General features: G+C 74.0%; 102 protein-coding genes and 1 pseudogene (2 of these 103 running past the window's edge). 47 read left to right on the top strand and 56 right to left on the bottom strand.

All coding sequences use genetic code 11. The features are described 5' to 3' along the window. Both treZ and BKA05_RS19075 read left to right on the top strand, forming a co-directional pair. Positions 1-1,002, top strand: the 3' portion of a protein-coding gene (gene treZ / locus BKA05_RS19080; protein WP_179532837.1) for a malto-oligosyltrehalose trehalohydrolase. The gene continues 741 nt to the left of window position 1, outside the view; only the last 1,002 of its 1,743 coding nucleotides appear in the window; its start codon lies off the left edge, out of view; the stop codon is at positions 1,000-1,002. A gap of 34 nt (positions 1,003-1,036) precedes the next feature. After that, positions 1,037-1,999 carry a hypothetical protein gene (locus BKA05_RS19075; protein ID WP_179532836.1) on the top strand — a complete coding sequence of 321 codons (963 nt, stop codon included), beginning with the start codon at positions 1,037-1,039 and terminating at the stop codon, positions 1,997-1,999. Here the strand turns inward: BKA05_RS19075 and BKA05_RS19070 are convergent. Genes BKA05_RS19070 through BKA05_RS19060 form a run of 3 tightly spaced genes read right to left on the bottom strand, consistent with a single transcriptional unit; the run spans position 1,966 to position 4,847 of the window. Beyond that, complete coding sequence (locus tag BKA05_RS19070; protein WP_179532835.1) at positions 1,966-2,364, bottom strand: hypothetical protein; 399 nt, start codon at positions 2,362-2,364, stop codon at positions 1,966-1,968. The two genes, BKA05_RS19075 and BKA05_RS19070, sit on opposite strands and share 34 nt — an antisense overlap. A gap of 15 nt (positions 2,365-2,379) precedes the next feature. Further along, on the bottom strand, positions 2,380-2,601 hold the full coding sequence (locus BKA05_RS19065) for a hemerythrin domain-containing protein (RefSeq protein ID WP_179532834.1): 222 nt from the start codon (positions 2,599-2,601) through the stop codon (positions 2,380-2,382). Positions 2,602-2,654: 53 nt separating this feature from the next. Then, complete coding sequence (locus tag BKA05_RS19060; protein ID WP_179532833.1) at positions 2,655-4,847, bottom strand: MMPL family transporter; 2,193 nt, start codon at positions 4,845-4,847, stop codon at positions 2,655-2,657. Between the two features lie 145 nt (positions 4,848-4,992). Between BKA05_RS19060 and BKA05_RS19055 the strand changes: the two genes are divergently transcribed. Next, positions 4,993-5,745, top strand: a complete 753-nt coding sequence (locus BKA05_RS19055; RefSeq protein ID WP_179532832.1) for a WHG domain-containing protein — start codon at positions 4,993-4,995, stop codon at positions 5,743-5,745. Between the two features lie 80 nt (positions 5,746-5,825). Here BKA05_RS19055 and BKA05_RS19050 read toward each other — a convergent pair whose 3' ends face one another. The 3 genes from BKA05_RS19050 to BKA05_RS19040 all read right to left on the bottom strand — a co-directional run bounded on the left by BKA05_RS19050 (position 5,826) and on the right by BKA05_RS19040 (position 7,927). Continuing rightward, the gene (locus BKA05_RS19050; protein WP_343045768.1) at positions 5,826-6,530 is read right to left on the bottom strand and encodes an NAD-dependent deacylase; all 705 of its coding nucleotides are present in this window, start codon (positions 6,528-6,530) and stop codon (positions 5,826-5,828) included. A gap of 64 nt (positions 6,531-6,594) precedes the next feature. Continuing rightward, entirely contained in the window at positions 6,595-6,927 is a 333-nt protein-coding gene (locus BKA05_RS19045) for a DUF4333 domain-containing protein (RefSeq protein WP_179532830.1), read from the bottom strand. 64 nt (positions 6,928-6,991) lie between these two features. After that, the gene (locus tag BKA05_RS19040; protein ID WP_179532829.1) at positions 6,992-7,927 is read right to left on the bottom strand and encodes a 1,4-dihydroxy-2-naphthoyl-CoA synthase; all 936 of its coding nucleotides are present in this window, start codon (positions 7,925-7,927) and stop codon (positions 6,992-6,994) included. Positions 7,928-7,983: 56 nt separating this feature from the next. On the opposite strand from BKA05_RS19040, the gene BKA05_RS19035 reads away from it, so the two are divergent. Further along, a complete protein-coding gene (locus BKA05_RS19035) occupies positions 7,984-8,427 on the top strand; it encodes a nitroreductase family deazaflavin-dependent oxidoreductase (protein WP_179532828.1) in 444 nt (147 codons plus the stop codon). A gap of 121 nt (positions 8,428-8,548) precedes the next feature. Here the strand turns inward: BKA05_RS19035 and BKA05_RS19030 are convergent, their stop codons facing one another. From BKA05_RS19030 to recC, 4 genes are all read right to left on the bottom strand, one after another. Next, positions 8,549-9,148 carry an ACT domain-containing protein gene (locus BKA05_RS19030; RefSeq protein ID WP_218843129.1) on the bottom strand — a complete coding sequence of 200 codons (600 nt, stop codon included), beginning with the start codon at positions 9,146-9,148 and terminating at the stop codon, positions 8,549-8,551. An 84-nt stretch (positions 9,149-9,232) separates the two neighbouring features. Further along, a complete protein-coding gene (gene recD, locus BKA05_RS19025) occupies positions 9,233-11,005 on the bottom strand; it encodes an exodeoxyribonuclease V subunit alpha (protein ID WP_179532826.1) in 1,773 nt (590 codons plus the stop codon). Continuing rightward, entirely contained in the window at positions 11,002-14,358 is a 3,357-nt protein-coding gene (locus tag BKA05_RS19020) for a UvrD-helicase domain-containing protein (RefSeq protein ID WP_343045767.1), read from the bottom strand. Before BKA05_RS19020 ends, recD begins: the two co-directional genes overlap by 4 nt. Next, positions 14,355-17,738 (bottom strand): exodeoxyribonuclease V subunit gamma, encoded by a 3,384-nt coding sequence (recC, locus tag BKA05_RS19015; protein WP_179532825.1) that lies wholly within the window; start codon positions 17,736-17,738, stop codon positions 14,355-14,357. Before recC ends, BKA05_RS19020 begins: the two co-directional genes overlap by 4 nt. A 123-nt stretch (positions 17,739-17,861) precedes the next feature. On the opposite strand from recC, the gene BKA05_RS19010 reads away from it, so the two are divergent. The 3 genes from BKA05_RS19010 (at position 17,862) to BKA05_RS19000 (ending at position 22,653) form a co-directional block, all read left to right on the top strand. Continuing rightward, positions 17,862-18,875 (top strand): IS481 family transposase, encoded by a 1,014-nt coding sequence (locus tag BKA05_RS19010; protein ID WP_179532176.1) that lies wholly within the window; start codon positions 17,862-17,864, stop codon positions 18,873-18,875. Positions 18,876-19,033: 158 nt separating this feature from the next. Next, positions 19,034-22,069: an MMPL family transporter gene (locus BKA05_RS19005; RefSeq protein WP_179532824.1), complete on the top strand. Its 3,036-nt coding sequence runs from the start codon at positions 19,034-19,036 to the stop codon at positions 22,067-22,069. Further along, entirely contained in the window at positions 22,066-22,653 is a 588-nt protein-coding gene (locus BKA05_RS19000) for a TetR/AcrR family transcriptional regulator (protein ID WP_179532823.1), read from the top strand. Before BKA05_RS19005 ends, BKA05_RS19000 begins: the two co-directional genes overlap by 4 nt. Before the next feature lie 19 nt (positions 22,654-22,672). Here the strand turns inward: BKA05_RS19000 and BKA05_RS18995 are convergent, their stop codons facing one another. After that, on the bottom strand, positions 22,673-23,158 hold the full coding sequence (locus tag BKA05_RS18995; protein ID WP_246289835.1) for a PGPGW domain-containing protein: 486 nt from the start codon (positions 23,156-23,158) through the stop codon (positions 22,673-22,675). Positions 23,159-23,213: 55 nt separating this feature from the next. Here BKA05_RS18995 and BKA05_RS18990 point away from each other — a divergent pair, with 55 nt between their 5' ends. Then, a complete protein-coding gene (locus BKA05_RS18990) occupies positions 23,214-23,747 on the top strand; it encodes a GNAT family N-acetyltransferase (protein ID WP_343045766.1) in 534 nt (177 codons plus the stop codon). On the opposite strand, the gene BKA05_RS18985 is transcribed toward BKA05_RS18990, so the two are convergent. Beyond that, complete coding sequence (locus tag BKA05_RS18985) at positions 23,633-24,088, bottom strand: PGPGW domain-containing protein (RefSeq protein WP_179532821.1); 456 nt, start codon at positions 24,086-24,088, stop codon at positions 23,633-23,635. The two genes, BKA05_RS18990 and BKA05_RS18985, sit on opposite strands and share 115 nt — an antisense overlap. Before the next feature lie 109 nt (positions 24,089-24,197). After that, positions 24,198-24,707: a nuclear transport factor 2 family protein gene (locus BKA05_RS18980; RefSeq protein ID WP_179532820.1), complete on the bottom strand. Its 510-nt coding sequence runs from the start codon at positions 24,705-24,707 to the stop codon at positions 24,198-24,200. 98 nt (positions 24,708-24,805) lie between these two features. Here BKA05_RS18980 and BKA05_RS18975 point away from each other — a divergent pair, with 98 nt between their 5' ends. The 6 genes from BKA05_RS18975 (at position 24,806) to BKA05_RS18950 (ending at position 30,813) form a co-directional block, all read left to right on the top strand. Then, positions 24,806-25,729 carry a sulfite exporter TauE/SafE family protein gene (locus BKA05_RS18975; protein WP_179532819.1) on the top strand — a complete coding sequence of 308 codons (924 nt, stop codon included), beginning with the start codon at positions 24,806-24,808 and terminating at the stop codon, positions 25,727-25,729. 110 nt (positions 25,730-25,839) lie between these two features. Next, a complete protein-coding gene (locus tag BKA05_RS18970) occupies positions 25,840-26,595 on the top strand; it encodes a hypothetical protein (protein WP_179532818.1) in 756 nt (251 codons plus the stop codon). A gap of 182 nt (positions 26,596-26,777) precedes the next feature. Further along, the gene (locus BKA05_RS18965; RefSeq protein ID WP_179532817.1) at positions 26,778-27,209 is read left to right on the top strand and encodes a hypothetical protein; all 432 of its coding nucleotides are present in this window, start codon (positions 26,778-26,780) and stop codon (positions 27,207-27,209) included. Positions 27,210-27,327: 118 nt separating this feature from the next. Continuing rightward, positions 27,328-28,617: a threonine ammonia-lyase IlvA gene (ilvA, locus tag BKA05_RS18960; protein ID WP_179532816.1), complete on the top strand. Its 1,290-nt coding sequence runs from the start codon at positions 27,328-27,330 to the stop codon at positions 28,615-28,617. A gap of 235 nt (positions 28,618-28,852) precedes the next feature. After that, positions 28,853-30,091: a hypothetical protein gene (locus BKA05_RS18955; protein ID WP_179532815.1), complete on the top strand. Its 1,239-nt coding sequence runs from the start codon at positions 28,853-28,855 to the stop codon at positions 30,089-30,091. Between the two features lie 17 nt (positions 30,092-30,108). After that, positions 30,109-30,813, top strand: coding sequence for a class F sortase (locus BKA05_RS18950; protein WP_246289834.1), 705 nt, complete (start codon positions 30,109-30,111; stop codon positions 30,811-30,813). Here the strand turns inward: BKA05_RS18950 and BKA05_RS18945 are convergent. Further along, positions 30,788-31,705 (bottom strand): phosphotransferase, encoded by a 918-nt coding sequence (locus BKA05_RS18945; protein WP_179532814.1) that lies wholly within the window; start codon positions 31,703-31,705, stop codon positions 30,788-30,790. The genes BKA05_RS18950 and BKA05_RS18945 overlap by 26 nt on opposite strands. Positions 31,706-31,776: 71 nt before the next feature. Further along, complete coding sequence (locus BKA05_RS18940; RefSeq protein WP_179532813.1) at positions 31,777-32,055, bottom strand: hypothetical protein; 279 nt, start codon at positions 32,053-32,055, stop codon at positions 31,777-31,779. 127 nt (positions 32,056-32,182) lie between these two features. On the opposite strand from BKA05_RS18940, the gene egtB reads away from it, so the two are divergent. From egtB to BKA05_RS18920, 4 genes are all read left to right on the top strand, one after another. Then, positions 32,183-33,526 carry an ergothioneine biosynthesis protein EgtB gene (gene egtB, locus BKA05_RS18935; protein WP_343045765.1) on the top strand — a complete coding sequence of 448 codons (1,344 nt, stop codon included), beginning with the start codon at positions 32,183-32,185 and terminating at the stop codon, positions 33,524-33,526. Further along, positions 33,523-34,524 carry an L-histidine N(alpha)-methyltransferase gene (gene egtD / locus BKA05_RS18930; protein WP_179532812.1) on the top strand — a complete coding sequence of 334 codons (1,002 nt, stop codon included), beginning with the start codon at positions 33,523-33,525 and terminating at the stop codon, positions 34,522-34,524. The genes egtB and egtD overlap by 4 nt, the downstream gene beginning before the upstream one ends. A gap of 58 nt (positions 34,525-34,582) precedes the next feature. Continuing rightward, complete coding sequence (locus BKA05_RS18925) at positions 34,583-36,625, top strand: MMPL family transporter (protein ID WP_179532811.1); 2,043 nt, start codon at positions 34,583-34,585, stop codon at positions 36,623-36,625. Between the two features lie 70 nt (positions 36,626-36,695). Further along, positions 36,696-38,015 carry a cytochrome P450 gene (locus tag BKA05_RS18920; RefSeq protein ID WP_179532810.1) on the top strand — a complete coding sequence of 440 codons (1,320 nt, stop codon included), beginning with the start codon at positions 36,696-36,698 and terminating at the stop codon, positions 38,013-38,015. Positions 38,016-38,090: 75 nt separating this feature from the next. Here BKA05_RS18920 and BKA05_RS18915 read toward each other — a convergent pair whose 3' ends face one another. From BKA05_RS18915 to BKA05_RS18905, 3 genes are all read right to left on the bottom strand, one after another. After that, positions 38,091-39,941 carry a phosphoenolpyruvate carboxykinase (GTP) gene (locus tag BKA05_RS18915; protein ID WP_179532809.1) on the bottom strand — a complete coding sequence of 617 codons (1,851 nt, stop codon included), beginning with the start codon at positions 39,939-39,941 and terminating at the stop codon, positions 38,091-38,093. Positions 39,942-40,042: 101 nt separating this feature from the next. Then, positions 40,043-41,206 carry a cysteine--tRNA ligase gene (locus BKA05_RS18910; RefSeq protein ID WP_343045764.1) on the bottom strand — a complete coding sequence of 388 codons (1,164 nt, stop codon included), beginning with the start codon at positions 41,204-41,206 and terminating at the stop codon, positions 40,043-40,045. Between the two features lie 86 nt (positions 41,207-41,292). Next, a complete protein-coding gene (locus tag BKA05_RS18905; RefSeq protein ID WP_179532807.1) occupies positions 41,293-41,673 on the bottom strand; it encodes a hypothetical protein in 381 nt (126 codons plus the stop codon). Positions 41,674-41,865: 192 nt separating this feature from the next. Here BKA05_RS18905 and BKA05_RS18900 point away from each other — a divergent pair, with 192 nt between their 5' ends. The 4 genes from BKA05_RS18900 to BKA05_RS18885 are packed head-to-tail and all read left to right on the top strand — an operon-like array spanning position 41,866 to position 45,923. Beyond that, entirely contained in the window at positions 41,866-42,894 is a 1,029-nt protein-coding gene (locus BKA05_RS18900; RefSeq protein WP_179532806.1) for an iron-siderophore ABC transporter substrate-binding protein, read from the top strand. A 58-nt stretch (positions 42,895-42,952) separates the two neighbouring features. Next, positions 42,953-43,999 (top strand): FecCD family ABC transporter permease, encoded by a 1,047-nt coding sequence (locus tag BKA05_RS18895; RefSeq protein WP_179532805.1) that lies wholly within the window; start codon positions 42,953-42,955, stop codon positions 43,997-43,999. Beyond that, positions 43,996-45,081, top strand: coding sequence for an iron chelate uptake ABC transporter family permease subunit (locus tag BKA05_RS18890; RefSeq protein ID WP_179532804.1), 1,086 nt, complete (start codon positions 43,996-43,998; stop codon positions 45,079-45,081). Before BKA05_RS18895 ends, BKA05_RS18890 begins: the two co-directional genes overlap by 4 nt. Further along, the gene (locus BKA05_RS18885) at positions 45,078-45,923 is read left to right on the top strand and encodes an ABC transporter ATP-binding protein (RefSeq protein WP_343045763.1); all 846 of its coding nucleotides are present in this window, start codon (positions 45,078-45,080) and stop codon (positions 45,921-45,923) included. Before BKA05_RS18890 ends, BKA05_RS18885 begins: the two co-directional genes overlap by 4 nt. On the opposite strand, the gene BKA05_RS18880 is transcribed toward BKA05_RS18885, so the two are convergent. Beyond that, positions 45,895-47,592, bottom strand: coding sequence for a CocE/NonD family hydrolase (locus tag BKA05_RS18880; protein ID WP_179532803.1), 1,698 nt, complete (start codon positions 47,590-47,592; stop codon positions 45,895-45,897). The genes BKA05_RS18885 and BKA05_RS18880 overlap by 29 nt on opposite strands. A gap of 157 nt (positions 47,593-47,749) precedes the next feature. Between BKA05_RS18880 and BKA05_RS18875 the strand changes: the two genes are divergently transcribed. From BKA05_RS18875 to BKA05_RS18860, 4 genes are read left to right on the top strand one after another with little or no spacing between them, the layout of a single operon-like run. After that, positions 47,750-48,019, top strand: coding sequence for a hypothetical protein (locus BKA05_RS18875; RefSeq protein WP_218842465.1), 270 nt, complete (start codon positions 47,750-47,752; stop codon positions 48,017-48,019). After that, positions 48,016-48,861, top strand: coding sequence for an FHA domain-containing protein (locus BKA05_RS18870; RefSeq protein ID WP_179532802.1), 846 nt, complete (start codon positions 48,016-48,018; stop codon positions 48,859-48,861). The genes BKA05_RS18875 and BKA05_RS18870 overlap by 4 nt, the downstream gene beginning before the upstream one ends. Then, positions 48,858-49,613: a YqjF family protein gene (locus tag BKA05_RS18865; protein ID WP_343045762.1), complete on the top strand. Its 756-nt coding sequence runs from the start codon at positions 48,858-48,860 to the stop codon at positions 49,611-49,613. The genes BKA05_RS18870 and BKA05_RS18865 overlap by 4 nt, the downstream gene beginning before the upstream one ends. Before the next feature lie 9 nt (positions 49,614-49,622). Continuing rightward, positions 49,623-49,919 carry a GNAT family N-acetyltransferase gene (locus tag BKA05_RS18860; protein ID WP_179532801.1) on the top strand — a complete coding sequence of 99 codons (297 nt, stop codon included), beginning with the start codon at positions 49,623-49,625 and terminating at the stop codon, positions 49,917-49,919. 32 nt (positions 49,920-49,951) lie between these two features. Here BKA05_RS18860 and BKA05_RS20440 read toward each other — a convergent pair whose 3' ends face one another. Continuing rightward, positions 49,952-51,517, bottom strand: a complete 1,566-nt coding sequence (locus BKA05_RS20440) for an adenylate/guanylate cyclase domain-containing protein (RefSeq protein WP_179532800.1) — start codon at positions 51,515-51,517, stop codon at positions 49,952-49,954. Positions 51,518-51,598: 81 nt separating this feature from the next. Here BKA05_RS20440 and BKA05_RS18850 point away from each other — a divergent pair, with 81 nt between their 5' ends. Next, complete coding sequence (locus BKA05_RS18850) at positions 51,599-53,272, top strand: GMC oxidoreductase (RefSeq protein ID WP_218842464.1); 1,674 nt, start codon at positions 51,599-51,601, stop codon at positions 53,270-53,272. A gap of 51 nt (positions 53,273-53,323) precedes the next feature. On the opposite strand, the gene paaE is transcribed toward BKA05_RS18850, so the two are convergent. From paaE to paaA, 5 genes are read right to left on the bottom strand one after another with little or no spacing between them, the layout of a single operon-like run. After that, complete coding sequence (gene paaE, locus BKA05_RS18845) at positions 53,324-54,424, bottom strand: 1,2-phenylacetyl-CoA epoxidase subunit PaaE (protein ID WP_343045761.1); 1,101 nt, start codon at positions 54,422-54,424, stop codon at positions 53,324-53,326. A 1-nt stretch (position 54,425) separates the two neighbouring features. After that, a complete protein-coding gene (gene paaD / locus BKA05_RS18840; RefSeq protein ID WP_343045760.1) occupies positions 54,426-54,929 on the bottom strand; it encodes a 1,2-phenylacetyl-CoA epoxidase subunit PaaD in 504 nt (167 codons plus the stop codon). Between the two features lie 35 nt (positions 54,930-54,964). Continuing rightward, entirely contained in the window at positions 54,965-55,876 is a 912-nt protein-coding gene (paaC, locus tag BKA05_RS18835) for a 1,2-phenylacetyl-CoA epoxidase subunit PaaC (RefSeq protein WP_179532799.1), read from the bottom strand. A 14-nt stretch (positions 55,877-55,890) separates the two neighbouring features. Beyond that, positions 55,891-56,196 (bottom strand): 1,2-phenylacetyl-CoA epoxidase subunit PaaB, encoded by a 306-nt coding sequence (gene paaB / locus BKA05_RS18830; RefSeq protein WP_179532798.1) that lies wholly within the window; start codon positions 56,194-56,196, stop codon positions 55,891-55,893. Then, positions 56,193-57,140: a 1,2-phenylacetyl-CoA epoxidase subunit PaaA gene (paaA, locus tag BKA05_RS18825; protein ID WP_179532797.1), complete on the bottom strand. Its 948-nt coding sequence runs from the start codon at positions 57,138-57,140 to the stop codon at positions 56,193-56,195. The genes paaB and paaA overlap by 4 nt, the downstream gene beginning before the upstream one ends. A gap of 102 nt (positions 57,141-57,242) precedes the next feature. Between paaA and BKA05_RS18820 the strand changes: the two genes are divergently transcribed. Beyond that, positions 57,243-57,893, top strand: a complete 651-nt coding sequence (locus BKA05_RS18820) for a TetR/AcrR family transcriptional regulator (RefSeq protein WP_179532796.1) — start codon at positions 57,243-57,245, stop codon at positions 57,891-57,893. 28 nt (positions 57,894-57,921) lie between these two features. Here BKA05_RS18820 and BKA05_RS18815 read toward each other — a convergent pair whose 3' ends face one another. Then, a complete protein-coding gene (locus BKA05_RS18815) occupies positions 57,922-58,692 on the bottom strand; it encodes a BTAD domain-containing putative transcriptional regulator (RefSeq protein WP_179532795.1) in 771 nt (256 codons plus the stop codon). Positions 58,693-58,987: 295 nt separating this feature from the next. Between BKA05_RS18815 and BKA05_RS18810 the strand changes: the two genes are divergently transcribed. From BKA05_RS18810 to BKA05_RS18790, 5 genes are read left to right on the top strand one after another with little or no spacing between them, the layout of a single operon-like run. Continuing rightward, complete coding sequence (locus tag BKA05_RS18810; RefSeq protein WP_179532794.1) at positions 58,988-60,517, top strand: YveK family protein; 1,530 nt, start codon at positions 58,988-58,990, stop codon at positions 60,515-60,517. Continuing rightward, positions 60,514-62,121, top strand: coding sequence for a lipopolysaccharide biosynthesis protein (locus BKA05_RS18805; RefSeq protein ID WP_179532793.1), 1,608 nt, complete (start codon positions 60,514-60,516; stop codon positions 62,119-62,121). The genes BKA05_RS18810 and BKA05_RS18805 overlap by 4 nt, the downstream gene beginning before the upstream one ends. Next, entirely contained in the window at positions 62,103-62,996 is an 894-nt protein-coding gene (locus tag BKA05_RS18800) for a sulfotransferase domain-containing protein (RefSeq protein ID WP_218842463.1), read from the top strand. Before BKA05_RS18805 ends, BKA05_RS18800 begins: the two co-directional genes overlap by 19 nt. Beyond that, entirely contained in the window at positions 62,993-64,336 is a 1,344-nt protein-coding gene (locus BKA05_RS18795) for a methyltransferase domain-containing protein (protein ID WP_179532792.1), read from the top strand. Before BKA05_RS18800 ends, BKA05_RS18795 begins: the two co-directional genes overlap by 4 nt. After that, complete coding sequence (locus BKA05_RS18790) at positions 64,333-65,559, top strand: hypothetical protein (RefSeq protein WP_179532791.1); 1,227 nt, start codon at positions 64,333-64,335, stop codon at positions 65,557-65,559. Before BKA05_RS18795 ends, BKA05_RS18790 begins: the two co-directional genes overlap by 4 nt. On the opposite strand, the gene BKA05_RS18785 is transcribed toward BKA05_RS18790, so the two are convergent. The 3 genes from BKA05_RS18785 to BKA05_RS18775 all read right to left on the bottom strand — a co-directional run bounded on the left by BKA05_RS18785 (position 65,542) and on the right by BKA05_RS18775 (position 69,738). Next, positions 65,542-66,588, bottom strand: coding sequence for a glycoside hydrolase family 26 protein (locus BKA05_RS18785; protein WP_179532790.1), 1,047 nt, complete (start codon positions 66,586-66,588; stop codon positions 65,542-65,544). The two genes, BKA05_RS18790 and BKA05_RS18785, sit on opposite strands and share 18 nt — an antisense overlap. Before the next feature lie 121 nt (positions 66,589-66,709). Then, the gene (locus tag BKA05_RS18780) at positions 66,710-67,633 is read right to left on the bottom strand and encodes a glycosyltransferase family 2 protein (RefSeq protein ID WP_179532789.1); all 924 of its coding nucleotides are present in this window, start codon (positions 67,631-67,633) and stop codon (positions 66,710-66,712) included. After that, entirely contained in the window at positions 67,630-69,738 is a 2,109-nt protein-coding gene (locus BKA05_RS18775) for a hypothetical protein (RefSeq protein ID WP_179532788.1), read from the bottom strand. The genes BKA05_RS18780 and BKA05_RS18775 overlap by 4 nt, the downstream gene beginning before the upstream one ends. Positions 69,739-69,942: 204 nt before the next feature. On the opposite strand from BKA05_RS18775, the gene BKA05_RS18770 reads away from it, so the two are divergent. Genes BKA05_RS18770 through BKA05_RS20435 form a run of 3 tightly spaced genes read left to right on the top strand, consistent with a single transcriptional unit; the run spans position 69,943 to position 74,910 of the window. Further along, on the top strand, positions 69,943-73,302 hold the full coding sequence (locus tag BKA05_RS18770) for a PKD domain-containing protein (RefSeq protein WP_179532787.1): 3,360 nt from the start codon (positions 69,943-69,945) through the stop codon (positions 73,300-73,302). Positions 73,303-73,312: 10 nt separating this feature from the next. Further along, entirely contained in the window at positions 73,313-74,179 is an 867-nt protein-coding gene (locus BKA05_RS18765; RefSeq protein ID WP_179532786.1) for a hypothetical protein, read from the top strand. After that, complete coding sequence (locus tag BKA05_RS20435) at positions 74,176-74,910, top strand: LuxR C-terminal-related transcriptional regulator (protein ID WP_179532785.1); 735 nt, start codon at positions 74,176-74,178, stop codon at positions 74,908-74,910. The genes BKA05_RS18765 and BKA05_RS20435 overlap by 4 nt, the downstream gene beginning before the upstream one ends. Here BKA05_RS20435 and BKA05_RS18755 read toward each other — a convergent pair. The 21 genes and pseudogenes from BKA05_RS18755 to BKA05_RS18655 all read right to left on the bottom strand — a co-directional run bounded on the left by BKA05_RS18755 (position 74,904) and on the right by BKA05_RS18655 (position 98,044). Further along, positions 74,904-76,289, bottom strand: a complete 1,386-nt coding sequence (locus BKA05_RS18755; protein ID WP_218842462.1) for an exopolysaccharide biosynthesis polyprenyl glycosylphosphotransferase — start codon at positions 76,287-76,289, stop codon at positions 74,904-74,906. The two genes, BKA05_RS20435 and BKA05_RS18755, sit on opposite strands and share 7 nt — an antisense overlap. A gap of 3 nt (positions 76,290-76,292) precedes the next feature. Next, on the bottom strand, positions 76,293-76,856 hold the full coding sequence (locus BKA05_RS20430; RefSeq protein WP_179532784.1) for a glycosyltransferase: 564 nt from the start codon (positions 76,854-76,856) through the stop codon (positions 76,293-76,295). After that, entirely contained in the window at positions 76,853-77,302 is a 450-nt protein-coding gene (locus BKA05_RS18745) for a glycosyltransferase family protein (RefSeq protein WP_179532783.1), read from the bottom strand. Before BKA05_RS18745 ends, BKA05_RS20430 begins: the two co-directional genes overlap by 4 nt. A gap of 129 nt (positions 77,303-77,431) precedes the next feature. After that, on the bottom strand, positions 77,432-78,088 hold the full coding sequence (locus tag BKA05_RS18740) for a LuxR C-terminal-related transcriptional regulator (protein ID WP_246289833.1): 657 nt from the start codon (positions 78,086-78,088) through the stop codon (positions 77,432-77,434). Beyond that, the gene (locus tag BKA05_RS18735; RefSeq protein ID WP_179532781.1) at positions 78,085-78,990 is read right to left on the bottom strand and encodes a sensor histidine kinase; all 906 of its coding nucleotides are present in this window, start codon (positions 78,988-78,990) and stop codon (positions 78,085-78,087) included. The genes BKA05_RS18740 and BKA05_RS18735 overlap by 4 nt, the downstream gene beginning before the upstream one ends. 101 nt (positions 78,991-79,091) lie before the next feature. Continuing rightward, positions 79,092-79,817: a GAF and ANTAR domain-containing protein gene (locus tag BKA05_RS18730; protein WP_179532780.1), complete on the bottom strand. Its 726-nt coding sequence runs from the start codon at positions 79,815-79,817 to the stop codon at positions 79,092-79,094. Positions 79,818-79,857: 40 nt separating this feature from the next. Then, positions 79,858-80,595, bottom strand: coding sequence for a GAF and ANTAR domain-containing protein (locus BKA05_RS18725; protein WP_246290488.1), 738 nt, complete (start codon positions 80,593-80,595; stop codon positions 79,858-79,860). A 5-nt stretch (positions 80,596-80,600) separates the two neighbouring features. Further along, on the bottom strand, positions 80,601-81,317 hold the full coding sequence (locus BKA05_RS18720; protein WP_179532778.1) for an ANTAR domain-containing protein: 717 nt from the start codon (positions 81,315-81,317) through the stop codon (positions 80,601-80,603). 129 nt (positions 81,318-81,446) lie between these two features. After that, positions 81,447-82,085 carry a LutC/YkgG family protein gene (locus BKA05_RS18715; RefSeq protein ID WP_179532777.1) on the bottom strand — a complete coding sequence of 213 codons (639 nt, stop codon included), beginning with the start codon at positions 82,083-82,085 and terminating at the stop codon, positions 81,447-81,449. An 86-nt stretch (positions 82,086-82,171) separates the two neighbouring features. Beyond that, positions 82,172-83,647, bottom strand: a pseudogene (locus BKA05_RS18710) (LutB/LldF family L-lactate oxidation iron-sulfur protein); the annotation flags it as partial. Then, the gene (locus BKA05_RS18705; RefSeq protein WP_218843124.1) at positions 83,644-84,363 is read right to left on the bottom strand and encodes a (Fe-S)-binding protein; all 720 of its coding nucleotides are present in this window, start codon (positions 84,361-84,363) and stop codon (positions 83,644-83,646) included. The pseudogene BKA05_RS18710 and the gene BKA05_RS18705, both read right to left, overlap by 4 nt. A gap of 81 nt (positions 84,364-84,444) precedes the next feature. After that, a complete protein-coding gene (locus BKA05_RS18700; protein ID WP_179532774.1) occupies positions 84,445-87,447 on the bottom strand; it encodes a glycosyl hydrolase in 3,003 nt (1,000 codons plus the stop codon). A gap of 212 nt (positions 87,448-87,659) precedes the next feature. Further along, positions 87,660-87,878, bottom strand: a complete 219-nt coding sequence (locus BKA05_RS18695) for a LuxR C-terminal-related transcriptional regulator (protein ID WP_343045759.1) — start codon at positions 87,876-87,878, stop codon at positions 87,660-87,662. A 1-nt stretch (position 87,879) separates the two neighbouring features. After that, entirely contained in the window at positions 87,880-89,439 is a 1,560-nt protein-coding gene (locus BKA05_RS18690; RefSeq protein ID WP_179532772.1) for a rhamnulokinase, read from the bottom strand. After that, a complete protein-coding gene (locus BKA05_RS18685; RefSeq protein WP_179532771.1) occupies positions 89,436-91,499 on the bottom strand; it encodes a bifunctional aldolase/short-chain dehydrogenase in 2,064 nt (687 codons plus the stop codon). The genes BKA05_RS18690 and BKA05_RS18685 overlap by 4 nt, the downstream gene beginning before the upstream one ends. A gap of 42 nt (positions 91,500-91,541) precedes the next feature. After that, positions 91,542-92,735, bottom strand: coding sequence for an L-rhamnose isomerase (gene rhaI / locus BKA05_RS18680; protein WP_179532770.1), 1,194 nt, complete (start codon positions 92,733-92,735; stop codon positions 91,542-91,544). Continuing rightward, positions 92,735-93,121, bottom strand: a complete 387-nt coding sequence (locus BKA05_RS18675) for an L-rhamnose mutarotase (RefSeq protein WP_179532769.1) — start codon at positions 93,119-93,121, stop codon at positions 92,735-92,737. The genes rhaI and BKA05_RS18675 overlap by 1 nt, the downstream gene beginning before the upstream one ends. 177 nt (positions 93,122-93,298) lie before the next feature. Then, the gene (gene rhaS / locus BKA05_RS18670; RefSeq protein WP_179532768.1) at positions 93,299-94,324 is read right to left on the bottom strand and encodes a rhamnose ABC transporter substrate-binding protein; all 1,026 of its coding nucleotides are present in this window, start codon (positions 94,322-94,324) and stop codon (positions 93,299-93,301) included. Between the two features lie 23 nt (positions 94,325-94,347). After that, a complete protein-coding gene (locus BKA05_RS18665; RefSeq protein WP_179532767.1) occupies positions 94,348-95,448 on the bottom strand; it encodes an ABC transporter permease in 1,101 nt (366 codons plus the stop codon). Next, complete coding sequence (locus BKA05_RS18660; RefSeq protein ID WP_179532766.1) at positions 95,445-96,494, bottom strand: ABC transporter permease; 1,050 nt, start codon at positions 96,492-96,494, stop codon at positions 95,445-95,447. Before BKA05_RS18660 ends, BKA05_RS18665 begins: the two co-directional genes overlap by 4 nt. Further along, a complete protein-coding gene (locus BKA05_RS18655; protein ID WP_179532765.1) occupies positions 96,491-98,044 on the bottom strand; it encodes a sugar ABC transporter ATP-binding protein in 1,554 nt (517 codons plus the stop codon). The genes BKA05_RS18660 and BKA05_RS18655 overlap by 4 nt, the downstream gene beginning before the upstream one ends. A 218-nt stretch (positions 98,045-98,262) precedes the next feature. Between BKA05_RS18655 and BKA05_RS18650 the strand changes: the two genes are divergently transcribed. Together BKA05_RS18650 and BKA05_RS18645 are read left to right on the top strand one after the other, a co-directional pair. After that, complete coding sequence (locus BKA05_RS18650) at positions 98,263-99,285, top strand: LacI family DNA-binding transcriptional regulator (protein ID WP_343045758.1); 1,023 nt, start codon at positions 98,263-98,265, stop codon at positions 99,283-99,285. Between the two features lie 115 nt (positions 99,286-99,400). Further along, positions 99,401-99,964 (top strand): hypothetical protein, encoded by a 564-nt coding sequence (locus BKA05_RS18645; protein WP_179532763.1) that lies wholly within the window; start codon positions 99,401-99,403, stop codon positions 99,962-99,964. Positions 99,965-99,990: 26 nt separating this feature from the next. Here the strand turns inward: BKA05_RS18645 and BKA05_RS18640 are convergent, their stop codons facing one another. From BKA05_RS18640 to BKA05_RS18620, 5 genes are all read right to left on the bottom strand, one after another. Continuing rightward, on the bottom strand, positions 99,991-101,034 hold the full coding sequence (locus BKA05_RS18640; RefSeq protein ID WP_179532762.1) for an AI-2E family transporter: 1,044 nt from the start codon (positions 101,032-101,034) through the stop codon (positions 99,991-99,993). Beyond that, the gene (locus tag BKA05_RS18635) at positions 101,031-101,660 is read right to left on the bottom strand and encodes an endonuclease (RefSeq protein ID WP_179532761.1); all 630 of its coding nucleotides are present in this window, start codon (positions 101,658-101,660) and stop codon (positions 101,031-101,033) included. The genes BKA05_RS18640 and BKA05_RS18635 overlap by 4 nt, the downstream gene beginning before the upstream one ends. A gap of 61 nt (positions 101,661-101,721) precedes the next feature. Further along, complete coding sequence (locus BKA05_RS18630) at positions 101,722-102,114, bottom strand: hypothetical protein (RefSeq protein WP_218842461.1); 393 nt, start codon at positions 102,112-102,114, stop codon at positions 101,722-101,724. A 63-nt stretch (positions 102,115-102,177) separates the two neighbouring features. Beyond that, positions 102,178-102,948, bottom strand: a complete 771-nt coding sequence (locus tag BKA05_RS18625; protein ID WP_179532759.1) for a hypothetical protein — start codon at positions 102,946-102,948, stop codon at positions 102,178-102,180. 42 nt (positions 102,949-102,990) lie between these two features. Then, entirely contained in the window at positions 102,991-103,455 is a 465-nt protein-coding gene (locus tag BKA05_RS18620) for an SRPBCC domain-containing protein (RefSeq protein ID WP_179532758.1), read from the bottom strand. Positions 103,456-103,601: 146 nt separating this feature from the next. On the opposite strand from BKA05_RS18620, the gene BKA05_RS18615 reads away from it, so the two are divergent. From BKA05_RS18615 to BKA05_RS18575, 9 genes are all read left to right on the top strand, one after another. Continuing rightward, the gene (locus tag BKA05_RS18615) at positions 103,602-104,429 is read left to right on the top strand and encodes an amidohydrolase family protein (protein WP_179532757.1); all 828 of its coding nucleotides are present in this window, start codon (positions 103,602-103,604) and stop codon (positions 104,427-104,429) included. Positions 104,430-104,530: 101 nt separating this feature from the next. Next, positions 104,531-105,055, top strand: coding sequence for an MSMEG_0572/Sll0783 family nitrogen starvation response protein (locus BKA05_RS18610; RefSeq protein WP_179532756.1), 525 nt, complete (start codon positions 104,531-104,533; stop codon positions 105,053-105,055). A gap of 67 nt (positions 105,056-105,122) precedes the next feature. Next, positions 105,123-106,163, top strand: coding sequence for an MSMEG_0568 family radical SAM protein (locus BKA05_RS18605; protein ID WP_218842459.1), 1,041 nt, complete (start codon positions 105,123-105,125; stop codon positions 106,161-106,163). 1 nt (position 106,164) lies between these two features. Further along, positions 106,165-107,604, top strand: coding sequence for an MSMEG_0567/sll0787 family protein (locus tag BKA05_RS18600; RefSeq protein WP_179532754.1), 1,440 nt, complete (start codon positions 106,165-106,167; stop codon positions 107,602-107,604). Continuing rightward, positions 107,601-108,518, top strand: coding sequence for a carbon-nitrogen hydrolase family protein (locus BKA05_RS18595; protein ID WP_179532753.1), 918 nt, complete (start codon positions 107,601-107,603; stop codon positions 108,516-108,518). The genes BKA05_RS18600 and BKA05_RS18595 overlap by 4 nt, the downstream gene beginning before the upstream one ends. A 1-nt stretch (position 108,519) precedes the next feature. After that, the gene (locus BKA05_RS18590) at positions 108,520-108,810 is read left to right on the top strand and encodes an MSMEG_0570 family nitrogen starvation response protein (protein WP_218843122.1); all 291 of its coding nucleotides are present in this window, start codon (positions 108,520-108,522) and stop codon (positions 108,808-108,810) included. A 1-nt stretch (position 108,811) separates the two neighbouring features. Then, entirely contained in the window at positions 108,812-110,200 is a 1,389-nt protein-coding gene (locus BKA05_RS18585) for an MSMEG_0569 family flavin-dependent oxidoreductase (RefSeq protein WP_179532751.1), read from the top strand. Between the two features lie 19 nt (positions 110,201-110,219). Next, a complete protein-coding gene (locus BKA05_RS18580) occupies positions 110,220-111,092 on the top strand; it encodes a carbon-nitrogen hydrolase family protein (RefSeq protein WP_179532750.1) in 873 nt (290 codons plus the stop codon). Positions 111,093-111,095: 3 nt separating this feature from the next. Then, entirely contained in the window at positions 111,096-112,205 is a 1,110-nt protein-coding gene (locus tag BKA05_RS18575; protein ID WP_179532749.1) for an MSMEG_0565 family glycosyltransferase, read from the top strand. 4 nt (positions 112,206-112,209) lie between these two features. Here the strand turns inward: BKA05_RS18575 and BKA05_RS18570 are convergent, their stop codons facing one another. Further along, positions 112,210-113,232, bottom strand: partial view of a zinc-binding alcohol dehydrogenase family protein gene (locus tag BKA05_RS18570; RefSeq protein ID WP_281364591.1) — the 3' portion only. The gene runs 39 nt beyond the window's last position; only the last 1,023 of its 1,062 coding nucleotides appear in the window; its start codon lies beyond the right edge, outside the window; the stop codon is at positions 112,210-112,212.

The following is a 113,232-nucleotide window of genomic DNA, read 5'->3' as shown; positions in this document are numbered from 1 at the left end:
GTGCACGCGCTGCAGGACTCCTCGCCGACCCACCTGCTCGAGGAGCTGGCCGTCGAGGTCGCCGCGCTCTCCGCGCACCAGCGGCGACCGCTCTCGCTGATCGCGGAGTCCGACCTCAACGACCCGGTGATGATCCGGCCGCGCGAGGCCGGCGGCCACGGGCTCGACGCGCAGTGGAGCGACGACTTCCACCACGCCGTGCACGTCGCGCTGACCGGCGAGACCGACGGCTACTACGCCGACTTCGAGCCGCTGACGGCGCTGCAGAAGGTGCTGACCCGCGGCTTCTTCCACGACGGCACGTTCTCCTCCTTCCGCGACCGCGACCACGGCGTGCCGGTCGACACCGAGCACACCGCCACGTGGCGGTTCGTGGTGTGCAGCCAAAACCACGACCAGGTCGGCAACCGGGCGCGGGGCGACCGGGTCACCGAGGTCCTCGACGAGGACCAGCTCGGCTGCGCGGCGATGCTGGTGCTGCTCGGCCCGTTCACCCCGATGCTCTTCCAGGGTGAGGAGTGGGCGGCGTCGACGCCGTTCGCGTTCTTCACCTCCCACCCCGAGCCCGAGCTCGGTCGCGCCACCGCGGAGGGCCGGCTCGCGGAGTTCGAGCGGATGGGGTGGGACCCCGCGGTCGTCCCCGACCCGCAGGACCCGCAGACCTTCGCGATGTCCCGGCTGGACTGGTCCGAGACCGACCCGGGCCGTGAGGGGGGTCGGCACGCCCGGGTGCTCGGGCTCTACCGGGCGCTGGGTGCGCTGCGTCGTACCCGGCCCGAGCTGACCGACCCTTCCTTCGCCGCCACCCGCTGCGAGATCGACGAGGGGCAGCGACTCGTGCTGATGTGGCGCCGGGGGACCCTGGTGGCCCTCAACCTCGGCGAGCGGCCCGTGACGGTCCCGGGGCTGGAGGGCGCGCTGCTCGTCGGCACCCGGTCCGGGCCCACGCTCGCCGACGGCACGCTGACACTGCCGCCGCACGCCGGCGCGGTGGTGGGCTGACGGGTCGCGCCGCACCGGCTGGCACGATGCGCCCGTGAACGTGCTGCGGCGACTCCTCTCGGTCCTCCTCGTCCTCGCCGCGGTGGCGCTGCTGCCGGTCGCGCTCACCGGCACCTGGCTGGAGCGCACCGTGACCGACACCGACACCTACGTCGACACCGTCGCGCCGCTCGCCGACGAGCCGGCCGTGCAGGACTCGGTGCGCATCCGCGCCCAGGCGGCCGTCGTCTCGGCCCTGGACCCGCGCCGGCGCGCCGAGGAGCTGCGCGACGACCTGGGGGGCCGGGTGCTGCGCCCCTACCTGCGCGACGCCGGCGGTGACCTCCCCAGCGGGGTCGCCGCCTACGTCGACGAGGCGGTCGGTGCCGCGGTGCGGGCGGTGCTCGCGTCGCCGGAGTGGCCCGAGCTGTGGCGCGCGGCCAACCGGACCGCCCACGAGACCGTGATGGCCGCCCTGGACGCCGAGGCCGGCGAGCCGGTCGCCGTGCGCATCGACCTGGCCGGCGTCGTGCGCGCGACCCTCGACCTGCTCGCCGAGCGGGGACTGCCGGTGGGCCGCGGCGTGCAGGTGGGCGCGGTCGAGTTCGAGGTCGCCGACTCCTCCGACCTCGACCGGGCCCGCTCGACCGTGCAGCGCATCGACCAGGTGGGCCTGTGGGTGCCGGTGGCCGCGGTCGCCGCGCTCGCGGTGGCGCTGCTGGTCTCGCCCCTGCGCCGTCGTACGACGCTGCTGGCCGCGGCCCTGGCGCTGCCGGCCCTGGGGTTGCTGGCCCTGGGGCTGCTCGGCGCGCGCAGCGTGCTGGAGGCGACGGCCGACCCCGGCGAGCAACGTGAGCTGGGCCTGGCGGTCTGGGACGCCCTGGTGGCCGGCCTGTGGCGCGACGTCGCGATCGCGGCCGGCGCGGCACTCGTGGTGCTGCTGCTGGCGGCGCTGCTGCCGCGCGGGCGGCGGCACCCGTCGGGTCAGGACCAGACCGGCGCGATCTCGCGGGTGTAGCGGCGCCCGAGCAGCCGGGCGAGCAGCGCGGTCACCGGCGGCGGGACCAGCGTGCCGAGGAACGCCCGCTCCTCGGCGGGCATGTCGTCGGTGAGCCAGGCGAAAAACCGGCCGGCCTCGACGACCGAGCCGCCGCGCAGCTTCTTCTCCACCGCGGCCCACTCCTCGGTGTCGGTCATCGGCACCAGCACCGGCTCGAGCTCGTCCTCCTCGTGGCGCAGGTGGGCGTCAACGATGCCGGACATCGTGGCCACCTCCTCCCGGGCCGCGTCGAGGCTGCTGCGAGAGGGGTCGGAGGCGAGCGCGACGAGCGCGGCCTCGACACCCCCGAGAGCGTCGGCCATCGCCTCGTGCTCGGACTCCATCTGCTCCAGCAGCTCCTAGTCGGCGCCCAGGCGCGCCATCATCGGCCAGATGTGGTCGTCCTCGCCCTCGTGGTGCCGGGTGAGCTCGGCGCGCAGGAACCGGTAGGCACGCAGCAGGTCGACGGCACGGTCCTGGTCGGGGTCGGCCTCGAGCGCCTCGGCCAGGCGCCTGACGTCGCGGCGCACCGCCCCGTGGATCAGCCGGTTCATGGTCAGCCCGTCAGCCGCCGTCGTCATGACCCTCAGGCTAGGACGACGGCGGCCGGCGGGCGTGCTCATTGCGAGGTGGTTCAGACAGGTACCGGCGCGTCGGCCCGGCCCTCCCGGGCCGGCTCGGGGTCGCCCTCCTCGCGGAAGCCGTGCCGGTCCCACCAGCGGGCGAGCGGTCCGGGGGCGTACCAGTTCCAGCGGCCCAGCAGCTTCATCGTGGCCGGCACCAGCAGCGCGCGGACGACGGTGGCGTCGATGAGCAGGGCGACCAGCATCCCGACCCCGAGCATCTTCATGAACACGATGCCGCTGGTGCCGAAGGCCCCGATCACCACGCCGAGCAGCAGCGCCGCGGACGTGATGATCCGGCCGGTCTTCTGCACGCCCGCGGCGACCGCGCGGTCGTTGTCGTGGCTGCGGTCCCACTCCTCGCGGACCCGGCTGAGCAGGAAGACCTCGTAGTCCATCGACAGGCCGAAGAGGATCGCCAGCATCAGGATCGGGTTGGTCGCGTCCAGGAAGCCCTGCGGCGCGAAGCCGAGGGTGTCGGCGAGGTTGCCGTCGCTGAAGATCCAGGTCACGACGCCGAAGGAGGCGGTGATGGAGAACAGGTTCATCACGACCGCCTTGACCGGCAGCACCACCGACCCGAACGCGACGAAGAGCAGCACCAGCATCACGCCGACGACGATCAGCCCCATCCACGGGAGGTGGCTCGCGACGGAGGCGACGAGGTCGACGGTCTCGGCGGTGAGGCCACCCACGAGCACCTCCCCGGAGGCGGGCTGCACCTCGCGGAGGTCGCGGACGAGCTCCTGCGAGGCCTCGGTCTGGCTGTTGCCGTCCCAGCTGGCGCGCAGCAGCGTCGTGCCGTCGGCCTCGGCGACCGGCACCACGTCCAGCACGCCGGGCACCTCCCGGACGCTCTCGGTGTACGCCGTCACGTCGGCCGGCTCGGTGCCCTGCAGCAGCAGCTGCGCGGTCGAGACCTCGCCACCGCCGAACTCCTCGTTGAGGACCACGGCCGCCTGGTGGGCCGGGGCGTCCTCGGGGAGCACGCGGTAGTCCACGCTGCCCCACTTCGCGCCGAGGAACGGGCTGGCGATCGCGAGCAGCGCGGCGATCGTGACGACCATGACCAGCACCGGACGACGCATCACCGCGTGGGCCAGGGCGGCCCAGCGACCGCCGTCGGCCGGGGCCAGCGAGCGGTGCCGGCGCCAGGGCAGCCGGCCCGCGTCGACGCGGCGTCCGAGCAGGCGCAGGACGGCCGGCAGGATCGTCAGCGCGGCCAGCATCGCCACGACCACGGCGGCGATGCCGCCGTACCCCATCGAGCGGAGGAAGGCCTGCGGGAAGATCAGCAGGCTGGCCATCGCGGCCGCGACGGTCAGGCCGGAGAAGAGCACGGTGCGGCCCGCGGTGGACATGGTCCGGCGGATCGCGATCGAGGCGGCGTCGGGCTCGTCGAGCGGCTGCAGCGCCAGCTCCTCGCGGAAGCGGCTGATGACGAAGAGCGCGTAGTCGATGGCCAGGCCGATGCCCAGCAGCGAGATCACGTTGACCGAGAAGATCGAGACCTCGGTGAACTCCGCGATCACCCGGACCACCGCCAGCGCGCCGAGCATCGCGATGACGCCGACCATGGCCGGCATCAGGGCGGCGACCGCGGAGCCGAAGATCAGCAGCGCGAGCAGGACGACGATCGGCAGCGAGATGAGCTCGGCGCGCTTGAGGTCCTCCGACGTGATCTCGTTGACGTCGTTGTAGACCGCGTACGCCCCGGCGATCGAGGTCTCCAGGCCGCTGGCCTCCGGTGCGTCGAGGACGGCCGCGACGCGGTCGTAGCTGACCAGGAAGTCGTCCTGGGTGTCCCCGGCCAGGGAGATCAGCACCTGCGCGTGGCTGCCGTCGTCACTCACCAGCCCGGCCTCGGGCGGGGCCTCGTAGTAGGGCACGACGGAGGCGACCGCGTCCGCGGGGATGTCGGCCACGACCTCCTCGACCGCCGCCCGGAAGGCCGGGTCGTCGGCGGAGAGGTCGCCGTCCTCGTCCGCGTAGATCGCGACGACGTCGATGCCCTTGTTGCCGAACGCCTCGCGCTCGGCGTCGAGCTCGCGTGCGGACTCCGAGGAGGCGTCGTCGAACCCGCCCTGGGACAGGGAGTCGAAGACACCGGCGCCGAAGGCACCGGCCCCGAGGGTGAGCAGCACCCCGATGAGCAGGACGGCGAGGGCTCGGCGGCCCACGAGTGCTCCCCAACGATCGATCATGACGGTTCCTCGCGCTCGGCGTGACAGGATGGGTGACAGGGCATCCACAGAAGTGAACGGCGTAAACCGTAAATGGTGTTAACGTGGGTGTCAATGCATCACTGATGCTGTCCGCACCACCCCGACCTGCCGCAGGAGCCGCCGCGTGACCGTGGAGCCGACGACCCGCCGCGAGCGCCAGCGCGAGGCGACGTACTCCGAGATCGTGGCCACCTCGATCGCCCTGCTCCGCGACGGCGAGGACCTCTCGCTGCGTGCCGTGGCCCAGCGGATGGGGATGACCGCGCCCGCGCTGTACCGGTACGTCGCCAGCTACCAGGAGCTCGTCGACCTGGTCGCCTACGAGGTCGACCGGTCGGCCACCGAGCGGTTCCGCGCGGCGGCCGACACCCTGCCCGAGGACGACGTGGCCGGCCGGCTGTGCCTGAGCGCGACCGCGTTCCGGCAGTGGGCGCACGAGTCGCCGCGCGAGTTCGGGCTGGTCTTCGCCAACCCCATCGCCGACACCTCCTGCGCGCGCCGGGAGATGCTCACGCTCAGCAGCTCAGGACACTTGTTCACCGACCAGATGAAGGCGATCTGGGAGTCCAACGGCTTCCCGATCCCCGCCGTCGACGACCTGCCGCCGGCCGCCCGTGAGGCGGTGCTCGACCCGCTCATCCCCGCCGAGAGCGAGGGCGTCGCCGAGGCCGACCGCGGGTTGCTGTGGGTCTACATGCAGGGCTGGACCCAGCTCTACGGCATCGTCACGCTCGAGGTGTTCGGCCACATGGACCCGCGGCTGGTCGAGAGCGGCGACCTGTTCGTCGACACGATCCTGCGCTTCGCCCCGCGGATGGGCCTGGAGCACGACCTGGACCGCCTCGAGGCGCTGATCCGCTCCCACCTGCGCGACTGACCTCCCGCCGAGCCGGCGTATTGATACGCCGGCTCGACCCGTCCGCCATGCCGAACCGGCGTATTGATACGCCGGTTCGATCAGCTCGCGGAGTGAGCGGTCTCCAGCAGCTCCTCGACCCAGTGCGGCACGAGCTCGCCGGCCCGGCCGTGGCGCGCCTCGTGGAACCACGCCGTGCCCTCGGAGGGCTCGAGGTTGAGCTCGAGGGTCCTGGCGCCGTACCGCAGGGCGTGCTGGACGAAGCCGGCGGCGGGGTAGACCGCGCCGGACGTGCCGATCGAGACGAACAGGTCGGCACGGGCGAGCTCGATCGAGATCCGGTCCATGCCGTAGGGGACCTCGCCGAACCACACGACGTCGGGCCGCAGCTCGGTGACGCCGCAGCCCGGGCACGGTGGCAGGTCGACCAGGTCGGACTCCCAGCGGACCCGACCGTCGCACGCACGGCAGAGCGCCGAGAGCAGCTCGCCGTGCATGTGCAGCACGCGGCGCGACCCGGCCCGCTCGTGCAGGTCGTCGATGTTCTGGGTGATGACCAGCAGGTCGTCGCCCAGGACCTCCTCCAGCCGCGCCAGCGCGTGGTGGGCGGCGTTGGGCTGCACGCCCAGCAGGGCGGAGCGGCGTGCGTCGTAGAAGCGGTGCACCGTCATCGGGGCGTGGTCGTAGGCCTCCGGCGTCGCGACCTCCTCGACGCGGTGGCCCTCCCACAGGCCGTCGGCGTCACGGAAGGTCGGCACCCCGCTCTCCGCGGAGATGCCGGCCCCGGTGAGCACGACGACCTTCACGCCCGACACCCTAGACCCGCCGAACCGGCGCATCCTTCCGCACCGAGCCGGCGCATCCTGCGGCTCAGCTGGCGGTCTCGGCCACCTCGATGTCGAAGAGGACCTGCTCGGTGTCCTCGTCCACGGAGGTGACGGTGATGGCGACGGCGTAGGACTCGCCGCTGTCGTTGAGCGTGCACTCCATGGTGGTGTCGACCTCGGCGTCGAGGTCGCCCGGGCAGACGATCTCCTCCGGTGCACGCCCCACCTGCTCGGCCAGCTGGTCGCTGATCTTCTGCTCCAGCGCCTCCCGGTCGATCGCGGGCGCACCACCCACCGAGGCCTCGAAGGAGCACCCGGTCAGGGCAGGCGAGGCGAGGGCGGCGGACACGGCGAGGACGACCAACGAGGAGCGCATGCGGCGAGTCTCCTCCTCGCCGGCGTACGGCGGGGTGTGGTCTGGTCCGGGCTCGCCGGACGGCTCAGTAGTACCAGGGGTACGGGCTCCAGTCGGGGTCCCGCTTCTCGAGGAACTGGTCGCGGCCCTCCTGGGCCTCGTCGGTCATGTATGCCAGGCGCGTGGTCTCGCCGGCGAAGAGCTGCTGGCCGACCAAGCCGTCGTCGATGGCGTTGAAGGAGTACTTCAGCATCCGCTGGGCGGTGGGGCTCTTGCCGTTGATGAGCCGGCCCCACTCCAGGGCGACCTGCTCGAGCTCGGCGTGCGGGACGGCCCGGTTGACGGTGCCCATCCGCACCCCGTCCTCGGCGGAGTACTCCTGGGCGAGGAAGAAGATCTCGCGGGCGATCTTCTGGCCGACCTGGCGCGCGAGGTACGCCGACCCGAAGCCTCCGTCGAAGGAGCCGACGTCGGCGTCGGTCTGCTTGAAGCGGGCGTGCTCGAGGCTGGCCAGCGTCAGGTCGGAGACGACGTGCAGCGAGTGCCCACCACCGGCGGCCCAGCCCGGGACCACGCAGATGACGACCTTGGGCATGAACCGGATCAGCCGCTGCACCTCGAGGATGTGCAGCCGCGCCAGCCGGGCCTTGTCGATCGGGTTCGGCGGGGCGCCGGCGTCATCGTGACCGTCGGTCTCGTACTGGTAGCCGGCCTTGCCGCGGATGCGCTGGTCGCCGCCGGTGCAGAAGGAGTGCTTGCCGTTCTTCTCGCTCGGCCCGTTGCCGGTCAGGAGCACGCAGCCGACGTCGGCGGAGGTGCGCGCGTGCTCCAGCACCGTCAGCAGCTCGTCGACGGTGTGCGGGCGGAAGGCGTTGAGCACGTCGGGCCGGTCGAAGGCCACCCGGACGGTGCCGTGCGCCTTCGCGCGGTGGTAGGTCAGGTCGGTGAGTCCCTCGAAGCCGGGGACCTCGTCCCACTGCTCGGGGTCGAAGATGTCGGACACGCCGTCGATCGCGCTCATGGCAGGCAACCTAGCGGGGGTGGAAGAGTCGGCGGTCCACCGGTGTTGTGGTGGGCATGGCACTGACAGGTGAGTACGTCCCCAGCCCCTCCGAGTGGGTCCGCAACCAGGTGGCCGAGTACGAGGCCTCCGACGGGCAGCGCGCGAACACCCTCCCCGACCACCCGGAGTGGCCGATCGTGGTCATCACCTCGGTCGGCGTGAAGTCCGGCGCCCTGCGCAAGAACCCGGTCATGCGGGTCGAGCACGACGGCGTCTACGCCGCCGTCGCCTCCAAGGGCGGCCACCCCGAGCACCCGGAGTGGTACCACAACTTCCTCGCCCACCCCGAGGTCGAGCTCCAGGACGGCGCCGAGAAGCACACCTACCGCGCCCGGGTCGCCGAGGGCGAGGAGCGCGCGCAGTGGTGGGAGCGCGCGGTCGCGGTCTACGCGCCGTACGCGGAGTACCAGGCCAACACCGACCGCGAGATCCCGGTGTTCATCCTCGAGCGGGTCTGACCTGGGGTAGGCGCGTACGTCACCGGGTCTCGACCCGGCGACGACGTCCTCGTCCCTCGGACGTGCGCCTTGCTCGAGCTTCCTTCGCGTCGCCGAGCACTCGTGCCTCGTGCCCGGCCGCTCAGTCGCGCTGGATCGACATCGCCAGGCCGGCGAGGTGGCCGACGCGCGCGAGCTCGGAGTCGAGGAACTCCGGACCACCGCGGCGACCGACGACGACGATCTCGTTGCCCCCGAGCCGGGCGGCGACCATGACGTTGACGTCGTCGCCCTCGACCTCGACCCGCTCGGTGCGGACCAGCTCGACGAACGGCAGGTCGGTCGGCGCGGCCTCGGTGGCGTAGCGCAGCCCGTCGGCGCGGTGCACCCGCGCGGCCCAGTCGGCCCGGAAGGTCACCGGCAGCAGGTCGACGAGCCGGTCCAGCGCCTCCGTCGGGTTGGCGGTGAGGTCCTCGACGGCCTCGAGGTCGAGGAAGAGGTTGCCGCCCGCGCCGTACCGGCTGATCCACACCACGTGCACGCCGGGCAGCTGGTTGCAGGCCGAGACGATGGTGTCGGGCATGGCCGTGGGCGGCAGCTCGAGCAGCACGTCGTCGACGGCGGTGCCGTCGTGGCGCTTCTCGACGATCTCGATCGCCTCGATGTCGCCACCGGCCTCACCGATGGCTCCCGCCAGGCGTCCCAGGGATCCGGGGACGTCGGGGAGCTCGACACGCAGCAGGAACGGCACCCGGGAACCCTAACCGCCACGTGTGACACCCACGTCACGGTCCCGCGACCGTGGCAGCCGCCGAGCGGCCGAGGGTCAGGACGGGAGCGCCAGTCGGGGCCGCAACCCGCTGGCCCGCTGGACGCGCCGCTCGACCGCGGCCCGGACCGCCTCGGGCGAGGCGACCACGGTCACGCTCTCGCGGGCGCGGGTCACCGCGGTGTAGAGCAGCTCGCGCGTCAGCAGCGGAGAGTCCTGCGGCGGCAGCAGCACGCTCACGTGCCGCGCCTGGCTGCCCTGGCTCTTGTGCACCGTCATCGCGTGCAGGGTCTCGACGTCGGAGAGCCGCGACGTGGAGTACGCCGACGCGCCGGCCACCACCACGCGCAGCTGCTCGCCGTCGCGCACGGTGACCCCGGTGTCGCCGTTGAACAGCCCCAGCCCGTAGTCGTTGCTGGTGACCAGCACCGGGCGGCCGGGGTACCACTCCTGGCCGTGCGCGCCCAGGAACGCGCCCAGCTCCTCCCCCAGTGAGCGCTCGACCAGGGCGTTCCAGTGGCGGGCGCCGTGCGGGCCGTCGCGGTGGGCGCACAGCAACCGGTGCTCCTCGGTGAGCGAGAGCGCCTCCTCGGCGCGGCCGGCCTCGGCGAGCACGTGCAGCGAGCGAGCCTGGGCCAGCAGGCGCTCGCGCAGGGCGGCGAGGGCCGCCGGGTCCTCCGGGTCGAGGCGTCGTACGCCGTCGGCCCCGGCGTCCAGGCGGCGCAGCACCTCCTCGGCGTCCCCGTCGCGCAGCGCCTGGGCCAGCGCGCCGATCTCCGCGCCGTAGCGCCGGGTGGTGGTGAGCCCGGTGACCGCGGCCGGCGCCCGTGCCGCCAGCCCCCCGACCAGGTCGGCCAGCACCGCTCCGGCCTCGACCGACGCCAGCTGGTCGGGGTCGCCGACCAGCACCAGCCGGGCATCGGAGCGCACCGCCTCGAGCAGCCGCGCCATCATCGTGAGCGAGACCATCGAGGTCTCGTCGACCACGACGACGTCGTGGGGCAGGGTGTTGCCGCGGTGGTGCCGGAAGCGGGTCGTGGAGTCCGGGCGCCAGCCCAGCAGCCGGTGCATCGTGGTGGCCGTCAGCCCGTCGAGGCGTCGCCGGTCGTCGGCGTCGAACCCCGCGCCCGGCCGCTCCTGCGCCTCCCGCACCGATTCCAGCAGCCGCGCCGCGGCCTTGCCGGTCGGAGCGGTCAGGGCGATCCGCAGCTCGCGGGGGTCGGGGCCGGACGCCGCCTCCGCCGCCAGCACGGCCAGCAGGCCCGCGACGGTGGTGGTCTTGCCGGTGCCGGGGCCGCCGGTGAGGACGGTGGTCCACTGCTGCGCCGCGGCGAGCGCGACGGCGCGCTGGTCGGCCGACCCCGCACCGGGGAAGAGTCGTTCGGCATGGGCAGCCAGGAGCGTCGCGTCGACCTGGGGCGGTGCGGCCTCCGCGCGGCGTACGAGGTCGTCGCGGACCTGACCCTCCTCGCGCCAGTACCGGTCGAGGTAGACCAGGCCGTGCTCGACCCGCACCACCGACGAGGCGGCGAAGGCCGAGGCCGCCAGGTCCTCGGCCCAGCCGTCACTGTCGGGCCAGGGCAGGTCGTCGCCGTCGGCGAGACCCGTCAGGTCCACGCAGACCGAGCCGTGCCGGGCCGCGCGCACCGCCAGGGCGACCCCGAGTCGCAGCCGCTCGTCGTCCTCGCCGACCAGCTCGCCCAGCCGCACCGCCGTGTGGACGTCGGCGGCGGTCAGCACACCGGCGGCGTTGAAGGTCCCCAGCAGGCCGCCGAGGCCCGGGACCAGCCGGCGGTCGTGGGCGTCGGTGGGCTCGAAGCGCTCGATCATCGGGCCTCCCCGGTCACGGTCGGGACGGGCGCGTCGAGCAGGTCGGAGAGCGCGGTGACCAGCGCGGCGGGCGGGCGCCAGGAGAACACGCCGGCGGGGACGCCGGCGGTGGTCGGGGTGTCCGGGCCGCACATGCCGCGCAGGTAGAGGTAGAGCACGCCGCCGAGGTGCGTGTCGGGGTCGTAGCCGGGCAGCCGCCAGCGCAGGTAGCGGTGGGCGACCACGCTGTAGAGCAGCGCCTGGAGGGGGTAGTGGCTGTGCAGCATCGCCTCGGCCAGCGCCGCCGGTGCGTAGTCGGCGGCCGTCGGGGGGCGCCCCGCCTCCCCGAGGAGGTTCGTCTTGTAGTCCACGACCAGGAACCGCTGGTCGGCGCCGGAGCCCACCCGCAGGACGGCGTCGACCGACCCGCCGAGGTAGCCGGTGAGCGACTGGTCGGCCAAGGGCGGGCGGGCCAGCCGGTCGGCGTACGGCAGGAGCGGGTCGCCGTCCGGGAGGTGCGCCCGCAGCAGGTCGGCGACGTCGCCGACGCGGTGGGCGGGACGACCACCCCCCGCTCGGTCGCCGCCGGCCAGGGGCAGCTCGAAGTCCAGCTCGCGCAGCCGGTCGCGCAGGGGGACCTGCGCGAGCGTGCGGTCACCGGCCAGCGGCCCCAGGGGCGTGTGGTGCAGCGGCACCAGGGCGGCGGCCAGCGCGTCGGGGTCGACGTCGACCGGCCACCAGCGCAGCTCCTCCCCCACGCGGGCGCGCAGCTCCGCCTCCAGGTCGGGGGCGTCGGGGTCGGCGTGCTCGAGCACGGCGTGCACCAGGGAGCCGAAGGCCGCCCCGGCAGGGAGCTCGGCCATCGGGGAGACCGGTGAAGGATGCGCCGGCTCGGCGTCCGGGGTGGGGTCGGGCAGGTCCGGCAGGTCGGCGAGGGACTCGTCGGGCTCGTCGGTCAGCACGGTGACGGGGGGCTCGCTGCCGACCGCAGGCGCCGCCTGCTCCTCGACCCGCACCAGGCCGGAGTAGGAGGTACGCCGCCAGGCGGTGTCGACCTCGCGACCGAAGGTCCGCACGGCCAGCCGGGGCCGCTCGCCCGCGGCCGGCTCCGGGCGCTCGGTGGCCGGCTCGACGACCTCGGCGGTCGGGCCGCCGAGCTGCTCGAGCAGGCCCAGGACCCGCTCGGCGTACTCGTCCTCGCGTGGCTCCTGCACGTCGGGGACCTCGGCGGTCCCCGGCTGTCGCCCGAACAGCAACCGGTGCAGCCCGCCGTGACGGGTGTTGGCCGTGGGGGCCCACCACGTCACGACCTGGGACTGGGCCCGGGTGAGGGCGACGTAGAGGTCGCGCAGCTCCTCGCCGGCCTCCTCGGCGCGGTGCAGCGCCTCACGGCGGGCCCACTCATCACCGCGGCCGCTGACGTCGAGCATCCGCTCCCCGCCCTCGTGGTAGCGAGCGACCTGCGAGGGGAAGGGGAACTGCTGGTAGGCGAAGGGGAGGTAGGTGACGGGGTACTGCAGGCCCTTGGAGCCGTGGACGGTCACGATCTGCACCGCGGCCGCGTCGGAGTCCAGGCGGCGGGGGCGCTCGGCCGACCCGCGCGACTCCTCCCGCAGCCATCCCAGGACGCCGGTGAGCCCCAGCTGGTCGCGCAGCGCGGCCTCGTGGAGCAGCTGACCGAGGTGACGCAGGTCGGTGAGCAGCCGCTCGCCGTCGACACGGGCCAGCACCCGGGCCCCGAGCCCCCGCTCCTCGGCCGCCTCGAGCAGCGCCGCCACGCCACGACCGCGCACGAGCAGTGCCCAGCCGCGCAGCACGTCGGCCACCTCGCCGGTCAGCTGCTCGCCCCGCGCGTCGAGGGTGGCGGCGTCGTGACCGAAGAAGCTGGTCAGCGCCGCCGCACGGACCAGGCCCGAGCGGTGCGGCTGGGTCATCGCCTCCAGCAGCGTGGTCCACTCCGCCGCGGCGGGGGTGCGCAGCAGGTTGCCGCCGCCGGCCAGGACCGCCGGGACCCCGCGCGCCTGCAGCTCGCGCTGGACCAGCAGGCCGTGGTCGCGCACCGCGACGATCACCGCGACCTGCTCGGCGACCAGCGGCTCACCGCACCAGGTGGCCCCGGAGGCGAGCAGCTCGGCGATGTCGGCGGCGCAGTCCTCGGCGACGGCCTGGCGGGCCTCGGGCGCCGCGACGAGGCCCTTGCGCAGCCGGAACCCGTCACGGGGCAGCCGCCGCACCCGGAACGGCGAGGGGTGCGGGGCCCCCACCAGGCGCCGCTCGTCGTGGACCGACCCGACCGGGTGCACCACGATGCCGGGGTCGCCCAGCGCGGCACCCTCGAGCACCACCTGGAGCCGCTGCACCAGGGCGGTGTCGGAGCGCCGGTTGACCGCCAGGGTGGCCCGGTCCGAGGCGTCGCGGGCGGCGGCGAGGTAGGTCACGACGTCGCCTCCGCGGAAGGCGTAGATCGCCTGCTTGGGGTCGCCGATCAGGACCATCGTGGCGTGCCCGTGGAAGGCGCGGCGCAGCACGCTCCACTGCACCGGGTCGGTGTCCTGGAACTCGTCGACCAGCACCACCCGCCAGCGGTCGCGCATCCGGTCCCGGGCCGGCGCGGCCGGGTCGGCGAGGGTGGCGTCGAGCCGTGAGAGCAGGTCGTCGTAGCCCAGCAGGCCCAGCCGTCGCTTGCGGCGGTCGAGCTCACGGCGTACGTCGCGGGCGAACCCGACCCGGGCCTGCCCGGCCGGGGACGCGCCCGGCGCGTCGGGGAGCTGAGCCTGCGGGTCGCCGACGGCGGCCCGCCCCAGCTCCAGCGCCACGTCGCGGCCGAACGGCGGCGGCTCCCGGTCGGCGGCGAACCGGCCGAGGTAGAGGTCGTCGACGACCTCGACCACCAGGTCGTCGAGGTCCTCGACCAACCGGGCGCCGGCCTCGGTGTCGCCGGCGACACCGAGCGAGCGCAGCACCAGCTGGCAGAACTGGTGGGTGGTGGCGATCGTGGCGCTGTCGAAGTCGGCCAGCGCGTCGCGCAGCCGCTCGCGCATCACCGGGCGCTGGGCGGGCTCCTGCGCCAGCAGCCACCACACGAGGGTGTCGTCGGTGTCCGCGGTGGCCGGGTCCGCCAGCGCCCGCTCCGCCCCGACGAGGGCGTCGCGGACCCGCTCGCGCAGCTCCTGGCTCGCGGCCCGGCCGAAGGTGATGACCAGCATCTCGCCCAGCCGGGCGCGCCCCTCGGCGACGTAGCGGGTGACCAGGGCGCCCACCGTGTAGGTCTTGCCGGTGCCGGCGCTGGCCTCGAGCAGGGTGGTCCCCTGCTGGGGCAACGGCCCCGTCACGTCGAAGTCGCGCATCGTCGCTCCGTCCACCTCGGCGCTCACCAGCTGCCCTGCTCCCTGGTCAGCAGCGGGCCCCACAGCCGCAGTGAGAGCGCCCCGAAGCGGGTGGTCTCCCCCGGGTGGTCCTCGTCCGGCCCCGGAGGCTGGTCCAGCCCCGGCAGCCCGGCACCCGCGCCCCACGCCGCCACGTGCGCAGGGTCTGAGCACTCGCCGGGGTACTTGCCGTCGTCCCAGTCCCAGCCGGCCTTGCGCAGCGCCTCGTCGACGGTGCCCTGCGTGCGCCGGAGCTTGGCGTAGGCGAAGGAGGCCTTCAGCGGCAGCGGCAGCGGCTCGCACAGGCCCCGGTCACGCATCGCGACCAGGTCGCCGAGCAGGTCGCGGGCGGTGTGGTCGAGGGGGCCCAGCAGCGAGGTGCCCACCACGTCACGGGACCGCGACGAGGTGGGCCGCCCCAGCGTGTGGGCGGTCCAGCTGCGCTCCTCGTCACTGGCCGCGAGCGCCAGCAGCCGCAACCACGACGTCAGCCGGTGCGCGGCGCCGAGGCGCGAGAAGGAGACCGGCACCAACCGGTCGCCGAAGACGTCCGGGACGGTGCCCCGCAGCCTACGCCCGCCCCCGAGGTCGACGTCGACGTCGACCTGGCTCGCGGGTCGGGTGCGCAGGTCGCGGGCCGCCGCCGCGATCGGGGCCACCTCGCCGAGCAGGTCGGTGAGCAGCCGCCAGCCCAGCTGCCCCGGCGGGAGGGCGCCTCGGCGCCACTCCTGCTGGCGGACCTGGTCTGGGTCTGCGCCGGAGAGCAGGTCGGCGAGCAGTCGGTCCCCCACCTGCCAGCGCTGCAGCTGGTCGAGCTCGACCGGCAGGCCGTCCTCGAGCGGTTCGTCCGCACGGGGGAGGGCGACGTCGAGGCGTTGGGCGGAGAGGAACCCGGCGACCGGCCCGCCGCGACGGCAGAAGAAGGCGACGAGGTCCTCGAGCTGGACGTCGCCGGGGCCGGGCGGCGGCAGCGGCGCGCTGAGCAAAGGCGGGGCCGGGACGCGCTCCCCGCGGGCGGCGCGGGCCGCGGCCAACGCCGTGCGGTCGTGGGAGAAGGGGGCGTCGGTGCCGAGCCGGCCGGCCTCGAAGTTGCGCTCGTCGAAGGGCTGCAGCGGGTGCTCGACCCGCACCACGCCCCGCACCGACGCGGCCGCCCCCGGCGGCGTGGCCGTGACGTCGAGGGCGTCGAGCAGCTCGCCCACCGGGACGGCGGGGGGCCGCTCCTGGCCGGAGTACTCGTTGCTGCCGGTGCAGGTGATGACCAGGGTGTCGGTGGCGGCCAGGACGGCGTCGAGGAAGAGCTGGCGGTCCTCGCTGCGGGGGTCGCGCTCCCCGGTGAGCGGGTCGCGCGCGAGCACGTCGTCGCCGTCGACCGCACCCACCCGCGGGAAGACCCCGTCGTCGAGGCCCACCAGGCAGATGACGCGGTGCGGCACCGAGCGCATCGGCACCATGGTGCAGACCGTCAGCGTGCCGGTGCGGAAGTTCGCGCGGGTCGGCCGGCCGGCGAGCCGGTCGTCGAGCATCGCGCGCACGTCGGGCAGCCGCAGCTCGAGGTCGCCCCGCCCGGCGGCGTCCTCACGGACGCGGGCCAGCTCGCGCTGCACCTGGCCGGACTGCCAGGACTCCGAGGGCGGGACCGAGGTCAGCGCCGCGACCGCCTCCCCCAGCGTGGAGAGCCAGTGCTCGAGCGGGTGGGCGCCGGTCAGCAGGTCGGTCACCTCACGGAGCCGGCGCACCAGCTCCACCACGCGCCCGGCCAGGTCGACCTGGCCCGAGCCCACGTCGTCGAGCGGCAGCGTGCGCCCCAGCCACGCCCCCGTGTCGTCGCTCATGGCAACGCCGGCCAGCAGCCGGTCCAGGCCGAACTCCCAGGTGTGGGAGACCACCGACTCCAAGCCGTAGTCGGCGCGGTGCTCGGCGTCGAAGGCCCACCGCACCCCGGTCGCGCGCACCCAGGACGTCAGCTGCACCAGGTCGTCGTCACGCAGCCCGAACCGGTGCCGCACGGCGGGCTCGTGGGCCAGGTCGACCACCTCGCCCGCGGTGGCCCTGCCCCCGGCGAGGTCGAGCAGCCGCCGGGCCACCGCCAGCAGCGGGTTGGTGCTCGAGAGCGCGCGGTCGGCCAGCCGCACCCGGAGCCGGTGCGCGGGGTGGCCGTCCTCCCCGACGACCTCGCCCAGGCCGAAGCCGGCCTCGACCAGCGGCGCGTAGGCCTCGATGTCGGGGCACATGACGAGCACGTCGCGCGGCTGCAGCGTCGGGTCGTCGGCGAGCAGCCCGAGGAGCACCTCGCGCAGCACCTCGACCTGGCGCGCCGGCCCGTGGCAGGCGTGCACCTGCACCGAGCGGTCGTCGGCGGCCATGGTGCGGGCGGCGGCCAGCTCGGCGTCGGGCGCGCGGTCAGCACGCAGGTCGGCCTGCAACCAGCCCAGCAGCGTCTGCTGCTCGGGCGGGTCCGGTGCCGCCCCCTCGTCGACGACCGGCACGGTCGCCAGGGTGCGCTGGAGCTCGCGGACGTCGCGGCCCAGCGCGGCGAGCAGCGGGTGGGCGACGGCACGGTGCGAGGCGTCCTCGCGACGTGGCACCGGGCCGGTCTCCACCACCGGCTCCAGCGAGCGCCAGAGCGCGTCGGAGGGGTGCGGCAGCCACAGGTGCACGTCGCGGTGCTCGCCGAGCGCCGCCAGCAGCGCGGCCTCGGTGCCGGCGATCCTGGTGTGACCGAAGAGCGAGAGCCGCGCCGGGAGCTCGAAGGAGCCCGGGTCCTGACGCAGCCGGGTCACGGTCTGCTCGTGGCGCACGTGCGGCGGGGGGCCGTCGACCCGCTCGGCCAGGCGCCGCCACAGCGGCGGCTGCCACCTCAGGTCGGTCGGGAGGCTCCCGCCCCGGCCGTCGCCGTGCCCGCCGCCCTGCCAGTCGGCCAGCACGCCCGGCCGCTGGACGGCGTACGCCGAGAACAACCCGGCCAGGCGGCGCGCGACCGCGAACCTCCGACCGCGGCGCAGGTCGAGCTCCTCGCCCGAGCGCCCGGCACCGAGGTGGCGGGCCAGCGGCTCGGCCCAGGGCTCGTCGAGCACCTCGTCGAGCACCTGCACCAGCGGCCAGGCCAGGGTGCCGGGCGCCCACGGGTCCTCGTCGCGGGTGCCGAGCAGCTCGGCCACCAGGGACCACGGCGAGCGCAGCGCGACACCTGCGCAGAGCCCGTCCTCACGCCCCGGGGCCGCACCCAACCGGTGCGAGAGGCGCTGGGTCAGCCAGCGCTCGACCCCTCGGGCCGGCACCACCACGAGGTCCTCGGCGAAGGGGTCGGCCGGCGGCACCGCGAGCAGCCCGGCGAGACCGTCGGCCAGACGGTCGGTGCGGGCGGCACGGTGCAGGAGCAGGGTCATCGGGGAGCACGCTAGATGTTCTGACCACGGACGTTAGGTACGGCGGGTCGGCTGGACCATGACGAAGACCTCCGGGTGAGGTGTGGAGCTACCACAGCAACCACATCCACCACGGAGGTCTTCATGACCCACGCTAACGCCACCCTCACCCCAGCCGGGCGACTGCGTCTGGCCCAGCTCGTCGTCGACCACGACTGGACCTACGCCCGTGCCGCCGAACGGTTCTCCGTCAGCATCACCACCGCCCGCCGCTGGGCCCTGCGTTACCGCGAATCCGGCAGGGCCGGCATGGTCGACCGGTCCTCACGACCGCACCGCTGCCCAAACCAGCTGCCCCGACGAACCGAGCGTCGGATCGTGAGCCTGCGAGTCACCCGGCGCTGGGGACCGGCCCGGATCGCCTACCACCTCGGGCAGAACCCCTCGACCGTCCACCAGGTCCTGCGCCGCTACGGCTGCCCACGGCTGAAGTGGACCGACCCCGCCACCGGCACCCGGATCAAGACCTCCTCGCGGGACAAGCGACGCTACGAGCACGCCGCACCGGGCGATCTGGTCCACGTCGACATCAAGAAGCTCGGCAAGATCCCCGACGGCGGCGGCTGGCGCGTCCACGGCCGCGGATCAGCCCAAGACCGCAGCGCCGGCGCCACACGCGACCGGGCCGCCCGCTCCGGTGCCACACCCTCGCGCGGCTACGTCTACCTCCACCACGCCGTAGACGACCACTCCCGGCTGGCCTACTCCGAGATCCTCACCGACGAACGCAAGGAGACCGCCGCAGGGTTCTGGCAACGCGCCCGCGCCTACTTCGCCGAGCACGGCATCGCGGTCAGCGCCGTCTTGACCGACAACGGCTCCTGCTACCGATCACGGCTCTGGGCCGCGACCCTGGGCCAGGACGTCAAACACCGCCGCACCCGCCCCTACCGGCCCCAGACCAACGGCAAGGTCGAACGCTTCAACCGCACCCTGCTCGAGGAATGGGCCTACGCCTGCGCCTACACCTCAGAAGCCGACCGCGCGTCCGCCTACCCGGAGTGGCTCCATCACTACAATCACCACCGCGGCCACACCAGCCTCAAAGGCAAGTCACCCATCGACCGCGTGCCCAACCTCCCCGGGCAGAACAGCTAGACGGCCGGGCCGACAGCGTGGCTCCGACGGGCGGTGGTCTCGACGCCCGCTCGTCGCTGGCGCTCCTCGCTGCTCGACCACCGGACTAGCACTCCTTGCCAGTGGCAAGCGCCACATCTCCTTGCCACTGGCAAGCGACGCTCCCTAGCGTCCCCGTCGTGGACCACGAGCCGAACCGCCTGCTGCGCGGCCTTGCCTCCCTCGTCGTGCGCCGGGCCGTCTGGGTGCTCGCGGCGTGGCTGGTGGTCGCCGGCGCGGTCAACCTCGCCGTCCCCCAGCTCGAGGAGGTCGTGGCCCGGGACTCCACGCCGGTCGTGCCGCTGGACGCCGACTCCTCCCGCGCGGTCTCGCTGATGGACCGGGAGTTCGGCAGCGGGCGCAGCCACTCCTTCCTCGTGGTCCTCGCCGAGCGGGAGGGTGGCCTCACCCGCGCCGACGTCCGCTACGTCGAGGGCCTGGTCCCCCGGCTGAGCGCGGACACCGAGAACGTCAGCTTCGTCCAGGACGTCAGGGACGACCAGGTCCGCGAGGCGCTGACCAGCGACGACGGCGAGGCGGTCTACCTCCAGGTCGGGATCCCGGGGTTCACCGGCGCCCCGTCGGCCATCCAGCAGGTCGAGCACGTCCGCGAGGTGGTCCGCGACGGCGCACCCGACGGCCTCGACCTGCTCGTCACCGGCCCGTCGGCCACCGTCTCGGACATGGCCGTGGAGGCCGAGTCGAGCATCCTGGTGATCACGCTGGTCACCATCGGGCTGATCTTCGCGCTCCTGCTGCTGATCTACCGCCGGCTCTCGGTCGCGCTGATCATCCTCGGCACCGTCGGCCTCTCCCTCGGCGTCGCGCGCGGGCTGACCGCGTGGCTGGGCCTGCACGGGGTCTTCGACGTCTCCACCTTCACCGGCTCCTTCCTCACCGCGATCGTGCTGGGCGCCGGCACCGACTACGCGATCTTCCTGGTCAGCCGCTACCACGAGCAGCGCCGTCTGGGCGTCCCCGCACGCACCGCCGCGTCGTACGCCGCCGGGCGGGTCTCCGCGGTGATCATCGGCTCCGCGCTGACCGTCGTGCTGGCCAACGCCTGCATGCTCGTCGCCGAGCTCGGCGTCTACACGACGACCGGCCCGGCCATCGCGGTCAGCGTCACCGCGACGCTGCTGGTCTCCATCACGCTGCTCCCGGCGATGCTCGCGCTGCTCGGGCCGCGGGGCCTGTTCGAGCCGCGGCCGGCCAGCACCGGCGCGGGCGGCTGGGCCCGGCTCGCGGCGCTGGCCGTGCACCGGCGGGTCCCCATGGCGCTGGCGGCCCTGGTGCCGCTGGTGGCGCTCGCCGCCCTGATGCCGACGATGGAGCCGTCCTACGACACCCGCGGCATCCAGCCGGAGGACACCGAGAGCAACCGCGGCTACGACACCCTGGCGCGGCACTACCCGGTCAACGAGGTGCTGCCGGAGTACGTGCTGGTCAGCAGCGACCACGACATGCGCAACGCCCGCGACCTGGCGACCCTCGAGCAGGCGGCCTCCGCGGCGGCCCGGACCCCCGGCGTCGCGCTCGTCCGCTCGGTCACCCGGCCCGACGGCGAGGCGATCGACCAGGCGCGGGTGTCCTACCAGGCCGGGGTGATCGGGCGGAGGCTGCGCCGCGCCGGGGACGAGGTCGCCTCCGGCACCGAGGGCGCACGCACGCTGGCAGACGGCTCGGCCCAGGTCGACGAGGGCGCCGAGGAGCTGGCAGCGGGGGCCGACCAGGCGGTCGAGGGCGCCGGCATGCTCGTCACCGCGCTCGAGGAGCTGCGCTCGGGCCTGACCCGGCTGGAGTCCGGCGCCGATGAGGCGGTCGCGGGCACCGGCGAGCTCCGCGCGGGCGCCCGGATGCTCGCGGTCGGGCTGGACGCGGCGTACTCCCAGACCCGCACCGCCGTCGACGGCCTCGGCATGGCCCTCGACGCGCTCGAGTCGAGCCTGCCGTGCACCCTCGACCCGATCTGCCGCCAGGCCCGCGACGGCGTGCGCGAGGTCTACGAGGGCGAGCGCGACCAGCTCCTCCCGGGGCTGCGCGACGCGGCCGCCGCGGCACGACAGGTCGCCGAGGGCAGCGGGGACCTGCAGACCGGGCTCCGTCAGCTCGACGACGGCCTCGAGCAGGCACGCGCCGGCGTCGAGGAGATCACCGCGGGCCAGCGCCAGTTCCGCCAGCGGCTGGACGAGCTCGCCGACGGCACCGAGCAGCTGGCCGAGGGCACGGGCCGGGTCGCGGCCGGCACCAGCGAGGTCGCCGGGTCCGTCGGCGACCTCGAGGGCGGTCTGGGCGAGGCCGCCGACTACCTCACCTCGACCGCCGAGCGGGCCGACACCTCCGCGATGGGCGGGTTCTACCTGCCGCCCTCGGCGCTGGCCGACGACCGGTTCGCCGCCGCCAGCCGGCTCTTCATCTCCCCCGACGGCCGCACCGCCCGCATCGCCGTGCTCGGCACCGACGACGCCTTCAGCAGCGCCGCGGCCGAGCGGTCGACGCAGGTGCGGCAGGTCATCGAGAACAGCCTGCGCGACTCCCGGCTGCAGGACGCCGACGTCGTCACGACCGGCATGGCCTCGGCCAACGCCGACCTGGCCGCGATCGAGGCGCGCGACTTCCGGCTCATCGTCGCCGTGGCGCTCCTGACCGTCTTCGTCATCCTGCTCGTGCTGCTGCGCTCGGTCGTCGCGGCGGTGTTCCTGCTGGCCACGGTCGTGCTGTCCTACGCCTCGGCCGTGGGGCTGGGGGTGCTGGTCTTCCAGTGGATCCTCGACGAGCCGCTGGAGTGGTCGGTCCCCTCGCTCGCCTTCATCCTGCTCGTGGCCGTCGGCGCCGACTACAACCTGCTCCTGACCAAGCGGATGCAGGAGGAGGCCCCCGACGGCAGCCGCGCCGGGATCGCCCGCGCCGCCGCCGCGACCGGCGGCGTCATCACCGCGGCCGGGGTGATCTTCGCAGCGAGCATGTTCGCCCTGATGGCAGGCAGCGTCGACTCGCTCGTGCAGACCGGCTTCGTCATCGGCGCCGGCCTGCTCATCGACACCTTCGTGGTGCGCACGATGCTGGTGCCGGCCGTCGCCGCCATGCTCGGGCCCCGGCTGTGGTGGCCGCGTCGTCGCGCCCCGCGGCCTACGGTTGCTCCCGTGGACGCCGCACCGCAGACGAGCAGCCGATGAGCGACGTACGCCGCAGCCTGCTGCACGCCGCGCTGGCCGAGATCGAGCAGAACGGCATCGGCAAGGTGTCGCTGCGCGCCATCGCCCGACGTTGCGGGGTCTCCCACCAGGCCACGGCGCACCACTTCGACGACCGCGCCGGGCTCTTCACGGTGCTCGCGACCGAGGGGTTCCACGCGCTGCTCGGGCGCTCGCAGGCCGCGATCGCGACCGCCGCGCGCACCGGTGACGACCCGCTCGTCGCCGCCGCGATGGCCTACCTCGGCTTCGCGGCCGACCAGCCGACGACCTTCGACGTGATGTTCCGGCCCGAGCTGGTCCACCACGACGACCCGCGGCTCGTGGAGGCCCGGCTGGCCCTGTGGGAGCACGGCCGGCGGGTCGTCGAGCGGACCCAGGCCCAGGGCTGGGCCCCCGGGGTCGCGGCCGACGTGCTCAACATGGCCTGCTGGTCCACGATCCACGGCTACGCCATGCTGCGCCGCGACGCCGACGCGATCGCGGCGGCCGGCCTGCCCGACATCGACGCCGAGGCGATGGTGCGAGCCGTCATCAGCGCGCTGGTGCGGGTGCCGCCGGAGTAGGTCTCAGGCGGCGTGGGTCTCAGGCGGCGTCGGCGCGCTCGATGTCCCGCTCGAGCTCCCGCAGCTCCTCGGGGCGGCCGTGGAAGCGGCGGTAGCTCCACACCAGCAGCGCGAGCGCCAGGAAGCCCGACGCGACCAGGGAGATCCCGGTCGCGAGCCCGCCGGGCAGCCAGAACGAGTCGGGCAGCGACCACCACGAGGGCACCGCCGGGTCGAGGCACCACACCAGGCCCCACGCCCACATCCAGACCACACCGAAGCCCGAGGCCACGATCCGCGACGGCTTCGCCACGCCGTACGCCGCGGCGCGCATCGCCCGCAGGCGCAGCGGCTCCACGCGGCGCTCGGCCCAGTCGTACTGCTGGGAGAGCACGGCCATCCCGGCGAAGACCATGAGCAGGCCCGGACCCGGCAGCACCAGCGCGGCGATGCCGGCGAGCAGCAGGGTCCACCCCACGATCTCGAGGGTCAGGCGCCGGGCCGCGGCCTTCATGGGCACGAGCATGCCAGGCAGGCGGTCACCGGACCAGACCGCTGAGGCGGATCCCTACACTGCCGCCGTGCCCTGGAGCATCGAGATCGACGACCTCTCCGATCCCGCCGTGGTGGGTCTGCTCGAGGCCCACGTCGCCCAGCTCCGTGCGACCAGCCCGCCGGAGAGCACCCATGCGCTCGACCTCGACGGGCTTCGCCGCGAGGCCGTGACGCTCTGGGTGGCCCGCGACGACGACGGATCGCCCGTCGGCTGCCTCGCCCTCAGTCTCGTCGATCCCACCCACCCCGAGCTGAAGTCGATGCGCACCGACAGCGCCGCCACCGGTCGTGGCATCGGGACCGCCGTGCTGCAGCACGTGCTGGCCCACGCGCGCGACAACGGCCTCGACCGGCTGTGGCTCGAGACCGGCGCCGAGGAATTCTTCGCCCCGGCCCGCCGGCTCTACGCCCGGCACGGCTTCGTGGAGTGCCCGCCGTTCGGCCACTACCGGCCCGACCCGCTCAGCGTGTTCATGTCGCTGGACCTGTCGGGGTCGGGGAGCAGCGCCACCCGCGCCCACACGACGACGGCGAGCCCGGCGACCCCGGACACGATCTGACCCACACCCGCCCAGGTGCCACCGGGCAGCCAGGTCCAGGTGGGCAACAGCCACCAGTCGGGCCGCGCCGGGTCGGCCAGCCACACCAGGCCGCTGACCCCGAGGGCGACGGTGACCGAGGCCGTGACGAGCAGCCGCGGCAAGGTGGCGACGCTGCGCCGGGTCTCGACGAGGGCACGCCGCTGCAGCGGCGCCAGCCGGCGGGCCGCCCAGGGGTCGTACCTGCTGAGCAGCGCAAGGCCCAGCACCAGGACGAGCAGCCCCGGCCCCGGCAGGGGGTAGAGCACCACGCCCACCAGCACCAGGAGCCAGCCGAGGGTCGACAGGAGCAGCCGGCGCATCCGGGCACGGTGACAGCGTCCGCCGTCCGGCAGGTGAACGTCCGGAGGGTCTGCCGTGAACCCCTCTCACGACACGCCCTCCGGTCCACACCCGGCGTGGGTGTCGGCCTCAGTCGCGGACGAGCGCGCCGTACTTCTCCAGGTAGGCCCGCCCCTCGTCGTCCAACCGGCCGTGCTCGGCGGCGACCCGCGCCCACCGCACGGTCATGGCAGCGAAGCGCATCGGGTTGTAGACGTCCTCCTCGCGACAGAACATCCCGTCGCCGGCGTAGGTCATGATCGTGATGTTCGACTCCTCGTGCAGCGAGCCGTCGCCGGGGTCGGGCATCAGGTTGCGCACCTCGCAGACCAGTCGGCCGGCCTCGGGGTCGACGACCTGCCACGCCAGCGGGAAGCCGGTCATCGTCCCACCCGGGAAGGTCGTCATCGTCCGCACCGACCACTCGCGGATCTCCTCGCGCCCGTGGAAGGTGCCGAAGGCGTGCTCGACGTACGTCGCGTCCTCGGTGAACAGGTCCGCGAAACCCTCCCACCGACCGGTCTCGGCGAACTCCTGCACCCGCCCGTGGAAGGCGGCGTAGGCCTCGGTGATCTCGTCGGCGCTCCAGCGTGGGCTCACCCCGGCATCCAAGCGCGTCGGCGCGGCGATTGTCACGGGGCCCGCCTATCTGCATAATCTCTAGTAATTCAGTTGTCTTTAGTGAGGAAGTTCCCTTCATGCGCAAGCTCCTCGTCCTCGGCTTCGTGGGCCTCCTGGCCCAGCTGGTCGACGGTTCCCTCGGCATGGCCTACGGCGTCACGTCGTCGACGCTGCTGCTGGCCGCCGGCATCGCCCCGGCCGCCGCCTCGGCGGCGGTCCACTTCTCCGAGATCGGGACCTCGCTGGTCTCGGGCATCTCGCACCAGAAGTTCGGCAACGTGGACTGGCGCACCGTCGGCATCCTGGCCGTGCCCGGCTTCGTGGGCGCCTTCGCCGGCGCGACCTTCCTGGCCAGCCTCGACGGCGCCGCGGCCAAGCCGATGGTGGCCGGCATCCTGCTCGCGCTCGGTCTCTACGTGATCTACCGCTTCCTCGTCCTGGGCGGCCAGCGCCCCACCTTCCGCAGCCGCCCCTCGGCCCGGATGCTCGCCCCCATGGGTCTGGTCGGCGGCGCCCTCGACGCCGTCGGCGGCGGCGGCTGGGGCCCGGTGGGCACCACCACGCTGCTCTCGTCGGGTCGCCTGGAGCCGCGCAAGGTCGTGGGCTCGATCGACACCTCGGAGTTCGTGGTCGCGGTGGGCGGCTCGCTCGGGTTCCTGCTCGCCCTCGGCTCCCAGGGCATCCTGTGGGGGTACGCCGGTGCGCTGCTGGTCGGCGGCGTCATCGCGGCACCGTTCGCCGCGTGGCTGGTCAAGCACCTCGCCGCCCGCGTGCTGGGCGTCGCGGCCGGCGGCCTGATCGTGCTGACCAACTCCAGGACCATCGCCGAGGCGCTCGGCCTCCCCGGAGCGGGCGTGGCGGCGCTGGCCGCGACCCTCGCCGTCGTGTGGGTCTCGCTGATCGTGTGGGCCGTGCGCCAGGAGCGGGCCGTGCGTCGCGCCGAGGGGTCCGGGACCGGCGTGGCCACCGGAGGGGAGCCCGTGGTCACCGCGGCCGGCTGACCGACCAGCAGGTCGTCGCCAGGGGCGGCGCGGTCCGCGTGACCGCGCCGCCCCCCGCTCGTTGGACCGGAGGTAAAGCCCCCTGCCTGAACCCCCCGGAAGGTCCCCCCATGGTCCGCACCCAGCTCAAGGTCGCTCTCGCCGCCCTGCTCGGCGTCCTGCTGCTCACCGGCTCCACCGCCCTGGCGACCGTCGGGTGGGCCGGCACCGGAACCCACCACGGCGCCACGGCCGGTGCGGGCTCCGCTGCGCAGGCCGCCCAGCGCAACCACTGCTCCGCGGAGGAGCAGGCGGTCGAGGACGCCCAGGTCGAGCACCGCAAGGCGCAGAAGAAGCTGAAGAAGGCCAGGTCCCAGCAGAAGCAGGCGACGTCGAAGGCCGAGCGCACCAAGGCCAAGAAGAAGGTCAAGAGCGCCCGCAAGACGTTCAAGGCCAAGGAGCGCAAGCTCGAGAAGGCCGAGCAGGAGCTCGAGGACTGCCAGGCGCAGCCGACCGAGACCGCCTCGCCCACGGCGACCACCTCGCCGACCGGCAGCCCCACGGCCACGACCAGCCCCACGGGGACCACCTCGCCCACCGGCACGGCCAGCCCGACCGGCACCACCAGCCCGACGGCGACCTCCTCCCCGACCGAGGAGCCGACCGAGCAGCCGACCGAGGAGCCGGGGTTCCCCTCGATCTGCGACTTCCTGCCCATCCCGGGCTTCTGTGACGACGAGGAGCCCAGCCCGTCGCCCACCGCCACGACCAGCCCGACGGCCTCGACCAGCCCCACCGCGTCGACCAGCCCCACCGCCACCAGCAGCGCGTCGGGCTCGCCCGAGGAGGAGATCTGCGACCCGATCCTCGAGGTCTTCTGCTTCTGAGGCCCGCCGGACCACCCCCGCGAGACCCCCGTGACCTCGGTCGCGGGGGTCTCGTGCACTCGGGTCACACCGATGGCCCCTTGGTACTACGACCGTGGACCCCTCCCCGGGATTCATCTACCGTGACGGGGTTCCCCGGTCCCTCGCTCGGGAGGGCCGGCACCACAGATCGGAGTCTTCGTATGTCACACGCCCGCACTGCCCTGGCCTCCCTGGCCGGCCTCGCCCTCAGCGTCGGGATGGTCACCGGCGCCGCCACCCTCTCCAGCGCCGACGAGGCCCGCGGCAAGGAGAAGGCGCCCTGCTCGCAGGAGCAGAAGCAGTACGACAAGGCCGTTGACAAGTACGAGCGGCTGCACGCGAAGTTCGCGGAGGAGAAGCAGGAGGCCGCCGAGGCCGAGGGGACCGACGACGAGTCGGCCGAGAAGCGCGAGGCCCGGAAGGCCAAGAAGGCCAAGAAGGCCCAGGCCAAGCGGGTCGAGAAGAAGCAGGCCAAGCTCGAGAAGTGCCAGGCCGAGCAGGAGCCGACCGAGGAGCCCACCGAGACCACCGAGCCCTCGGAGACGAGCGAGCCGACCGAGGAGCCGACGGCCTCGGAGTCCGCGGAGGCCTGAGCCACCGTCATCTGCTCCACGTCGGACGTACGACACCGGCCCCCACGACCCCCGTCGTGGGGGCCTCGTCGTGGGGGCCTCGTCGTGGGTCGACCGGCAGGTCTGGAACCCTCGGACGGTGAGCACCACCCCCTCCCCCCTGCCCACGGCCGCCGACGTCGACGCGGCCGCGGTGCGGCTCGCCGAGGTGCTGTCCCCCACCCCCCTGCAGCGCAGCGCCCGGCTCTCGGCCGCGACGGGGCTGGAGGTGTGGGTCAAGCGTGAGGACCTGCAGCCGGTGCGCTCCTACAAGGTGCGGGGGGCCTCCACGCTGTTGAGCAGCCTCGACGAGACCGCGCGCGAACGCGGCGTCACCTGCGCCTCGGCCGGCAACCACGCCCAGGGCGTGGCCTTCGCCTGCGCGCGTGCCGGCGTCCGCGCCCGGGTTCACCTGCCCCGCACCACCCCGCGACAGAAGCGCGAGCGGATCGCGGCGCTGGGCGGCGACCTGGTCGAGGTCGTCATCGGGGGCGACACCTACGACGACGCCGCTGCCGCGAGCGCCGCGTTCGCCCGCGAGTCCGGCGCCACCCCCGTGCCGGCCTTCGACGACCTCCGCACGATCGCCGGTCAGGGCACGCTCGCCCGCGAGGTCGTCGAGCAGCTGGCCGACCAGGGTCTCGGCCTCGGGACCCTCGTGGTCCCGGTGGGAGGCGGCGGGCTGATCGCCGGCGCGCTCACCTGGCTGGCCGAGCACAGCCCGGCGACCACCGTGGTCGGGGCGGAGCCGGCCGGCGCCGCCAGCATGGCCGCCGCCCTGGCCGCCGGGGCCCCTGTGGAGCTCTCCGGGCTCGACGGCTTCGACGGCTTCGTCGACGGTGCCGCCGTACGCCGGGTCGGCGGGTGGACCCACGCCGTCACCGCCGCGCACCGACCGCGGCTGGTCGCGGTGCCGGAGGGCGCGGTGTGCGTGGAGATGCTGGCGCTCTACCAGTCCGACGGGATCATCGCGGAGCCCGCCGGAGCGCTCTCCAGCGCGGCGCTGGGGCAGCTCCTGGACGACGAGCGGCCAGCCGCGGGGCAGGCTGTGGTCGTCATCCTCTCCGGCGGCAACAACGACGTGAGCCGCTACGCCGAGGTCGTGGAGCGGGCACTCGTGCACGAGGGCCTCAAGCACTACTTCCTGGTGGAGTTCCCCCAGGAGCCCGGCGCCCTGCGCCGCTTCCTGGACGAGGTGCTCGGCCCCGACGACGACATCACGCTCTTCGAGTACGTCAAGCGCAACAACCGCGAGACGGGCCCGGCCCTGGTGGGTGTCGAGCTGCAGGACCCTGCCGACCACGCCCCGCTGCTGGAGCGGATGGCGACCTCGCCGCTGCGCGTGGAGCCGGTGCCGCCGGAGAGTCCGCTGTTCCGCTTCGTGCAATAGCACACCCAACCCCCGGCCCGGACGCGGGGTTTCAGCAGGGCCTACCCTGGGCAACACCCCCCCAAGCGCCCGCGGCCGACCCACGCCGTGCGCACCCCCCACCCCCCCCCGTCACCCACATCGACCTCTGGCCCATGACCGCGACCCGGCCACGGGGCTCCTTCGTCGTCCCCGTCGGGGGGTTGCCGCCGCCACCCGCGCCGGCCCACCGACACACCACGAGGGAGACATCCACATGGGGAGCATCAGGACCCACCTGCTCCGGATCGGCGCGATGGCCACTGCGGCCGCCGTCGTCACCGTCAGCGCCGGCCCCGCCCTGGCGGCCGAGCCGGTCGCCCAGGCCAGCGCCACCGGGCTGCGACTCACGATCGCGAGCACGCCCACCGACAGCGGCACCTACACCGTCACCCACGACGGGACGAAGGAGACCGCGAGCGGCTCCAACGAGCCGGCCATCAGCGCCCTCGGCGGCCAGTCGTTCATCCAGGCCGGCACGCTGAGCCAGGACGCCGGGACGGTGATCCGCGACAAGAAGGGGTACTCCGCCGCGTGCGCCGGTCTGGCCGGTGACGGCGCCACCCTCGTGGAGGTGGCCGAGGGTGGCTGCCTCGTCCCGGGCCAGAACCTCGACCTCAACGCCGGCACGGTGGACCTGACCGGCATCCAGATCCTCGGCGACCAGTTCCCCCAAGAGCTGCAGGACGCCCTCCAGCCGGTCCTCGACCCGCTGCTCGGCGGTCTCACCACCGCGCTGCAGACGGTCCTCGACGGCGGCGGCATCGCCCTGGGCCTGAACCTCGGTGCCGTGCAGTCCTACTGCACCGCGCAGCCCGGCAGCGCCGACGGTGACACCGACATCACCGACGCCACCCTGGACGCCTCGCTGGGCGGGCAGAGCATCAACCTGGTGACGCTGCCGACCAACCCGCCGCCGAACACCCGGGTGGTCACCGACCTCGGTGTGGTGGTGCAGTCGGTGCTCGACGCGCTGCGCACCGAGTTCGAGACCGCCATCGACGGCGCGCTCGGCCCCCTGACGGCCGTGATCGACGGCGCCGAGGTCCTCGCCGAGGCCCTCGAGCAGGTCGGCGAGGCGCTGGCCCCGCTGGAGGAGAACGTCCTCGAGATCACGCTCAACAAGCAGGAGCGCCCCTCCAGCGACTCGATCCAGGTCACCGCGCTGGACCTGCACGTGCTGCCCGCTGCCGAGGCCGCGGGCGTCGAGCTCGTCGGCGCCCAGATCGGTGAGACCGCCTGCGGCCCCAACAGCCGGGTGAGCGTCGACGACCCCGACCCGACGCCGACCCCGTCCCCGACCCCTGAGCCGGTGCCGACCTCGGTCCCGGCCGGCGTCGAGTCCGTGTCCGGCACCGGTGGGATCGGCACGGGCGGCAACCTCGCCCTGCTCCTGCTGGTGGCCCTCTCCGCCGGCGCCGGTGTGGCGAGCTACCGCCGCGCGCTGCGCGGCTGAGCGACCGCACCGAGCGCATGAGCGACCAGCCGGCCACCGATCCGGCCCCGGAGACCCCCGGGGCCGACGGTGGCCGGCTGGATGCGTTCTGGGGCCGCCTCACCTCGACGCTGGCAGCGATGAGCACGGCGCTGCTGGTGCTCAGCGGTGGCCTGGTGGTCGGCGGGTTGGTCGTGCCCTCCCCGCAGCCGCCGCCGCCCGCGCCGTACCGCTCCCTCGACCCGGCCGACCCGGTGCTGCTGCTGGTGCCCTCGGTCGACATCGAGGCCCCCGTCGTGCCCGTGGCCCTGTCCGAGGACCGCGTCCTCGACCCGCCGCAGGACGTCGTCGACGTCGGCTGGTGGGACCGCAGCGCCCAGCCCGGCTCCGAGACCGGCTCGACGGTCATCGCCGGGCACTCCGTGCACACCGGCGGCGGCGCGCTGGACCCCCTGCGCGGCGTGCGTCGTGGCGCCGTCGTGGACGTGCGCACCGCCGAGGGCACGATGCGCTACCTCGTCCAGCGCAAGAAGGTCTACGACAAGGACGAGCTGGCGGTGAACGCCGTGAGCATCTTCGGCCAGGAGAGCGGGCGTGGCCGCCTGGTGCTGGTCAGCTGCACCGACTGGGACGGCAGCGGCTACGCCTCCAACGTCGTCGTGTACGCCGTCGCCCTGGGCGAGCCCCGGGAGCTGGCCGGGGCCACGGCCGCCTCCCTCAGCGAGCCCGTCGCAGCCCGCTGACCAGCATGCCCGCGCGGGCCCTGGTGGGCTCCGGGTCCCCGGGAACGTGCCCGTTGACGACCCGGCAGGCCCAGCCGAGGACCCGGGCCGCCCGGGCCGGTGCCTCGAGGTCGGCCACCGCCCGCCCGAGGTGCTCGGCCCACACCTCCAGGTAGCTGCGCTGGTAGGGGCGGACGTCCTCTGCGCCCTCGACGTCGTCCAGACCCCAGCCGATGACCCCGTCGAGCGTCACGGCCAGGCTGAGGAACGGGTGGGCCACACAGGCGTCACCCCAGTCGGTGATCTGCATCCTCCCGGTGGCGCCGACGAAGACCTGCGCGTCGTGGAGGTCGTCGTGCTGCACGCTGTCGGGCACGCCCGAGTCCGCGAGCGCCTCGACCAGGCCCCCGACCTCGGGCACCGCGGCCCGGGCATCCGCCCCGAGATCGAGGTCATCGACGAGAGCGGCGTAGGAGGTCAGCAGCCGGTCCCCCCGCAGGTCGGGGACGCCGGCGGCGAGCATGGCGTCCACGTCACCGACGAGGTCGCGCTGCACTCCGGCGTACAGGGCCAGGGCGGGCCGCCACCGCGACAGGTCCCGTTCCTCGGGCACCAGCTCGCGCAGGCTGCGACCGGCATCGGCCATCAGCAACCAGCCGCGGTCGGGCTCGTGCCCGTGCACCTCCACCACCGCGTCGGGGCGGCGACCGGCCACCAGGGCGGTGAGCGCCGCCTCGTGGCGCAGCTCCGGGGGGACCACCTTCAACCACACCGGCCCACCCGTGGTCGGGATGCGCGCGAGGGCCGACCAGCGACGCAGGTGCGGCCAGCCGACCTGGCCGACGGGCTCGAGACCGAGGCCCTCGAGCACCGTCGCCGCCCACAGCAGCGGGGCCTCGCGGTCGGTGGTCACGGGACGAGGATGACGGGCGCGGCCGCCCGCCGCGAGCCAATTCCGTGCCCGCACCGCCCGGCGCGGCCCGGTCAGGCCCGGGCCACCACCGCGAGCACCCAGGGCAACGCCCGGATGCCGGAGCCCGGGTACTCCACGGCGAGCCGGCGCACCTCGGCGTACGCCCGGACAAGCAGCGCCTCCGCGGCGCGACGATCACCCCGGGTGCGCGCCAGGGCGAGCCGCAGCGCCGGGGTCACGCTCTGGTCGTAGACCTGTCCCAGCTCGCCGCGCCGACCACGACCGAGGCGCACGAGCGCGTCGTGCAGGCCGTCGGTCGTCCCCGGGACGGAGAGGGAGCTGGGAGTCACCTCCCCACGGTGTCCCCCGCGACGACTCCTGCGCCCACCCCTCCGAGTGGGAATCGGATCGGCGTCGTCATCACCTCGTCACCCTTCCGGGGTCGAAATCGTCGGTGGTCTGCGTCACGGTTGACCCGTGACCCACGAGAGGACACCGGCGATGACCACCTGGGACCCCACCCGTGTCGTCGAGCGCTACGCACAGGTCCGCGCCCACACCGAGGCCCTGGCCGCCCCGCTCTCCCCGGAGGACCAGACCGTCCAGTCGATGCCGGACGTCTCGCCCACCAAGTGGCACCGCGCGCACGTGACGTGGTTCTTCGAGACCTTCCTGCTCGCCGAGCACGAGAGCGGCTTCGCGCCCTTCCAGGACCAGTACTGGTTCCTGTTCAACAGCTACTACGAGTCGCTCGGACCCCGCTACTCCCGGCCCGACCGCGGCCTGGTGACCCGCCCGGGCGCGCACGAGGTCGGCGACTACCGGCGCAACGTCGACGACCGCGTCCGCGAGCTGGTCGAGGGGCTGGACGAGGGCACCCTGACCAAGCTGGCCCCCGTCGTCGAGCTCGGCTTCCACCACGAGCAGCAGCACCAGGAGCTGCTGCTGATGGACATCAAGCACGTGCTCTCCCGCAACCCGCTCCAGCCGGTCTACGCCGGCACCCGTCGCACCCCCTCGGAGCCCGACGACCTCGGCTGGGTCGAGGTCGAGGGAGGGTTGGTCGAGGTCGGCCACGAGGGGGCGGGCTTCGCCTTCGACAACGAGCTGCCCCGGCACCGCCAGTGGCTGGAGCCCTACCGGCTGGCCGACCGGCTGGTGACCAACGCGGAGTGGCTGGCCTTCATGTCCGACGGCGGCTACCAGCGCGCCGGGCTGTGGCTCTCCGACGGCTGGGCTCGGGTCAACGCGGAGGGCTGGCGTGCACCGTTCTACTGGGTCGAGCACGACGGCGTCTGGCTCGAGCACACCCTGCACGGCACCTGGCCCGTCGACCCCGGCGCCCCGGTCACCCACGTGTCCTTCTACGAGGCCGAGGCCTACGCCACGTGGGCCGGCAAGCGGCTGCCGACCGAGGCCGAGTGGGAGCACGCCGTCGTGGCCGACGGCCAGGGCGACGCCGCCCGCGCGGGCGGCAACCTCGCTGACCAGCAGGCCTTCCACCCCGCGGCCGCCCCGGCCTCGGCACCGGCGGGCAGCCGGTTGCGCCAGGTCTACGGCGACTGCTGGGAGTGGACCGCCTCGGCCTACCACCCCTACCCCGGCTTCCACCCGCCCGAGGGCGCGATCGGTGAGTACAACGGCAAGTTCATGTCCAACCAGATGGTGCTGCGTGGCGGGTGCGCCCTCACCCCGCCCGACCACGCCCGGCTGACCTACCGCAACTTCTTCCCCCACGCCGCCCGCTGGGCGATGTCCGGGGTCCGCCTCGCCGACGGCGGGGCACCGACCGCCACGACCGGGCAGGAGGCCCACGCATGACCTCACCGGTGGAGCCGACCGTCTCGGTGCTCCTCGACGCCGACTGGGCCTCCGGCTCGCTGGTCGACGACGTACGCCGCGGGCTGGGCGCGCGACCGCTCTCGCTGCCGCCCAAGTGGCTCTACGACGACGAGGGATCGCGACTCTTCGACGAGATCACCCGGCTCCCGGAGTACTACCCGACCGAGACCGAGCGCGCGATCCTGGTGCGTCACGCCCGCGACGTCGTCGCGGCCTGCGACGCGACCACCGTGGTCGAGCTGGGCAGCGGCACCTCCGACAAGACCCGGATGCTGCTCGACGCCTTCGCCTCGGCCGGCCGCCTGGAGCGCTTCGTGCCCGTCGACGTCGCCGAGCAGACCCTGCGCGAGGCGGCCGACATGCTCAGCCGCCGCTACCCCGGGCTCGCGGTGCAGGCGCTGGTCGGCGACTTCACCCTGCACCTGGCCCACCTGCCGGCCCGCACCGAGACGGGCAGCCGGATGGTGGCGTTCCTGGGCAGCACGATCGGCAACCTCTACGTCGAGGAGCGGCGCGCGTTCCTCGGTGCGCTGGCCGACTCCCTCGAGCCCGGCGACTGGCTGCTGCTCGGCACCGACCTGGTCAAGCCCGTCGACCGGTTGGTCGCGGCGTACCACGACGCCTCCGGCACCACGGAGGCGTTCGTCCGCAACAGCCTGCGGGTGCTCAACCGCGAGCTCGGCGCCGACTTCGACCTCGGCGCGTTCAGCTACGTGCCGTTCTGGGACGGCGCGATGGAGCGGATGGACCTGCGACTGCGCTCCGAGGCCCCCCAGCACGTCCGCATCCCCGGTGCCGACCTCGAGCTCGACCTGGCCCTGGGCGAGGAGATCCGGGTCGAGATCTCCACGAAGTTCCGCACCCACCTCATCGCCGAGGAGCTGACCGACGCGGGCTTCGGCGTGGAGCGGGTCTGGGACGACGGCGACGGGGTGCCGACCGGCGACTTCGCCCTCACGCTGGCGCGCCGGCGCTGACGCCGAGGGGTGGTCACCCACCCGAGTGGATGAGTCATCACCTGCGTAGGTTCGCAGCGTGAGCACGCCTCCTCCGGGCTGGGCCCGCCGCCTGACCAGTCGCCGTGTCGCCCCGTTCGTCGCCCTGCTGCCGCTGCTGCTCGGCGGGCTGCTGATCGGTCTGCTCGGCACCGCCGAGCGCACCGTCGGGCCGGCGGACGAGCTGCCGGAGGGCAGTGGGGTCGCGGAGGCCGCGGCCCTCGCGGAGCGGTTGCCCGACGACGCCACCAGCACCGCGATCGTCCTGTGGACCGCCGAGGACGGCGAGCTGTCCCAGGAGACGCTGCAGGAGATCCAGCGCCTGGCCGGGGACCTGCCGGGTGGGTCCGGGGACGCGGCGCCGATCCCGTCCGAGGACGGCACCGCCGCCATCCTCCCGCTCGAGCTCGACACCGCCACCGCCTCGGACACCTCCGAGGCCGTCGCGGAGCTCCGCGAGCAGCTCGACTCCTCCGCCCCCGACGGTGTGCTCACGCAGGTGACCGGCCCCGCAGCGGTGCAGGCCGACCTGGCGAAGGTCTTCGAGGGTGCCGATCTGACCCTGCTGGCGACCACGGCCGCCGTCGTCACGGTGCTGCTGGTGCTGACCTACCGCAGCCCCGTGCTCTGGGTCGTGCCGCTGGTCGTCGTGGGGGTCGCCGACCGGCTCGCGACGGTGCTGGCCACCCACGTCCTCGAGCTGGTCGGCACGGCCTGGAACGAGTCGACCACCGGCATCCTCTCGGTGCTGGTCTTCGGCGCCGGGACCGACTACGCCCTGCTGCTGATCTCCCGCTACCGCGACGAGCTGAAGGGTGAGGAGTCCCGGCACCTGGCGATGGCCCGGGCCCTGCACCGTACGGCGGAGGCCGTGCTCAGCTCCTCGACGACCGTCGTGGTCGGCGTCCTGACCCTGCTGCTCTCCCTCACCCCGTCCACGCGCGGCCTCGGGCTGGCCAGTGCGGTCGGCATCGTGGTCGCGGCCCTCATGGTCATGACGGCCCTCCCGGCGGCACTGGTGCTCTTCGGCCGCTGGGTCTTCTGGCCCAAGGTCCCCCGCGTCGGGGATCCCACCACCGTCCAGACCGCCCGGGTGTGGAACGCCGTCGGCGGCCTGGTCGGTCGCCGTCCGGTGACCGTCGCCGTGGTGTCCTCGCTCGTCCTGGTCGCGCTCGCGCTCCCGGGGCTCGGCATCCGGACCGGGCTGAGCCAGTCCGAGCAGTTCCTCGACGAGCCCGAGGCGATCTCGGCCTCCGAGCGGCTGGCCGAGTCGTTCCCCGCGGGATCGGCCGAGCCGGCCCGGGTGCTGTCCACCGGGCCGCAGGAGGACGTGCTGGCCCTGGTCGAGTCCTCCTCGGCGGTCCGCTCCGCGCGTCCGACCGCCTCCGGCGACGGCGTCGTCCAGGTCGACGCGGTCCTCGACGCCCGACCGGGCACCAGTGAGGCGGTCGACGCGGTGGAGACCCTGCGGGCCGACATCGCAGCCGATCCCGACCTCGCGGACACCACCGTGGTCAGCGGCAGCGACGCCTCGCGCATCGACGAGCGCGACGGGGCCTCGCGTGACCGACTGCTGGTGCTGCCGCTGATCCTGGTCCTGGTCCTCGGCGCGCTCGTGCTGCTGCTGCGCTCGATCGTGGCGCCGCTCGTGCTCGTGGTGACGGTCGTGGCCACCTACCTGGCCGCCCTGGGGGCCTCCTGGGTGGTCTTCACCCAGCTGCTGGGCTTCGAGGCCCTGGACGTCTCGACCCCCCTGTTCGCCTTCTTGTTCCTGGTCGCCCTCGGCGTGGACTACAACATCTTCCTGGTCACCCGCGCCCGCGAGGAGGCCCCCGAGCACGGCACCGGCCCCGGCGTCCTGCGCGCCCTGGCCGCCACCGGTGGCGTGATCACCAGCGCGGGCGTGCTCCTCGCCGCGGTCTTCGCCACCCTGGGCGTGCTGCCGCTCGTCGTGCTGGCCCAGCTCGGTGTCGTCATCGGCATCGGCGTCCTGCTCGACACGCTGCTCGTGCGCACGGTGCTGGTGCCCTCGCTGGTCGTGCTGCTGGGCGAGCGCTTCTGGTGGCCACGCCGCGTCCGCTGACCGGCCCCTGCCCGAGTCGCGGTGACCCGTCCCACACCACGGCACCGGCCCTGGCGTGCAGACTGTCGGTATGTCGGACCTGCTCGCTCCCGCCCGTCAGCTCGCCCGGTGGTCGGTCAACCACGGACTCCCCGGCCTCGCACTGCGACGGGCGGGGCGCCGCGGTGACCTGCAGGGTCAGCTCGACACCCGTCTCGCTGCCGGCGACGAGGCGGCCCTGCTGCCGCTGATGGAGCAGATCCGGGCCTCCGGACCGCTGCACCGGGCAGCGTTCTCCTACGTCACCGCGTCCCTGCCCGCGGTCAAGGAGGTGCTGAGCAGCCCCGACTTCCAGACCGGGGTGTTCATGCCCGACGGCGGGCTGCTCGGCCGGATCGCACGCTGGGCCGAGGAGCCGCAGCGGATCGGACCGCTCAACCCGCCGTCCCTGCTGGTCGTGGAACCGCCCGAGCACACGCGCTACCGCAAGCTGGTGACGCGGGTGTTCACGGTGCGGGCGGTCGAGGAGCTGCGCGAGCGCACCGAGCAGATCGCCGAGCAGCTCCTCGACGACCTCGAGCGTCGGGCGGCGGGCGGGGAGCCGATCGACCTGGTGCCGGCGTACTGCGCGGCGCTCCCGGTCACCGTGATCGCCGAGGTCCTCGGGGTGCCCGAGGAGGACCGCCAGCGCGTCCTCGACTTCGGCACCGCCGCGGCGCCGAGCCTGGACCTCGGGCTGTCCCTGCGGGAGATGCGGCAGGTCGAGAGCGCCCTCGACGACTTCCGGGCCTGGCTCATCGACCACCTCGACCACCTCCGGCTGCACCCGGGCGACGACCTGCTCTCCCGGCTCGTCGCCGTGCAGGACGAGGACGGCGGGCTGAGCCAGGCCGAGCTGCTGGCCACCGCCGGGCTGGTCCTGGCGGCCGGCTTCGAGACGACGGTGAACCTGCTGGGCAACGGCGTCGCACTCCTCGACGCCCACCCCGAGCAGCGCCGGCGGCTGCGCGAGCAGCCGGAGCTGTGGTCCAACGCGGTCGACGAGGTGCTGCGCCACGACCCGCCGGTCCTGCTGACCGGTCGCTTCGCAGCGCGGCGCACCACCGTGGCCGGTGTCGAGCTGCCCGCCGGCAGTCTGGTGACCACGCTGCTGGCCGGCGCCAACCGCGACCCGGACGTCTTCGAGGACCCGCACACCTTCGACGTGGCGCGGGAGAACGCCCGCGACCACGTGGCGTTCTCCGCGGGCCGGCACTACTGCCTGGGCGCGGCCCTGGCCCGGATGGAGGGCGAGGTCGGACTGAGGGCGCTGCACGAGCGGTTCCCGGACCTCGCGGTCGCGCCCGGCGGCGTACGACGCCCCACCCGCATCCTGCGCGGCTGGGAGACCCTGCCCGTCCGGCTCTCCTGACGCAGGACGCCGAACCGGCGCAACATTCCGTACGACGTGTACGGGAGGTTGCGCCGGCTCGGCGTGTGAGCGGGGTCAGCCGAGGTCGGCGGCGACCCGGCGGTGGGCCTCCCAGATCTCCTCGGGCAGGCGGTCGAACTGGGCGAGGTGCTCCTCACGGAAGCCCATCTCCTGGCGCCAGCGCTCGGTGTCGATGGTCAGGATGCGCGACATGTCCTCGGCCGGGACCTCCAGGCCGTCCATGACGAGCTCGGACTCGGCAGGGATGACGCCGACGGGGGTCTTCACGCCCTCGACCTCGCCCTCCTTGAACTGCATCAGCCACAGCAGCGGGCGGAGGTTCTCGCGGTAGCCGGGCCACAGGAAGTGGCCGTCCTGGGCATCACGCTGGAACCAGTTGACGTGGGCGAAGATCGGCGGCTGCGACGCCTTGCCGATGACCTCGAGCCAGTGCGCGGCGTAGTCGCCCTCGCCGTAGGCCATGAACGGGCGCATCGACATCGGGTCGTAGCGCAGCTGCCCGTCGAGGCCGTCGGCGGCGAAGGTCGCCTCGGCCCCGAGGGTCAGGCCGTCGTAGACGCCCTCGGCCAGGTCGGTGATGGCGCGGACCAGCGGCTCGCGGTCACGGGTGCGGCCGCCGAAGATGATCGCGTCGACCGGCACGCCCTGAGGCGCCTCGAAGTCGGCGGCGACGTTGGGGACGTTGGCCAGCGTGGTGGTGAAGCGGCTGTTGGGGTGGGCCCACGGCGAGTCGTCGCCGTTCTCCCGGTCGGCGATCTTCTCGCCCTTCCAGTCCAGCCAGCCGTCGAGGTCGGCGGGCGGGTTCTTGGTCTTGCCCTCCCACCACACCTCCTGCGTCTTCTCGTTGTAGGCGACGTTGGTGAAGATCGCGCCGCTGCCGGGCTGGATGGAGTCCAGGGCGCCGGGGTTGGTCGAGGCGTTGGTGTCCTTGGCGACGCCGAAGACGCCGAACTCGGGGTTCATCGCGTAGACGCGGCCGTCGTCGCCGACCCACAGCCAGGCGATGTCGTCGCCGTAGAAGTCGACGCGGTAGCGCGAGCCCAGCGCGTCGGGGGCCAGGGTCATCGCCAGGTTGGTCTTGCCCGAGGCGCTGGGGAAGCCGCCGGCGATGTGCCAGCGCTTGCCGGTCTCGAGGTCGGAGATGCCCAGCAGCATGAACTGCTCGGCCAGGAAGCGGCCCGACGCGCGGCCGTCGTAGCAGGCCTGGCGCAGGCCGTGGGCGATCTTGCCCAGCAGTGCGTTGCCGCCGTAGGACGAGCCGAAGTGCAGGATCGTGCGCTGGTCGGCCACCGTCACGAAGTAGCGCTGGTCCTCCGGGGTGCCCTGGCCGAGGTTCTCCAGGTCACCGGTCACGTGGACGGCGCGGACGAAGTGGGCGGGGTCCTCGAGCTGGTCGAGGTAGGAGACACCGACGCGCGCCATCCGGATCATGTGCAGCACGACCGGGCGGTTGTCGGTGAGCTCCACGCCGGCGGCGTACGCCTCGAGCGGCGAGCCCTGGGGGGCCATCAGGTAGGGGACGACGTACATCGTCTTGCCGGCCGACTGGCCGCGCATCCGGCCCAGCTGCGCCTCGGTCATCTCCTGGCCGTCGTGCCAGTTGTTGTAGACGCCCTTGTCGAGGGGCTGCGAGGTGGCCACGATCGTGCGCTCCTCCGAGCGCGCGGTGTCCTTGTAGTAGGACCGCGAGTAGTACAGCCCCTCACCGGCCGGCTGGAGCTCGCCGGCCTCCAGGGCCTCCGCGACCAGGCGCGCGTCGTCGGAGGCGTTGACGACCTCCACGCGGGCCGGGCCGGTGATGCCGGCCCAGTAGGTGACGTACTCCCGGACGTGCGGGTTGGAGACCCCCGCCTCGTCGAGGACCTTCTCCACGTCGCTGTTCGTCACTGCGGTGCTGTCGACCATCGCCTACGCCTTCCGGGATCCGCCAGGTGGCGGCCACGCTAGCCGCGCGGGAGGGCGGCACCGGGAGCGGGTTCGTTTGATCGTTCCAGTCCGAGACGTGCTCAGGAGGCCCGCTCGCGCAGCCTCAGCACGTCGAGGAGGTAGCCCACGGCGTCCCCGCCGGTGCCGAGCGCGACCTCGACCGCTGCCGGCACGTCGAGCCCGTCGAGCAGGGCGGCCAGCACGGCCGAGCGTCCCTGCGGGTCCTCGGTGCGACCGCTCGGCGGCCCGGCCGCCTCGTGCAACCGGTCCAGCAGCCGGCCCGCCTCGGCGAAGACCGCGTCCTCGCACTCCCACGCCTCACCGACGGGTCGGTGCAGCAGCCCCAACCGGACCACCGGGCCGGGGAAGCGCTCGAGCAGGTCCGAGACCAGCACCAGGTTGCCGGTGGACTTGGCCATCTTCTCCCCACCCAGGCGCACCTCGCCGACGTGCACCGTGGCGCGGGCGAAGGGCGCGACGCCCGTCGCCGCCTCGACCATCGCGGCCTGGTAGGCGTGGTGCGGGAAGGCGAGGTCGACGCCACCGACGAGCACGTCGATCGAGTGCCCGAGGGAGGCCGCGGCCATCGCCGCGCACTCGGCGTGCCACCCGGGCCGACCCCAGCCCCACGGGCTCGGCCAGGCCGGCTGCTCCTCGCTGGAGGGTCGCCACACGGCCACGTCGAAGGGCGAGCGGCGACCGGGCACGGAGTCCTGGTCGCCGTACTCGCGGGAGAGGCGCAGGGCGCTCTCCTCGTCGAGCCCGGCGCGGGCCGGCACCCCGGAGCCGTCGAAGTAGACGTGGCCGTCGTGCTCGTAGGCCGCGCCCGCGTCGAGCAGCGCGGCCGCGAGGCGGACCACTGCGGGGACGTGGCCCCGGGCGTGGGGCGTCTGGGCGGGCCGCGCCACGGACAGGGCGGTCATGTCACGGTCGAACTGGAACTCCTGGACGACCGCGAGCTCGTCGTAGGGCTCCCCCGCTCGGGCGGCGGCGGCCGTGAGCACGTCGTCGACGTCGGTGACGTTGCGCGCCAGCACCGGCTGGGCACCGGCGGCCCGGGCCACCGAGGCCAGCGCGTCGGCCCACACGAACGTGGCGGCGTGGCCGACGTGGGTGACGGCGTACGGCGTGATCCCGCAGGTGTACACGCGCAGCGGGGCCACCGGGAGCAGTCGCGCCCCGCCCAGCACCAGCGGGGAGGCGACCGGGTGGGTCACGGGGTATCGGGTCGTCTCGGCAGGCACGTCTTGATCCTGCCCCATCAGGGGTCGATCCGTCGGGGGCGGGCGGGGGGGAACAGGCGGGGGAGCGGGCCGGGCGGCGCCCCGGGTCAGGCCGGGCGCACCCGGGAGCGGCGGGCGGTCTCCTCGGCGCGGGCGCGGGCGCGCTGCTCTCGCATGCCGTCGAGCATCCGGTGCACGTCGGGCACCCGCACGAAGGGGCGTGACATCCGACGACTCTCGTAGGCACCGACCTCGACGGCACGTTCCAGCGGCATCGGGTGCCCGAGCTGCATCTCGTAGATCGTGTCGGTCTCGGTGAAGCGCAGCCGGTCGACGGCCGCCCAGCGGTGCCGGCCGTCCAGGTCGCGCAGGACGACGACCTGGCCGACCTCGAGCGGGCGCGGCGCGGCGATCAGACGGTGCGGCACGTCGAGGTGCTCGTGCTGGTCGAGCACACGCGTGCTGGCAGGTACATCAACGAGATCCATCTCGTCCCTCCCCTGGGACATCTCAGGCCCGGCGCCCACCCCCATGGAACCGGCCGTCTTCTAGTGAATACCCCGGCCCGTAGGGGGTTCAACCATGGGAGGGGTCGTGGTCTGGACCAGGGGGGGTGGATACGACCAAGGTGAGGCAATGCTAATTTAGGTTTGCCTTACCTACTCAAGGAGATCCGACCCATGCGTCCCTCACGCCTGCTCACCACGGCCGCCGTCGCGGCCTCCACCCTCGTCCTCGCCGCGTGCGGGAGCGACGACACCTCCACGACGGCGGGGTCCGGCTCGACGGGGAGCGACTCCTCCGGCGTCTTCCCTGTCACCGTCGAGCACGTCTTCGGCGAGACCGTCATCGAGGAGAAGCCCGAGCGGGTCGCCTCCGTGGCCTGGATGAACCACGAGGTCCCCCTCGCGCTCGGGGTGGTGCCGGTCGGCATGAGCAAGGCGACCTGGGGCGACGACGACGGCGACGGCGTCCTGCCCTGGGTGGAGGAGCGGCTCGAGGAGCTCGGCGCGGAGACCCCGGTGCTCTTCGACGAGACCGAGGGCATCGACTTCGAGGCCGTCGCCGACACCGCTCCGGACGTCATCTTGGCCTCCTACTCCGGCCTGACCCAGGAGGAGTACGACACGCTCTCGAAGATCGCCCCGGTGATCGCCTACCCGGAGGTCGCCTGGGGCACCACCTACCAGGACATGATCTCGATGAACTCCGCCGCGCTCGGGCTGGCCGACGAGGGCGAGCAGCTCGTCGAGGAGCTCGACGCCACCGTGACCGAGGCCTTCGCCGAGCACGAGGAGCTCGCCGGCAAGAACGTCGTCTTCAGCTACCTCGACCCCAACGACCTCAGCCAGATCGGCTTCTACACCACGCTGGACACCCGGCCCGGCTTCCTCGCGGAGTACGGGATGGGCACCCCCGAGGTGGTCACCGAGTCCTCGGCGGGCACCGACGAGTTCTACACGACCGTCAGCGCCGAGCGGGCCGACGCCTTCGACGACGTCGACCTCATCGTGACCTACGGCGACCAGAGCCTCGCTCGGGCTGCCCAGGACGACCCGCTGCTCTCCCGCATCCCCGCCGTCGAGCAGGGCGCCATCGCGATGCTCCCCGACGCCACCCCGCTGGCGGCCGCGGCCAACCCGACGCCGCTGTCGATCACCTACAACCTCGACGAGTACCTCGACCTGCTGGCCGGGGCGCTGGCCTGAGCGCCGGCCCGAGCGCTGGCCGGCAGGTCACGAGCACCGGACGAGGACACCCACCCCCATGACGACCCTCTCGGACACCCGGGTCCCGACGCCGACCGCCACCTCCCGGCGGTCGGCGTCGTCCCGCGCCCTGTGGATGATGACCGGCCTGGCCCTGCTCGGAGCGGCCGCCGTCGCCTCCGTCGCCCTCGGCGTCCGCTCGGTCGGCCTCGACGAGGTCGTGAGCGGCGTGCTCGGCAGCACCGATACCATCGGGGAGGCCGCCGTCGCCAAGCGGGTCCCCCGCACCGTGCTGGCGATGCTGGTCGGGGCGGCCCTGGCGGTCTCCGGCGCCGTGATGCAGGGCGTCACGCGCAACCCCCTGGCCGACCCCGGCATCCTGGGCGTGACGGCCGGGGCCGCGCTGTTCGTCGTGGTGGGCATCGCCTTCCTCGGGCTGGCCGACCCGACGTCGTACATCTGGGTCGCGATCGCGGGCGCCGCCCTCGCGGCCGCCTTCGTGTACGCCGTCGGCTCGCTGGGCCGGGGGGGCCCGACGCCCCTGAAGCTGGCCCTGGCGGGGGCGGCGTGCTCGGCGGCCTTCACCTCCCTGATCAGCGCGATCCTGCTGCCCCGCCTCGACGTCATGGACACCTTCCGCTTCTGGCAGATCGGCGGGGTCGGCGGCGCACAGACCGAGAAGACCCTGCAGGTGCTGCCGTTCCTCGCGGTGGGCGCCCTGCTCTCGCTGGCCACCGCGCGGGGTCTGAACTCCCTGGCCCTCGGCGACGACCTGGCCCGCGGGCTGGGCGAGCACGTGGGTCGTACCCGGCTGCTGGCCGCGGTCGGGGCCGTCACGCTCGCGGGCGCGGCGACCGCCGTCGCGGGGCCGATCGGCTTCGTGGGCCTGGCGGTGCCGCACCTGTGCCGGTTGCTGGTGGGCGTGGACCACCGGTGGCTGCTGCCGTTCTCCGCCGTCCTGGGCGCGGCGCTGCTGACCGCGGCCGACGTCGTCGGCCGGCTGGTCGCCCGCCCTGCCGAGGTCGACGTCGGGATCGTGACCGCGATGCTGGGCGCACCGGTCTTCATCGCGATCGTGCGCCGCCAGAAGGTGCGTGCGCTGTGACCACCTACCTCCCCGCTGGTCGGGCAGCGAGCGCCAGCGAGCGGGCGTCGAGACCCCTGACCGGCCACGACGTCGCGCGGGCGCGGCAACGGCGCCGCCGGCGGCGCGCCGTGATCACCGGCGTCCTGGCCGTGCTGGTCGTCGTCGTCTACGTGACCAGCCTGATGGTGGGCAACACGTTCTACGGACCCGGCGAGGTGTGGGCGGTGCTGCGCGGTGAGACGGTGCCGGGCGCCTCCTTCACCGTCGGCGAGCTGCGCCTGCCGCGGGCGAGCATGGCGGTGCTGACCGGCATCGCCTTCGGGCTCGCCGGCGTGACCTTCCAGACGATGCTGCGCAACCCGCTGGCCTCCCCCGACGTCATCGGCATCAGCTCCGGCGCCAGCGCTGCCGCGGTGGTCGCGCTGGTCGTGCTCGAGCTGTCGGCGACCACCACGTCGGTGGTCGCGATCCTCGCGGCCCTCGCCACGGCGCTGATGATCTACGCGTTGGCGTTCAAGGACGGGGTCGTCGGGTCCCGGCTGATCCTCATCGGGATCGGGGTGGCCGCGATGCTCGACAGCGTCGTCGCCTACGTCATCGTCCGGGCGGCGCAGTGGGACCTGCAGGTCGCGATGCGGTGGCTGACCGGGTCGCTGAACAACGCCACCTGGGACGAGGTGGCCCCGCTCGCCGTGGCGGTCCTCGTCGCCGTGCCCGTCCTGCTCTCGCAGGCCCGGTCGCTGGAGCTGCTGCAGCACGGCGACGACTCGGCCGCCTCCCTGGGCGTGCCCGTGGAGCGCACCCGGCTGCTGTGCATCACCACCGCGGTCGTGCTGATCGCCTTCGCCACCGCGGCGTCCGGCCCGATCGCCTTCGTCGCCTTCCTCGCCGGGCCGATCGCCGCCCGCGTGGTCGGCCCCGGCGGCTCGCTCATGGTGCCCGCCGCCCTGGTGGGTGCGCTGCTCGTCCTCGGCGCGGACCTGGCCGGTCAGTTCGCCTTCGACGCGCGCTACCCGGTCGGCGTCGTGACCGGCGTGCTGGGCGCCCCCTACCTCGTCTACCTGCTCATCCGCACGCACCGCTCCGGAGGCTCCCTGTGACCGACACCCACTCCCTGGAGGTCCGGGGCGTCACCCTCGGCTACGCCGACCGCATGGTCGTCACCGACCTCGACCTGGCCCTCGAGCCGGGCCGGATCACCTGCATCGTCGGGGCCAACGCCTGCGGCAAGTCCACGGTGCTGCGCTCGATGGCGCGGCTGCTGCGTCCCCGTGGCGGGCAGGTCGTGCTCGACGGCCGCGACCTGCACTCGATGCCGACCAAGCAGGTCGCCCGCACCCTCGGCCTGCTCCCCCAGTCACCCGTGGCACCGGAGGGGATCGTCGTGGCCGACCTGGTCGCCCGCGGTCGTCATCCCCACCAGGGCGCCCTGGCGCGCTGGACCCGCGAGGACGACGAGGCGGTCGCCGAGGCGCTCCGGCTCACCGACACCGCCGCCCTCGCCGACCGGGCCGTGGACGAGCTCTCCGGGGGTCAGCGACAGCGGGTGTGGATCGCGATGGCGCTGGCCCAGCAGACCGACCTGCTGCTGCTCGACGAGCCGACGACCTACCTCGACGTGGCCCACCAGGTCGAGGTGCTCGACCTGCTGACCGACCTCAACCGGGCGCGTGGCACGACGATCGCGATGGTCCTGCACGACCTCAACCTCGCCGCGCGGTACGCCGACCGGCTGGTCGCCCTGCGCGACGGCCGCCTGCACGCGGCCGGCCACCCGGCCGACGTGCTCACCGCCGACGTGGTGCGCGAGGTGTTCGGGATGGCGTCGCAGGTCGTGCCCGACCCGGTGTCCGGGCGTCCGATCGTGCTGCCCATCGGGCGCCACCACGTCCGCACCGAGGCCGGGGCCGACCTCAGGGTCGGCGCAGCCGCTGGGTCCTGAACCGCACCTGTGACCCCTCCAGCACCGCGGCGTCGACGGTCGCGGTGTCGGCGAGGTGCTCCTCCAACCGGGGAGTGGCCTCGCCGCGCAGGAAGGCCCGGCGGTCCCGGGAGAGGAAGGGGAGCGCGATGTCGGCCTCATCGATCTCGACGGTGCTCCCGGTGGGCAGGTGCACCCACCAGTCGGCGTCGGCGCCCGTGAGCAGCACACCCAGGCGGTGGCCCTTCGCGAGCCGCCAGTCCTGGCCGTAGAGCGGCAGCGACCAGGTGGAGGTCCCGGTGCTGCGCACCAGCTGGGTGCCGCGGCTGATGACCGTCGCGGTGCCGTCGGGAGCGATGTCGTAGACCAGGCCCACCAGGTTGGTGCGCGGCAGCGAGGTCGTCACCGTCACGTCGAGGACCGGCTCCCCGGAGATCCAGGCCGGGCGGCGCAGCGGGCCGGAGACCGACCACACACCCTGCCCCGCGTCCGGCCCGGTCGCGGTGTTGGAGCCGTCGTCGGCGTACGACCCGGTGTTCAGCGTCGTACGCCGCACCCGCACGTCGGCGGGGGGCCAGGCCCGCTCGCGGCGCCAGCGGCCGAGGTTGTCCTGGACCTGGACGCCGGGCTTCGCGGCGCGGACCGAGCGGCCCCGCTCACCGCGCAGGTGCGTGGCCAGGAACGCCTCGACCTGGGCGACGAACGCCCGGGGGTCGCGCCCGGTCTGTGAGCGGCCGTCGGCGTCGGTCTCCCAGCCACGGACGTGGTCGAACTGCCCGAACCAGCCGATGTTGGACCGGCCGCGCAGGGCCGACCAGTAGTCGAAGGCGCGGTCGGGCTTGGTGTTGGTCTCCAAGAAGCCCTGGGTGAGCAGCACCGGCAGCCGGGAGCCGCGCGAGGTGGGCACGAGGTCGCGCTCGGCCCAGAAGGCGGAGTCCTCCGCGTCGTCCTGCTGCTGCAGGACGTTGAGGGCGTGGCAGGGGGTCAGCGGCAGGCCGTTGAGGTGGTAGGCCGGGTCGTCCTGGAGGGACCCGGGGAAGAGGTCGTTGGCCTGGAAGATCACGGGCGTGCCGACGGAGTTCGCGAACCGCACGCCGCGGTTGTAGAGGTAGCTGTAGCCGGAGAACACCGGCTCCATCGACACCACCGCGGCCAGGCCGCGCGGGCGACGCGAGACGCCCATCAGGCCGGTCCACCCGTCGTAGGACTTGCCGAGCAGGGCCACCTTGCCGCTCGACCAGGGCTGGTCGGCCGCCCACTCGACCGCCGCCTCGACGGCCCCCTGCTCGGCGGGGCCGCCCCAGTCGTTGCAGCCGCCGCTGCCGCCGGTCCCGGGCAGGTCGACCATCACGTAGGTGTAGCCGTCGTCGAGGGCCCCGGTGAGGTCGAGGAAGTCGTGGAACCGGTCGCTGGGCGGCGCACCGCTCGGGTCCGGCGCGGAGGCGCCGCCGGAGTGGCTGGTGTAGGGGCTGACGGTCAGCACGACGGGGGTGCGGGTGGTCTCCGGCATCCCGGCCGGCCGGAGCACGTCGGCGTGCAGGGTCGTGCCGTCCTCGGTGTCGAAGTAGACCTCGGACCAGTCGGCGTCCTCGCGCTCCCCGGCCGCGGCGGGGGACGTGGTCAGGAACGGCGCGACCAGCCCGGGGGCGAGCAGGGCGAGGGCGAGGGAGGTCATCGACGTGCGACGCATGACCGACCAACGACGCGGGCCGCGCCGGGACACGGGTGACCGCGGGCACCTGCCCGGAGCCACCTCACCCTTCCGAGTGAGGAGAATCCTCCACAATCGGTTCACTGTTATGGAGGACACCTCAACGCCGTGTTGAGATTTATCCCCGGAGGCAGACATGACCCAGGCACCCCAGATCCACATCGACCGGCAGCGGCTCGACGGCGCTCCCGAGGACGACGTCGTCGACTGGACCCAGCTCGGGCGCAAGATGTGGGACTTCCTCACCGGCCGGCAGGCCGAGATCAGCTACCACCTCGACGACGTCGTGGTGGAGGTCCCCCGCGACACGGGCCCGACCTCGCCGCGGGCCACCTGGCGCTTCGCGGGGACGATCTCGGTCTCCACCTCCGACGAGGTCACTCGACGCGGCGCGGACCCGTCGTGAGGACCTCCGTCTCCGCCGACCTCTGCTTCCGCGTCGAGGACCCCGAGGGCAACCGGGTCGAGGGACACCTCACCGGCACCGGCGGCGAGCTGACGTTGCAGGTCGACGACCCCGGCGCCTTCGCCGGGGCCGGTGACGCCGCGGTCGTGCGGTACGTCGCCCGCGAGCTCGCGGCCCGGCACCTGGAGCTGCGCGTGACCGACGGCCGCTCCACCCTGGTCCGCCTGGGCGACGTGCACGCGCCGTGGTGGCAGCGACGCATCACGCGCTCGCGGCACCTGCGGGTGGGCAGCCTGCGCGGTCTGTGGACCGCGGCGCAGGCCCGGGCCCAGGGCCGCGAGCCCGTCCTGCCCGGCCTGTTGTCGGCCCCGCCCCCGACGTTGGTGCCGATGCTGCCGACCTTCGCCGCGAGGCCCCGACGGGTGACCGGCACCCACGACCCGGCACGCGCCGGGAGTCCCCGCCTCGTGCTGTCCCCCGACCTCGCGCTCCCGCAGTCGCGACGCACGATCTACCACCTCGGCGAGGAGGTGATGGTCGGCTCCGGCGCCGGGTGCGACATCCGGCTCGCCGGGCTCGCCGAGCGGCACTGCCGCATCGTCCACGACGAGCGCGACGAGTTCGTCGTGCACGCCGTCGACGGCGAGGTCCGCGTGCACGGCGCCCGCGTCGGCCAGGGCCTGCTGCGCACCGGCACCCGGCTCGAGGTCGGGGAGCACTGCCTGGTCTTCACCCGCGAGGAGTACGCCGACCACGGCCGCCCCTACGCGGGTCGCGTGGGCGGCGAGCTGGGCCGCCAGCGCCCCCAGCCCCGGCGCGAGCCCGAGCGCGCCGCCGGGTGAACCCCCCGGCGACCCGACCGGACGACCGGCCGCCACCGCTGCCCGGCCGGGTGCTGATGGCCCAGGACTGGCGGGACCTGGCGTTCCTGCACTGGGCCGTCGACCCCGACCGGGTGCGACCGCTGCTGCCCCCGGGCGTGGCGCCCGACGTGCTGCACGGTCGGACGTACGTCGGCCTCGTGCCGTTCACGATGGTCGGCGCCGGCCCCGGTCGCGACCGACCGGTCCCCTGGCTCGGCACCTTCCTGGAGACCAACGTGCGCCTGTACTCCGTGGACCGGCGGGGCCGACCCGGTGTGGTCTTCCGGAGCCTGGACTGCGACCGGCTCGCGGTGGTGCTCGGCGCGCGGAGCGGGTTCGGGACGCCGTACCGCTGGGCCCGGATGCGGCACGACGTGCTGCCGCACGCGCGGGGCGTCCGGCACCACTGGGCCTCGCAGGTCCGCTGGCCCGGGGACGACGCCGCCGGAGCGCGGACCCGCGTCGACCTGGTCGTCGGTGACCGTCGCGAGCCCACCGAGCTCGACGTGTTCCTTACCGCGCGGTGGGCGCTGCACACGCAGGTCGCCGGCCGCCCGCTCTACATCCGCAACAGCCACGCCCCCTGGCCGCTGCACGACGTCACCCTCCTCGACCTCGACGACCGGCTGGTCGCGGCGGCCGGCCTCCCCGGCGTCACGGACCGCGAGCCCGACCACCTGGCCTTCAGCCCGGGCGTGCACACGCGGTTCGCGTTCCCCTCCCGGGGCTAGCGTGGGCCCATGAGCGAGATCGAGACCAGCCACGCCGAGGACCTGCACCGCTACGAGGCCCGGGTCGCGGGCGAGCTCGCCGGCTTCGCGGAGTACCAGCTGGCCGAGGGCATCGTGGTCTTCACCCACACCGAGGTCGACGACCGTTTCGAGGGACAGGGCGTCGGGTCGGCCCTCGCGCGGGCGGCGCTCGACGACGTCCGTGACCAGGGCACCCGCAAGGTCATCGCCACCTGCCCGTTCATCAAGGGCTGGATCGACCGGCACCCCGACTACCGGTCGTTGCTCTACGGCTCCCGCTCCTGAGCCAGCCGCCCGGGACGAGTCGGGCGGGGCCGTCAGGCCCCCAGGGTCGCCTGCCCGTCGGCGTCGGTGTCCCAGGCGTTCACCGTGGGAGGCGCCCAGACCTCGATGGGGTGGCTCTTGCCCTTCACCGTGACCTCGCCCCGGGAGACCAGGTCGTGCGGACGGGTCAGCAGCCCGCGGGTGTCACCGGTGACGAGGACGTCGTCGCCGGTCTCCCGGGTCGCCGCCTCGACCCGGGCCGCGGTGTTGACGACGTCACCGACGACGGAGAAGTTCAGCCGCCCGGCGCCGCCGATGGGCCCGGCCACGACGGTGCCGGAGTTGATGCCGGCGGCGACCCGCAGCCCCGTGCTGCCCAGGTGCACGGCGTCGACGATCATCCGGGCGGCCTCCAGTGCCCGGTCGGCGTGGTCGGGCTGGGCCTCGGGGGCACCGAAGACCGCCATCAGTCCGTCGCCGATGAACTTGTCGACGTGGCCGCCGAAGGCCTCGACGACCGGCACCATCTCGGCGAAGAGGCCGTTGAGCGTCTCCACGACCTGCGGCGCCGGCACCGACTCGGCGAACCGGGTGAAGCCGCGGACGTCGACGAAGAGCACCGACACCTCGACCTCGAAGCCCTCCTGCGGCACCTGCCCAGCCAGGATGAGCCGGACGATCTCGCGGTCGACGTAGGTGCCGAAGTGCTCACGCAGCTCCTCGCGCTCGGCCAGACCCCGCGCCATGGTGTTGAAGTCCCGGGCCAGCTCACCCAGCTCGTCGCTGCTCGCGACCGGGGCGCGCGCGGCCAGGTCGCCGTCGCGCACCCTGGCCAGCTGCTCGCGCACGTCGAGCAGCGGCCGGGTGATGCTGCCCGACAACAGCCCGGTGAGCTCCAGCGACATGAACAGCCCCACCCCGAGCGAGAGGGCGACGGTCAGGGCGAGCCGCGCCGAGGGCGAACCGTCCTCGGCCCCCACCCCCACCAGACCACCGACGAGGACCGCCGAGGTGGTGGTGTACGCCGGGACCGCCAGCAGCAGCCGCTTGCGCAGCGGCAGTCCGCGCGGCTCGAAGCTGAAGTCGTCGGGCAGCTCGGAGGCGACGTGCTCGACGACGGGTCGCAGCAGCCGCTCGCCGATGGAGTAGGACAGCACCGTGGCGTACAGACCGGGGATCACGCCGGCGACCGTCATGGCCAGCAGACCCCACCAGCCGATCCCCCACAGCAGCATCGCCGCGACCGCCGTGGGGAGGATCGAGACGAGCACGACCACCGCGGAGGAGCGGCGGTACTGCTCGAGGGTCAAGGTCGTGGCGATCTCCCACGCCTGCACCGTCTCCCGCGGCGTCGGGCGGGCCAGCCCCATCCAGTCCCCGAGCCGGCAGCGGTCCTCCCGGGCCCGCCAGGCGGCGAGGCCGACCGAGGTGCCCGTCATCAGGGCAGCGACGGCGGCGACCGCGACCACGGCCGGGACGTCCGGTCGGTAGAACAGCGCGATGACCACGACCGAGACGACCGCCACGAAGACCGCCTCCAGCACCCCGACGCCGACCACGGCGACGGGGTAGCGCGGGCCCAGCGCCGTGTAGGCGCGTCGGGAGAGTCGGTCGAGCACGGGCCCAGTGTGGCGGAGAGCGGCCAGCTCGGGGAGAGCGTTGCCCGCCGCGCGGGCCGCCGGTCTGACACGCTGCCGGTCATGGCAGGCAGACACGACTACGACTGGGTGGTCGTCGGCTCGGGGTTCGGGGGCAGCGTGAGTGCCCTGCGGTTGGCCGAGCGTGGCTACCGGGTGGCGGTGCTCGAGACGGGCCGGCGCTGGGCCGACGACGAGTTCCCCCGGTCGGCATGGCAGCTCCGGCGCTACGTCTGGGCACCCGGCCTCGGGCTGCGCGGGTTCCTGCGGCTCAGCGTCCTCGACCACGTCTCTGTCGCCAGTGGGGTCGGTGTCGGTGGCGGCTCGCTGTCCTACGCGAACACCCTGCTGGTCCCTGACGAGGAGGTCTTCAGCCACCCGCACTGGTCGGGGCTCCGGGACTGGGTGGCCGACCTGGCTCCCCACTACGCCGAGGCACGCCGGATGCTCGGCGCGACCACCTACACCCACGACGTCGGCGAGCACGACCCTGCGGACGGCCTGCTGCATCGGCTCGCGGTCGCGCGTGGGATCCAGGCGGAGTACCGCCCGACCGACGTGGGCGTCTTCCTCGGCACTCCCGGCGTGCGGGTCCCCGACCCCTTCCTGGACGGCGAGGGGCCCGAGCGCACCGGCTGCACACGTTGCGGCGACTGCCTGCTCGGGTGCCGGGTCGGCGCGAAGAACACGTTGGTCAAGAACTACCTGCACCTCGCCGAACGCCGCGGTGTCGACATCCTTCCCGGGCACGAGGTCAGCTCGGTGCGTCCGCTGGACGGCGCACGCGGCACGACCGGCTACCGCGTCGTGGCCGAGGACTCCTCCCGCCGCTGGCGCCGCCGCCCGGCCCGCACCCTCACCGCCGGGGGAGTCGTGCTGGCCGGGGGGGCCGTCGGCACGACCTCGCTCCTTCTCGCGCTGCGTGACCGGGGCGACCTGCCCCGGGTCTCCCCGCGGGTCGGGTCGATGTTCCGCACCAACGGCGAGTTCGTGCCCGCCGTGCGGCTGCCTCCCGGCACGGGTCCCGAGGTCTCGCACCGCGTCTCGATCACCTCCGACGTACGCCTCGACGAGGACACGCACGTGCAGACGCTCGTGTACGGCGAGCACGCGGCGATGATGACCGCGGCCCTGACCTTCCACACCCGGCCCGGGCCGACCTGGCGGCGCACCCTCCAGCTGCTGGGCTCGGTGCTGCGGCACCCCGGCCAGGTGCTCGACGGACTGCGGGCCGGGTCGCGGCGCGCGGTGATGCTGCTGCACATGCAGCACGCGCCGGGTGCCCTGCGGCTGGTGCTCCGCGACGGCCGCGTGCGCACCGAGCAGGACCCCGACGAGCCGCTGCCCACGCACCTGCCGCTGTCGGTCGAGGTCTCCCGCGAGATGGCGGCCCTGGCCGGCGGCCTGCCCCAGGCCCAGCTGCTGGACTCGCTGGCCGGGCTCGGCATGACCGCGCACCCGCTGGGTGGCGCGGTCATCGGGGCCACCTCCGAGGAGGGCGTGGTGGACGCCGACCAGCGGGTCTTCGGCTACGACCGGTTGCTGGTCTGTGACGGCTCGGTGATCCCCGCCAACCTCGGCAGCAACCCCTCGCTCACGATCACCGCACTGGCAGAGCTGGCGATGTCGACGGTGCCGCCGGCGCACGGGAGCGGTGAGTCCTCAACCGTTCTCGCGACGCGCACGGTTGACCCCGCACCGCCCACGCCGGGCCCGGCGAGCAGCGGTGACTCCTGAACCCTTTCGTCGCGTCGATCGGTTCACCGCTCACCGCCCACTCGGTCAGCGTCAGGCGTCGAAGTCGACCGTGACCTCGTCGCTCACCGGGAACGACTGACAGGTCAGCACGAAGCCGCGCTGCACCTCGTGCGGCTCCAGGGCGAAGTTGCGGACCATGTCGACCTCGCCGTCGCAGACCCGGGCGCGACAGGTGCCGCAGACCCCGCCCTTGCAGGCGAACGGCAGGTCGCTGCGCACCCGCTGCGCCGCGTCGAGGACCGTCTCGTCACGCGGCATCGCCGAGGTCGTACGCCGGCCGTCCAGCACGACCGTCACCTCGGAGGTGTCGCCCTCCACGACCCGGTCGGGGTGACGCAGCACCGGGGGCGGCTGGTCGACGTAGAAGTGCTCCACGTGCACGCGCTCGGCCGGGACACCCAGCTCCCCGAGCACCGCGCGCGCGTCCTCGATCAGCCCGAACGGCCCGCACAGCCACACGTGGTCGAGGCCGTCGGTGGGCACCAGCGTGGTCAGCAGGCGACGCAGCCGGTCGGCGTCGAGGCGGCCGGAGAACAGGTCGACCTCGCGCGGCTCGCGCGAGAGCACGTGCACCAGGTCGAGGCGGTCGGCGTGCTGGTCCTTGAGGTCGGCCAGGTCCTCGGCGAACATCACCGACCCGGTCGTGCGGTTGCCGTAGAGCAGCGCGACCGACGCCCGGGGGTCGCGCAGCACCGTCGAGGCGATCGAGAGCATCGGCGTGATGCCCGACCCCGCCGCGATGCACAGGTGCCGGCCGGGGCCGGGTGTCGCGCGGAAGCTGCCGGTCGGCGGACCGACCTCGACGACGTCCCCCGGCCGCACGCCGTGGACCAGCCACGACGACACCACGCCCCCGGGCACCTCGCGCACCCCGATGCGGGGAGCGGCGCCGGCGGGCGCGCAGATCGAGTAGCTGCGCCGGTGCTCCACCCCGTCGACACTGCGCCGCACCGTCAGCGACTGGCCGGCCTCGAAGGCGAAGACCTCGGCGAGGTCCCCCGGCACCTCGAAGGTGATCGCCACGGAGTCCTCGGTCTGCGCGTCCACGCGCGCGACGGTGAGGGCGTGGAACCCGCTGCGCGAGCGCGGCTGGACCGGCTCCTGAGCCAGCTCCTGGGTCGGGACGCCCACCTCAGATCTCCTTCACGTGGTCGAAGGGCTCCAGGCACGCGTTGCAGCGGTAGAGCGCCTTGCACGCGGTGGAGCCGAACTCCGAGGTCAGCCCCGCGTCGGCCGAGCCGCACCGCGGGCAGGTCACGCGGCGGCGTACGGGGGCCAGCGTGAGGGGCACGGGACCGTCGTGGCGCGGGGCGGGGCCCGGCGGGGAGATGCCGGCCGCGGCCAGCGCCGCCCGGCCCGCGGGGGTGATCCGGTCCGAGCTCCAGGGCGGGTCCAGCACCACGCGCACGCGGGCCCTCAGGCCCGCCTCGCCGAGGGTGCGGACCAGGTCGTCACGCATGGTGGCCATCGCCGGGCACCCGGAGTACGTCGGGGTCAGGGCGACGACCACGGTGCCGGTCTCGTCCACGGCGACCTCGCCCAGCACCCCCAGGTCGGCCAGGGTCAGCATCGGCAGCTCGGGGTCGGTCACGGTGGCCGCCAGGGCCCGGGCGTGCTCGAGCGTGCCGGTCGCCACCGTCCCCGTCGTCCCCGCTGTCCGCGTCGTCCCGGTCACCACGTGCCCTCCGGGTGCGCGCGGGCCACGACCTGCATCTCCGTCAGCAGCCGCGAGAGCTCCTCGGTGTGCCGCCCGTCGCGGCCCTTGCCGCCACGGATCCCCTCGCGTGGGGGGACGTCGGGGCGGGTGAGGTCACAGGCGGCCAGGACCTGGTCGAGCACGCCCTCGCACTCCTCGCGCAGCGTGGTCGGGTCGACCCCGACGCCGTCGGCGGCGGCCGTCACCTCGACCGGGTGGGCCTCGACCAGCTCGCCCCACCACGGCCAGAGCCCGTCGAGCCCGGCGACCAGCCGGCGCCGGGACTCCTCGGTCCCGCCGGCCAGCGTCACGCACCACCGGGCCGCGAGGTCGCGGTGGTAGGTGACCTCGGCGCACCCCTTGGCCGCGACCGCGGCCAGCACGGCGTCCCGGCTGCCGCGCAGCCGGCCCAGCAGCGCCAGCCGCCAGGTGGAGAACAGCAGCAGCCGGGCCATCGTCTCGGCGAAGTCACCGCGCGGCAGCTCGACCAGGCGCACGTTGCGGAAGGCGTGGTCGTCGCGGAAGAACGCCAGTCGGTCCTCCGGCGGCACCGGCGAGCCCTCGGGCAGTGCCGGCACGAGGCCCGGGTCGGCCGCGGCGGCGCGGGCCAGCAGCAGCCGCGCCTGGCCGAGGAGGTCGAGGGCGACGTTGGCCAGCGCGATGTCCTCCTCCAGGTCGGGCGCGCGGCTGCACCACTCGGCCAGACGCTGGGCCATCACCAGGGCGTCGTCGCCGAGCATGAGCGCGTAGCTGCCGAGCACGACCGGGTCGGCACCCTCCGGCACCGTCGTGTCGACACCGGCCAGGGGGTCCTCGAAGCTGCCGCCGAAGGCCCAGTGGGCGTCGTCGACCAGCAACCCGTCGTACACGCTGTCCTCGTGGCTCATCTGCTCGTCCTCCCTCAGATGTGCGGGACGTCGTCGGGGATGTCGTAGAAGGTCGGGTGGCGGTAGACCTTGTCGGCGCTCGGGTCGAAGAGCGGGCTCTTCTCGTCGGGGCTCGAGGCGGTGATGGCCGAGGACCGGACCACCCAGATGCTCACGCCCTCGTTGCGACGGGTGTAGACGTCGCGGGCGTGCAGCAGCGCCATCCGGTCGTCGGCCGCGTGCAGGGAGCCGACGTGGACGTGGTTGAGCCCGCGGTTGCCGCGGACGAACACCTCGTATAGCGGCCACTCGGCGCGGGGGCCGGTGCTCGGCTCGGTCATGCGGACTCCTCCTGCTTCGCGGCGTACGCCGTCGCAGCCTCGCGCACCCACGCACCGTCCTCCCAGGCCTGCCGACGGTGGGCGACCCGCTGGGCGTTGCACGGGCCGTGGCCCTTCACCACCCGGGCGAACTCCTGCCAGTCCGGCTGGCCGAAGTCGTGGTGCCCACGCTCGGGGTTCCACCGCAGGTCGGGGTCGGGCAGGGTCACGCCCAGCCGGGCGGCCTGCGGCACGGTCATGTCCACGAACTTCTGCCGCAGCTCGTCGTTGGTGTGGGTCTTGATGCCCCACGCCATGGACTGCGCGGTGTTCGGGGAGTCGGCGTCGGGCGGGCCGAACATCATCAGCGCCGGCCACCAGAACCGGTCGACCGACTCCTGCACCATCGCCTGCTGCTCCTCGGTGCCACGCATCATCGTCATCAGCAGCTCGAAGCCCTGCCGCTGGTGGAAGGACTCCTCCTTGCAGACCCGGATCATCGCCCGGCCGTAGGGACCGAAGGAGGTCCGGCACAGCGGCACCTGGTTGCAGATCGCCGCGCCGTCGACCAGCCAGCCGATGGTGCCGACGTCGGCGTAGGAGAGCGTGGGGTAGTTGAAGATCGAGGAGTACTTCTGCCGACCGTCGATGAGCATCTCGGTGAGCTCGTCCCGGCTCACGCCGAGGGTCTCGGTCGCGGAGTAGAGGTAGAGCCCGTGGCCGGCCTCGTCCTGCACCTTCGCCAGCAGCACGGCCTTGCGGCGCAGGGACGGCGCCCGGCCGATCCAGTTGCCCTCGGGCTGCATGCCGATGATCTCCGAGTGCGCGTGCTGGGCGATCTGGCGCACCAGGGTCCGGCGGTAGCCCTCCGGCATCCAGTCGCGCGGCTCGAGCCGGTCGTGCCGGGCGATCGTGGCCTCGAACAACTCCTGCAGCTCGTCCTCGTGGGCCAGCGTGTCGACCATGCCCCACCCCTTTCCTGACCGTTCGTTCAGGAAAGAGTGGCACGGCCCACGCCTCTGGACAAGCCCTCCCGTCGACGGACGGGCCTCTGCCAGGATCGGCGCATGGCCCCCTCCTCACCGGAGCCTGCCCCGGTCCCTGCCCCGGCGCCTGCCCCCGCCCCGGCCGCACGACGCCGCGGCCGCCCGGGGCACGACCGGGCGGCGGTGCTGCGCGCCGCGATCGACCTGTTCATCGCCCAGGGCTACGACGCCACCTCGCTCAGCGACCTGGCCTCCTCCCTCGGCGTCACCAAGTCGGCGGTCTACCACCACTTCCCCAGCAAGGAGGCGCTGCTGGCCGCGGCCCTCGACGAGGCGCTGGAGGGCCTGGACGCCGCGGTCGCCGAGGCCGCGCGCGCCACCGACGGTCGCAGCGCGCACGACCGGCTGCGGGCGACGGTCCTCGCCGCCGTACGACTGCTGGCCGAGCACCGTCCGGCCGTGACCCTGCTGCTGCGGGTCCGCGGCAACAGCGCACTGGAGATCGCGGCGCTCGAGCGCCGGCGCCGTATCGACGTCGAGCTGGCCGACCTGGTGGCCGAGGCCGTCGCCGAGGGCAGTCTGCGCTCGGACCTGCCGCCCGAGGTCGTGAGCCGGCTGGTCTTCGGCACCGTCAACTCCCTCGTGGACTGGTACTCCCCCGACGGCCCGATCGCCCCCGACGCGCTCGGTGACGCGGTCTGCCGCCTGCTCTTCGAGGGTCTGCTCGCCTGAGCCCGCGGGCCGCAGGCCAGGACGAGGATCAGCTGCTGCCGCTGCTCCTGAGCAGCCTCAGGTGCAGGTCCTGGGTCTGGACGGAGGGGTCGGCCCCCAGCTCTGTGGCGAGGAAGCGGCGGTAGCTCTCGTAGGCACGCAGCGCGTGGCCGATCTCCCCGAGGGCGGCGTAGGCCCGCATGAGGGTGCGGTGGGCGCTCTCGGAGCCCGGGTCGGTCCGGACGGCCGTCGATGCCATCTCCACGGCCTCGCGGTAGTGGGCCGCGGCGTTGGCCGACTCCGCTCCCCAGGTCAGGACGTCGAGGTGCAGGACCGTCAGCTCGTCCCTGACCTCGACCGACCACAGGCTGGCGGCGTCGTGGGCCTGGAAGGGGCCGCGGTAGAGCGAGCAGGCCCGGCGCGCCAGCGCGAGCACGACCTCGTGCTCCAGCGAGTCGCGGGCCTGCCGGATGTCAGAGTGCAGGGCCCGGAGCTCGACGACGTCGACCCAGGCGTCCGGCAGCGCCAGGCCGTCGAGGTGGCGGCGTACCGACAACGGGTCGCCCAGCACCCGGCGGATCTCGCTGGCCGCCGTCCGCAGGCTTCCCAGGCCCCGCATGCGCGGGGCGTCGGGCCACAGCTTCTCCAGCAGGCCGTCCACCTGGACCGGCCTGCCGTCCTCGAGGGCGAGGAGACGCAGGAGGTCCATGGTCTTGCCCGTCCGCCACTCGTGGGCCTGGACGAGGGTGCCGTCGTGGCGCCGCACCTCCAGGTCGCCGAGCAGTCGGACCCTGGGACCGCGGTGGTGGCCGTGCTGCACTGAGTGCTCTCCTGACATCCGGTCCGTCGCGTGGCGGACCCCGTCATGGGCACTGGTACGACCGCATGGGCGTGCTTGCAGCGTACCCATCCCCTGGCGGGGTGAAAACGTGCGTGGTGACCGCCCCGGCGCCGCCGGACCCCGACGGCCCCGGTGCGGTCGTCCCCACCTTCACGCGCGGCGCCTGCAGTCCTCATCCCCAACCTTGGGTAGATCCGGTGCCGGCGCGCCGGCACCGCCCGGCCGGGGCGCAGGGTGAGGGCGTCCTCCTCACCAGCCCCGGGAGCCTCCCACCATGTCGGACCAAGCACCGGCCGGCGCGTCCTCGCCCGCACGCCACCGGAGCCGCTCACTGCGGACCCACCTGCGCTTCCTCGCCGCGACCACCGCCGTCCTGACCCTCACCGCGGCCGGCTCGGTCGGCGGGTGGTGGGTGGCGCAGCAGGCGGCGGACCGGCACCGGGCGACCTCGGTGCTGCTGGTCACCCCGCTCCCGGGCAACCCGTTCTCCCCCGGGGGTCGCGGGGACGAGCTGGTCAACCTGGAGACGGAGGCTCAGCTGGTGCGCTCCGACGCCGTGGCCGAGCTGGTCGCCCGCGACCTGGGGCTGAGCGCGGAGCCCTCGGAGCTGCTGGAGGTCGTCTCGGTCGACGTCCCCGCCAACACCCAGCTGCTGCGCATCACCGCCGAGGCCGGGAGCGACACCGATGCGCGCCGACTCGCCCAGGGCTTCGCCGACACCTTCTTGGCCTATCGATCGGCGCGGACCCAGTCCAGCATGTTCGACCAGCTGGAGCTGGCCCGTCAGCAGGTCAAGGAGCGGGTGCGCGAACGGGTCGACCTGGTCGACAAGCTCCAAGCGGCCGCCCCCGACTCGGCGGCCGCGACCCTCATCGGCCAGCAGATCGTCGACCTCTCCACCCAGATCGGCCTGCTGCGGGCCAGGGCGAGCGAGCTGGAGGCCGGCTCGCTGGACTCGGGGCAGGTGATCACCCCGGCGTCCGCCGCACCGGTGGGGCTGCCCGGGGGGACCGTGGGTGCCGCCGTGGCCGGCGGTCTGGTGGGTGCCGCGCTGGGCCTGCTGCTGGTGCTGGCCGTGGCCCGCCTCGACCCGCGGGTCCGCGCGGCCACCGAGCTCCGGGGCGACGAGGTGCCCCTCCTGGGGTGCGTCTCCGCCGATGCGGGGCAGGACCCGGCCGGGGTGAGCGGTCTGCGCGCCGCCCTGCTGGCCGCACTGCCGCGACACCCCTCCGTGCTGCTGACGGCCGGGTGCTCGCCGCGCGACGACCTCCCCGACCGCGAGGTTGTGGACGCCCTGGTGAGGTCGCTGGCCGCCGGAGGACTGAGGGTGGCCGAGCTGGAGCTTGACGGCGCGGTCGAACCCGTGGGCACCGCGGCGAGCCTCCTGGACCTCCTCCTCGACCCGTCCCGCTCCACCGCTCTCGACGCGGACCCCGACGGCGTCCTGCGGGTGGGCGGCGCCACCGCGGCCGAACACCTCGACGAGGTCGCGGTGGCCGCTCGGACGGGCGCGGTGCTCCAGGAGCTGCGGCTGCGCATGGACGTCGTGGTGCTCCGCGGCCGCACCCTGGCCTCACCCCTGGCCCAGGCCGCGGCAGCACACACCGACCTGGTGCTCCTCCAGGTCCACGGTGGTCGCACGTCGCGGCGGTCGCTGTGGTCCGCGGTACAGGACGCCCGGACCTGGGGAGCGGTGCAGGTCTCCACCGTGCTGGTGACCGGCCCGGGGTCCGGGGGCCAGCGTTGGACGCGTCCGGGGCCGGTCCTGGTCCCTGAGCGGCCACCGCGCCAGGACGTCGCATGAGCCAGCGTGACCTCGCGACGGAGCACCTGGGACACCTCGCCCGCGGCGGGCTGCTCGCCCTGGCCGGCTCCGCGGTCGCTGCCGGCGCCGGTCTCGCGCTGGCGCTGGCGGTGAGCCACGGGCTCCCGGCCGACGCCGCGGGCCTGTTCTTCACCACCACCGCGGCGTTCTCGTTGCTGGCGGTCGGGTGCCTGCTCGGTGTGGACAGCGGGCTGGCCAGGTTCGCCCTCCGCCTCGAGGCGGAGGGCCGCTCCCGCGAGCTGGGGCGGCTGATGCGCGTGGCGATGGCGCCGGCCCTGGCGACGGCGACGGTGATCGGGGTCGTGGCGGCCCTCGCGGCCGCGCACCTCGCCCCCGACGGCCTGTCGCCGACCGTGCTGCGGCTGCTGGCCCTGGCCCTGCCCTGCGCCGTCGCCGCCGAGCTGCACCTGGCCGCCACCCGCTCCTTCGGCCAGGTGCGCCCCACGGTCGCGGTCGACCGCCTGCTGCGCGCCGGCACGCAGCCGGTGGTCGTGCTGGTGGTGCTCGCGACCGGCGGGGTGGGGGCAGCGCTGGTGGGCTGGGCCTCGGTCTACCTGGTGAGCACCGCCCTCGCGGTGCTCGCACTGCGCCGGGCCCTGGCGTCCCGGCCGCGTCCGGACACCGGGGGCGGCTCCCCAGACCCGGCCCCGACTCGGGGGCTGGCCCGGTCCTTCTGGTCCTTCACCGCGCCGCGCGGCGTCGCGGGGCTGGCCCAGGTCAGCGTCCAGAAGGCCGACATCCTCCTCGTCGCGCTCCTCCTGGGACCCGCCCCCGCAGCCGTCTACGTCGTCGCCACCCGGTTCGTGGCCATCGGCCAGCTGGCCAACCAGGCGGTGCACCAGGTGCTGCAACCCCGGCTGACCGCCCTCCTGGTGGCCGGGGACCGCCGCGCGCTCGACCAGGTGTTCACGACCGCCACGACCTGGGGCCTGCTGCTGGTGTGGCCCTTCTACCTGGCCGTCGGCGCCGCGGCCCCCACCTACCTCGGCCTCTTCGGTGGTGCGACCTCGTCGTACGCCGCCGGCACCTCGGTCGTCGTGCTGATGGCGCTCGCGATGATGGTGGCGGTCGCCACCGGCCCCCTCGACACCCTCCTGCTGATGGCCGGGCGCTCCGGGGCCAGCCTCGCGATCGCCCTGGTGGCGATGGCGGTCGACCTGGTGCTGTGCGTGGTCCTGCTGCCCGTGCTGGGCCTGGTCGGAGCGGCCGTGGCGTGGGCGTGCGCGGTGCTGGTGCGCAGCGGCCTGGCCACGATCCAGGTCGCCCGGACCACGGGCACCGTCCTGCCCCTCGCGACCCTCACCCGTGCCGCCCTGGTCCCGGTGGTGGCGGTCGGGCTGCCGGTCGCCACCTGGACGTGGTCGGGCGGACGCTCCCCGACCACCTGGCTGCTGGTCACCGTGCTGGCCGGCGTGCCCTACGTCCTCGCGCTGCACCGGTGGCGGCACCGGCTCGGTCTCGACCTGCTCGCCGACGCCCTGCGCCACCGCCGCCCTGCAGCCGCCCCGACGACACCTACCCCGACCCCGACCCTGCCCCCGAGCCGATCGACCGAGGAGACACCGTGCCCGTCCGCACCCTGACCCACACGCTGGCCCACCGCCTGCCCGAGACCGCGACGGAGTCGATGCGGCACGCAGCCCTCGCCGCGGGCCGGGCGACCGCTCCCGCCAGACGGCTGCCCTCCTTCCTCGTGATCGGCGCGCAGCGCTGCGGGACCACCACGCTCTTCCGGCTGCTGGCCGAGCACCCGCACCTGCTGCGACCCACCGTGTCCAAGGGCACCGGCTACTTCGACGACGGCTACCACCACTCCTCCCACTGGTACCGCGGGCACTTCGCGCTGCGCACCTGGGGCGGCGCCCTGCGGGCCGGGCCGGTGCACAGCTTCGAGGCCAGCGGCTACTACCTCTTCCACCCGTTGGCCGCCGAGCGGATCGCCCGCGACCTCCCGCACGTGCACGTGGTCGCCCTGGTCCGTGACCCGGTGGAGCGCGCCAGGTCCGCGCACCGGCACGAGCAGGTGCGCGGCTTCGAGACCCTCGACTTCGACTCGGCCGTGCGCGCGGAGGCGGTGCGCACGCACGGGGAGGAGCAGCGTCTGCGCGAGGACCCGACGTACCGCAGCTTCGCCCACCGCCACCACGCCTACCTCCAACGCGGGGAGTACGCCCGCCAGCTCGACCGCTTCGTGGCGGCCCTGGGCCGCGACCGGGTCCACGTCGTCGACTACGGACGCTTCTTCGCCGACCCGGTCGACCGGTTCGTGGACCTCCAGCGCGCCCTCGGCGTGCCGGTATGGCGACCCGACCACGTCCGGAGGTGGAACGCCGCCGACAAGCCGCCCCTCGACGACGAGCGCCGTCGCGCGCTCCTGCTCCACTTCGAGCCCCACGACGAGGCGCTCACCGACCTCCTCGGCGAGGAGCCCTCCTGGCGCAGCGAGGCCGGACGATGAGCGCGGTCGTCGGCCACCGGTCCCGCGCCCGCGACCTCAGGACCCGGAGCCGGCGCCGGTGGCGCCGGCTCGGCGGGGAGATGGCCCAGCGGGTCCGCCGGACCCCCCTTCCACCACCGGTCCGGGGAGCACTGACCCGGGTCCTGGTCTGGCACGCCGGACTGCGCACGATCCCGGTCGACCGGGTGCTGCTCGGGGGCCAGAACGGGCTCTCCACCGCGGCCTTCGCCGCCGCGCACGGCGACCTCGGCTGGGGGTCCACCCCGGTGGCGCTGGGGCCGCACGCCCGGCTGCTGGAGGCCGCCGCCGCCAGGGAGCTCAGCGACGGGGAGGTGCTGGCCTCCGAGTACGCCGCCATGGCCCGCACCTGCATCCGCGAGACCGGCGCCTACTTCTCCGCCACCGACGACGCGGGCATCCTCGACGTGGCGCGGCGGTTCGTCGCCAGCGTGCAGGGTTCCCCCGAGACGGCGCCCACCGGGAAGAAGCCGGCCGGGACGACGCCCGAGCCGCACCGCAGCCGGGAGGGCAGCCCGGTGCTGGTGGCACCGATCCGCGGCTCCTCCTGCTTCCAGGTCGTCGACGGCCACCACCGGCTGGCCGCCGCGGCGCTGCGCGGGGAGGAGACGGCGCGGGTGCGGGTCCGGCGCTGGCAGGTGTCGACCCCGGCACTGGAGCTGCTCGAGGACATGTCCTGGATCGGTGGTCGACGCGAGCTGTACCAGCCCGTCCCGCTCCCCGAGGTCTCCGAGTGGCCGCGCGCACGCCACTGCACCGACCGGGCCCGCGCCATGGAGCTGTGGCTGGCCCGCTACGGCCCCGAGCACCTGACCCGGCCCGGCGCCCGGTACCTCGACGTGGCGTCCTGCTACGGCTGGTTCCTCGCCCGGATGCAACGCCACGGGTTCGAGGTCCACGGGATCGAGCGCGACCCGCTGGCCCTCCCACTGGGTGCTGTCGCCTACGGGCTGGATCCGGCCCGCATCCGGACCGGGGACGCCGTCGACCTGCTCCGGGACACCTCGGAGACCTTCGACGTCGTGAGCTGCTTCAGCCTGCTGCACCACTTCGTCCTGGGGCGCGGCAGCTGCGGACCCGAGGAGCTGGTGCGCCTGCTGGGCAAGGTCACCGGTCACGTGCTGTTCCTCGACACCGGCCAGGAGCACGAGGAGTGGTTCAAGGACTCGCTGCGGGGGTGGGACAGCGCCGCGATCGCCGCGTTCCTCGAGCGCCACGGCGGCTTCGACAGGGTCGTCGACCTGGGGCCGGACCAGGACGACGAGGGTCCCTACAGCGGCAATTACGGCCGCCACCTCTTCGCCTGCGTGCGTGAGGCATGACCACCGGAGCGGATGCGGCGGCGGAGGAGGACCGGGGCCTGGCCCTGCTGTCCGCCCTCGCCGCCTGCTGGCCGGAGGCCTCCGTGCCACCGTCCCGGAACGCCGCCCACCCGGAGGAGTTCGCCGCGGAGTACGCCTGGGTGCCCGACGCCGCCCACCCGCGGCTGCTGGTCCCGGTCTCACCACCCCGGGCGGCAGCCTGCTCGCTGCGCCGCTTCAGCGCCGCCTCGTCCCCGGCCGAGGTGGTGCGCCGGCTGGGCGCCGCCACGGCCGTGCGGGTCACCGGGGCGCGGGTGCTCACGCAGCGGGTGGGCATCCGCATGGGCGCCCCCGACTCGCTGGCCCACCACCTCGAGGAGCTGCTGGACTGCAGGGTCACCTTCGCCGTCGCGGTCGGGAGCGCGCGCGTCAACCGCAAGCCGGTGCTCCAGGTCTTCGACGAACGAGGTCGCTGCCGGGCGTTCGTGAAGCTCGGCGACAGTCCGCAGGCCCGCACGGACGTCGCCGCCGAGGCCCTCGCGCTCGCCCGCCTCGAGGCTTGGCGGCTGCGGTACGTCGAGGTCCCGCGGGTGCTGGCGCTGTCGCGGTGGCGGGACATGGTGGTGCTCGCACTGACCCCGCTGCCCACCTCGCCGAGGCCGGTGCACGACGACGACCCCCTGCTCGCCCGGGCGATGGGTGAGGTCGAGGCGCTGCACCCCACCCACCCCCTCGCCCTGACCGCCTCCCCCTGGGCGATGGGCCTGCGCCGGGCGGCCCACTCCTGGCCCGACCAGGAGCTGGCCCGCCGCTACCTGAGCTGCCTGGAGCAGGTGCTGGAGGACGGCAGTGACCGTCCGGTGGTCCACGGCGCGTGGCACGGGGACTGGACGCCGTGGAACATGGCACGGGGCCGACGCCGGATCCGGCTCTGGGACTGGGAGCGCTTCGAGACCGGCGTGCCCGCGGGCCTGGACAGGGTGCACTTCAGGGTGGCCAGCGCGACCCGCGCCCGGGGCCTGCGGACCGAGGTCGTCCTGGCGGCCCTGCGTGACCTCGCACCGCAGGGCGAGGACCTCCCGCTGCACGCGGACCCCCGCGACCTCTACCTCCTCGCGATCAGCGCCAGGTACCTCGGGTTGCTCGACGCCGCCCGCGGGGCCGACGTCGCCGGTGCCGCCCACGTCGCCCTGGGGGCCCTGGAGGCGCGACTCGCCGGTCGCCGGTCACGGCAGTCGGAGTGATCCCCGCAGGGCGTTGACGAAGTCCGTCTGCCGGGAGCGGCGGGTCAGGGGGAAGGAGCCGAGGGCGTTGATCTCGGTGTCGAAGTAGGCCATGGCGACTCCCTCGTCGCGCACCAGACGCTCGTGCACCCGCTCCACCCAGCGTGGGGCGCGACGGGCGGCCGCGTCGGTGAGGGCGGTCTCGCCCAGTGCCCACCGGGTGTCGTGGTGGCGGGCGAAGCGCTTGAAGTGGCGGAAGTACCGCGCGTGCATGCGTGGCCACTCGTCGATGACCTTGCCGTGCGACTCCACGCCGAAGAGGTTGTAGACGTCGAACCCCGCCACGTCGACCTTCACACCGCGCGGCCACACGTGTCGCAGCGCGTAGGCCGGGTCACCGTAGAGCTGGTGCCAGCCGGTGAGGATCACCGTGAAGGCCACGTTGGGTGCCGCGCGCCGGACCAGTGGGGCCAGCCGCTCCTGCATCGCCCGCCAGGCGCGGATGTCGCCGTCGCCCTCGGGCTCGTGGTGGAAGGCGACCCACACCGGGCCGTCCAGGTCGGCCAGCCGCGCACTCAGGTCGCGCGCCCAGGCGTCCCCGCGGCCCGCTGCCATCTGCTGCCAGGAGTGCGGCAGCTTGAAGCTGAGCCAGGGCAGCCGACCGGCTCGCAGGTCCTGCGCGGCGATGCGCACGGCACCGCTGACCTGCGACCCGGTGAAGTAGGTGCGACGCACGCCGAGGGGCCGGCCGGCTCGACGCTCGAGGTGGCCGGGCACGTCGTTGGCGCCGTGGGCCGCCCCGAGGTACGCGCCGCAGCTCGGCACTCCCCGGCGATCGGTGCGGCACGGCGCCGCCTGCGCGGTCTCCGGCGACCAGACCAGCCCGAGCGGGGCGATCGTGGCCAGGGCCACCACCGCGACCGCGCCGCGGCGCAGCCGGCGCAGGAGGCGCCCTCCGCGACGGCGGTGCGCAGGCGCAGGCCGCGAGAAGGGGCGGCGGGGGTGCGGGCGGCGGGGACGGTGGCTGGACGGGTCGAGCGGTGACGGCACGGCGGGGGCCTTCCGATCGGGGCCGAGCGGGAACGGGGACCGTAGCCCCGCGCCGGGCGTCGATGTCGGCGCGCCTACCCACTTCTGGGGAGCCCGACCGGAACCGGACAGGGGGCCGCGCTCAGATCCCCCGGCCGTGCCGGTTGGCCAGGTCCAGGACGCGGTCCGGGGACAGCAGGTGGAGCGCCACGGCCGTCGCCAGGTAGCCCCGCCGCTCGCCGGGCGCGATGCCCAGGGTCCGCACCGCGGCGCGCAGCCCGCCCGGGGCCCGCATGGCGGCCAGGGCGAAGGCCTGCTGCCCACGGATCCGGCCCAGGGCCCGGCGGTCCCGGGCGAAGGCCGGGTGCTTCGCGAGCAGGTGGTCCAGCGCCTCGACGATCACCGCCCAGTCCCGGGCGAACTGGGACCCACCCCAGCGCACGTCCACCAAGGGCGCGGGCACCACGGCGACGCCCCCGTGCTCGGCGGCGCGGAGCATCCAGTCGTAGTCCTCGCCGTAGCCGCCGGGGATGGACTCGTCGACCAGTCCGATGGGGCCGAGCAGCGCGTCGCGGCGCACCAGCACCGTCGAGGGGTGGGCGGCCATGACGCGGCGGCGCACGAGCACGGGCACGGTGAGCTCGTCCGCGGTCGGCACCCGCACCGTGCGGGTCCCCCGGAAGCCGATCTCGATCCCGGTGACCACGGTCGGCGCCGCACTGGTGCGCAGGGCCTCCACCTGGCGCCGGAGCTTGTCCGGGCGCCAGGTGTCGTCGTCGTCGCAGAAGGCCACCAGCGGGGCGTGCCCGGCCAGGACGCCGCAGTTGCGCGACCCCGCGAGGCCCGGCCGGCGGTCGTTGGCCATCACCACCACCGACCGGTCGGGGGTGGTGTCGGCCAGGGTCGGGTCGACGGGCTCCCGGTCGTGGACCACCACGGTGCGGATCCGGCCCGGGTAGCGCTGGGCCCCGATGGCCTCGAGCGTCCGGCGGACGAGCTCGGGGCGCGCGTGGGTGGCGACCACCACGTCCACGTCGGGGTGGTCGATGGGCGGTGGTGTGGTCATGGTCGTCTCCTGAGTGGTCGTCGGCGGATCAGGACGGAACCCAGCAGCAGCCCCAGCGCGGCGCCGGAGACGACCGGCACCCGGGCGGGAGGGCGGACGGCGAGCGCCGGGGACCGGCGCAGCACCCGCCCCGGCGATGCCGCTCCGGTGAGCAGCCGGTCGACCTGCTGGTCCAGGCGCGCGCGCAGGTCGCGCTGCGCCGGGTCGGTGGCGTCGAGCTCGCGACGCTGCTGGCGCAGGCGCGCGAGCAGGTCGTCCCGACGCTGGGACAAGAAGTCGTCACGGGCGACGAGGTAGGCCGCTGCCAGCGCCTCCGCGGACACCTCGGCCCCGGCCGCGTCCCCGGCCTCGACCCGCAGGTCCAGGACCTGCGAGCTGGGCGGCGCGGTGATGGCGGCACCGTCCCGGAGGTCCGCGGCCGGTCGGCCGGCCTCACGGGCGGCCACCAGCACGGTGTCCCGGGCGAGCAGCAGCGCCGCCTCGGTGTCGACCGTGACGTCCCGGGGCTGGGTGGTGTCCACCATGCCCGCCAGCACCGCGGTGGTCCCGCCGGTGTCGAGGTACACCGGGGCCGGGGTGGTCTCGATGGAGACGACCGCGCGCCACCGGGTTTCATCGGTCACGGCGTGCAGCAGGGCGCCCGCCCCGCCTCCGAGCAGCACCGGGACCAGCAGCACCGCGGCCAGCGAGCCGCGGTTCCACGGCTGCGGGACCGGCTGCGGGTCCGGCTGTGAGGCCCGCTGTGGGGCCCGCTGACGGGCCGCCAGGCCCAGCACGACCATGACCACCAGCAGCGGCATGCCCAGGGTGTCGTAGACCGGCAGCTGCAGGACGAAGAACCCGGTCACGAAGGTGGCCACCACCTCGACCCTCGTGCGGCACCGCACCGCCGCACCCAGCGCCGTGGCCAGGAAGCCGAGGAAGAGCACCAGCCCTGCCCAGCCCTGCGAGAACAGCACGAGCCACAGCTGTCCCTGCGTCCCCAGCGGTGGTACGCCGCAGGCCGGGCAGTCCGGCGTCGCGGCGCCCGTGATCGAGGCGAAGCTGCCCTGCACGTCCCGGGTGCTGCCGAACCCGAGCACGGGGGACCCCTGGGACACCGAGGAGACGGTCGCCTCGAGCAGCTGGCTGCGCCGGTCGTTGGAGTGCTGGTGCTCGAAGCGCTCGCTGACCAGCGTCCCCAGGGGACTGGCGACGAGGAGGACGGCGGTCACGACGGTCGCCACGACCAGCAGCGCCAGGGACCGGGCGTCCCGCCGGGACACGCCCAGCAGGAGGAGGCCCACCAGGCCCACGGCCAACGTGGCCCACAGACCACGGTTGAGCGAGAACGCCACCGGCACCAGGGCGACCACCACGAGCGACCCGGCGAGCACCCGGCTCCAGCGGCTCCTCCACCGCAGCGCGCACCAGGCCACGAGCGTGAGGGACAGGCAGCTCCCCCAGGTGTTGGTGTAGGGGAACGGCGCCTTCGGTCGCGGCTCGGGGCGCCCCAGGACCGTCTGGACGTCGGCGACCTGGACGTGCACGAGCGAGGCGACGAAGGGGTTGCCGCTCACGCTGCCGGGCAGGAGCGCCTCGAAGGGCGAGCGCAGCTCGAGCTCCGGGGCGAGCAGCCCGACCAGGCCACCGGCGACCGTGACGGCGAAGAGCACGCCGAGCGGCCGCAGGACGATCTCGTCGCTGACGGTGCGCCGGTCCAGGGTGGCCACCCAGAGCAGGACCACGCCGCACGTGAGGTACCACGCCAGTCGGAAACCGAAGACGAGCAGCCGCGAGCCGCCGCCGCCCGGCACGGCGCCCGGGGCATCGACCCCCAGCAGCAGCACGCCCAGGACCACCCAGACCAGGAAGAGCGCCCACCAGGTGGTGCCCGGCGGCAGCCGGACCCGGTCCCCCTCGTCCCCGGTCGACCGGGCCGCCAGCCTGCGGGCCACCTGGCGCGCCATGGGCACCGCCAGCAGGACGGGGACGAACGACGCGACACCCAGCAACCACCAGACCGGGAAGCCCCAGAGCAGCACCCGCAGCGGCCACGAGGCGCTCGGACCCCGTCGGAACCCCCGGGACGGGAGCACCGGCACAGCAGGGACGAGGAGGGCCACCCAACGAGCCAAGCCGGGTCCGGGCCCCGGCTCGTCACCACTATCGATGATCTTCGTGCCGCAGGATCTCCGCCGACCGACGGCACGCCTAGCGTCCGAGAGGACCGGTCCGCTGCCGGTCGGCGGCGGTCGGGGCCCACTCGCAGCCCCCTGCACCACGGCTCCGGCCGTCGCCTCCCACCTTCGTCCGAGGCAGGTAGTCCCATGCGCGCTCGTCCGGCACTCCTCGTCATCGCCGCCCTGGCCACGGCGGTCGCCACCTGGACGGCCACCCCGGTCGCCTCGGCCGACACCCCCGGTGGGGAGCTGGTCGCCGAGCGGCCCGCCCCGGGGACCCCCCACGTGCTCGACGGCCGGGTGTACTCCGTCGTCCAGGTCGGGGACACGATCGTGCTGGGTGGCTCCTTCACCCGGGCGCGCAACGACAGCGGGGACACTGCCGTGGTCACCCGCAACGGGCTGCTGGCCTTCAGCGCCAGCACCGGCAAGATCGATCCGGCCTTCCGCCCGAACCCGAACGGCACCGTGCGCACGGTGCTGCCGGCGCCGGACGGCAGCACCGTGTACGTCGGGGGCGCCTACACCTCGATCGCCGGCGCCTCGCGCCAGCGGCTGGCCCGGATCCGCGTCTCCGACGGCGGGTTGGTCACCGGGTTCAACCCCGGTGCGATCACCGGTCAGGTGCGCGACCTCGAGCTGGCCGACGGACGGTTGTGGGTGGGCGGTGCCTTCACCCACGTCGGTGGACGCGGCCAGACCGCGCTGACCACCGTCGACCCCACCACGGGCGCACCCCAGGGCTACATGTCGCTCCCGCTCGCGGGCTACCACAACGAGGGCGCGACGCAGGTCCTGCAGATGGACCTCGCCCCCGACGGCTCCCGCCTGGCGGCGGTGGGCAACTTCGACACCCTCGCCGGGGTGCGGAACCACCAGTTCCTGATGCTCGACCTCACCGGGCCGAGCGCGGCCCCGGGCCCCTGGCGGACCGACTTCTACACCGATCCCTGTGCCTCGGTCTTCGACTCCTACATGCGCGACGTGGACTTCTCCCCCGACGGCCGCTACCTCGTCGTGAGCACGACCGGGGCCTACGGCGGCCCTTCGACCGCCTGCGACACGGTGGCCAGGTTCGAGACCGCGTCGACCGGCGCCGACGTCCGCCCGTCCTGGATCGACCACACCGGCGGTGACACGACGTACGCCGTGGAGGCGACCGACGCCGCGGTGTACGTCGGTGGGCACCAGCGCTGGTGGAACAACCCCTTCGCCGGCGACCGGCCCGGCCCGGGAGCGGTCTCCCGGGAGGGCATCGCCGCCCTGGACCCGTCCAACGGCCTCCCGCTGGACTGGGACCCGACCCGCGACAAGGGCGTCGGGGTCTTCGACTACCTGCTCACCGCCCGTGGCCTGTGGGTCGCCTCCGACACCGACCGGATCGGCGACTACCAGTACCGCGGCAGGATCGCGCTGCTGCCGAGCGGTGGCTCCAGCTACCCCGCCGTGCGCACCCCCCGGCTGCCCGCCGACGTCTACCTCGGCGGCTCGGCGGGGACCAGCCCCGATCCCCGCGTCCTCTACCGGGTCAACGCCGGGGGCCCGTCCCTGGTGCCGGGCAGCGGCCCGGCGTGGGACGCCGACACCACGACCGACCCGTCGCCGTACCACTCCTCGGGTCAGAACTCGGCGGGGTACGGCGCGATCCCGGCCGTGACCCCCGCCGTGCCCGCGGGGACTCCCCGCGCCGTGTTCGCCACGGAGCTGTGGGACCCCTCGCCGGTCCCGGAGCAGGAGTGGGACTTCCCGGTGCCGGCAGGCACGCCGCTGGAGGTCCGCCTGTACTTCGCCAACCGCTACAGCGGCACGAGCCAGCCCGGGCAGCGCGTCTTCGACGTGGCGATCGACGGCACGACGGTCCTCGACGACTACGACATCGTGGTCGCGGCCGGTCATGACGTCGGCACCGTGGAGGAGTTCACGATCACCAGCGACGGCACCGTGGACATCGACCTGGCGCACGTGGTGGAGAACCCGCTCGTGAACGGCATCGAGATCCTGCGGACCGACCTCCCGGCACCCACCCCCACGACCGGCGGCCTGCAGCGGCGCTCCTTCGACGGGAGCACCGCCGGGGCGACCGGCACGGCACCGGCCGGCGGCATCGACTGGGACCGGGTCCGCGGCGCCTTCATGGTCGGCGAGACGCTCTACACCGCGACCGACGACGGCGCGCTGACGAGCCGGCGCTTCACCGGTACGACCTACGGTCCGGCGAGCCCGGTCGACACCGCCGACCGGATCGTCGCCCTCGCGGCCTGGCACGACGACGTGGCGGCCAGCACCGGCATGTTCCTGGACGGGGGCCGGCTCTACTTCACCCGGGCCGGCGACCCGCGGTTGTACTACCGCTACTTCACCCCGAGCAGCGGCGTGGTGGGTGCCCAGCGCCTGCAGGTCGCCACCGGCCTGGACCTCAGCGGCGCCCGTGGCATGTTCGTCACCGACTCCCACCTGTTCTGGGCCACGACCGACGGCGACCTGCACCGGGCCGCCTGGAGCCAGGGGGCGCAGTCCGGCGCTCCGGTCCCGGGCACCGAGCAGGTGGTCTCCGGGCCGGGCGTGGACGGCACCGACTGGGCGGCGCGCACGCTCTTCGTGGGCCCCGAGGGCTCGCCCGACCCGGTGACGCCGACCGCGTCCTTCTCCGAGTCGTGCACCGGTCAGACCTGCACCTTCGACGGGACCGCCTCCACCACGCCGGGCGGCACCCCCACCTACCTGTGGCAGTTCGGCGACGGGGCCAGCGGGTCCGGACCGACGCCGAGCCACCCGTACGCCGCAGCGGGCACGTACACCGTGACCCTCACGGTCACCTCCAGCGCCGGCGGCACCGCCAGCACCTCGCGCCAGGTGACGGTGCAGCCGCCGACCACCGGGGGGATCACCTTCGTGGCGGCCGACTCCTCGGCCGGCAACACCGACCGGCACCGGCTCACCGTGCCCGGCGCGGTCCGTCCCGGCGACACGCTGGTGGCCTACCTGACGCTGAACAACACCGCGGTCACGATCAGCGACCCCGCCGGGTGGACGGTCCTCGACTCGGTGGTCGGCACCGGCATCCAGGGCCGCAGCTGGACGCGCACCGCGACGGCCGCCGACGCGGGATCCACGCTCACCGTGCCGACCTCCGGCTACGCCAAGGACGTCTTCACCCTGGAGGCCTACCGGTCCTCGGGGGGTGAGAGCCGCGTGGTCGACCACGCGATCAGCGTGCAGTCGGGTTCCGCCACGCAGCACACGGCACCGGCGGTCACTGTGCCCCCGGGTGGTGGCTGGGTGTCGCGGCACTGGGTCGCCAAGCGCTCCGGAGCCGTCACCTGGACCGCACCCCCGCAGCTCGAGGTCCGCACCAGCGCCGCCGGCGCGGGAGGCGGGCGACTGACCGGGATCGGCGGCGACCTGGGGGCCGCGGTGGCACCCGGCGACCCGGGCGGCGACGTCGCCACCAGCGACCCTGCGGTCACCCGGACCCTGATGTTCTCCGTCGTGCATGCCACAGGGTGAGGAGCGTGCGATGCCACCGGTTCCCGGCCCCGACCGCGTGCGGGCCCTGGCCGCGCTCCTCCCGCTGGCCCTGCTGTCGGGGTGTGCAGCACCGGCCGGCGTCCCCGACCCGCTGGCCCGGAGCACGCAGGCGGAGGGCCTGACCCCGCACGACCCGGACGCCGTGACGGTGCTCGAGCTGCGCTTCGACGACTGGCCGGGGCCGGTCGGCAGCATCATGGCGACCACCGCGAGCACCGGCACCGCGCAGGTCGACGTCGCGGTGGTGACCGCGGCGGGCGGACGCGTCAGGCGCGGCCCGGGACTCACCGGGGACTCGGCGCGGCTCCCGGGCCTCGCCGCGGCAGCACCCCGCTCGGCCGGGCTCGTGGTCCGGGTCCCGCGCGGCGAGGCCGACCCGCTCTCGCCGGGGGACGCCGCGTTCACCGTCGGCGCCGACTTCCGCCTGGACAAGACCTCGGACGGTCTCAGCACCGACGACGGGGACAACCTGGTGCAGCGCGGGCTCTACGCCGACAGCGCTCAGTACAAGCTGCAGGTCGACCACGGGGTGGGCTCGTGCCGGGTCGCCGGGGAGGAGGGGGCCCTGGTCGCCCGGCTCGACGAGGCGGTGGACCGCCGACGCTGGTACCGGCTGACCTGCACGCGGAACCCCGCGGGCCTCACGCTGTCCCTGCGCCCCCTGGAGGGGCGGCGGGCCGAGACCGCGGTGGCGACAGCCGACGGTGTGACCGGCGCGGTCTCCTTCCCACGACGCACCCCCCTGACAGTGGGCACGAAGGTCGGTGACGACGGTGAGGTCACCGTGTCCTCCACCGATCAGTTCAACGGCTGGATCGACAACGTCGTGGTCGCGGTCTCGGACCCTCAGCCGTGACCACCGGCCCCGCCGGCCGCGGGCAGACCCCGGGCCTGCGCCCCCCGCGGGTGCGGCTGGTGCTGGTGTCGGACCAGCCCCTGGTCGGCGACGCCGTCCGCGTCGCGCTCGAGAGCCGGGACTTCCTCGTCCAGGCCATGCTCTGGCCCCGCTCGCGGCTGGATGCGGCGGCCCGCCGCCAGGTGATGGCCCACCGGCCGATGGCCGGCCTGGTCGTGGGGGACCTGGACGACCCGCGCCGTCGTACGCAGGCCGCCGGCCTCGTCTCGGCCCTGCCGATGCCCTGGCTGCTGCTGGTCAACGACCCCCAGGACGTCGCGTGGGGCGAGCTGGTCGCCGCGGGGCTGCAGGCCGTGGTCCCGACCACGATCCCGCTCGAGCAGCTCGTGCACACCCTGCACGCGCTGATGGCGCGGCGGCTCGTGATGAGCAGGGCCGACCGCGAGCGTCGGATCCGCGAGTGGCGGGCGGACGACGCCGCCCGGCTCGCCGAGGAGCAGCGGATGCGCCGTCTCTCCCCTCGCGAGCACTCGGTGCTGGCCCTGCTCTACGACGGGCTGACCGTCCGCGCCATCGCCGACCTCACGGGGGTCAGCGAGGGCACGGTGCGCAGCCAGGTGAAGGCGGTGCTGCGCAAGCTGGAGGTGAGCTCGCAGCTCGCGGCCGTCGCGGCCTACCGACGCTCGCTCCCCGTGGGGCGCGGCGGCCCGGTCGAGCGTCGGCCTCAGTAGGCACCGCGACCGGTCGCGACCGCCCGCAGGGTGCGCGCCAGGATCGCGGCGTCCAGGCCCAGCGACCAGTTGTCGACGTAGCGCAGGTCCAGCCGCACGGTGTCGGACCAGGAGAGGTCCGAGCGGCCCGAGACCTGCCACAACCCGGTGAGTCCGGGCTTGACCACCAGCCGGCGACGGGCGTCGCCGTCGTAGCCCGCCACCTCGTGGGGCAGCGGCGGCCGGGGCCCGACCAGTGCCATGTCGCCCAGGACCACGTTGACCAGCTGCGGCAGCTCGTCCAACGACGTACGCCGCAGCCAGCGGCCCAGGCGGGTCACGCGGGGGTCCGCACGGATCTTGAACAGCTCCCCGTCGGCCTCGTTGTCCTCGAGCAGCATCGCCAGCCGGTGGCTCGCGTCCGGCACCATGCTGCGCAGCTTGATCATCCGGAACACCCGACCGTGCCGGCCGACCCGCTCCTGGGTGAAGAAGGCCGGCCCGGGGGTGTCGAGGCGCACGAGCAGCGCCAGGCACACCAGGAGCGGGCTCGCGACCAGCAGCGCCGTCGCGGCCAGGGCCCGCTCGCCCACCTCCTTGACCACGCGGCGCGGCCCGACGAGGTCGGGGTGCCGGACGTGGAGCAGCCCGAGGTCGCCGTACTCGCGCAGGTGACCGCGCCCCCGCGTCACGTCGACCAGCCCGGGACTGAGCAGGAGGTGGACCCCTTCCTGCTCGAGGGTCCACCCGAGCCGCCGTAGCCGAGGGGCGTCGAGGTGCCGGCAGGGCAGCACGACGACACCGTCGGCATCGAGGCGTCGGGCCAGCTCGGGCAGGCGCTCGAACCCCACGTCGGTCGGCACCGGCAGCCCACGGTCGCCGCGGGCACCTGCCACGCAGGCGCCCACCACCTGCACGCGAGGGTCCCGCTCCAGGGCGTGCATCGTCCGGCGTACGCCGTCGTGGTGGCCGGCCACCACGAGCCTGGCGGGGTGGCGTCGTGCCGGCAGGCGCAGCAGCACCGCGCTGGCCGCGCACCAGGCCGCCATCCCCAGCAGGACGGGGGCGTTCACCCGGGCGCCGAGCAGCGCGGCCGGCAGCAGCGGGAGACCGACCAGCGCCAGGCCCGCCTGCGGCACGGCGTGCCGCACCGCGGGCAGGGCCATCGACACCCGGTCGTAGGCCCGGAACCAGGCCAGGAGCAGCGTCCAGCCCACGGCGATCGCCACCGCGGCCACCGGCCACGGCCCCAGCGGGGTCTGCCCGAGGCCGACCCCGCCGGCCACGGCACCCGCCAGGCCGTCGCCCCAGGGCAGCAGGCGGTCCGGTCTCAGCCGGGGCGTGGCGGGGACCGTCCCGGCCGAGGTGGGCCGGGCGATCTCGCCGAGCAGCGTCGCCACGGGTCAACGCGGCCTGACGAGCTCGTCCATCAGCTGACCGAAGCGGGCGACCGCGCCGGCCCCTGCCTCTGACCCCGCGCCGCCGGCGCCGGCCATGGCCGGCCGGGCGCCGGCGGCGTCCACGGGGCGACGGAGGCGGCGACGCAGCCCCACCGCGAGCTCCTCGACCGAACCCACCGCCTGCACGAGGCCGGCCTCGGCGGCGCGTCGGGCGAAGCGTTGCTGGTGGTCGTCCACGTGCTCCCCGAGCCGAGGGTCGCGCGGCACCACCAGCGGCAGGTGGCCCAGGGCACGCGCCTCCATGATCAGCCCCGGTCCCCCGTGCGTGACCACGGCGGCGGCCCGGGAGAGCAGGTCCTCGAGCTCGTGGATCCCGAGCAGCTCGACGGCCCGCACCGCCGGGGGGAACGGACCCACCACCGGGGTCGCCCCGTGCTGGAGGGTCCAGGAGGCGCCCTCCAGGCCGTGCCGGACGGGCCGCGTGGCCAGGTCGTGGACCCACCCCACGAGCCGGCTGAAGTCGTGGTGGTCGGTGCCGACCAGGACGGCCACCAGCGGGCCGGTCACCAGACACCGCCGAGCAGCACGCTGCCGCGGACCAGGCTCTGCTGCTCGGGCCACTGGACCAGGAAGAGATCGGTCGCGGGCCGGCAGAGGCGGCCGGTCAGGGTGCGGGTCTCGATCCGGTCGAAGACCTCGAGGTAGACCGAGGCGGCGCCGAAGGGGCGGTGCAACCAGACGAACGGGACCGCGACCGCCGCCCCGGTGGTGACCACCACGTCGGGCCGCTCGCGGGCCATGGTGCGGACCGCCAGTCCGGTGTTGAGCACGAGGTTCTTCACGTTGCGGGTGGTGGGGTGGTGGGCCCAGCTGACCGACTCCCCGTCGAGCTTGCTGACGGCGTCGGCGGTGTCGAAGGTGACCCAGTGCCGTTGGTGCTGGGACCACCACGGCCGCAGGGCCATGAGCTGGGCCAGGTGGCCGCCCGACGAGCACACGAGCAGGACCTTCATGTCGCCTCCTCGACCGGCTCGACCCGGGTCCGCCCCGGACGTGCACCGGCCTCGTGGCCAACCTAGGAACGCCGGGGGCCGCCTACATCGCCAGAAGTGGGTACCTGCCGCCGCGACCGCGGCGAGCGGCTAGGAACGCCAGCGCGCGCGGTGCGCCATGCCGACGGCGGCGAGCTGCGAGGAGACCTCGAGCTTGGAGAGCACCGCCTTGACCTGGGTGCGGACGGTGGCCTCCGAGACCACCGCCTCGTGGGCGATCTCACGCACCGTCCTGCCGTCCATCAGTCGCTCGAGGACCTGGGCCTCCCTGGCCGTCAGCCGCTCGAGCCGGTCCCGGACGACCTGGAGCTCCTGCTTCTCCTGGTGGAAGAGCAGGAGCAGTCGTTCGCGCTCCTCGCGGGACAGCACCGCACGCCCCTCACCGGTCAGCCGGATGGCGGCGAGGATGCTGTTGAGGGGCGCGGTCTTCTCCAGCACGCCCCTGGCGCCGTAGCGCAGGCACTCGCCCCAGCGGGCGAGGTCCCCGCACCCGGTGACCACGATGACGCCGCACCCGGCGCGGGCCAGGGGTTGGACCAACCTGGAGCCCGACCCCGCGGTCCCCAGGTCGAGGTCGAGGAGGACCACCCGGGGGCGCACCCTCAGCACGGACGTGAGCAGCCCCCCGGCCGGCGCCCCGCAGGTGGGGACCAGCACCCGGTGCACCTCGTGGCCCTCCATGCCCAGGGCGAGCTCCAGGGACTCGGCGAAGAGGCGGTGGTCCTCGACGATCGCGACCCGGGTCATACCTCGAGTGCGCGGCATGCCTCACCCCTGACGTCGACCCGCAGCTCGAAGTCCCCGCCGCCGCCGGGCAGCGGTGCGCCCAGCGCCAGCCTGCCACCGATCTCCTCCGAGAGGCGGCGGGCCAGCGCGAGGCCGGTGCCGGTCCCGGAGGACGTCGGGCCGCGGGTGCCGCGTTCGAAGATCCGGTCCCCGAGCTCGGGGGGTACGCCGGCCCCGCGGTCGCGCACCCGGACCGTGGCGACCGAGCCGGTGCGGCCGACGACCACCTCGACCGGGCTGCCGGGGGCGTGGGCCGCTGCGTTCTCCAGCAGCACGTGCAGGATCTCCCGCACCTGGCCCGGCACCTGCACGTCGGTCCCCGACCACCGGTGCTGCACCCTGACCCCTCTCAGGCGGGCGGCACCGACGCACTCCTCGACGACCTCGCGCAGCGAGAAGGTGGTCCGCCCGGGCCCGAGGCCCGCCGGTCGCAGCAGCCGCTGGAGGCGGTCGAGCTCACGGTCGTGCAGACTGCGCAACCGTGCCAGCGTCGCCTGGTCGTGACGCGACTCGGCGGAGCGGATGAGCTGCTCGCTGAGGACCACGCCCGCGCAGGTCTCCCTCAGCTCGTGGAGACGGTCCTCGTCGTGCTGCAGCGCTCGAGCGGAGCGATGGGCGACGACCTCCAGCTCGGCCAGGTCGGCGTCGGCCCGACGGCACGCGCGACGCAGCCGGACCAGGGTGAGCGCCAGCGCCGGGAGCACCACGGTCGCCAGGCAGACCGCGATCAGCACCTCCCCCCGCCACTCCGCGCGGGTCAGCAGGCTGACCGCGGCGACGGCGACCATCGACCAGGTCACCACGGCGGCCGTCAGCAGGTAGGTGTCGGCGCGGGAAGCGCCCTGAGAGATGTCCGTGTCCATCGCGCCCTCCAGTTTCTTTACCCATGAGGGCACGAGCGCGTGAAACCACGGTCAACCGAGCGTCAAACCAGGCGTGCCGCGACGCGGTGACGTCGCAGGGGTCACCCGTCGGCGAGCAGCTCCCGGGGACCCAGACGCCGCTCCAGGACGGCACTGGTCACGGCGCCGAGGGGGGTGCCCGTCCGGCGGCTGTAGCCGGCGAGCAGGTCGAAGGCGCGGCCGACGTCGGTGTCCACCAGCTCGGCCACCATGCCCTTGGCCTGCTCCACCTCGACGCGCAGGCGCAGGGCCCGCTGGAGCTGCTGGGCCATCAGCTCCCGTTGCCGGGGCGTGCGCTCCTGGATCAGGCCGATCGTGGCCACGCCGGCCATCGCCTCCATCACCGCCACGGTGTCGACGTCGAGCCGGGACTCCTCGACGTCGAAGCCGCTCAGAGCGCCGAGCACCCGCTCCCGCAGGCGCATGGGCACGACGTGGGTGGTGCGGAACCCGTGGAGCTGGGCGGCCTGGGTGAAGCGGGGCCAGCGCTCGAGGGACTCCTCGGCACCGAGGTTGACCATGGACACCCCGTGGCCGGCCACCTCGAGGCACGGCCCCTCGTCGATCGCCAGGGTGAACAGCTCGAGCTCGCGCGCGCCGTGCGTGGTGGACGCGACCAGCTGCAGGCGGTCCCGGTGGTCGAGCAGGATCAGCCCCGCCGCGGTCACCCCCGTGATCTCCGCCGTCCGGTCCACCAGCCGCTGCAGGAAGTCCAGGACGTCGAAGTCGTCGCCCAGGGTGTCGGCGAGCTCCAGGAACGTCCTGGCCAGGAGCTGTTCGCGGGTCATTCCCCCACCTTTCCACGCCGGGCCGAGCCGGCGGTCGTCCTCATGGGAACCTCAGGTGCCGGGACACGACGGCGCGCGCGACCTCCGGCAGGGAGCGGCCCGAGGCGAAGGCCCGGGCGCGCAGGAGCAGCAGGGCCTCGGTCAGCGTGACGTCCGCCTGGACCGCGACCATCCCCGTGGCCTGGTGCACCTCCGGGGCGCCCTGGAAGGCGGCGTCGAGGAAGGCGTCGTCCTCGAGCAGGTGCTCGGAGAGCCAGGAGACGTCGGGGGCGGAGGTCCCCGCGGCAGCAGGGTCGCGGCCCTCCTCGTGCAGGTGCAGCAGCACCAGCACCGAGGTCTCGGCGTAGGCCACCGCCCAGGTCAGCTCGGTCCCCGTCAGGGTGCCCGGCCGGTCGAGGTAGAGGTCGAGCGCCCCCAGCCGGATGCCCCCCACCCGCAGCGGCAGGGCCAGCACGGCTCGCACCCCGGCCTCCTGCACGGCCCGGGAGTACAGCGGCCAGCGTTCCCGATCGTCCACCGGGTCGGTGAGGTGGACGATCGCGCCGGTGCGGTGCGCGTCGAGGCAGGGACCCTCACCCAGGTCGAGCTGCTTGCGCTCCAGGGCGACGGCGGCGTCGTCGGAGCCCGCCACCAGGTCGAGCTCGAGCTCGTCCTGGCCCAGGCACAGCGCCGCTCCTCCGACGCTCCCGAGCCGGCGTACGGCGTCGCGGCACACCAGCTCGGGCAGACCGAGGTCGCGGCGGGGGTCGTCGAGGAGGGCGATCAGGATGTCGGACATCTCGCTCACGGCACCACGTCGTCACGGGCGGTCTCGGCACCCTCCGCCTCGAGGACGAGGCGCTCGGCGAGCACGCTCACCTTGCTGTGCTGCTCCATCGAGACCCTCCGGAGGTAGGCCAGGGCCTGCTCGGAGCTCAGCCCGAGGCGCTGCATCAAGATGCCCTGGGCCTGACCGATCAGGGTGCGGGTGCGCAGCGCGACCTCGAGGTTCTCGGCCCGGTCCAGCTGACGCAGGCCCAGCCCGGCGACGTGCAGCACCCGGTCCACCTGGGGGCTGCGAGCCGCCGTGAGCCCCGCCGGGACCGGGGAGAACAGGTCGAGCGTGACCGGGCGCCGCCTCACGTGCGGCAACCCGAGGACGAGGACGGCCCGCAGGCCGGTCCGTGCCACGCCGGCGCTCCAGGCGTAGCGACGATCGGCCCGCACGTCGGGCACCGAGAAGGCGGCACCGGGCTCGGGGAGCGGGAACCCGCAGGCACCCCCGCCGGTCCCGCCACCCAGGGCCCGCGCCAGGCTGCCCAGCAGCTCGTCGAGCTGGTCACGGTCGTTGACGGCCAGCCACTGCGGGCCCGCGGCCGTGTGCAGGGTCAGGGCGGTGAGGCTGCTGGAGAACACGTCCTCGGCGAAGCGGACCAGGGCGTCGGCGGCTCGCGACAGGACCGGGGCGTCGTCCAGGTCCGCCAGGAGCCTGGTCACCGCGCCGTCGACCGACGTGACCATGTGTTGCCTCCCGACTGCGGCCGCAGGGGCCGATCGTCCATGCTCCCACACCCGGGCGCCGTGGGCGGCTCGCCGCCGCGCCTCACCCCCACGGGTGGGTCTGGTCGCCACCCGTGGTCGCGTGACCCCTCAGTCGACGAGGACCACGTGGAGGACCCGCGGGCCGTGGACGCCCTCGACCCTGGTGAGCTCGATGTCGCTGGTGGCACTGGGTCCGGAGACCCAGGTGAGCGGCCGCCCGCTCGCCACCGATGCCGCGAGCCTGGCCATCGCGTCCGGGACGTCGGGGACGACCTGGTCGGCGCGCACCACGCACACGTGCCGGTCGGGCACGAGGGTGAGCGCCCGCCGGCCCTGGCCGGGGCCGTGGTCGAGCACGATCGTGCCGGTCTCGGCGATGCCGACGCAGGCAGTGGTGAGCACGGCGTCGACGGTGTCGAGCTCCGCCGCGGAGAGCTCCTCGTCGACGACCGGGTGGGGGACCGCGGCTCGCAGGGCGCCATCGAGTCCGGAGGGTACGACGACCCGTTCCGTCGCGGCGAACAGGCTCACCAGGTGCCGGGCCAGGTCTGCGGGCGCGACCCGGTCGACGACGGCTCGGTAGTCGGCGACGCGCTCGGCGAACAGGTCGACCACCTGCGCCTGGCTGCGGGGCGGGTCGTGGACCGCCCGCGGCGCGACGACCGGCTCCGGGGTGGGCTCGACGCCTGCCAGGGCCGACCGGACCCGCCCGAGGATCTCGTCCCTGGCCGACCTGTGGGCGTTCATCAGGACTCCTCCGGGACGTCATACGGACGGGACGTCCCCTGCTGCTGGTCGTATGACGTCCCACGCTCCGACCGGCCGCCGTCGGTGCGGTCCCACCAGGCGCGGAACGACTCCGCGGGCGGGGCGGGGAGGTCGCGCGCGCCGGTCCAGGCCGCGGCCGGCCCCGGGAGCCGGCCGGTGGCCGGGCGACCGCCGGGCAGCGTCGTACGGGAGAGGCGGGCCAGGACGCGGCCCGAGAGACCCGATGCCTTCTCGACCAGACCGAGCCGCGAGGCGTCGGCGAAGGCCCATCCGGCCGCCTTCATCGCCACCGCCTCCGCCTTGGGGGGCCGGTCGCCGCGGTGGCCGTCGACGACCTTCGAGCGCAGGTGCACCAGCACCTCGGGGATGTCGATGCGCACCGGGCAGGCCTCGAAGCAGGCACCGCAGAGGGTGGAGGCGTAGGGCAGGGAGTCGGTCTGCTCGTCCACCCCGGTGCCGGTGAGCAGCGGGTTGAGGATGGCGCCGATCGGGCCGGGGTAGACCGAGCCGTAGGCGTGGCCGCCGGTGCGCTCGTAGACCGGGCAGACGTTCAGGCACGCCGAGCAGCGGATGCAGCGCAGCGCCTGGCGGCCCGTCTCGTCGGCCAGCGCGCGGGTGCGGCCGTTGTCGAGCAGCACCACGTGCACCTCCTGCGGACCGTCGGCGGTGCCGTCGGGCGCGGACGGCCCGGTCCACATCGAGGTGTAGGGGTTCATCCGCTCACCGGTCGAGGAGCGCGGCAGCAGCCGCATCAGCGGGTCGAGCTCGACGAAGGTCGGCACGACCTTCTCGATGCCGACGACACTGACCAGCACCTCCGGCAGCGTCAGGCACATCCGGCCGTTGCCCTCGGACTCGACGACGACCAGCGTGCCGGTCTCGGCGACGGCGAAGTTCGCACCCGAGACGCCGACCTTCGCCCGGAGGAACTTCTCGCGCAGGTGCTCGCGTGCGGCGGCGGCCAGCACCTCCGGCTCGTCGGTCAGGTCGGCCGGCGCGGGGCGCCCCACCGCGGCCATCCGGCGCAGGAAGATCTCGCGGATCTCTGCGCGGTTGCGGTGGATCGCGGGCACCAGGATGTGGGAGGGCAGGTCCTCGCCCAGCTGGACGATGAGCTCGGCGAGGTCGGTCTCCCAGGCGGCGATCCCTGCGCGCTCGAGGTGCTCGTTGAGCTCGATCTCGGCGGTGGCCATCGACTTGACCTTCACCACCTCGTCGACGCCGTGCGAGCGCGCCACGGACGCCACGACCCGGCAGGCCTCCTCGGCGTCGCGGGCCCAGTGGACGGTCGCACCGGCCGCGGTCAGCGAGGCCTCCAGCTGCTCGAGATGGGTGGCCAGGTCGTCCAGCGCGCGCTGCTTGACCGCAGCGCCGGCCAGGCGCAGCGGCTCCCACAGGTCCCCCTGCTCCTCGACCAGCCGCAGCCGCTTGTCCCGGATCACCCCCGTCGCGTGGGTGAGGTTGTGGCGCAGCTGGGTGTCGCCGAGCGCCTCGCGCGCGGCGGTCGGGAAGGGCGGCATCCCCACGAACGTGCGGCTCATCGGTCCCCCTCCCCCGACTGCTCCGTCGCGGCCAGGACCTCGGCGAGGTGCACCGTGCGCACCCCCGAGCGCTCCCGCGAGAGCAGGCCGCCGACGTGCATCAGGCACGAGGAGTCCCCGGCGACCAGCACCTCGGCACCGGTCGAGCGGACGTGGCGGGCCTTGTCGGCGCCCATCGCGACCGAGGTGTCGGCGTTCTTCATCGCGAAGGTGCCGCCGAAGCCGCAGCACTGCTCGGCGGCCGGGAGCTCGTGCAGCCGCAGCCCGCGCACCTCGCGCAGCAGCCGCAGCGGCCGGTCACCGACCCCGAGCATCCGCAGGCTGTGGCAGGTCGGGTGGTAGGTCACGGTGTGCGGGAAGTAGGCCCCCACGTCGGTCACGCCGAGCACGTCGACGAGGAACTCCGTCAGCTCGTACGTCGGAGCAGCAGCGGCCACGGCCGAGGCGAGCCCCGGGTCCGACCCGGTCTCGCCCGCGCGCCGACCGACGATGGCGTGCTGGTGCCGCGCGGACCCGGCGCACGACCCCGAGGGCGTCACCACGGCGTCGTACCCCGCGAACGCGTCGACGTAGGTCCGCACCGCACCGACCGCCTCGTCGAGGTAGCCGGTGTTGACCATCGGCTGCCCGCAGCAGGTCTGCGCGCGCGGGAAGTCGACCTCGCAGCCCAGCCGGCGCAGCAGCCGCACCACGGCCTTCCCCACCTCGGGGAACATCGCGTCGTTGACGCAGGTAACACTCAGGGCGACGCGCACGTGACCAGCCTCTCACACGATTGAATCGTTACAGACGAGTCCTCAGACCCGCGTCTCGACGTAGGGCACCAGCCGGACGGGGCCGACCAGCCCGTAGGCCTGCCGGGACGCCACCCCGTAGACGTCGGGCGTCACCGTGCGCAGCCGGTTGAGCAGGGTGCTGGCGACCTCGACCTCGATCTCGTTGCGTCCCGCGCGCAGCCACGCCCCGACGTCGACGGTGGTCACCAGCGGGTCGCACGGGCCCACATCGTGGCCGTTGACCCGGACGCGGAAGGTGTCGTTGACCTCGCCGAGCTCGAGCAGGGCGCCGTCCTCCGTGCGCCAGTCGCGGCCGAGATCGACCTGGGTGCGGTAGCGACCGATCCCGGAGACGTCCTCGAACCCCGGGACCTCCGACCAGGACACGAGCTGCTCGAGGCGCACCCGGCGCACGGGCTTGACCGTCTCGGTCGCGGAGGCACCCGGCTGCCAGTCCTCCACCTCGACATCCCACCCCGTCAGGGCGAGCGGCTCGCGCACCCGGGACACGCGTGAGGTCACGGTGCGGCCGTCGAGCAGCGTGGTCGTCACCGTGCCGGCCGTGGCCGTGCGTGCCACGACGTGGCGGGCCTCGACCCGCACGCTGTCGGCGGTGGTCGACGTGGCGCCGACCGGCCTGGCACCGTGGGGCGGCACGAGCGCGACCAGGGTGCTCTGGCCAGGTCGGAGGTCGACCCGCACGCGCACCCGGTCGCCGTCGCGCTCCCAGAGCCCGACCGGCGCCACGGCACCAGTCCAGGCGTCGAGGAGCAGCGGCACGGCGTCCCGGCTGGCGGAGGTGAGCCACACGTCCTGCGTGACTCTCTGCAGCCGCCGGTTCTCCGCGTGCTTGGCGTTGGCCAGGTAGTACAGGTCGACGTCGCCGAGGACCCGCCGCACGTGCATCACCGTCGAGTCCTGGTGCACCACGTCGCGCTCGACGCCGAGCTGGGCCAGCGCCTCGCCCACCTGCGCCTCCGCGACGGTGCGCGTGGTGGGCCGGCCGGCGACCTCAGCGAGCAGGGCGCGGACCTCGGCCGCTTCGGCGTCCGTGGCGATCCCGGTCGGGTTGACCTGGGACCAGTCGCCGATGAGCACCACCGGCAGGCCGGCGCGCGCGAAGTCGGCGAGGCGGCGCGCCGTGGCCAGGTCGAGGGTCACCTCCTGGCTGCGCAGCTTGTCCGGGCCCAGCACCAGCGCCTTGTACGCCGGCCCGTCGGGCGCCAGCACGCCGTCGCGCACGGTGACACCGGGAAGGTCGAGCAGCGAGCCGGTCGCGAAGGAGTGCGACCAGCCGAGCTTGGTGCCGTTGTTGGTGATCCAGTGCGGACCGATGCCCGTCGACGCCCAGCCCTTCTGCCGCAGGAAGACCATGTCGTACTTCGGGGCGCCGGTCTGCAGCACCATCTGGGTGCGGGAGAGGTAGCCGGCCACGTCGGGCATGTGCTGCCACTGGGGGGTCCGCGGTCCCCACGCCTCGCCGTACCCGACCGCTCCGTTGTAGTACGGCGAGAAGGCCGCGAAGCCCGGCCAGGACACGTCCGGCGCCTCGGCGTAGGCGAACCCGTGGAGCATGGCCTGGTTCACGCCCGCCGCGAAGATGCTGTTGAGCGTCTGCAGGGCGCGGTCCCAGGTGGTGCTGTACGCCGCCCCGAAGTAGCACGCGGCCTCGCACGACAAGATCGTGCGACCGCCGAGGTCGCGGCCGCCGGCCATGACGCGGTAGTCGTCGAGGTTCTTGAAGCCCAGCGACTCGGTCTCGGGCACGTCGAGGAGCGCCGAGTGCTCCACGGTGTCGGTCTCCAGGCCGTAGGGCTGGACCCGCAGGCCCATGCCCAGCGACCGCGCGAAGCCCTGCAGCGGCAGGAGGTGGTGGTCTCGGTAGAGATCGGACAGCACCTGGTTGAAGTCGTCGCGGACCCGGTTGGTCTCGGGGCCGCCGAAGGTGAACTGGTACTTCTCGTCCAGCTCGACGACCAGCGGAAGCCACGGCAGCAGGTCGTAGCCGGCGCGGGTACGGAACTCCTGGGGCAGCCGTGGGGTCCAGATGGTCACGTGGGTCTCGATCTCGAGGGAGTCCTCGAACAGGTAGCCTCCCGCGGCACCGAGCAGGCGGCGCATCTCGGTGTCGAGGATCCGCTCGCGCCACAGGTCGCTGACCGCCCGGGCCCCGGCGGACGAGAAGTGGTCGACGACGTAGGAGCGCGGGTCGGTGTGCGGGCCGGCCTCCGGCTCCTGGGCCGAGCCGCGGACCCAGTAGGACAGCACCAGCCAGGTGCCTCCGTCCGGGGCCGTCCAGCGCAGTCGGCCGTCGCGGACCTCACCGGTGAGGTCGACGTAGGAGTCCTGCTCGATTCGCGTGCCGTTGCGGTCGGTCGCGCCAGCGCGGAACGCCTGCACGGCGAGCAGGTCCTGGCGGCTGACCGTGGTCGCAGCAGCCTCCAGCGGTGCGGGCACGACGTCGTCATACGTCGCCCCACCGGCGACCTCGACCCGGCCGTGCGCCAGCTCGGTGCACGCGGCCTCGTCGTCGGGGGTGATGGTCGGGACGGCGGCGGGCCAGGACGGACCGACGGTGATGTCGATGCGCACCCCACGTTCGGCGCCGCGCCTCAGGGCGGCCTTGACGCCGGCGACCCAGGCGGGCGTGCCCCACCCGTGGGTGGCCAGGTCGAAGGAGATGCCTCGGGCGCGCAGGCTGTGGGTGACATCGGCGACCTCGAGTACGCCGAACCCGGCGTCGGCGACCTGGTCGACCTCGCGGGCGACCTCGTCCGGGTCGACCCGACCGTGCGGCCACCACCAACGGAAGCCCGCGGCGGAGTCCAGCCCCGGGCGGGCGAAGGCCCGTCCCAGGTCGGACGGCAGACCCTGCGTCCCGGGCACGGTCGAGGGCGAGGCGGTCGCGGCCTGACCCAGCACGCCGACGGCGGCGGCGACACCGGCGGTCGCGGCCGTGGCCCCCAGCAGGCGGCGGCGGGTGACGGCGGCGGGGGTCGTGGGGGTCGACGTCTGGGACGACACGGCGGGGGTGTGGTCATTCACGGAAGCTCCTGGGGATGGGATGCGAGGGGACCACGGGCAGCACCGGAGCACGGGGGTGCCGGTCGACCCGAAAGGGCGACGGACGACGCCCTGAAACGATTCATGACCGTAGGCTCCGAATGTGACGACCGCAACAGCGTGACCGGATCCGGTCACCCGTGCACCCGCAGCGCGGCTGGGACCGGGCACGGTCAGATGACACCGGCGCGGACGCCGGCGACGACCGCCTCGATGGTCGAACCGACCCCGAGCCCGTCGGCCACGGCCCGCAGCCGTCGCCGCACGGTGCGCTCCGAGAGACCGAGTCGGCGGGCGATGCCGTCGTTGGTGTGGCCTGCCGCCGCCAGCGCGAGGATCCGCTGGTCGACCTCGTCGAGGTCGACCAGAGGTCGAGGTACCGGGTCCCCCACCTCAGCCGCGTCCGCCGCGGGCACCGCCTGAGGCCGCGCCCTGCCCCAGCACCCGGCGTTCCGCCGCGTGCCAGTCGGCGCCGCCGCGCGCGGCGGGCGTGGGCTCGAAGCGGTGCAGCTCGTGGGTACGCCGGATCAGCGACCGCATCGCGGCCAGGTCGGCCAGCTCGGTGCTCCCCTGCTCCTGCAGCAGCGCGCGGGCCTGGACCAGCACGTTGCCCAGCGCGGCGGCCTCCGAGGGCCCGGCGAGCACGGGGAGACCGGTGGCGTCGGCGGTGAGCTGGCACAGCAGGTGGTTCTGCGAGCCGCCACCCACGACGTGCACGACGTCCACCTCGCGGCCGGCGAGCTCCAGCGCGGTGCGCAGGTGCCGGCGGTAGGCCAGAGCGAGGGAGTCCAGCACGCAGCGGGTGACCTCGACCGGCGTGGTCGGCACCGGCTCGCCGGCCTCGGCGGCCAGCTCGCGGATGCGCGAGGGCATGTCGCCCGGCGGGAGGAGGCGGGGGTCGTTGATGTCGACGACGGTCCGCAGCGCGGGTGCGTCCTCGGCCGCGGCGAGCAGCGCGACCAGGCCGGTGCCCTCGACCCGCTGGTCGGCCCAGGTGCGCAGGCACTCCGAGAGGACCCACAGCCCCATGACGTTCTTGAGGAAGCGCACGGTGCCGTCGACGCCGCCCTCGTTGGTGAAGTCCGCGCGGCGGGCGGCCTCGGTGAGCACGGGGGCGTCGAGCTCGAGACCGACCAGCGACCAGGTGCCCGAGGAGATGTAGGCGAAGCGGTCGGTGTCGGCCGGCACGCCCACGACCGCGGAGGCGGTGTCGTGGGAGCCGACCGCGACGACCGGCACCCGCTTCGGGATGCCCGCGTGACGACCGACCTCGGAGAGCACGGGGCCGATGATCGACCCCGGCTCGCGCAGCGGCGGCAGGATCGACCACGGCAGCCCGAGCTCGCCCATCAGGTCGCGCGCCCAGTCACCGGTGGTGAGGTCGTAGAGCGCGGTGGTCGAGGCGTTGGTGCGCTCCACCCCGATGGTGCCGGTCAGCCAGTAGGCCAGCAGGTCCGGGAGCAGCAGCAGGTGCTCGGCGGACTCCAGCGCGGCGGTCCCCTGCGCCGCCACCAGCTGGTAGAGCGTGGAGAACGGCAGGTCCTGCAGCCCGGTCGTCGCGTAGAGCCGCGCCGGGTCGACGGTCGCGGCGACCTTGGCCGCCACACCGTCGGTGCGGGCGTCGCGGTGGGAGTAGGGATTGCCCAGCAGGGTCCCGTCACGGTCGAGCAGGCCGTAGTCGATGGCCCAGGAGTCGATGCCGATGCCGTGCAGCGGTCCGGTCTCGGCGACCCGGCGGATGCCGGTCAGCACCTCGCGGTGGATGCCGAGCACGTCCCAGAACAGGCCGTCGCGCACGCGCACACCGCCGTTGGGGAAGCGGTGCACCTCCTCCAGGTGCAGCGAGCGGGCGCTGACCGTGCCGGCCATGATCCGGCCGCTGGTCGCGCCCAGGTCGACCGCGGCGACGCGCAGCGCCGAGCCCGACGACCCGGCGCGACCAGCCCCGGTCATCGCAGGAAGGCCGCGGCCACGCCGGCGTCGACGGGGACGTGCAGGCCGGTGGTGTGGGTCATCTCCGGCCCGCAGAGCACGAAGACGGCGTTGGCGATGTGGGAGGGCAGCACCTCGCGCTTGAGGATCGTGCGCTGGGCGTAGAACTTGCCCAGGTCCTTCTCCTCCACCCCGTAGACCGCCGCGCGGTTGGCGCCCCACCCGCCGGCGAAGATGCCGGACCCGGCGACGACGCCGTCGGGGTTCACGCCGTTGACCTTGATGCCGTGCTCGCCCAGCTCGGCGGCCAGCAGCCGCACCTGGTGGGCCTGGTCGGCCTTGGCTGCGCCGTACGCGACGTTGTTGGGGCCGGCGAAGATCGAGTTCTTGGACGAGATGTAGACGATGTCGCCGCCCATCTCCTGGGCGATCATCGCCTTCGCGGCGGCCTGGGAGACCAGGAAGGAGCCCTTGGCCATCACGTCGTGCTGGAGGTCCCAGTCCTTCTCTGTGGTCTCCAGCAGCGAGCGCGACAGCGACAGGCCGGCGTTGTTGACGACCAGGTCCACGCCACCGAAGGCCAGCACCGTCGCGTCGAGCATCGCCTGCACCGCGGCGGCATCGGAGACGTCGACCTGCACGCCCACGGCCACGTCGGCACCCTTGCCCCCGGCGATCTCCTCGGCCGCGGCCTGCGCCTTGGCCAGGTCCAGGTCGGCGATGACGACGCAGGCCCCCTCGGCGGCCAGCTTCTCGGCGGTGGCTCGGCCGATGCCCGAGGCGGCGCCGGTGACCAGTGCCACGCGGGTCGCGAGCGGCTTGGGCTGCGGCATCCGCTGGAGCTTGGCCTCCTCCAGCGCCCAGTACTCGATGCGGAACTTCTCGCTCTCGTCGATCGGGGCGTACGTCGAGAGCCCCTCGGCCCCGCGCATCACGTTGATCGCGTTGACGTAGAACTCACCGGCCACGCGGGCGGTCTGCTTGTCCTTGCCGAAGCTGAACATGCCGACGCCCGGCACCAGCACGATGAGCGGGTCCTTGCCGCGGATCGCGGGCCACTCCCCGCCCAGCGCGGCGGCGTTGCGGTCGTAGTAGGCCTGGTAGTCCTCGCGGTAGGACACCGCCAGCTCCTGCAGCCGGGCGATCGACTCCTCGACCGACGCGGTCGCGGGCAGGTCGAGGACCAGCGGCTTGACCTTGGTGCGCAGGAAGTGGTCGGGGCAGGAGGTGCCCAGCTCACCCAGCCGCGGGTGCTCGGCGTGGGCCAGGAAGTCCAGCACCACCTCGGAGTCGGTGAAGTGACCGACCATCGGGCGATCCGCCGAGGCGATGCCGCGGATCGTGGGCGCCAGTGCGGCGGCCTTGGCGCGACGCTCGGCCTCGGGGAGCGCGGCGTACCCCTCCAGCGCAGGCCCGAAGGGCTCGGCCTTGCTGTGCTCGGCGATGTACGCGGCGGCGGTGTCGATGATCCACAGGCTGTGGGCCTCGGCCTCCTCACTCGTGTCGCCCCAGGCGGTGATGCCGTGGCCGCCGAGGACGCAGCCGACCGCCTGCGGGTTCTGCTCCTTGATCTCGGCGATGTCCAGGCCGAGCTGGAAGCCGGGGCGGCGCCACGGCACCCACACCACCTTGTCGCCGTAGATCTCCTTGGTCAGCGCCTCGCCGTCCGCTGCGGTGGCGATGGCGATGCCCGAGTCGGGGTGCAGGTGGTCGACGTGCGCGGCGTCGACCAGGCCGTGCATCGCGGTGTCGATCGACGGCGCGGCACCGCCCTTGCCGTGCAGGCAGTAGTCGAAGGCCGCGACCATCTCGTCCTCGCGCTCGATGCCGGGGTAGACGTCGACCAGCGCGCGCATCCGGTCCAGGCGCAGCACCGCCAGGCCCGACTCCTTCAGGGTGCCGAGGTCGCCGCCGGAGCCCTTGACCCACAACAGCTCGACCGGCTCGCCGGTGACCGGGTCGGTCTCGGTGCCCTTGGCCGAGGTGTTGCCGCCGGCGTAGTTGGTGTTCTTCGGGTCCGCGCCCAGGCGGTTGGACCGGGCGATCAGGTCGGCGGCGGTCGGGTTCGGCGTGGTGCTCATGGCTCTCTCTCGGGTCGGGGTGCGCGCTGGGTCGGGGGTGGGTCAGGTCCAGCTGAGCTGGGTGCCGCCGACGCGGGCGGCCTCGATCTGCTGCTGGTAGCCGGACTCGGCGTAGGCCTTCATCGGGTACGCCGGCAGCCCGCGCTCCTCGCGCCAGGCGGCGAGGTCGGCGCGGACGTCGGTCTGGTAGGCGTCCATGAAGACCTCGTGGGCGCCGAGCACGTCGCCGGCCTCCTGCGCGGCGGCCAGCGCGTCACGGTCGACGAGCAGCGCGCGGGCGGTCATCTCCTGGACGTTGAGGACCGAGCGGATCTGGCCGGGGATCTTGTCCTCGACGTTGTGGCACTGGTCGAGCATGAACGCGACGTCGCTGTGCCCGTCGGGGTTGGCCGGGCCGTAGCCGCCGCCGCGGATCACCTCGAAGAGGATCCGGAAGAGCTGGAACGGGTCGGCCGACCCGACGATCAGGTCGTCGTCGGCGTAGAAGCGGGAGTTGAAGTCGAAGGAGCCCAGCCGGCCCAGCCGGAGCAGCTGCATGACGACGAACTCGATGTTGGTGCCGGGCGCGTGGTGGCCGGTGTCGAGGCAGACCGTCGCCTGGTCGCCGAGGGCCACCACCTGGGCGTACGACGTGCCCCAGTCCGGGACGTCGGTGTGGTAGAACGCCGGCTCGAAGAACTTGTACTCCAGCACCAGGCGCCGCTCGGGCCCCAGCTCCACGAGCCGCTCGTAGATGGTGGCCAGCGAGTCGGCCAGCCGGTCCTGGCGGCCGCGTAGGTCGGCCTGGCCCGGGTAGTTCGAGCCGTCGGCCAGCCAGATCTTCAGGTCGCGCGACCCGGTCGCTGCCATCACCTCCAGGCACTCGAGGTGGTGGTCGATCGCCTTCTGGCGGATCTTCGCGTCGACGTGGGTCAGGCCGCCGAGCTTGTAGTCGTCGTCCTGGAAGGTGTTGGAGTTGACCGTCCCCAGCGCGACGCCCTGCTCGGCGGCGTAGGAGCGCAGACCGGCGTAGTCGTCGACGAGGTCCCACGGGATGTGCAGCGCGACGCTCGGGGCGAGCCCGGTGAGGCGGTGCACGGTCGCGGCGTCGGCGATCTTCTCCTCGATGGTGCGCGGGGCACCGGGGCTGCCGAACACCTTGAACCGGGTGCCGGAGTTGCCGAAGGCCCACGACGGCAGCTCGATGGCCTGGCCCTCGAGCTGCGGGGCGATCTGGGCGAAGCGTGCGGTGGTCATCACTGGCTCTCGTTCGGTCGTGCGGGGCTGGCGGGTGCGGCGGGGTCGGAACGGCTGGGCAGCTGGTCCTCGAGGTGGAAGACCTCGGGCAGCAGCCGGAAGCTCTCGTCGGGCGGACGCCCGTCGGTGCCGACGAAGAAGTCGGCCATCTCGGCCTGCCACCGGGCGTTGACCTCGGTGGCGGCCATGGCGGCCTGCGCGGCGGTCAGGTCGTCGGCGACGACGTACCCGACGAGCAGGCCGTCCTCCCGCAGGAACAGGGAGTAGTCGCGCCAACCGGTGTCGTGGAGGGCCTGGCACATCTCTGGCCAGACCGCTGCGTGACGCTCGGCGTACTCCGCCAGCCGGTCCGGGCGGACCTGGAGGGTGAAGCAGTGGCGCGGCATGGGGGCTCCCTGTTCCTGCGGGTAGGTGTCACTCAGAGGTGATTCGTTTCAACAACGGGCGGGCGGCAGCGCTGGTGTTCCGATCCTCGACCGGGTCTCGACACGCCGGTTGCGACCTCGTTCCTCGGTCGCACGGCTCGCTCGACCACCATCAGCGGTTCCGCTCCGCGTCCCCGCTCAGAAGTCGAAGTCCCCGATGTTGTCGGCGTTGAAGCGGAACGGCTCGCCGAGCAGGACGACGGAGTTCTCGCCCACGGTGTAGTCACCGAGCTTGCCGGCCTCGAAGGTGTCGCCCTCCTCGCCCTCGATGTCGCCGCCTGCCAGGGCGGCAGCGGCGTACGCCGCGAGGTAGCCCAGGTCGCCCGGGTTCCACAGGGCGAACTCCGCGACAGTGCCGTCCTCGACGTACTCGCGCATCTGGTTGGGCGTGCCCAGGCCGGTGACGGCGACCTCGCCCTTGTACTGCGAGGTCGAGACGTAGCGGGCAGCAGCCGCGATGCCGACCGTGGTCGGGCTGATGATGCCCTTGAGGTCGGGGTGGCTCTGCAGCAGCGCCGCGGTCTTGTCGAAGGAGGTCTGGTCGTCGTCGTCGCCGTAGACGGTGTCGACGAGCTCGATGTCGGGGTAGTTGGCGTCGAGCTCCTCCTCCATCAGCGCGATCCACTCGTTCTGGTTGGTCGCGTTGGCCGCGGCCGAGAGGATCGCGATCTCACCGGAGCCGCCGATCTGCTCGGCGACCATCTCGACCTGCACCTTGGCGATGCCGGCGGCGTCGGCCTGGGAGATGTAGAGGTCGCGGCACTCGGGGTCGGTGTCGGAGTCGAAGGTGACGATCGCGGTGCCCGCGCCGGCGGCCTCCTCCAGCGCGTCGCAGATCGCGGTCGGGTCGTTGGCCGACACGATCAGCGCGTCCGCGCCCTGCTGGGCGGCGGTGTTGATGAAGGGGACCTGGGCGTCAGGGGTGGCAGTGTCGGGGCCGACCTCCTCGACGGAGGCGCCGAGCTCGCCGGCCGCGTCCTCGGCACCACCGGTGGAGGTGTCGAAGTAGGGGTTGCCCAGGTTCTTGGGGAGCATGGTGATCGAGAGGTCACCGTCGCCGGAGGCGGACTCGCCGTCCCCGTCGCTGCCGCAAGCGGTCAGGCCCAGGCCGGCGACGAGAGACAGGGCGGCGAGCGCCGTGAACCGTCGGTTCTGGAACGTCATCGTACGTACCTTTCGTGGGGTGATCAGGGCAGTGACCGCTTGCCGGTGGCTGCCGTGGACCTGCTGCGCAGGCCCGCCCTCGCCCGGAGGAGCCCCGAGGCCCGGGAGAGGAAGCTGGGGGAGACGACGGAGAGCACGAGCAGCACTCCGACGACGATCTGGATCTTGTCGACCAGGTCGGTGTTGAACCGCATGGCGGAGTTGATGACGCCGATCAGCAGCACGCCGGCGAGGACGCCGTGCAGGGCGCCGCGGCCGCCGAAGATCGACACGCCGCCGAGGAGCACGGCCGCGATGACCTGGAGCTCCATGCCGGTGGCGTTGTCGCCTCGGGCGCTGCCGTAGCGCAGCGTGTAGTAGACGCCGGCGAAGGCGGAGATCGCCCCCGCCAGGACGAAGAGCACGAGCTTGGTGCGGGCAACGTCGACGCCGGAGAAGCGGGCGGCCTCGTCGTTGAGCCCGATCTCGAAGACACCGCGGCCGAAGGTCGAGAAGTGCAGCAGCACCGCGAAGGCGATCGCGAGGACCGCGACGACCAGCAGGATCCACGGGTAGGGCTGGCCCTCGACGATGCGCTGCTTGGCCAGGTCGGTCCACTTCTCGGGGAAGTCGGTCTTGGCCTCCGTGCCGAGCAGGCCGACCGCGATGCCGCGGTAGAGCGCGAGCGTGCCGATGGTGACCGCGAGGCTGGGCAGGCCGACGTAGGCGACCAGGAAGCCGTTGACCCCGCCGGCCAGGGCGCCGACGGCGATGGCGACCAGGGCCGCCATCGGCAGCGAGAGGCCGGCGTCGACGTGGAGGATGCCGACCAGGACCGAGCTGAGCCCGACCACCGAGGCGACCGACAGGTCGATCTCGCCGGTCACGATGATCAGCGTCATCGGCAGCGCGATGAGCAGGATCGGTGCGACGTCGAGGAAGAGGTAGTAGAGCGTCAGCGGGCCGTCGAAGTTCTCGACGCGCACGTAGGAGAAGGCGTAGACCGCCACCAGTGCCGCGATGATCGCGGACTCACGGGTCAGCAGGACGCGCTGCCACAGGGGCCTGGAGTACGCCGCGTAGGTGCGCGCCTCGCCGGAGGTCAGCGCTGCGCCGGCGGCCGGGGTCGTGGAGCGGGTGCTCATGCCGGCACCTCCTGTCGGGTCGGGCTGGCGGTCGGGGGCGGATCGGTGGGTGCTTCGCGATCGGCGGCGAGCCGCCTGGCCTGCCGGGCGGAGAGCACCCGGTCGAGCACGACGGCGGCGAGGATGAGCGCACCGACGACGGCGCGCTGCCAGAAGTCGCTGACCCCGAGGATCGGCAGCGAGGAGTTGATGGTCGTGAGCAGCACGGCGCCGATGGCCGCGCCCCACACGGTGCCGACGCCACCGAAGATCGCGACACCGCCGATGACGGCGGCGCCCACGGCCTGCAGCTCGATGTCACGGCCGGCGCCGGAGGAGATCGAGCCGTAGCGGGCGGCGTAGCAGACCCCGGCGAGGCCGGCCAGCGCACCGGAGAGCACGAAGGCCGACAGCACGCGCTTGGTGGTCTGCAGCCCGTAGAGCACGGCGGCGTCGGGGTCGGAGCCGATGGCGTACATCTCGCGCCCGCCGCGGGCGGTCCACAGGTAGTAGCCGACGGCAGCGAGGACGACCAGCGCGATGATCGTGAGCACCGGGATGGTGAGGACCTGCTTGGTCCCCAGCGCCAGGAAGCCCTTGGGCATGTCGGAGGCGGTGATGCGGTCCGACCCGGCCCAGGACAAGAAGATGCCGCGGTAGATGTAGAGCGTGCCGAGGGTGATCACCAGCGCGGGCACCTTGCCGAAGGTCACCAGCACGCCGTTGACCAGGCCGAGCAGGCCGCCGAACACCAGCCCCGCGAGGAAGACGGCCACCACGGGCAGGTCGGGGTAGGTCGTGTAGAGCTTGCCGACGGCGTACGCCGTGAGGCCGAGCGTCGAGCCGACCGACAGGTCGACGTTGCGGGTGATGATCACCGCGGTCTGGCCGACGGCCAGGATCAGCAGCATCGAGGGGTTGAGCAGCAGGTTGCGCCACCCGTCGGGGCTGAAGAGGAAGTTGTCGTTCTTCAGCGTCGTGACGACGACGAGCGCCACCAGGACGACGGCGACGGCCAGCTCGCGGGAGCGGACGACGTGGGACAGGGCTCGGGTCGCGGAGCTCATGCGGACACCTCCGTCTTGTCGGCCGCGTGCGGCTCGTGGTGGGCACCGCCGGCGGTGTGGCCGTCGCGGTGGGTGGCGGCGTGCATGACGGCCTCGGCGGTCGCGTCCTCGCGGGGCATGTCGGCGGTGAGCCGGCCCTCGCAGACCACGAGCACCCGGTCGGCCATGCCGAGCACCTCGGGCAGCTCGGAGGAGATCATCAGGATCGCCATCCCCTGGCCGGCGAGGTCGGAGAGCAGCCGGTGGACCTCGGACTTGGTGCCGACGTCGATGCCGCGCGTGGGCTCGTCGATGATCAGCAGCCGCGGCTCGGTGGCCAGCCACTTGGCGATGACCACCTTCTGCTGGTTGCCGCCGCTCATCGTGGCCGCGCGCATGTCGAGGGCGGAGGTCTTGACCTCCAGGCGACCGGCCCACGGGCCGACGGCGTCGTTCTCCATCGAGGTGGTGAGCAGGCCCGCGCGGCTCAGGCCGCGGCGGATCACCGCGGCGACGTTGCGGGCGACCGAGGCCTCGGTGACCAGGCCCTGCTGGCGGCGGTCCTCGGGGATGAAGGCCATCCCGGCACGGATCGCCTCACGGGGCGAGCGCTTGCGCACCGGGGCGCCGCCGAGGGTGACGGTGCCGGCCTCGTGGTCGTCGATGCCGAAGACGGCGCGGGCGATCTCGGAACGACCGGCGCCGACCAGCCCGGCCAGACCGACGATCTCGCCGGCGCGGACCTGGAAGGAGACGTCGTGGAAGCGGCCGGTGGCCGACAGGTCACGCACGTCGAGCACCACGTCGCCGACCTCGGCCGGGGTCTTCGGGAAGAGGTCGGTCACCTCGCGGCCGACCATGAGGGAGACGATCTCGTCCACGCTGGTCTCGGCGATGCGCTGGGTGCCGACGTACTCACCGTCGCGCATGACGGTGACGGTGTCGCACAGGTCGAAGACCTCGTCGAAGCGGTGGGAGATGAAGACCAGGGCGCGGCCCTCGTCGCGCAGGCTGCGGGCGACGGTGAAGAGGCGGTCCACCTCGACACCGGACAGGGCGGCGGTGGGCTCGTCCATGATGAGCAGCGAGGCGTCGAGCGAGATGGCCTTGGCGATCTCGAGGATCTGCTGGTCGGCGATCGAGAGGCCGCGGGCCGGGCGACGCGGGTCGATCGCGACGCCGAGCCGCTCGAAGAGCGCGGCAGCCTCGGCGTACATCCGGTGCCGGTCGATGCGGCGCGAGGCGCCGACCGGCTGACGACCCATGAAGATGTTCTCGGTGACGTCGAGGTCGGGGAAGAGCGTCGGCTCCTGGTAGATCACCGCCACCCCGGCGGCCTTGGACTCCGCCGTCGAGGTGAAGTCGGCGTCCCCGCCCAGCAGGCGGAAGACGCCGGAGTCGCGGCGGTGGACGCCGGCGACGATCTTGACCAGCGTCGACTTGCCCGCGCCGTTCTCGCCGACGAGGGCGTGGATGGTGCCCGGCTCGACCCGGAGGGAGCCCGAGCGCAGGGCGGCCACCGCACCGAAGGACTTGGCGACGTCCTCGAGGACCAACGTCGGCTCCGCCATCACCACTCCTGAGTTGAAACGTTTTAAACGACGTGGGCGACCGTACGTGTCGCCCGTCACAGCCGTCAAGAGTGTCAGGCAGATTTCGCGTGGGAGTCCGCAGGTGGAGGCAGACCACGGTCTCACTGGACTATCCCAGCGGGGGCACTATGGTCGTGCCCACAACGTTTCAGAGGTGTTGCCCTGCAGGGGCGCCCCGGACCGGCGGGAGGGATGTCGTGGCCAGTTCCCGCTCGGTGTCGGTCAAGGACGTCGCGGCCGCTGCCGGCGTCTCCCTCGGCACCGTCTCCAACGTGCTCAACCGGCCCGACCGGGTCAGTGCCAGCACCCGGCAACGGGTGCAGGCGGCGATGGCCGACCTCGGATTCGTGCGCAACGAGTCGGCGCGACAGCTGCGGGCCGGCACCAGCCGCACCCTGGCCTACGTGATGCTCGACGCCGGCAACCCCTTCTTCACCGACGTCGCCCTCGGGGTGGAGGCGGCGGCCGAGGAGCAGGGCCTCACGGTCATGCTGTGCAACTCCGCCAACCGGGAGTCCCGCGAGCGGGCGCACGTCGAGCTGCTCGAGCAGCAGCGCGTGCAGGGCGTGCTGGTCACCCCCGTGGACCCGCACGCCGCCTTCCTCGACCGCCTCTCCTCACGGGGCACCCCGGTGGTCATCGTCGACCGCACCCGCGACGACGACGCCTTCTGCTCCGTCGCCGTCGACGACGTGCTCGGGGGGCGTCTGGCGGTGGAGCACCTGCTCGACCGCGGCCACGAGCGGGTCGCCTTCGTCGGCGGACCGGCCTCGATCGGCCAGGTGCGCGACCGGTTGCGCGGGGCCAGGGACGCCTGGGCCGACGCCGGGCTCCCCGACGGGGACCTCGTCGTGCTCGAGACCGACCAGCTGGTGGTCGGCGAGGGCCGAGAGGCGGGCGCACGACTGGCCGGACTGCCTGCCCGGCGGCGCCCCACGGCCGCGTTCTGCGCCAACGACCTGCTCGCGCTGGGGCTCCTCCAGCACGCGATCAGCACCGGGCGCTCCGTGCCCGAGGACCTCGCCATCGTCGGGTACGACGACATCGAGTTCGCCGCCGCTGCGGCCGTCCCCCTCACCTCGGTGCGCCAGCCGCGCCAGCTCCTCGGCCGCACCGCCGCCGAGCTGGTCCTCGCCGAGGCCTCCGACCCCGGTCACCGGCACCAGCAGGTGCTCTTCACCCCCGAGCTGGTCGCCCGGGCCTCGACGGCGGGTCGCTGAGACGGTGCGCGTCCCGCCCGGACTGGTCTGATCCACCCGCCCGCCACGGGTAACAACGCATCCACAGTTCCCGCGAACCCCTCAGGTCGGGGCCGCGGATTCCTATGGTGTGGGTATGTCCAGTCGCTGCGAGCTCTTCGACGCCTTCGGCTCCCGCTGCCGGGGTACGACGGTGGGCCGGTGCGCCGAGGACCGGATGTCCTTCTGTGCGGCTCACCGCGGCTTCCGGCGGGGCGTGCCCACGACCGACTGGTGCGCGGCGTGCGAGGGCCAGACGGTCGACGCGCGGCGTGAGGCCCGGGCGGTCGCGGCCGACCAGGACGTCGCGGCGACGCGGCTGGTGGAGCGGCCCGAGGACCTGGCCGACCTGGTGCGTGCCCGCGGTGTGCAGCCCAGCGTCGGCGCGACGGTGCGGATCGCCAGCGGCGGCTGGCTCCGAGGTCGCCGCCAGGAGGCCGAGGACACCCGCTTCTGGCTGATCACCCTCGAGCCGGACGACACGGACCCGACCCGCGAGGTCGGCCTGGGCCTGACCACGCACGGCGAGTGGGTGCGCCACGTGCGCCCCGCCGGCTCGGGCCTGCCGCCGACGCTGGAGCACGGGATCGTGCCCACGACCAGCGGCGCCCGCCAGCTCGTCGGCTGGCTGCACCGGCACAACGTCGACCTGCCGGGCTGACCCCGGGGCACCAGCCGCACAACCGCTCAGCCGGGTCTCTCGCGCACCTGCTCGGCCAACCGCGTCACCACGGCCACGAGCGGCACGGCCACGACGGCGCCGATGACCCCGGCGGCGCTGGCCCCGATCGCGACCGCGACGACGACCGCCGCCGGGTGCAGGTGCAGGGCGCGCCCCATCACCAGCGGCTGCAGCAGGTTGCCCTCGACCTGCTGCACCACGATCACCGCGAGCACGACCAGGAGGGCCACCAGGGGGCCCCGGGTCACCAGGGCCACCGCGACCGCGAGGGTCCCCGCGACGGTCGACCCGACGATGGGCACGAAGGCACCGAGGAAGACCAGGCAGGCCAGCGAGGTCACCATCGGCACCCCGAGCAGCAGCAGGGCGATGGCCACGCCGACGGCGTCGATGGTGGCGACCACGACGGTCCCGCGCACGTAGCGCGTGAGCACGTCCCACACCGCGTCACCGCCCTCGGCGACCGCCGCCCGGCGACCGGCGGGCACCCAGCCCACGACCCACTGCCACCACCGCGGGCCGTCGCGCAGCAGGAAGAACCACACGAACACCGCCAGCGCGAGCCCGCCGAGCACCTGGACAGCCCCGGTCGCCGCCGCTGCCGGGCCCGGCAGCAACGACGGCAGCCCCTCACGGACCCGGTCCTCGAGATCGGTCAGCTGCCCCTCCGTGACCGGGAACGACGAGCGGATCAAGGCCTGCTCCACGTCCGCGAGCGCCTGGGACGCCGCCCTCTGCAGGTCCTCGGTCTGGGCCAGCGCCCGGTCGACGACCAGGGCGAGGATCCCCACGACCGCCACGATCCCGGTGACCAGCGTGGTGAGCGAGGCCAGCCAGGCCGGTAGCCACCTGCCGAGCCAGCTGGCCATCGGCCGCGTCAGCGCCGCGAGGAGGAGCGCGGCGAGCAGCGCCGCGGTCACCGACGGGACGGCCATCAGGACCTGACCCAGCAGCCAGGTCGCCCCGGCCAGCACCAGCAGGCACAGGACGACGAGGGTCGCCGAGGCCAGGCGGCGCGGCACCAGGGGAGCTCCGTCGGCGCCGTTCACCGCTCCCGCACCCCCGTCGGGCCGAGTCGTGCGAGCGTGGCGGCGAGCGCCACGAAGCGCCCGTCCGGCACGTGGTCGGTGAGCCGACGGGCATCGGCACTCAGGCCCGCGGCCGTGGCCGCCCTCCGAGCACGCTCGTCGAGGTGGGGGCCGAGGTCCGGCCAGACCGCCTGGACCTCGCGCACGAAGATGCCGGCGCCCACCGGGCCCAGACGGGGGACCGCCTGCAGCTCCTCGGCGACCTCCGCGGGTCCGTCGCACCGGTCGCGGACCAGCCGCAGGTCGTCGTCCCAGCGGTTGCGCACGAGCGCGGCGCCCTCGGCGAGCGCGGTCGCGGTGCTCTCGTCGTAGCGGCGGTAGCCTCCCCGGCCGAGCGCCTCGACCCGCTGCTGCCAGGTCGACCCACGCATCCGCTCCGGGCTGGTGAGTCCGGCCGCCCAGAGCTCCCGCGCGGCTGCCGCTGCCACCTCCGCGCGGATCCGGGTCGAGGCGAGCATGCACAGCACGAGCAACCGGTAGAGCGCCGCCGGCTCGTCGCGCAACGCGACCTCTCCCTCGTCGGCGTAGGTGCGACCGTCGCGCTCGAGCAGCTCACGGCAGGTCCGGGCGGGGTCTGGATCAGCCATGGGGGACGCCTACCCGCTGCGCCGTCGAGGACACCCCTCCTCCGGGTGGTCCGCCGGCCGGCTACCCGGTCCGGGCCTGCAGCACCTGCAGGAACCCGGCCGGGTCCTGCACCGTCAGGGTCGCGCCGGGGTGGCGCAGCCGGCCGGTCGGGTCGAGGGTCTTCACCGGCTCGTGGAACAGCACGCAGACCCCGCCGGCCCCGGTCGTCGCGAAGCTGACCCCCTTGTCGACCAGCGACAGGTGCGGCGGCCCCGCGGTGCGGTACCAACGGAACGGCCCGGGCGACGGCTGCGCCGAGGCGACGTTGTCCAGCGGCGTACGCAGCCGCCAGGGGCCGTAGCGCACCCGCAGCTCGGTCTCGTCGACCTCCACCCACGCGGTGCGTGGGGTGATGCCGAGGGCCAGGGCGGGCAGCCGGTACGCCGGCGCGAACTCGAAGTCGAAGCGGGTCACCTCCACCAGGGTGCCCCCGCCCCGCAGGCATCACACCCGCCCGGTCGGGTGCCCGGTCGGGGGTCAGGCCTGCTGGCGCAACCGCCGCTCGGCCCGGGAGGTCCCGATCTCGGAGCGCCTCGCCGGGTCGGCCGCCCAGTCCTGGAGCACCCCCAGCAGCCACGGCGAGTGCGGCTCGACCGCCCGCGAGTCCACCTCGACCCGCCCGGGTACCGGCCGCGGGCGGCGCGGCCACACGTGCGGCAGCCGACGGCCGGTCCAGCTGGTCGCGGCGGAGTAGCCGCTGACCGTCAGCACCGCCCTGCCGTGGCGCAGGTCCAGCCCGACCCGCTCGACGTCGTCCCAGGCGATGCCGGTCTCGGTGGCCCACGACCTGACGGTGAGCCGCTCGCGGTCGGCGACCACCTCGGCGCCGCGCGCGAGCGCCAGCAGCGAGTCGACGAGGACGAGGCCGAAGAGCAGGACGAACGGGACCCCCAGCACGAGGGCGGCGCCCACGTTGCCGGCGGCCACGCCGAAGGCCGTGCCCAGCACCGCGACGAGGGTCAGCCAGCCGGTGCCCCATACGGCGGCGTACGCCGGCACCCGGTCGTAGCCGACCACCGTGGCGTCCCCGCGGGTGCTCACCCGGTCGCCCCGGCGCGGGGAGCCGGACCACTCACGGGCCGCGAGGAGGGCGTTGCCGAGCAGCCCGACCCCGACGATCGCCACGCACACCCGGGCCTGCCAGGGCCAGGCGGTGAGGACTCCGGTCGCGAGCACGAAGAGACCGACGAGGACGTTGATGGCGGTCACCACGACGACTCGCCGGGTCCTGGGTCGCGGGTCGCTCACGCTCCCTGTGTTGCCGGGTCTGCCGCTCGGCAAATCCTGCGCCTAGAGCGACTCGGCGCGCTCCTTCAGCGCCTGCGCGTGCCGGCGGAAGCCGTCCTCGACGCGTGCGGGGCCGGCGAGCCGCACCAGCGGACCGGAGAACCGCTCGACCGTGTCGTAGACCGTCGGCCCGCCGAGGGCCTGCGTGAGCCGCTGGTCGCGCACCCCTTGGACGAGTCGCAGCTTCGCCGGGAGGCCCTCGTAGCGGTAGGCCAGCAGCGCTCGGCGCACCCCGTCCTCGCCGGTGGTCGGGACGTCCAGCGCGGTGATGCGCTCCGGCGACGTGGCGGTCGAGCCGTTCGCGAAGCGCACGTGCAGGGTGATCGGCTCACCGACCCGAGGGGCCGCGCAGTCGGCCCGCAGCACGAACGGGTTCCACTCGCCGTACGACGCCGTGTCGAGCATGACCTCCCAGACCCGGTCCAGGGGCGCGTCGATCTCGATGCGGGCGTGGGGGTTCCGCGGCATGGGAGCCATGGTGCCCGACCCGCGACATCGGCCCGTCACGCAGGCGGCCGGCAGGCCCGTCGGGGTAACGGCGAACTTACACACCGGGTAGCACCCCGTATTCCTGCCGGAACCAACCTGAAACACCCGGCGAGTGGACTTCTTCCATGCCCACCGCCGCCCACGACGCCCACCGGCACATCGGCCGGCTGCCGTCGTACCCCTTCTACGGCGGCCCGCCGATCAGCCCCGACACCACCGCCCGCGAGACCGTCGCCGAGCTCTACGACGACCTCGACGCCGAGCGCACCGAGCGTGCGCTGGTGCTGCCGAACTACGGCGTCCCCGACCCCGACGTCGCCTTCGGCCTCAACCACCTGGCCCTCGAGGCGGCGCAGGCCGACGACCGGGTCCGCTGCGGGCTGTGGGTCTCGCCCAAGGGCAGCGACCACGACCGCAACACCGCCTCGCTGGCGCTGGCCGGCGAGGAGGGGGTCGCGGCGCTGAAGACCAGCTTCCTGCTCGGCGGCGCCGTCGACGCCGACGACTCCGTCGAGGAGCTGGAGCGGATCTTCACGACCGCCGCCGAGAAGGGGCTGGTCGTGCACGTGCACACCTCCCCCGGCGCCGCCAGCGACGTCGACCAGATCGGCAAGCTCGTCGAGGCCTACGGTGCGACGACCCGCATCCACCTCGTGCACCTCGGGGGCGGCATGAGCGGGCACATGAAGCTGATCGGCGGCCGCTTCTTCGACTGGATCGAGCGCGGCCTGCAGGTCTACACCGACACCTCCTGGGCCATCGGCTTCGCGCCGGCGTGGCTGTGCCAGGAGATCCAGCGTCGCGGCATCGGCCACGACCGCGTGCTCTTCGCGACCGACACCCCCTGGGGCGACCACGCCGGCGAGCACGCCCGGCTGGCCGCCGCCACCGACGACCCCGAGCTCACCGACGCGCTCTTCCGGGGCAACTTCGAGGCCCTCTACGGGTCCTGAAGGCAGGACCGGCACCACCCGACCAGCACCACCTGCTCAGCACCACCGACCAGCACCACCTGCTGCGCCACCCCACCCTCGAGAGACACCAGGAGATGCACATGTCCGTGTTCGACGACGAGATCCTCGCCGCGATGGAGAAGTCCAAGGCCGAGATCCCCCACCCCTCCCAGGGCAAGGGCACCAACCTCTACGGCTCCACCAAGCTCTTCCCCGACTACCAGGCCAGCGAGGGCCAGGCCTGGCTCACCCTCGTCCACGGCATCCCGCACGAGTCCTCGGTGTCGTTCGTGGCCGTCCTCCAGACGACCCGGGCGCTGCGCAAGGGCTTCGACGCCACGCTCTACTTCTACGGCCCCGGCGCGCTGGCCTGTGCCGACACCCGTGGCTTCCCGACGACCGGCGACGTCGCCTTCCCCGGCAACCAGAACATGAACGACGCCATCAAGACCTTCATCTCCGAGGGCGGCACCGTGCTGTGCTGCCGGTTCGGCATGGCCCTGCACGGCCAGCGCGAGGAGGACCTCATCGAGGGCGTCATCCCCTGCCACCCGCTCGACGTCCAGGACGCGGTGATCCACTTCGCCAACAAGGGCGCGATCATCAACTCCGTCTACAACCTCTGAGGCGCTGACCGAGATGGCCGCGCCGACCAGCACCACCAGCCCTGACCGCACTGCCAGCGTCACCCGCGTGGACCTGGCGATCCAGGGGATCCGGCTCGCCGACGCGCCGGTCTCCCGCCGGGCCGGAGCCGGACCGAGCGACGACGGGCACCTGCTGCTCGACGGAGTCGGCGCGGCCATCCCCCTCAACCCCCGCAGCCCCTACACCCTGGCCGGCGGCAAGCTCCTGCTCGACGGCGCCGACACCGGGCTGGGCGTGGAGACGATCTCCCGCCCGCGCTTCTACGACCTCACCACCGCCGACGGGGTCCCCTACGAGCAGATCGCCCGGCTGCACTCGGCGCGCGTGCTGGCGACGACGGTCGTGCAGACCTGCGTGCGCTACGACGAGGACCAGCGCTGCCGGTTCTGCGCCATCGAGGAGTCGCTGCGCCAGGGCTCCACGATCGCGGTGAAGTCGCCCGCACAGATCGCGGAGGTCGCCAAGGCCGCCCACGACCTCGACGGCATCACCCAGATGGTGATGACGACCGGCACCTCCAACGGTCGCGACCGCGGCGCCACCCACCTCGCCCGCTGCGTCCGCGCCGTCCGCGAGGTGCTCCCCGACCTGCCGATCCAGGTGCAGTGCGAGCCGCCGGGCGACCTGGCCACGATCCAGGAGCTGTACGACGCGGGCGCCCGCTCCATCGGCATCCACGTCGAGTCGCTCGACGACGACGTGCGCCGCCGCTGGATGCCCGGCAAGGGCTCGGTCCCCATGAGCGAGTACCGCGCCGCCTGGGCCGAGGCCGTCCGTGTCTTCGGCTGGAACGAGGTCTCCACCTACCTCCTCCTCGGTCTCGGCGAGGACCCCGACGAGACCGTGGCCGCGGCCACCGAGCTGATCGAGATGGGCGTCTACCCCTTCGTGGTGCCCTTCCGCCCGCTGGCCGGCACGCTGGCCACCGACGTGGACCGGGTCCCGGCACCCGACGCGCGGATGGTCGCCTCGGTCACCGCCCGTGTGGGCGCGGCGCTGCGCCGCGCCGGGATGCTCGGCGCCGCCCAGTCCGCCGGCTGCGCGGCGTGCGGTGCCTGCTCGGCGCTCTCCTGCGAGGGGGCCTGAGATGACCCTCGACGTCTCGGTCCTCACCGGCCCGCTGCGCGGGACCGGGCACGACCGGCACACCGACGCGTCGTACGTCGTCGTGGAGGCTGGGCCGCGCGAGCTGGCCGGCTACCGGCGGCTGCGGCACGACGTCTTCGTCACCGAGCAGGGTCTCTTCGCAGGCTCCGACGCCGACGCCGTCGACGACGACCCGCGCACCGTGGTGCTCGTGGCGCTGGCCGGCGACGGCGAGCTGCTCGGCGGTGTGCGCATCCATCCGGCACCGGGAGCCGATGGATCGCCGCCGCTGCGCGACCTGGGCTGGTGGCGGGGCAGCCGGCTGGCGGTCGCCTCGGACGCGCGGCTGCACCTCGGGGTCGGCGCCGCGCTGGTGCGGGCGGCCTGCGCCCGGGCCGAGACGCAGGGCGCGCTCCGCTTCGACGCCGAGGTCCAGGCCCAGCGCCGCCGGCTCTTCGAGCGGCTGGGCTGGAGCGTGCGCCACGAGACCCTGCGGCACGGTCACCCGCACCTGGTCGTGGACTTCCCGATCAGCCGCATCCAGCGGTTGGTCGACGCGACCAAGGCACCGCTCGGGCTGCTGCTCGACGAGCTCGCCACCGGCACTCCGCGCGGCTTCGTCGGCGACGACGCCGCACCGGTGCCGGGCAGCGAGATGGTCGCCGCCTGCGACGCGATCCTGCCCGCCATGGTCGAGCGCGACCCGGAGTGGGCGGGGTGGTGCAGCGTGCTGGTCAACCTCAACGACCTCGCGGCCATGGGCGCGACTCCCGTCGGGCTCCTCGACGCGGTCGGCGCCCGCGACGCCTCCTTCGCGCGTCGGGTCCTGCGCGGCCTCACCGATGCCGCCGCGGCCTGGGGCGTGCCCGTCCTGGGCGGGCACACGCAGCTCGGGGTCCCTGGCCAGCTCGCGGTCACGGCGCTGGGGCGCACGTCCGCCCCGGTGCCCGGTGGTGGGGGCCGCGCGGGTCATCGGCTGCGGGTGACCGCCGACCTCGGCGGCGGCTGGCGTCGCGGCTACACCGGCGCCCAGTGGGACTCCACCTCGCACCGGACGCCCGAGCAGCTGCGCTCGCAGATGACGGTCGTCCCCGCCCTCGCCCCGACGGCCGCCAAGGACGTCTCCATGAGCGGCCTGGTGGGCAGCACCGGGATGCTCGCCGAGGCCAGCGGGTGCCGGGCGGTCCTCGACGTCGGCGCGGTCCCCGCACCGGCGGCGGCCGGGACCGCCGACTGGCTCACCTGCTTCCCCGGCTTCGCCATCGTCTCGGCCGAGGACGGCAGCCCGGGCACCCCCGACACCAGCCTGCTGCCGCACCACCTCTCCACCGCCGTGTGCGGCCACCTCGAGTCCGGCTCGGGCGTCGGCCTGCGCTGGCCCGACGGCGTCGTCACCGACGCCGTCACCTCCACCGTCACCGGAATGGGAACCGCCTCATGACCAGCACGTCCACCACCACGCCCGGCACCGCACCGGGCACCGCCGTCGCCGCAGCCTGCGCCGGCTTCGGCCGCGACGTCGAGGACAACCTCGCCCAGATCGGCCGGCTCGTCGCGGACGCCCGCGCCCGCGGGGTCGGCCTGCTCGCGCTGCCCGAGGCCTGTCTCGGCGGGTACCTCTCGGTCCTCGGCGCCGGCCGCGACGGCAGCCACGACGAGCAGCCCGAGGACCTGCCCCCCGTCATGGACCTCGACGGCCCCGAGCTGCGGCGCGTCGCCGAGATCGCGCGGGAGATGACCGTGGTCGTCGGCCTGTGCGAGTCCGACGGCACCGATCGCTACAACACCGCCGCCGTCGTCACCGGCGACGGCGTGCTGGGCGCGCACCGCAAGGTGCACCAGCCCCTGGGCGAGTCGCTGTTCTACTCGGCCGGCTCGGACTTCGCCTGCGTGGACACTCCGATGGGTCGCCTGGGCACGCTGATCTGCTACGACAAGGCCTTCCCCGAGGCCGCTCGTGCGCTGGCCGTCGACGGTGCCGAGGTCATCGCCTGCATCTCCGCGTGGCCCGCGTCGCGCACCGCCAGCGCCGCCTCGCTCGCCGAGGACCGCTGGACCCAGCGCTTCAACCTCTTCGACGCCGCCCGTGCCCTGGAGAACCAGGTCGTCTGGCTGGCCGCCAACCAGCAGGGCACCTTCGGCAAGCTCCGCTTCGTCGCCCACGCCAAGGTCGTCGGCCCCGGCGGCGACGTGCTGGCGAGCACCGGGACCGAGGCCGGCCTCGCGGTCGCCGAGCTGGACGTACCGGCCGCGCTCGAGACCGCCCGGCGCGCGATGTTCCACCTGCGCGACCGTCGCCCCGAGACGTACGCCGCCGTCACCGCCGCGCCGATGGCAGGAGCCGTCCGTGCCTGAGATGACCTTCTCCGTGCGCTGGCCCGATGGCCGCGTGGTCGACCACTACTCGCCGTCGCTGGTGGTCCACGACCACCTCACCGCCGGGACCACCTACCCGGTCGGCGACTTCCGCGAGCGGGCCGCCACCGCCCTCGGCATCGCCAGCGAGCGCGTGCGCGCCCGGTTCGGATTCGCCTGCACCTCCGCGGCCGCGACGCTCGCCGACATCGACGCGCTCGCCGCGTCCTGTCCCGACGCGTCCACCGTGACCGTCATCCGCCTCCACCCACCCCTGCCTCAGGAGTCCTGAGATGTCCGCACCCACCTCTGCCCCGGTCCCCCGCTCGGAGCCGCCCACTCTCCGCCGCACGCGGGTCGTCGTCGTCGGCGGCGGCCAGGCCGGCCTGTCGACCAGCTGGTTCCTGGTCCGCGACGGCGTCGACCACGTCGTGCTCGAGGCCGGCACCGCCGGCCACGAGTGGGCCGACACCCGCTGGGACGCCTTCACCCTGGTCACCCCCAACTGGCACTGCCGACTGCCCGGCTACGCCTACGCCGGCCCCGACCCGGACGGGTTCATGACCCGCGACCAGGTCGTGGAGTGGCTGGGCGGCTACGCCCCGACCTTCGGGCCGCCGCTGCGCGAGCACACGCGGGTCACCTCGCTCACCGAGTCCGGCGACGGCGGGTTCGTCGTCGAGGCGACCGGCCCCGACGGGCCGGAGACCTGGCACGCCGAAGCCGTCGTGGTGTGCACCGGCGGCTACCACCTGCCGATCGTGCCGCCCTGGGCCCCGGCACTGTCGCCGACCATCACCCAGCTCCACTCCGCCGACTACCGCTCCCCGGACCAGCTCCCCGACGGTGAAGTGCTGGTGGTCGGCTCCGGCCAGTCCGGTGCCCAGATCGCCGAGGACCTGCACCTGGCCGGGCGCCGGATCCACCTCGCCCTCGGCGACGCCCCGCGGGTGGCGCGCTTCCACCGCGGCCGCGACTGCATGACCTGGCTGGCGGAGATGGGTCTCTACGACACCGGCGTCGCGCAGTACCCCGGCGGCGCGACGGCACGCGAGAAGACCAACCACTACGTCACCGGCCGCGACGGCGGCCGCGACATCGACCTGCGCCAGTTCGCCCGGGAGGGGATGGCCCTCTACGGGCTGCTCGAGGGCGTCGCGCCCGGCGGCACCGAGCTGGCCTTCCGCCCGACCATGCGTGCGGCGCTGGACGCCGCGGACGACGTGTACCGCTCGATCTGCCGCGACATCGACCGCTGGATCGACGCCCACGGCGTGGACGCGCCGCCGGCTCCGGCGTACGAGCCCGTGTGGGAGCCGGACGCCGACCCGACCACGCTCGACCTCACCGCGGCCGGCGTCACCAGCGTCGTGTGGGCCATCGGCTACCGGCCCGACTACCGCTGGGTGCGCGCCGGGGTCTTCGACGGCTCCGGCCGCCCGACCCACACCCGTGGCGTCACGTCGGTGCCGGGGTTGTACTTCCTGGGGCTGCCGTGGCTGCACACGTGGGGCTCGGGGCGCTTCCTCGGCATCGCCGCGGACGCCGAGCACGTCACCGGCCACCTCACCGGGCGCACCGGGCCGGCGCTGACGGAGTCCGCAGCCGCGCTGGCGCGCCGGGTCTCGCCGGGGCCCATCCCCGCGGCGCTCACCGCATCCTCCGTCGCGCTGGTCGGCTAGCCGGATAGGTCGGTCGGCTGTGGGAGTCCTGCGCATCGGCGCCGTCGCCGCGCACTTCGGCCGTGACATCGAGCGCTCCCTGGCCAAGCTCGCCGGCATCGTCGCCGATGCCCGGGCCGCCGGCGTGCAGCTGCTGGTGCTGCCGGACGCCACGCTGGGCGGCTACCTGTCGGACCTGCGGCGTCCCGACCCCACGAGCCTGCCGCCGGGCCTGTGCGAGGACTCCTCGGAGATCGAGCGGGTGCGCGCGCTGGCCGGCGACATGGTGCTGGCGCTGGGCTACACCGAGGAGACGGTCGTCGACGGCGAGCACCGCCTCTTCAACACCGCGGTCTGCCTCGACGGCTCCGGCGTGCTGGGGCGGCACCGCAAGGTGCACCGACCCGCCGGCGAGTCCCTCGTGTACGACGCCGGCGACTCCTTCAGCGCGTTCGACACCCCGCTGGGCCGGCTCGGCATGCTCATCGACTACGACAAGACCTTCCCCGAGGCCGCCCGGACGCTGGCGATGGACGGGGCGACGGTGCTGGCCTGCCTGTCGGCCTGGCCGGCGTCGGTCACCGACCGCGCCTCGCGGCTGCCCCAGGACCGCCAGTCACGGCTCTTCGACCTCTACGACTGCGCGCGCGCCGCGGAGAACCAGGTCGTGTGGGTCTCCTCCAACCAGACCGGTGTGATGGGCGGCCTGCGCTTCCTCGGGCAGGCCAAGGTGGTGGGCCCCGGCGGTGACGTGCTCGCGCGCACCTCCTCCAAGGGCGGGCTGGCCGTCGCCGAGCTCGACCCCGAGGTCGAGGTCGCCCGTGCGCGCCGGGTCCTGCACCACCTCGCCGAGCGCACCCCCGAGGCCTACGTGGCGCTCCGGGCCGCCGACGCCGACGTCCCCGGGGCCTGACCCGTGCGGATCGCCCTGCTGACCTACTCCACCAAGCCCCGCGGTGGCGTGGTGCACACGCTCGCGCTCGCCGAGGCGCTGGCCGCGCTGGGCGAGAGCGTCGACGTCTGGACGCTGGGACGGGGCGGGGACACGACGTTCTTCCGGGCCGTCGACCCGCGGGTGGGCGTGCGCGCCGTGCCCTTCCCCGAGGTCGAGGGCGAGGACGTCGGGCAGCGCATCGTGCGCTCGATCGAGGTGCTGCGCGCGGCCTTCGCGGCCGACCGGGAACGCTACGACGTCGTGCACGCGCAGGACTGCATCAGCGCCAACGCCGCCCTGCCCTGCGTGCGCACCATCCACCACCTCGACACGTTCACGACGCCCGCACTCGTGGCCTGCCACGAGCGGGCGGTCCTCGAGCCGAGCACCCGGGTCTGCGTGTCGGCCGCGGTGGCCGAAGAGGTGCGCCAGGGCTGGGGGCTCGAGCCGATCGTCATCCCCAACGGGGTCGACGCCGCACGCTTCGCCGCGGCCGCGACCGACCACGAGGGACGGGCGGAGTGGCGCGAGCGCATCGGTGCGCCGTACGTCCTGGCGCTGGGCGGGATCGAGCCGCGCAAGGGCACCCTGGACCTGCTCGAGGCCTACGCCGCGATGGTCCGCTCCCAGCCCGACCCCGCCCACGTGCGACTGGTGCTCGGCGGCGGGGAGACGCTCTTCGACTACCGCGACTACCGCGCGGCCTTCGACGCCCGCGCCGCCGAGCTGGCCGAGGAGCTCGGAACGCAGCCGCTGGTGCTGGGACCCGTCGAGGACACGGCGCTGCCGTCGCTGGTGGCCGAGGCGTCGGCGCTCGGGTTCGTCTCCACCAAGGAGGGCTTCGGGCTCGCCGCGATGGAGGCGCTGGCCGCCGGGGTGCCCGTGGTCGCCCGCGACCTGCCGGTGCTGCGCGAGGTCCTGGGCACGACCGTGTCCTTCGCCGCCGACGTCCCCTCGATCGCGGGCGCACTCGCCGCGGCGCTGCGCGCGCCCGGCGACCCTGCCCCGGGGCGGGCCCTGGCCGGGTCCTACACCTGGGAGCGGGCCGCGCGGGCGCACGTCGCGCTCTACCGCGAGGTCGCCGGCGCCTGAGGCGTCACCGGGCGGCGACCACGACCTTGCCGATGGTGCGGCCACTCTCGACCTGCCGGTGCGCGGCACGGAGCTGCTCGGCGTCGATGGGTCGCAGGACGGTGGTGGCGGTGCTGCGGACCCGACCCTCGTCGACCAGGGCGGCGACGTCGGTCAGCAGGCGGTGCTGGGCGAGCTGGCCGTCGCCGCCGGCGATGGGACGGGTGAACATCAGCTCCCAGTGGAAGCTGATCGACTTCGACTTCAGGAAGGCGATGTCGAGGGTCTCGGGGTCGTCGATGGCCACGATCTGGCCGAAGGGGTTGAGCACGTCGACGTACAGCTCGAGCTGGCCCGGGTCGGCGACGCGGGCGGTGAACACCCAGTCGACGCCGTCGGGGGCAGCGGCGGCAATCTGGCCGCGCAGGTCGCCGGCGCGGTGGTTGACCGTGGCCTCCGCGCCGAGACCACACACCCACGCCTCGGACTCCTCGGTCGAGCTGGTGGCCACGACACGTACTCCGGGCAGCAGCGCCTCGGCCAGCTGCAGCACCATCGAGCCGACCCCACCGCTGGCGCCGACGACCAGGAGCGTGCCGGTGCTGGCCTCGGTGAGGCGGAGCTTGTCGAAGAGGCCCTCCCACGCGGTGATCGCCGTGAGCGGCAGGGCCGCTGCGTCGGCGAAGGAGAGGCTGCGCGGCTTGCGGGCCACGATCCGCTCGTCGACCACGTGGAGCTCGGCGTTGGTGCCCGGGCGCAGGATGTCGCCGGCGTACCAGACCTCGTCGCCGGGCTGGAAGAGCGTGACGTCCTCGCCGACCTCGACGACGACGCCGGCGGCGTCGAAGCCGAGGACCCGGGCGCCGTCGGGGTCGCCGCCGCCACGGACCTTGACGTCGACGGGGTTCACCGAGACCGCGCGGACCTCGACGAGGAGGTCGCGGGCGCCGGGGACGGGGCGGGGCAGCTCGACGTCGACCTGGCTGGCCGGGTCCTCGACGGGGAGGCTGCGGGTGAAGGCGACGGCCCGCATCGTGGCGGTGGTCGG

The organism is Nocardioides marinus, from assembly GCF_013408145.1.
In the GTDB taxonomy this organism is placed as follows: Bacteria; Actinomycetota; Actinomycetes; order Propionibacteriales; family Nocardioidaceae; genus Nocardioides; species Nocardioides marinus.
The sequence above is the reverse complement of the archived record's forward strand: the minus strand, read 5'-3'. Positions and strand labels throughout refer to the sequence as shown.

Bases quoted from the DNA above. Each gene is read 5' to 3' on its own strand.
- paaA (WP_179532797.1), bottom strand. From the start codon at position 57,140: ATGGTCGACACGCTGGCCCACGAGGACGAGCTGCAGGAGTTGTTCGAG.
- BKA05_RS18950 (WP_246289834.1), top strand. From the start codon at position 30,109: ATGAGCGACCAGCCGGCCACCGATCCGGCCCCGGAGACCCCCGGGGCC.
- recC (WP_179532825.1), bottom strand. From the start codon at position 17,738: ATGACCCTGCTCCTGCACCGTGCCGCCCGCACCGACCGTCTGGCCGAC.
- BKA05_RS19040 (WP_179532829.1), bottom strand. From the start codon at position 7,927: ATGAGCGCGATCGACGGCGTGTCCGACATCTTCGACCCCGAGCAGTGG.
- BKA05_RS18645 (WP_179532763.1), top strand. From the start codon at position 99,401: ATGTCCAGTCGCTGCGAGCTCTTCGACGCCTTCGGCTCCCGCTGCCGG.
- BKA05_RS18875 (WP_218842465.1), top strand. From the start codon at position 47,750: ATGACCCAGGCACCCCAGATCCACATCGACCGGCAGCGGCTCGACGGC.
- rhaS (WP_179532768.1), bottom strand. From the start codon at position 94,324: ATGACGTTCCAGAACCGACGGTTCACGGCGCTCGCCGCCCTGTCTCTC.
- BKA05_RS18590 (WP_218843122.1), top strand. From the start codon at position 108,520: ATGACCTTCTCCGTGCGCTGGCCCGATGGCCGCGTGGTCGACCACTAC.
- BKA05_RS19070 (WP_179532835.1), bottom strand. From the start codon at position 2,364: ATGGAGTCCGAGCACGAGGCGATGGCCGACGCTCTCGGGGGTGTCGAG.
- BKA05_RS18985 (WP_179532821.1), bottom strand. From the start codon at position 24,088: ATGCGCCGGCTGCTCCTGTCGACCCTCGGCTGGCTCCTGGTGCTGGTG.
- BKA05_RS18675 (WP_179532769.1), bottom strand. From the start codon at position 93,121: ATGCCGCGCCACTGCTTCACCCTCCAGGTCCGCCCGGACCGGCTGGCG.
- BKA05_RS18705 (WP_218843124.1), bottom strand. From the start codon at position 84,363: ATGTTCCCCGAGGTGGGGAAGGCCGTGGTGCGGCTGCTGCGCCGGCTG.
- BKA05_RS18585 (WP_179532751.1), top strand. From the start codon at position 108,812: ATGTCCGCACCCACCTCTGCCCCGGTCCCCCGCTCGGAGCCGCCCACT.
- BKA05_RS18895 (WP_179532805.1), top strand. From the start codon at position 42,953: ATGACGACCCTCTCGGACACCCGGGTCCCGACGCCGACCGCCACCTCC.
- BKA05_RS18765 (WP_179532786.1), top strand. From the start codon at position 73,313: ATGCCACCGGTTCCCGGCCCCGACCGCGTGCGGGCCCTGGCCGCGCTC.
- BKA05_RS19000 (WP_179532823.1), top strand. From the start codon at position 22,066: ATGAGCGACGTACGCCGCAGCCTGCTGCACGCCGCGCTGGCCGAGATC.
- paaB (WP_179532798.1), bottom strand. From the start codon at position 56,196: ATGACCGAGCCGAGCACCGGCCCCCGCGCCGAGTGGCCGCTATACGAG.
- BKA05_RS18880 (WP_179532803.1), bottom strand. From the start codon at position 47,592: ATGCGTCGCACGTCGATGACCTCCCTCGCCCTCGCCCTGCTCGCCCCC.
- BKA05_RS18595 (WP_179532753.1), top strand. From the start codon at position 107,601: ATGACCAGCACGTCCACCACCACGCCCGGCACCGCACCGGGCACCGCC.
- BKA05_RS18665 (WP_179532767.1), bottom strand. From the start codon at position 95,448: ATGAGCACCCGCTCCACGACCCCGGCCGCCGGCGCAGCGCTGACCTCC.
- BKA05_RS18905 (WP_179532807.1), bottom strand. From the start codon at position 41,673: ATGGATCTCGTTGATGTACCTGCCAGCACGCGTGTGCTCGACCAGCAC.
- rhaI (WP_179532770.1), bottom strand. From the start codon at position 92,735: ATGACCACCGCACGCTTCGCCCAGATCGCCCCGCAGCTCGAGGGCCAG.
- BKA05_RS18720 (WP_179532778.1), bottom strand. From the start codon at position 81,317: ATGGTCACGTCGGTCGACGGCGCGGTGACCAGGCTCCTGGCGGACCTG.
- BKA05_RS18655 (WP_179532765.1), bottom strand. From the start codon at position 98,044: ATGGCGGAGCCGACGTTGGTCCTCGAGGACGTCGCCAAGTCCTTCGGT.
- BKA05_RS18780 (WP_179532789.1), bottom strand. From the start codon at position 67,633: ATGACCACACCACCGCCCATCGACCACCCCGACGTGGACGTGGTGGTC.
- BKA05_RS18995 (WP_246289835.1), bottom strand. From the start codon at position 23,158: ATGCTCGTGCCCATGAAGGCCGCGGCCCGGCGCCTGACCCTCGAGATC.
- BKA05_RS18900 (WP_179532806.1), top strand. From the start codon at position 41,866: ATGCGTCCCTCACGCCTGCTCACCACGGCCGCCGTCGCGGCCTCCACC.
- BKA05_RS18685 (WP_179532771.1), bottom strand. From the start codon at position 91,499: ATGAGCACCACGCCGAACCCGACCGCCGCCGACCTGATCGCCCGGTCC.
- BKA05_RS18860 (WP_179532801.1), top strand. From the start codon at position 49,623: ATGAGCGAGATCGAGACCAGCCACGCCGAGGACCTGCACCGCTACGAG.
- BKA05_RS18610 (WP_179532756.1), top strand. From the start codon at position 104,531: ATGTCCGTGTTCGACGACGAGATCCTCGCCGCGATGGAGAAGTCCAAG.
- BKA05_RS18715 (WP_179532777.1), bottom strand. From the start codon at position 82,085: ATGAACGCCCACAGGTCGGCCAGGGACGAGATCCTCGGGCGGGTCCGG.
- BKA05_RS19065 (WP_179532834.1), bottom strand. From the start codon at position 2,601: ATGACGACGGCGGCTGACGGGCTGACCATGAACCGGCTGATCCACGGG.
- BKA05_RS18735 (WP_179532781.1), bottom strand. From the start codon at position 78,990: ATGGACACGGACATCTCTCAGGGCGCTTCCCGCGCCGACACCTACCTG.
- BKA05_RS18660 (WP_179532766.1), bottom strand. From the start codon at position 96,494: ATGAGCTCCGCGACCCGAGCCCTGTCCCACGTCGTCCGCTCCCGCGAG.
- BKA05_RS18690 (WP_179532772.1), bottom strand. From the start codon at position 89,439: ATGACCGGGGCTGGTCGCGCCGGGTCGTCGGGCTCGGCGCTGCGCGTC.
- BKA05_RS18820 (WP_179532796.1), top strand. From the start codon at position 57,243: ATGGCCCCCTCCTCACCGGAGCCTGCCCCGGTCCCTGCCCCGGCGCCT.
- BKA05_RS18730 (WP_179532780.1), bottom strand. From the start codon at position 79,817: ATGACCCGCGAACAGCTCCTGGCCAGGACGTTCCTGGAGCTCGCCGAC.
- BKA05_RS18740 (WP_246289833.1), bottom strand. From the start codon at position 78,088: ATGACCCGGGTCGCGATCGTCGAGGACCACCGCCTCTTCGCCGAGTCC.
- egtD (WP_179532812.1), top strand. From the start codon at position 33,523: ATGACCTCACCGGTGGAGCCGACCGTCTCGGTGCTCCTCGACGCCGAC.
- BKA05_RS18620 (WP_179532758.1), bottom strand. From the start codon at position 103,455: ATGCCGCGGAACCCCCACGCCCGCATCGAGATCGACGCGCCCCTGGAC.
- BKA05_RS18920 (WP_179532810.1), top strand. From the start codon at position 36,696: ATGTCGGACCTGCTCGCTCCCGCCCGTCAGCTCGCCCGGTGGTCGGTC.
- BKA05_RS18805 (WP_179532793.1), top strand. From the start codon at position 60,514: ATGAGCCAGCGTGACCTCGCGACGGAGCACCTGGGACACCTCGCCCGC.
- BKA05_RS18915 (WP_179532809.1), bottom strand. From the start codon at position 39,941: ATGGTCGACAGCACCGCAGTGACGAACAGCGACGTGGAGAAGGTCCTC.
- BKA05_RS18615 (WP_179532757.1), top strand. From the start codon at position 103,602: ATGCCCACCGCCGCCCACGACGCCCACCGGCACATCGGCCGGCTGCCG.
- BKA05_RS19060 (WP_179532833.1), bottom strand. From the start codon at position 4,847: ATGATCGATCGTTGGGGAGCACTCGTGGGCCGCCGAGCCCTCGCCGTC.
- BKA05_RS18965 (WP_179532817.1), top strand. From the start codon at position 26,778: ATGTCACACGCCCGCACTGCCCTGGCCTCCCTGGCCGGCCTCGCCCTC.
- BKA05_RS18955 (WP_179532815.1), top strand. From the start codon at position 28,853: ATGGGGAGCATCAGGACCCACCTGCTCCGGATCGGCGCGATGGCCACT.
- BKA05_RS18635 (WP_179532761.1), bottom strand. From the start codon at position 101,660: ATGGCTGATCCAGACCCCGCCCGGACCTGCCGTGAGCTGCTCGAGCGC.
- BKA05_RS18745 (WP_179532783.1), bottom strand. From the start codon at position 77,302: ATGAAGGTCCTGCTCGTGTGCTCGTCGGGCGGCCACCTGGCCCAGCTC.
- BKA05_RS19010 (WP_179532176.1), top strand. From the start codon at position 17,862: ATGACCCACGCTAACGCCACCCTCACCCCAGCCGGGCGACTGCGTCTG.
- BKA05_RS18725 (WP_246290488.1), bottom strand. From the start codon at position 80,595: ATGTCCGACATCCTGATCGCCCTCCTCGACGACCCCCGCCGCGACCTC.
- BKA05_RS19045 (WP_179532830.1), bottom strand. From the start codon at position 6,927: ATGCGCTCCTCGTTGGTCGTCCTCGCCGTGTCCGCCGCCCTCGCCTCG.
- recD (WP_179532826.1), bottom strand. From the start codon at position 11,005: ATGATCGAGCGCTTCGAGCCCACCGACGCCCACGACCGCCGGCTGGTC.
- BKA05_RS18975 (WP_179532819.1), top strand. From the start codon at position 24,806: ATGCGCAAGCTCCTCGTCCTCGGCTTCGTGGGCCTCCTGGCCCAGCTG.
- paaC (WP_179532799.1), bottom strand. From the start codon at position 55,876: ATGAGCCACGAGGACAGCGTGTACGACGGGTTGCTGGTCGACGACGCC.
- BKA05_RS19035 (WP_179532828.1), top strand. From the start codon at position 7,984: ATGGCACTGACAGGTGAGTACGTCCCCAGCCCCTCCGAGTGGGTCCGC.
- BKA05_RS18850 (WP_218842464.1), top strand. From the start codon at position 51,599: ATGGCAGGCAGACACGACTACGACTGGGTGGTCGTCGGCTCGGGGTTC.
- BKA05_RS18970 (WP_179532818.1), top strand. From the start codon at position 25,840: ATGGTCCGCACCCAGCTCAAGGTCGCTCTCGCCGCCCTGCTCGGCGTC.
- BKA05_RS18770 (WP_179532787.1), top strand. From the start codon at position 69,943: ATGCGCGCTCGTCCGGCACTCCTCGTCATCGCCGCCCTGGCCACGGCG.
- BKA05_RS18790 (WP_179532791.1), top strand. From the start codon at position 64,333: ATGACCACCGGAGCGGATGCGGCGGCGGAGGAGGACCGGGGCCTGGCC.
- BKA05_RS18795 (WP_179532792.1), top strand. From the start codon at position 62,993: ATGAGCGCGGTCGTCGGCCACCGGTCCCGCGCCCGCGACCTCAGGACC.
- BKA05_RS18810 (WP_179532794.1), top strand. From the start codon at position 58,988: ATGTCGGACCAAGCACCGGCCGGCGCGTCCTCGCCCGCACGCCACCGG.
- BKA05_RS18600 (WP_179532754.1), top strand. From the start codon at position 106,165: ATGACCCTCGACGTCTCGGTCCTCACCGGCCCGCTGCGCGGGACCGGG.